The organism is uncultured Kordia sp., assembly GCF_947496985.1.
Lineage (GTDB): Bacteria > Bacteroidota > Bacteroidia > Flavobacteriales > Flavobacteriaceae > Kordia.
This window is the reverse complement of the sequence record NZ_CANMEZ010000001.1, coordinates 865,071-980,413: the sequence shown is the minus strand read 5'-3', so window position 1 is coordinate 980,413 and position 115,343 is coordinate 865,071. Positions and strand designations below refer to the sequence as shown.

The following is a 115,343-nucleotide window of genomic DNA, read 5'->3' as shown; positions in this document are numbered from 1 at the left end:
TTACACACCTTCTTCTCATAAAGGAGCTGTTGCATTGTTTGCAGCCGGAAGCGGAATTACACCAATTATGAGCATTTTAAAAACTGCATTGGATTATGGAAATACGGTAGCGCTTTTATACGGTAATAAGTCTGTAGAAGAAACTATTTTCCATGATGAATTGGTTGCGTTGGCAGCAAAGTACCCTAATTTTTATTTGAAGTTTGCCTACAGTCAATCACGTGAAGAAAACGCATTGTCTGGACGAATTGATACTGCAGCAGTGAATTATGTTGTGAAGAATCAAATGGAGGAAGTTGATTTTAGTCAGCATTATATTTGCGGACCAGAAGCGATGATTAATACTGTTTGTGATACGTTAAAAAATAATGGCGCTATAGAAGACTCAATTCACTTTGAATTGTTTACCGCTTCTTCAGAAACAAACGAAGATGCAGAAGCTGTTACAGGAAAATCAACAATTTCTATTACGGTTGATGATGAAGATTTTACATTTGAAATGGACGCCAGCGAAACAATTTTAGATGCTGCTTTAAAGCAAAAAATTGACGCACCGTACTCGTGCCAAGGTGGAATTTGTAGTAGTTGTATTTGCAAAGTTACCGAAGGAAAAGCTATTATGGAAAAGAATCAGATTTTAACGGATAGCGAGTTGGAAGAAGGAATGGTGTTAGCATGTCAGGCACATCCAACAACGACAACAATTGCTGTTGATTTTGACGATATTTAATTTAAATAGGTTTTAAAAGATATATAAAAACCCCGAATAACATTGTTTTTCGGGGTTTGTTTTTTTGAGTGGTTTCCATCTTATAACTTATTCTATCACCTTTACTATTTTATCAAAAACTGCTATTGGTGTAATTGTTTGCATTACGTTTTCATAGCCTTCTGGAAATTTATTTCCATAGATAGATGTTGGTAATAGTGGATATTTTTCTTTGTCAGCTAGAAGAGCATTTTCTATTGGTTGTCCGTATGGATAGAATCCTGCGTATGGATGCGTTATTCCCCAGATAGTAATTACTTTGCGCCCAAACATAGCTGCTAAATGTGCATTTCCGGAATCCATAGAAAGCATTAAATCTAAGTTTGAAATAAGCGCTAGTTCTTCCTTGAAAGAAAATAAACCAGCACAATTGATTACTTGCTCATATTTGTTTTCTAATGTAGCTAATTGCTTCTTGTCTGCTGGTCCACCAAATAGAATAATTTTATATTGATTGGTTTCACTTAGTTTAGCAATCACTTTTTCTATTAGCTCAAAAGGATAGGTTTTCCCTGCAAAGGCTGCAAAAGGTGCAATACCAATCCATTTTTTTTGATCTTGACCTGTGAATATTGTTATTTTCTGAGTTAATTCGCGCTGCGCTAATACATCTTCTTTGACAAGTAGAACATCATATCCAATTTCTTTAAAAACATCAGCATAACGTTCATGTGTCGTCTTGAGCTGCTTGAATACTTTGTCTTTTGTACGTGTTAATGCTTTTTTGCCAGCTCTTCCTTTATCTATTTTACTGACTTTATAGCCACCAATTTTAAAATAGATTCCTAAAATTTTTGATCGCAATACATTGTGAAGATCCGCGACAACATCTATTCGCAATGCTTTTAATTCTTTGTATAGTTTGTAAAGACCTAAAATACCTTTGTGTTTTCCTTTTACATCTGCTGTGTAAAAAGATACGTTTGGAATGTTTTCAAATATAGGTTTTAGAAATGCTCTTGACACAACGGTTATTTTTACCGCTGGATAGCTACGAATCATAGCTTTGATAACTGGTACAGTCATAGCAACGTCTCCCATTGCAGAGAGACGTATGACTAGAATGTGTTTCGAAGATTGTTCAGTCATCATGAGATGCTTTGCTTCTTTGAGACGTATATTATTTGTTTTTGTTATATAATACTGGATTTAAATCGTCGTCGTTGTACATTTTCATCTGCTTATAGACTTTCATGTATTTATCACCGTTTTCGATATCTGAAATCAATTGATTTATTGCTGTAGAAAGATCCACGCGTTGTTCTAGTAAGATATTTAACTTGTCTTGACATTTAGTTCTGTGTGCATCAGAAGCATCTGTACGTTCTGCTTCTTCCTGCATATGATATATTTTTAAAGCAAGAATTGACAAACGATCAAGTGCCCAAGCTGGACTCTCAGAGTTGATTGTAGCGTTTTCTTTTACACTTACATTATTATATTTTTGAAGAAAGTAGCTATCAATATATTCTACAGTATCAGTTCTATCTTGGTTGGAAGCATCAATGTCACGCTTTAGTTTTAGTGCTGCAACAGGATCAATATTTGGATCTCTAATTATGTCTTCATAATGCCATTGAACCGTATCAATCCAGTTTTTTCTATATAATAGATGTTCTACCTTATCTTTTGCATATGGATTTTCAAACGATTGATCAACAGTATCGATAACGTGATATTTTTCAATGCTTTCTTGGAATATTTTATTTGCCAGATCACTAAACATAATTCTTGTATTTTGATGCAAATATACGCTAATATTTCATTTAGTATAGGAAATAAGAACAGGCGTCTTTTGAGATGCTTTGAAGTTCTATTTGATTAAAGAATTCTCTTTTTACATCATTCCTTCAACTTACGATATTAAGCGCATTTTACAGACTCCTTAAAATTGAGTTTTACTCATAAAAAAAGCCGCTTTACAGCGGCTTTTCTTTGAGGTTGGGGATTGCAATTAATTATCTTTTTACAAACTTCTTATTTGCAACTTTATTTCTAGACCCGAATTTTGCATAATACATTCCTGGTCGTAATCTCTGTACGTCTACTTTCAACTCTCCTCCGAAAGAACTAGCTGTTGTAGTCATTACTTTATATCCTCTGTCATTGTATATTTCAACAGTAACATCTCCTAAGAACTCTTCAGAATTGATTCTGATTTCTCTTACAGTTGGGTTTGGATATAGTCTTAATCTTGAAGATACATCTACTGGCTCAGCAGTTGTGTTTAATACATTTTCATCATTAGTGATTAATCCTGTATCCATTGATGCATTTCTTGGTGTTCCGATAAAGTCAATTACGTCAATTCCGAAGTTTACTCCTGAAATATTACCCGTCATAATTGTTGGGAATATACCATCAGGGTTAACAGTTCCTGAATCTGGATCGAATGTTGGCGTATAAGTTAATAAAGGTGGATTTCCAGCAGGAATTACAACTCTAATAAATACTTGCTCATCTGGCACATCATTTACAACATAGTTAGGGTTTGCAAAATCGAATATTCCGTTAGACGATTGTGTAAAGGCAACTAATGCATCTAAGTTAGAATCAAATGTTCCTGAACCGTCAGTATCAACATAGATTTCGATAGTTAATCCGTTAATAGAACCTTCACCTGGATCAGCAACTCCGTTTCTGTTATCATCATCAAATATAACTCCTGTTACTTGGAATAAGTTTGCTGTGATATCGATTCCGAAGTTAGCATTTGTAATATCATTGTTTACACTTGTAATTGCTATTGTTCCTGGTGTAGTATATGTCCCATTAGATGGTAATACTGGCTCAACAACTACACTTGATACATTTACTCCAGTGAACGTGTACGTTCCTGTAGAAGATGTTGGTACTGTTACGATAGCATTTTCTCCAGCATCAACAATTCCGTTTGCATTTGTATCCTCGTAAAGTGTTACGTTAATGTTACTTAATACTAATTCTGCAGGATCTTTTACTTGGTCAGCATTGTCATCATCCCAAACAAGTCCGCTAATGTTATAAAGAACTATTAATTCTCTGTTAATTCCGAAGTTAACAGTTGTTGATATTCCTGAACTTAAACCTACACTTACTGGTGTTGTTGGTGTGTACTGGAATGTAGGAGTTCTTGCTGGTACAGCTGCTTGTATTACAACAAATATATCTGTTAAACCTACGAATTGGTAGTTACCATTTCTATCAGTTACAGTTTCTAATAATAAAGGCTCACCTCTATCGATTCTTCCATTTTGGTTTAAATCTTCGTATAATCTAACTGGTATGTTAGAAAGACCACCTTCTGAATCTCTAAGTCCATTTTCATTATCATCATCAAATACAACTCCTGCGATTGAGTATGTTGCAGCTTGTTGGTTGATTCCGAAGTTGATTCCTGTTACATCTGTATTTACAGAGTTAGTAACAAATTGTCTTCCTGTAGTTAATGTGTATACATAATCCGTTGTGTTACCAGGTACTTGAACTTGAACTAAGGTAGCAGCTTCCGTTACGTTTACGAAACTATAAGTTCCGTCTACAGCAGTTGTAGTTGAACTAATTACTGTATCTGCCGATCCAACTCTTCCATTGTTATCGTTATCAGCATATAATGTTACTGTTACGTTTTCTAAGAAACCTTCTACAGTTGTATCTGGAGCTCCATCCTCGTTATCATCATCCCAAACAAATCCGTCAATATTGTAGTTAACAGCTATGTTACGGTTGATTCCAAAGTTAACATCTGTTACATCAGCAATTGTAGAATCTGTTACTACTGTAGCTGCTGAAGTTAATACATATGTGAATGATGTATTATCTGTTGGTACTGTTACAGCTACTAACGTGTTAGGCTCTGTTACCGCAGCGAAACCGTATGTTCCGTCACTTGCAGAAGAAGTTGTAGCAATTACTGTATCAACTGACCCAACTCTTCCGTTGTTGTCAGTATCAGCATATAATGTTACTGTTACACCTCTTAAGAAGTTTTCAGCTGAATCTAATGTTCCATTTTCGTTATCATCATCAAATACAGTTCCTGAAATGTTATAGTTAATAACTTGAACTCTATCGATTCCAAAATCAACTCCTGTTACATCAGTAAGAACTGAAGTAGTGTCTTGTGACCCTGGAGTTGTAAGTGTATATGTAAATGCTGCTGTATCTGTTGGTACAGTTACTGATACTATTGTGTTTTCCACTACTACATTTATAAAGTTGTAGTTACCACTCATTGAGTTCGTTACTGTTGTTTCGATTACAGTATCTCCAGCATCAACAATTCCGTTATTATTGTTATCAGCATATAATGTTACTGTTACAGGTCCTACAGAACCTTCTCCAACTCCTTTGATACCATCTCCATCGTTATCATCAAATACAGTTCCTGAGATATCATAGTTGATTACTTTTACTTCATTGATTCCAAAATCTAATCCAGTTACGTCTGCAGTTGTTGAAGCAGCCGCTTGTGTATTAGATGTTGTTAATACATATGTAAATGTAGTTGTATTTCCCGGAGTAGTAACTACTGCAAGTACATTCGCTGTTGTAATGTTTGTAAAGCTATATGTTCCGTCTACTGCAGTTGTAGTTGATGTTAATGTAGTATCAGCAACATCTAATACACCGTCAGCATTGTTATCTGCATATAATGTAACGTTAATTCCGTCTAAAACACCGTCTCCAGCATCTTGTACTCCATTTTCGTTATTATCATCAAATACAGTTCCTGAAATAGTGTAATCAATAATTTGTACTTCGTTAATTCCAAAGTTAATTCCTGTTACATCTGTAATTGTAGAGCTTGTATTTAATTCTCCAGCAGTTGTTAATGTGTATGTAAAGTCTCCAGTGTTTGTTGGTACTGTTACTGCAACTACTGTATTTTGAACTGTTACATTTGAGAAACTATATGTTCCGTCTATTGCAGATATAGCACTAGTAATTACCGTATCTCCAGCATCAACAATTCCGTTTGCATTTGCATCAGCATATAATGTTACTGTGATAGCTTCTAAGTTATCTTCTCCAACATCTTGTGCTCCACTTTCGTCGTTATCGTCATATACATTTCCTGAAATGTTATAGTCAATAACTTGTACTTGGTTGATTCCAAAGTTAATTCCAGTTACATCTGTAATTGTAGAACTTGTGTTTAGTTCTCCCGCAGTTGTTAATGTGTATGTAAAATCAGGAGTGTTTCCTGGTACTGTTACTGCAACTACTGTATTTTGTACAGTTACATTTGAGAAATTATATGTTCCATCTACTGCTGCAGATGTATCAGTAGCAATTACTGTATCTCCTGCATCAACAATTCCGTTATTATTGTTATCAGCATATAATGTTACTGTGATAGCTTCTAAGTTATCTTCTCCAACATCTTGTGCTCCACTTTCGTCGTTATCATCATATACATTTCCTGAAATGTTATAGTCAATAACTTGCACTTGATTGATTCCGAAATCTAATCCGTTTACATCTGCAGTTGTTGAACTAGCAGCTAACGTTCCTGCTGTTGTTAATGCGTATGTAAAGTTTGCAGTGTTTGTTGGTACTGTTACTGCAACTACTGTATTTTCTACAGTAATGTTAACAAAGTTATATGCCCCGTTAACTCCTGTGTTTGTAGAAGTGATTACTGTATCTCCAGCATCTAAAGCTCCATCGTTGTTAACATCTGCATATAATGTTACAGTTACTGCATCTAATCCAGCTTCTGTATCATTTACTCCGTTTCCATTGTCATCATCAAATACAGTTCCTGAGATATTGTAATCGATTACTTGTACTTGGTTGATTCCGAAGTCTAATCCGTTTACATCTGCAGTTGTTGAACTAGCAGCCAATGTTCCTGCTGTTGTTAATGTATATGTAAAATCTGAAGTGTCTCCTGGTACTGTTACCGCAACAATTGTATTTTCTACAGTAATGTTAGCAAAGCTATATGCTCCTGCAGCTGTATTTGTTGATGAGATTACCGTATCTCCAGCATCTAAAGCTCCATCATTGTTAACATCTGCATATAATGTTACCGTTACTGCATCTAATCCAGTTTCTGTATCATTTACTCCGTTTGCATTGTCATCATCAAATACAGTTCCTGAGATATTGTAATTGATTACTTGCTCTTGGTTGATTCCAAAATCAACATCATTTACATTTGTATTGATAGAATCAATAGCTTGTGTTCCTGCTGTTGTTAATGTGTATGTAAAGTTTCCATTGTTTGTTGGTACTGTTACTGCAACAATTGTATTTTGAATACATACGTGAATAAAGCTATATGATCCGTCAGTTCCAGAAACAGTTGTAGTGATTACTGAATCTCCACTGTCTAAAATACCGTCAGCGTTGTTATCAGCATATAATGTTAATGTTACATTATCTAATCCTGCTTCTCCATTTTCTAATGAAGCATTTTCATTGTTATCATCATAAACAGTTCCGAAGATGTCGTAATTAACAAGGATTAACTCTTTATTGATTCCAAAATCAACTCTTACGTCATTTGTAGAACCTGTTACAGCTACAACTTCTGGAGTCGTTGCTGTGTATGTAATTGTGTTTGAATCAGAAGGGCGTGTTACAGCTACTATTGTGTTAGCCGTTTGAACATTATTAAATGAATACCATCCGTTTGCATTTGTATTTCTTGTATTGATTACCGTGTCTCCACTATCTAACAAACCATCCGCATTGTTATCAGCGTATAATGTTACAACAACGTTTTCTAATCTACCATCTGTAGAGCTATCGAAATTACCGTCTTCATCATTGTCATCAAATACAGTACCTTTTATCTTGTATGATACAGGTGGTGTTAATCTAATGTAATCAGATGCATCTGTAATTTGACCAACATCACTACTATTTAAACCACTAATTTCATTTAATGATCCTAATTGAATATTGTTGTATGTTCTTAAACTTGATGGTGCTGTATAACTTTGCACATAACTTTTTACAGTGTACGAGTTTTGCGGGCAACCATGATAGTAATAAGAAGAATATACTTTCTTGTTCTTTAATAACTGAAGAGCGCTATTCTTATCTTTTGCCATTTGAGCATAAATATCTTCGTTGTTAGCCCAGTCATATCTGTTGCTATTGAAGTTGTATGCTTGTACTTGGTAAGAAGTAGCTGCATATAGTTGACCATTGTCATCAACAACGATATCTCCTAGTTCTCCTTTGTAAAGGAAACTAGAATACCACCAGTTGTCATAAACAGGTGTTCCGTTAGATACAGCTGCTGTTTGTCCTGAAGCGTCAGATAATCCATTAAAAGAAATCTCCAACAAATACATATTGTTGTTATATGAACTATTATAGTAGTTGTAAGAGTAAGATTCTGCAGAGTAACCTCTTTGTTGTAAACCATCATCATTTGTAGAACCATCTTCTGATGGTAATTCTTCTTCTGGAATGTAATCACTTACATTATCATTAATGATGTTTGCTTCGTCAGTGTCTAATACAACGAAATCAGCAGGAGCTTCTCCGTTTCCACTTCTTCCTCCATTATCTTGTGTTTCATCAGCTTCTGTTCCTATGCCTCTTGTAACCGTAACTGGCGAGTTAGTAATTGTTCCAAACGTCACTGTTCCTAACGATCTTGGGTTATTAATTAACTCATCTTTTGGGTTGGCATTAGTAGCATTTCCTCTACCACCATCTCTGTGATAGTAGCATCTAACAGGATATTCCATTGCGAAATATAATTTCCCGTTGTAGAACGTTGCTCCACCAGAAGCTAAACCTCTAGAAGAGTACGCGTGACCAGTTTGTGTAAAGAAATGTCTAACTGATCCAAAATTTTTGTGTGTATTTGTATACACATTGTAACCATAAATTGTCCAGTTGTAACTAGAGATATGGTTAGAAACGTAAAAAACCCATCCTGTTCTGTTATCACTAGCGATGGAGTTAATTTCATTTACGTAAGGTGATGTTGCCAACAACGTAGCTTGGTACGTGTTCATGTCGAGTGTGTAAATCCTTTTTCCTGCTGAAATGATAATTGAATTATCACCAGTAGTCATGATTTCATTCTCGACGACATTTTCGCTTGTGGGCATTGAGTTTGCGAAAACATTCGTCAGTCCTAATAAGGCTGTTAGGACCAAAAGAGTAATTTTAGTCTTCATTGATTTGCTGTTTAGTTACTATTTATATATGACCATTTTGATATAAATAGAAAAATTAATAATAAGTTTGGGGTGAGCGGCTTAATTCTCGAACACAAAAATATTTGGAAAAATTCTAAAAAGCAGACAACGCGTTTTCTTTTAGACAAAACGTCATTAAAATCGAGAAAAAGCACAATAAGAAATACTTTTCTTACAATTTTGTAGGTAAAAACCGTATCAATGTTACGGTTTACATGTTTATTTCAGATAAAAATTAAACCCAAAACTAACAATCATTAGTAAAACGAGTAAAATATTGCCTATCCTTTTGTTTTCTATATTTTCAAGGACATTGGCCGTTGAAATACCTAATGGAAATAGTAGTAATATCTCTGTATTGTAAGTATTATTTTTGGCGAATAGTATATAGGTAATACCTATAAAAAACAGCACATTAGTTAATAAAAAAGAATTTCTTTTTTGGGAAGAATACGTTTTAATTTTTAGAAAAAAGATTACAATATTAATACAAAAGAGTAAGGTAATTAGTGAATGAAGCGCTATCTGCTTATAATTTTCCAATGGATACTCAATTTTTAGGTCAAATTGAAAAAGTGGGTTTGTAAGTATGTTTTTATCTGTAAAGTATATGTAGGAAAGATATATGATTGTAATACTAAAGAACCCAACAAATGGTACTAACCAATTTCGGTAATCACTAGATACATATAATATGATTCCTATATATACAATAAGAAGATACAAAACAATCCAAGAATCAAATAATAATGCAATGGTTATATACATGGAAGCATCAAATAGTTTCTGTTTGACACTGTGCAAGGATCGTAAACTTATAACTCTTCTAAACGCAAGTAATAGAAATACATGAATGAAAACAATAGTTAGATGCTCAAATATGTTTGGAAAGAAACCTATAAATAACGTAACAATTAGCAACGCATAATCGTTTTGTTGCGTGAGATCGTTCTTTTTTACGATGAAATCTACCATAAATAAAGAAAATAGCAATAAAAATAATATAGGAACCTGCAAAGTCAACATGTCTACACCCACCTCCTTATCGCCTGAAAACAAGTATATTACGAAGTAAATTAAGACAATTCCCGAACAGAGAATAAAATTTATTGGTTTTGATTTCCCAAAAACGCTTGTTATCATTTGAGGTTTTTATATTTTTGCACTATAATATAATAAAGATTTATCCATGAAAAATTTTTTTGAAGGAATCGCTAGCTTTTCTGAAAACACACTTCTCGCTCCATTTGAATCTTTACGTGAAACAGAACTAACGAGTTGGTTTCTTGCAAACGGAATGAACTGGCTTTTTATGATTGTTGGAGCCGCAGCTATGATTTACTGGGTTTTACAATTGAAAAAATTCAACGATAACAACGAAGAAAGCAAAGAGGTTACGGCTCATTCTTATTTATAAGTCAAAACCAATATCTTTTCTATAATACATCTTATCAAAATGTAACTTGTTTATGCTTTGATAAGACTTTTTTATGGCTTCTTCGTACGTGTCAGCGTGTGATGTTATTGCAATAACTCTTCCTCCATTGGTAAGCACTTTTCCATCATTTAGCTTTGTTCCTGCATGAAATACAATAGAATCTTCAATTGTTTCTATTCCTGTAATTTCTTTTCCTTTTTCATACGCTTCCGGATATCCACCAGAGACAACCATGATTGTCGTTGCTGCTGCTGATTTTATTTGTAATGAAACCTCATCAAGTTTTTGATTTCCTACTGCTTGAAATAGTTCTACTAAATCGACTTCTAAACGAGGAATGACAACTTCCGTTTCCGGATCTCCCAAACGTACGTTGTACTCTATTACAAATGGATCGTTTCCAACTTTAATCAATCCAATAAAAACAAATCCTTTATAGGGTAAGTTGTCTTTTTGAAAACCATCTATTGTTGGTTTTATAATGCGAGTTTCTACTTTTTCTAAAAATTCAGCATCTGCAAACGGTACTGGTGATACTGCGCCCATTCCTCCTGTATTCAACCCTGTATCTCCTTCTCCGATGCGCTTGTAATCTTTTGCCGTTGGAAGCGTTACGTAGTTTTTTCCATCTGTCAACACAAAACAACTAAGCTCTATTCCGTCTAAGAATTCTTCAATTACCACTTTTGTACTGGCATCACCGAATTTTGCATCTATCAACATTTCTCTAAGCGAATCTTGCGCTTCTTTTAAATCTTTTATGATTAATACACCTTTTCCCGCTGCCAAACCATCTGCTTTTAATACATATGGTGCATTGAGTGTTGTTAGAAATTCGCAACCTGCTTCTACCGTATCTTTGGTAAAACTTTGGTAAGCTGCCGTTGGAATGTTATGACGCATCATAAATTTTTTGGCAAATTCTTTACTTCCTTCTAATTCTGCAGCCTTTTTTTGTGGACCAATTACATGAATTTCCTTTAATGCTTCATCATTTAGAAAATAATCGTGAATTCCGTTTACTAACGGATCTTCAGGACCTACCACTACGATATCAATATTGTTTTCTTTTGAGAATTTACCAATTGCTTCAAAATCGTTTACATTCATTGCTATATTGTTTGCAATGGTTGCTGTTCCTGCGTTTCCTGGTGCTACATACAGATTTTTTAACAATGGACTTTGCGCTAATTTCCAAGTTAATGTGTGTTCTCTTCCGCCTGATCCTAAAACAAGAATGTTCATAGTTGTGTTGTTTGTTGTGGTTTTATAAAGAAATGTTCTATTAAAAATCGAATTAAATATAAACTCGATTTGAAAGCCCCAAATTTAAGTGCCTTTCTGTAAATAGTATAATTGTATTTTAATAAATTTAGTTTATTGGATGAAATTGAATCTTCACGCACCCGATATTTTGCTAACGGCTCTGAAATACTGTATGCAAATTCTACTTTTTTAATCAGTGTAAGCCATAAAGCCCAATCTTGTCGCTTACGAATGTTTGGCATGTATACTTTTCCAAGCGTTGTTGCATTGTAAATTCCCGTAAGGTTTCCAATGTAATTACTTTTGAGCATTTTGGAGAAATTTACTTTTGGCAATGCGTTTACCTTTTTTCCCAATGATTTACCGACTTCATTCATTAATTCATAGCTAGCAAAACATACTTGAATGTTTTCTTTTTGCATAAATGCAATTTGTTTAGAAAGCTTTTCAGGCATCCATAAGTCATCGGCATCTAAAAAGGCTATGTAACTTCCAGTAGCTTTTTCTATAGCTGTATTTCGTGCAATGGCTGCTCCCGAATTCTTTTCTAGCACATGAAATTTAATTCTAATGTCTTCTTCGGTATATTTTTTAAGAATGGAAACTGTGGTATCTTTTGAAGCATCATCTACCAATATTAATTCCCAATTGTTATACGTTTGTGCACGAACCGATTCTATTGTTTCTTTAATAAACAACTCAGCATTGTATGTTGGCGTAATGACAGAAACTAATGGCTGCTGCATAATTTTAGTATGCCTTTTTTTCTCCTTTCAGAATGTTAACGATGGTTTCAAAGATAATTTTAATGTCTAAGAATAACGACCAATTTTCAATATAAAAGATATCATATTTGACACGATTGATAATGTCTTCATCGTTTTTTATTTCACCTCTGTACCCTTTTACTTGTGCCAAACCTGAAATACCTGGTTTTACACTGTGACGAAATACGAAGTTATATTTGTCAATTTTTTTAGCGTATGCTTTTGTATATGGAATCATATGTGGTCTTGGACCAACTACAGACATGTCTCCTTTTAGTACGTTAAAAAACTGTGGCAGTTCGTCAACACTCGTTTTACGGATAAAACGCCCAATTTTTGTTACACGAGAATCTTGTTCTTTTACATGTTCGTAATTTGTATCTGTATTATGTGCTAACGAACGAAATTTGTAACAGGTAAATTCTTTATAATTGATTCCGTTTCGAATGTGTTTATAAAAAACAGGTCCTTTTGATTCTAACTTGATTAATATCGCAATCAATGGAATAAACCATGATAGAAAAAAGATGATAATCAATAATGAAAATACAATGTCAAATGCACGTTTTATGAATCGATTCAAATTGTTGTTGAGTGCAACTTCCTGAATGGAAAGTACAGGCAAATAATTGTAGTAATCCGTTTTGAGTCGCTTAGAAAATAGCTTTTTGGTATTTGGAATAAATTTGATGTTGATTCTGTTCATACTTGCGTATTTCACATAATCGTTTACGTCTTTTTCGGTAAGTTCGTCAATAGCACAGTATATTTCATCTATTCCTTCTTCTTCTTCAATGTACTGAAAACTATCTTCTATTGTTCCTGTAATGCCTTCATCTTGTTTATTACTAAACAGCGCTAATAACTTGTACCCTAACTCTTTGTTGTTTTTAAATAGTCGTTCTAATTCTTGTGCGCCTGAATTTTTACCTATGATAATGACACGACGAATGTTTCCATCTAAAACAGAACGATATTTTTTTAACCCGTAATACCCAATAATTTTACCCAAACCAATGATTCCGAAACTTACCATTAAGTATTTAAATGTTACAAATGCCTGAACATCAATACTTCTAAATATTCCAATAAACGCATACATGATTAAAGTGTATGCTAATAATTGTTTAATGAGTAAGGATAAAATATGTGGAACCGACGTAAAACGGTATACGTTATAAAACTTTAAAAAGAAGGATGATAATGGCCAAAAAACAATTGTATACAAAATGAATAGCAAGTGCTTATTATTCCAAAATGTATTGTCAAAAAAGTATAAATCTTGATCGTTAAAATTGAAAAATAAGAAGACAAAGATATTGATGACACACAAATCAAATACCACAAAAAATGGTCTTAATAGCCACGAATATCTTCCTCTAATATGCATTTGTTACATTCTTGTGTACGTTGAAAAATCTTTATGCTCTTTTTTGAAGAGTTCCTTTTCTGGTAGTGCTTTGAAGTAGTCGTAGGTTTTTTTCATGCCTTCGCTACGATTTACTTTTGGTTCCCAATTCAAAATTTCTTTTGCTTTGCGAATGTCTGGTTTTCGTTGTAACGGATCGTCTACAGGTAATTCTTTGTAGATTACTTTTTGTGAGGTTCCTGTAAGTTTTATGATTTCTTCGGCAAAGTTCCCAATGGTAATTTCATGCGGATTCCCAATGTTTATTGGCTCTACATAATCACTCATTAATAACTTATATATTCCTTCTACTTGATCTGTAATGTAGCAGAAAGAACGCGTTTGAGTTCCATCGCCAAAAACCGTTAAATCTTCTCCACGCAATGCCTGTCCAATAAACGCAGGGATTACACGTCCATCATTTAATCGCATTCGTGGTCCGTAGGTATTAAAAATACGAACAATACGTGTTTCTAAACCGTGAAACCTATGATACGCCATGGTAATAGATTCTTGAAAGCGTTTTGCTTCGTCATATACACCACGTGGACCAATTGTATTTACATTTCCGTAATATTCTTCGTGTTGTGGATGTACTAAAGGATCTCCGTATACTTCCGATGTAGAAGCAATTAAAATACGTGCTTTTTTTTCTTTGGCTAAGCCTAATAAGTTATGCGTTCCTAGTGATCCTACTTTTAAGGTTTGAATCGGGATTTTAAGATAGTCTATTGGGCTTGCTGGAGAAGCAAAGTGTAATATATAATCTAGTTTTCCTGGTACGTGTACAAATTTTGTAACATCGTGATGGTAAAACTGAAATTCTTTTAGATGGAATAAGTGTTCTATGTTACGAATGTCGCCCGTAATAAGATTGTCCATTCCTATAACGTGATATCCTTCGTTTATGAAGCGATCACATAAGTGTGAACCTATAAATCCGGCTGCTCCCGTAATTAGAATTCGTTTCATCGTATTGTTGGTTGTGTTAGCTTTATAAAACTTCTTTTCTACCTATAGAAAAATATGTAAATCCTTCTTTTTCCATATCAGCTACATCATATAAGTTTCTTCCGTCAAAGATAATGGGTTGATTTAGATTTTCTCTTAGTTTTTTGAAATTTGGTGTTCTAAAGATGCTCCATTCCGTACAAATAATCAAAGCATCTGTATTTGCAATGGCTTCGTACATGCTATTTGCATATGTTAACTTATCACCAAGTTTTGCTTTTACATTGTCCATTGCTTCCGGATCAAACGCTTTTATGGTAGCGCCTCTAGATAGTAATTCATCAATGATATATAACGATGGTGCCTCACGAATGTCGTCAGTTTCTGGTTTAAATGCTAATCCCCATAGGGCGATTGTTTTTCCAGATAAATCTTCACCTAAGTGTGAAACTACTTTTGGTATTAATGCTGTTTTTTGTTTATCATTTACATTGATAACTGCATCTAATATTTGAAAGTTATAATTGTTGTCTTTTCCAGATTTGTGTAACGCTTTTACATCTTTTGGAAAGCATGAACCTCCATAGCCAATTCCTGGAAATAGGAAACGTTTTCCAATACGTGAATCGGTTCCCATACCTATACGTACTTTATCAACGTCTGCTCCTACTTTTTCACAAAAGTTTGCAATCTCGTTCATGAATGTAATTTTTGCTGCTAAGAAAGAGTTTGAAGCGTATTTGGTAAGCTCTGCAGACTTTTCATCCATAATTAGTATTGGATTTCCAGAACGTACAAATGGTTTGTATAAACGTTGCATTAGTTGCGTAGCTCTTTCTGAACTTGAACCAACAACAATACGTTCAGGCTTCATGAAATCATCTACAGCAAATCCTTCACGTAAAAATTCTGGATTTGATACTACGTCAAAGTCTACAGTTGCATGTTGTGCGATAACAGCCGTTACTTTTTCTGCTGTTCCTACTGGCACTGTACTTTTATCAACTATGACACGGTATTCTGTCATTAGTTTACCAATATTATCTGCAACACCTAATACATACGATAAATCAGCAGATCCGTCTTCGTCTTCTGGAGTTGGTAATGCTAAAAATATAATTTGTCCGTGTGCAAGTCCTTCTTGTAATGAAGTTGTAAATTTTAAACGTCCAGCATTTATGTTTCGTTCAAAGAGTATGTCTAAATGTGGTTCGTAGATGGGAACTTCTCTATTTTGCATGCGTTCCACTTTATGCTTATCAATATCTACACAAAGTACATCATTTCCTGTTTCAGCTAAGCACGTTCCTGTGACTAGTCCTACATATCCTGTTCCTACAACAGTTATTTTCATGTATTTTTTAGTTTAATGTGTTCTGTTAATAGAAATAAAAATATCATTACATTAACACTGAGTAATAAATTTGAAGATATACTTGATGTTAAGAAAATCATTAACATTAATAGTTTATCTAATAGTCCTAAATTTTTTAGAATAATTTTCTTAAAAAAAAGGATATATAATCCAAGCCCAAATATACCAAAAAAAGAGAAGACATCTACTAATTCCATTTCTGTATGATAATTACTAAAATCGACTCCTCCAAAGATATAATTTAGAATATTCCATTCTTCAGTAATAAAGGTACTTAAACGCTCCACCGTATTATTTCTATATGAAAATATTACAGATAATAATCCGCTTTCTTCGTAAACTCTATTCCAGAAGGGCATTCTTTTTACGACTAAAACCAAGATTGATTTTCCAAAAATGACAATACTTGCAATACCCAATCCAAAAACTGTTTTTAGTATTTTGCTCTTACTTATATAAAATATATGCAGTAGCACCATGAATATTAGAAATAGATACATTGATTTCTTTCCTAATATTAATGCCAGAATTACAAAAAATGCTAGTTTTCCATATTGTTTTGTTACAATGAATTTTTTGTATTGAAGCACTATTATAAACATGTATAAATATGACAGGTATGCTCTAGTAAAGAAGAGCCCATCATAACCAAACCTTCCCGTATATGGATATGATTTAAAATAGTTTAGATCGAAAATTAATCCTATTACAACAAAGATTGCATTAAAAACGAGAACGTATTCAATCATTTTGTAAACCCTATCTACAAAGTGTTTTTTGTCTTTTATAAAACGATATGCAATGATATAGATAAAGATATATAAGTATCCATTTAGCGTATATAGGTTTGAACTATATAAGTTTTCCTTAAAACTAGTGGCATATATATCAGAAGTACTTAGCGCCAATTGTCCTATAAAAAACCCAACAACTAATAGCGCAGGAAAAAGCAGGTTTACTTTTTTTACGTGTTTTATGTTTTTTAGTATAACTGCTATGATAAAAATTTGAAGCAGTATGTTAATGATTGATGATATCCTAATGCTGGTTTGCGCATTATTAATATATAGGATATTCATTATAAAATTAGAAAACAGTTCTGCTACCAATAAAAAGTAAAAGACTGTAGCAAGTTTTATCTCAGAAAAAAATTTGACTGCTTTCCCTATCATCAACTTCTTTTATTTTTGATAGTCTAATTTCTCATACGACGAGTTCATACTTTTATATTCAGGAACCAGTTCTTTCATTCGCTTTACAACTTCTAATTTATTGTAAAGTGCCGCAGCGTCAATTAATTCTTTTATGTTGTTATTAATTTTCTCATAATCATACTGTTCTCCACGTGCAATCATGATTTTTTCATTATATGTTGGGAGTGTGGTCGATTTATCGTTTAATAACTCTTCATATAATTTTTCACCTGGACGCAATCCTATGATTTTGATATCAATGTCTTTGTTAGGAACAAATCCTGCTAGTCTAATTATCTTTTTAGCAAGGTCAATAATCTTTACAGCTTCTCCCATATCAAATATGTATATTTCTCCTCCATTACCCATAGCTCCAGCTTCTAATACTAGCTGACAAGCTTCAGGAATGGTCATAAAATATCGTATGATATCTGGATGCGTAATGGTTAATGGTCCACCTTCAGAAATTTGACGTTTGAATAATGGAACTACAGAACCATTAGAACCTAATACATTTCCAAACCGTGTGGTTACATAGTTTGTAACATAACGATTGTCATTCTTGAACGCCTCTTGTAAAGTTTGCACATATATTTCTGCAATTCGCTTGGAAGCTCCCATTACATTACTTGGGTTTACAGCTTTGTCTGTAGAAACCAATACAAATTTATCTGTTTTGTGTTTTAATGCTGTATCTGCAACATTTTTGGTTCCCATTACATTTACAAAAATGGCTTGCGATGGGTTGTCCTCCATCAATGGAACGTGTTTATATGCTGCTGCGTGATATACAACTTGTGGTTTATACTGCTCAAAGATATTATCTAGTTTATCTCTATGACGTACATCAGCAATAACTGCTTCAAAATCCAGCTCAGGGAATTTAGATTTGATTTCCATTTGTATTTGATACAAAGGAGTTTCTGCCTGATCAACAATGATGAGTTTTTCTGGTTTGTAATTGGCAACTTGTCGTGCTATTTCACTTCCTATAGACCCTGCACCACCTGTTACTAATATTCTTCTGTTGTATAATTCTTTTGCAATCAGTTTATTGTTCAGCACAATAGGCTCTCTTTCGAGTAAATCTTCAATTTGTACATTTTGAATTTGTTGCGCAACATTTACATTTTCTTTGTCTTCCATATCGGAAACAATTGGCGCTCTAAATACTTTAATGTTATGCTCTAAGCATTCATCTACAATTTTAATACGTTCTTCCTGTGTAATAGATTTGTCTGCTAGTATAATAGCATTAGCACCATGTGCGCGTAGAATTACAGAAAGCTTTCTTTTGAGATGTACAATAGGTAATCCTAATATTTCTTTACTTTGATTTTTTCCTTTTTTATCAATGAAACCGATCAATTTGTAACGCATTGGACGTTCTACCTTAAGTGCATTTGAAATTGCAATCGCGTTAGAATCTATTCCATAAATCATAACCGTGATTTGATCTTCTTTGGCAGCATAATCAAAATATGCTTCAAATACTTGTTTTACTAATACTCTGAAGAGTAATAGAAACGAGAATGACATCACAAAGTAGATGAATAGTTTTGGTGTTAAAAATAACGGATCACCATTGATAATTAGATGCGAATAATTCACTACCAACAATGTAATAAGTGTGGCTAATGAAGCAAGGAAAAACTTAATAGCATCGATAAAGGTTGAGTGACGAATAAGTCCGGCGTATGTTCTAAAGAAAATAAAGAACAACAAGTTGGTTATTAATATTAAACCAGCTCTTGGTGCAAGTCCAAAAAATGCTGATGGTGTATGCGTATTTAAATCACTAATATTGATATTGTTTACAATAGTACTTGTAAGCAACAATGCTACACAACAAATAAACATGTCAAAACACAAGATAAGCCATCTAGGTAGATATCCTATGTTCTTAAAATCAATACGTTTTTTGCTTGATTTTAAAACTTGTCTTAGGGCTAATTTTATGCTTCTTGAATTCACTAACTTCATCTTCTCAAAAAAACAAATTCTTTATTTAATGACACAAATTACTTAATTTATTTCTTTTAATGCTAGAAAAGCTCTGATAACTTCTTTAATACGGTTTTTTTCTTCAATTGTAAGGTTTGAACCTGAAGGCAAACACAAACCTGAATCAAATAACTTTTCACAGATTCCTTCTCCATAAAAGTCACATTTTTCAAAAACTGGTTGTAAATGCATCGGCTTCCACAAAGGTCTAGATTCTATGTTTTCTTCAAGCAATGCCAATCGGAATTCTTCTCTAGTAAACCCTGTTTTATTTGCATTAACCCTAATAGAACTTAACCAATGATTTGAAAAATAATCATCCGAAGATTCTTGTAATAAAGTTATCCCTTCTACATCTTTAAAAAGTTCAGCATACATTTGATTTACGTCTCTACGATATCCTACATGCTTATCTAAGACTTCCATTTGCCCTCTTCCTATTCCAGCGACAATGTTACTCATTCTGTAGTTATATCCTATTTCTGTATGTTGATAGTGCGGAGCGTTATCCCTAGCTTGTGTAGCTAAAAATACCGTTCTTTTTTTCTGTTCTTCATTTCTACAGACTAAAGCACCTCCACCAGAAGTAGTAATGATTTTGTTTCCATTAAAAGATAGTATTGAATATGCACCAAATGTTCCACATTTTTGTCCTTTGTAAGTAGATCCTAATGCTTCTGCTGCGTCTTCTATGATTGGAATTTCATAAGCATTGGCAATTTTTAAAAGTTCATCAATTTTTGCTGGCATTCCATACAAATGAACCATTAGTATTGCCTTTGGTTTTTTTCCTTTTGAAATGCTTTCTTTTATAGCAATTTCTAAATATTCAGGAGACATGTTCCATGTAGTTTCTTCACTGTCTACAAATACAGGTGTAGCTCCTGCGTAAACAATAGGATTTGCAGATCCACAGAAAGTAAAACTTTGACAAAGTACTAAATCACCGTGTGTAACACCCAATTCTACTAACGCTAAGTGAATAGCTGCAGTTCCTGAAGCTAAACATGCTATATGTGAATCTTCACCTAGATAGGTTTCCAAATCTTTCTCAAATCCATATACATTAGGACCTAACGGCGCTATCCAATTTGTATCAAAAGCTTCTTGAATATAGGTAAGTTCGTTTCCTCCCATATGAGGAGATGAAAGCCAAATTTTTGATTTCATAGTTTAAAATATTGTCTTAAAAATATATTTAACATCCTTTAGGACGCTAAACTCTTTTATATACGCTTTGTTAAGCGCTACTTTTTTAGGCCAGATAACATTTCTATTATAGGCTTCAGGATCTTCTTGTTGTGCAAGAATTTCTTCTTCGTTTTTAAAGTGAATTGAAGCTGGTCCTGTAATTCCTGGTTTGATGCTCAAAATAATTCGGTCTTCACCTTCTAATTTATCAGCAAATCCAGGCACATCAGGTCTTGGGCCTACAAAACTCATTTGTCCTAAAAACACATTGATCAATTGTGGCAATTCATCAATTTTTGTTTTTCTCCAAAATCTTCCCATTTTGGTAATTCTAGGGTCTTTATCCGTAGACACCGTAGTAACAACTCCAGCAACATTTTTCATACTTCTCAGTTTGAAAACTTCAAATATTTTTCCGTCTTGCCCAACTCGTTTTTGTTTGAAGAAACCACTTAGTTTTGTATCAAATCGAGCTATAATTGCTGATAACACAATTAACCAACCAAATAGTAATAATCCTATTGTAGACATTACTAGGTCAAATAATCTTTTTATGATTTTATCGCTCTTCGTCACTTTACTTATAATTAAGTTTTACTAATGTTTCGGTTAACATTGTATTCAATAGTGCTTGTTCTTCTACTGAAAAGCTTTTTTTATGTGTTCCGATACTTCTACTTGACACATTTTTAACCAAATCTTTTACCTGCTCTTTGGTCATTGTGATATTAAAAAATGAAGCGAGTTCTTCCATTGCTTTTACAGGATTTGTTACAAATTCTTCATATTTTACATCAAAGATATTTTCGGCAGGAACCGAAACTCTGTCTTTTATGGTATGCTCGGCACAAGTTTGCCACTGCTTGGCACATACTTCCATTAGTGAGTGATTTGCCACATCTTTGTCAATACCTTTGTATACAGGTCCCCAAAAAGATAGGCTTTCTGTTTTTGTAAAGAATTTTTTGATTCTATTCTTTCCAAATTTCCATACATGATATGTAAAATCAATCCAAGGTACGTATCGTAATTTTTTGAGGGTATATTTTAGCTCAAAGCTAGAACCCCATCTTTTCATAGCACTTGGCACTACATCACGTCCATCTCTGTTGATAATAATGTATTTAGCTTCAGGAAATATTTCATATACAAATCCTAATCGTAGTGAATTGGCACATGTTTTTTCGACAACAAAGTCCGCTTTTGTACTTTTTTGTAATTGCTGAAATCTTTTTCGAATGTATTTTTTTGTTTTTTCAGACGCGTGTTCTGGTAACAATACATCTGTTTCAAAATCTCTATTTCCATAACGCCATATAGGGTTTATTTCGTCACAATCCCATGTTTCAAATTTTGGAATTGACGTAATAATATCTCTCAACATATTCGTTCCCGATCTTCCTGCTCCTATAATAATTACCGGTGTATAGTTCATCTTATTTTCTTGCAATTTTTAACAAATTTCGTTCTATTTTATCTACACTGGAAATAATAGATAGGTTTTCTTCATAATGCACCTTTCCATTGGTTCCCATTTCAGCTATTTTTTCCGCATCAAGTGCGATCATTTGTTTTATTTTTTCTTCTAAATCATCACTGTTGTCTGGTTCAAAAGTAAATCCTGCGTTCGCAGCATTTAAAATATCGGCTGCATCTCCGCGTAAGCCCATCAGAATAGGTTTTCCTGATTTTAGATAGGCTAATATTTTAGAAGGAATTGTAATCTCAAATAGTTTATCCTTTTTTAGGTGAACTAATAAAAAATCTCCTGCATTTAAATATTTACTTACTTCTTCAGAAGCAACTCTTGGAATAAACGTTACATTTTTAAGCAACTCATCCGCAGCATATTGCTTTAAGTTTTCTTCATCAGCACCTCCTCCAAGGAATAAAAACTGAATTTTAGTCAATCCTTGTTCTTGTAAGCTTTTTGCTGTTTTTAAGATCGTTTGTAATGATTGTACTATTCCTAAGTTACCAGCGTATAGAATATTGATTTTTTCTTTCTTAAAGTATTGCTTCTTTAGTGCAGCTGGAAGTTCTTCTGTAGAAATTTTATCTCTACTCCAGTTTGATACTATTTCTAGTTTTTCTTTTGGAACTCCTTTTTCTATTAAGCTTTTTTGAAATCCTGGTGTGGCAACTGTAATAAAACTAGCATTTCTGTAGTTCATATTACACCACTTATTAATAATTTTCAGCCCTCTTTTACTCCCTAACATTCCTGAAGCAGCAACTGTTTCTGGCCACAAATCATTAATATCGTATAGAAAAGGGACTTTTCTAATTTTTTTAAGAATTATAGCAGGAATTGCCACAGGAATTGCTCCTTGATATACAAAAGCAACATCTGGTTTTTTTATTAAGAATAACCCAATAAACGTAGCTGATAAAGCATAGGAAATGTAATGAAAAAAACGTTTGAGCCCAGAAGCACTATGGTCAGGATAGATAGGCACACGAATAATATCGATACCTTCCATTTTTTCCCTTTTGTAAAACCGTTGTTTGTAGCCGTCGTATATTTTCCCAATAGGATACGATGGAAAGCCTGTAAGTACTTCCACATCATGACCTCTGGCAACAAGTTCTTTAGCAAAGTCTAAACTTTTTGCCGTTGGCTCTGGGTTAAATAGTTGTTTTATAATTACAATTCTCATACTAATACTAGTATTTAGACCATACAACTCTGTTAACGTAGTCGGTATATGATAATATGATTCTCACCATTTTTTCACTCACATTTGGCATAGAGTAGTCATATACTTCTCTAAAGTTTCTTTTTGGACTTCTTTCCTGAACACTTACTGCTGCTAATCCTTGCATGATGCGTTCTGGATTTAATCCTACCATCATTACAGATGCTTCTTCCATAGCTTCTGGACGTTCATGCGCTTCTCTAATGTTTAATGCATGAAAGTTTAAAATAGACGATTCTTCTGAAATAGTTCCTGAATCAGATAGCACTGCAAACGAATGCATTTGCAAAGCGTTGTAATCCGAAAATCCAAGTGGTTTTAAGAATTGAATGTTTTTGTGCGTTTTCATGTCTTTACTGTTCAACATGTTTCGCGTTCTTGGATGTGTAGAAACAATGATTGGATAATCGTATTTTTCCGCTATTAGATTTAAAGAATCTATCAATCCTTTAAAGTTTTTTGGATTGCTTATGTTTTCTTCTCTGTGCGATGATACCACAAAGAATTTATGTTTTTCTAATCCTAATTTGTCTAATACATCTGAAGCTTCAATTTTTGATAAGAACTTATGAAGTACTTCATACATTGGGCTTCCGGTTTTGATTACTCTATCAGGAGACAAACCTTCTCTTAATAAGTATTCGCGAGCAATGCTACTATATGTAAGATTGATATCTGATACGTGATCTACAATTTTACGGTTAGTTTCTTCTGGTACACGCTGATCAAAGCAACGGTTTCCAGCTTCCATATGGAATACAGGAATTTTACGTTTTTTGGCTGGAATAGCACATAAACAAGAGTTTGTATCTCCTAATACTAAAAATGCATCTGGATTTTCTTGCTCTAAGATTGGATCAATTTTTATAAGAATGTTTCCAACAGTTTCTGTAGCATTTTTTCCTGCAGCTTCAAGGAAATAATCAGGTTTTCTTAACCCTAAATCCTCAAAGAATATTTCATTTAACTCATAGTCATAGTTTTGCCCTGTATGAACTAAAATATGTTCTATGGCATCATTTTTATCTAATGCAATAAGTGTACACGATAATCGAATAATTTCTGGTCGTGTTCCTACAACTGTTACTACTTTTAATTTCTTCATTGTATCGTTATTATACTTTTACAAAATAGGTATCTGCATCTTCTGGATTGTATGGTTCGTTAATCCAAAATAACGTTATTAATTCGGTGTCACCAATGTTGGTGATATTGTGAGTGTACCAAATTGGCATATCTACATAAGCTGGCTCTGAACCGTCTAAAATGTATTCAAATACTTCATCTGAATCTATTTTTCTGAGTTGAATAGATGCTTTCCCGCTAATGACAGCAAAGCGTTCTACTTTTCGTGTATGATAGTGATTTCCACGTGTAATCCCAGGAACTGTTGTTGAGTAAGACGATTGCCCTGCAGAACCTGCACGCATGATTTCTACAAATGCACCACGATTGTCTGTATGTTTTGTAAATTTTCTTGGGAAATAATTTTTTGGGATAAAACTCGTAAACGTATTAAATAAATCTAATTCAAATGAATTTAAATCTACTTTAGGTACTTGTCCATTATCAACGTATTGTGTTTTGAAATCTTTTAGTAATCCTAAGATTTCTGATACTTTACGCGACGATGTATGTGGTACTGTGTATGATTGTATGTTTTCAGCATTTTCTTTTATGATTTCATCATAAAATGCTTGCGATAACTCGTTGATGTAAATTAAGTTTACTGTACTGTCGTTGATTACAGTTGGTTGTTCTCCTTGCACAATTTGATGTGAAAATGTTGCAATGAAAGAGTTATAGAATGGTTTTCCAAAAGGTCCAAAAACATTTGGAATTATTAACGACGCTACAGCTCCGTTGTATGCTGTTGCCCAGTCTTCTAATAGTTTTCTTCCATCTCTTTTGGATTGTCCGTAAAGATTGTCTCGTTCTTCTTGTGTAGATGAAGAGAAGATGATTTTTGGTACTGCTTCTGTTGTTTTACAAGCATCTATCAACTTTTGCACTAATGCTACATTCGTATCATAGATTACTTGTTGATCTTCATGTCTATTCATTGCCGCAATGTGCACAATAACATCACATGATTTTACAAATTGTTGTAAATCGTTTTCACTAGTAAAGAAATCTCTTTGAAATGCAATTCTTTCAATCTCTTCTTCTTTGGTTCCTAGAAAGTTATACAGATGGCCTCCCATGAAACCATTTTGCCCTGTAATTCCAACTTTAATTAGTTGTCCCATGTTGTCCATTTATTTTGATCAAATCGTACGGCGTCATTTTCTATTTCATTCAATCCGTAATCTGCCAGTATCATTAATTTAGAGTTTTCTTTTGTTGCTTTAAATCCGTTTACATATCCATTAGGAATGTATAACACTTGTGGCTTTTCTTCTTCAAGTTCAAAAGTGAATACTTTTAAATCACTTGATGGGTTTTCCCAATCATCAACCTGAACTAATTTTACTGTAAATGCTCCTTGCGTACAATAAAACCATCTACTTTCAATTTTATGACCTTGCCAAGCTCTTATTACATTTGTATTGTAATGTGTAGTCATGTACATTCGTTTGATGTCAGACAAATTGAAGTCGTTCATAAAATCGAGACGTCCACGTTCGTCAATATGACTTCCGCCTTGAATTAGTATGGGCTTTTGTACTGTTTGCATTTTTTATTATTGAAGATCTTCGCGAATGCTATCTAGCTTTAGTAACAATTTTTTCATTCCTTCCACGTCTAAACGCTCCGTATTATGAGAATGATAGTCCTCTACTTTATTCATATCTATTTCTCCTTCAGAGAAGAAGTTTGCATAATTTAAGTCTCTGTTATCTGCAGGAATTCTATAGTAGTCTCCCATGTCTTCTGCTTTTACCTTTTCTTCTCTAGTAAGCAGTGATTCGTATAATTTTTCTCCGTGTCTAGTTCCAATCACTATCGCCTTATTAGGACTTCCATACATTTCCAATAGTGCTTTTGCTAATGTTTCTACAGTTGCAGCAGGTGCTTTTTGCACAAACATATCTCCGGGTTCTGCATTGTTAAAAGCAAAAAGAACTAAGTCTACAGCATCTTCTAATGTCATCATGAAACGTGTCATTTTTGGATCTGTAAGTGTAAGATCTTTTCCTTGCTTTATTTGATCTACAAATAAAGGAATTACGGATCCTCTTGAAGCCATTACATTTCCATAGCGTGTTCCTGAGATTACTGTGTTTCCTGCATTTCTAGATTTAGCCACTAATACTTTTTCCATCATTGCCTTTGAGATTCCCATAGCATTGATTGGGTATACTGCTTTGTCTGTACTTAATACCACTACACTTTTTACATTGTGATTGATGGCAGCCTCTAATACATTTTCAGTTCCAAGCACATTTGTTTTTACCGCTTCTACTGGGAAAAACTCACATGATGGCACTTGTTTTAATGCTGCAGCATGATAGATATAATCCACACCTCTAACCGCTGTTTCTACAGAACGATAGTCCCTTACATCACCAATATAGAATTTAACTTTTGGATTTGCCAATCTACGTCTGAGATCGTCCTGTTTTTTTTCATCTCTTGAAAAGATTCTAATTTCTTTGATATCAGAATTTACAAAACGATTCAATACTGCGTTTCCAAAGGAACCAGTACCGCCCGTTATTAACAGAATTTTATTTTTAAAACTACTCAATGTACTATTGTTTTAGTGTTGAAATTAAACATTCGAATGTTTCTTCTGCGCATTTTACCCAGTTGTATTCCTGAGTTTTAGCAAAAGACGCTTGTGCTGAGCTATATCTTGATTCGGGAGAGTCTATAAACTTTTTTAACTTGTTGTATGCTTCTTTTTCTTCTGTCGGGTCAAAATAGAAAGGATGGCTAGTTCCTAAAAATTCTGGCATTGGGTTAAAATTAGAACACATGACAGGTAAACCTGCAGACATTGCCTCTATTAATATATTTGGCATGTTCTCACAAGTTGATGCAAATATAAACGCATCTGAGGTTTTATAAAAGTTTTCTATGGTATCATATGCAACTTTCCCATGATATTTTACAATTTTTTGGTAGCTGCTGTCAGAATTGCACTCTTCATTGAAGGCTTTTAGGCTTTTTGCATAGCTTCCACCAACTAAATCTAATTGAATTGGATAGCCTTCTTCATGTAATTTTTTCACTGCTTTTATGAGTGGAACATGATGTTTATATACTGTAATAGGAGAAATATACAGCAGCTTGAAAGGTGATTCTTTGTAGTCTGTAATCGGTTTTTGAGCTTTTGGCTTTTCAACAAATTTCTTGTTTACTCCATGATGAATGATTGGAGCATTTGAGATGTCTTTTTTTAAGAATTTCTGAGCCGTTTTTTTTGCATATTTTGAAATAAAGATGACTTGTTTAGAGTTTTCAAATGATTTTGTTTGCTCTTTTCTTAGCAACCAAAATTTAAATTTCATCCAAGAGAAACCGTATCTATCACTTTCTGTACTGTCAAAAATTAACATGTTTCTACTCATTCCAACATAAGGTCTAAAAAAACCTGTGTAGGTTCCTGGTGGTGTAAATAGTAGTGAGTTGTTATTTTTTTGCTCTTCTTTTAGAAACGATTTTAGCTTTGTTTTTTTCCACATGGTAATGTGCAATAAGCCTTTGTTGAGCCATGGATGCGATTCTTTTTTTAACCAAGGACGTTCTTGTATTTTTCCAAGCGTATTGTGATTACTAAATAACACAACCTCATCAAACGCTTGTTTTTCGTCACTAATGTTGTTTAAAATTTCTGTGATATGCGTTACACCACCACCAGATCTTAGGTTAGATCCATCAATTATTAGTCGCTTCATCATACTTTTGAGATTTTAACCATTCATAGAAAAAGTATACACGTTGATATTGCAGTTTTCTATTTTTGAGTTTGTTAAATGAAATGTTTTCAAAGTAAGCGAATACTTCTTGGTGATGCGTTTTTATGATTTTTAAAAACTGAGCATATTCATTTTCGGAAAATGCATTGTTTATGAGTTGTACTACAGGCGGTGTAAATCCTTTTTTCTTCGCGAAAAGATAGTTTAAACCAAATAGTTTAATGTATTTAAGCTTTAGGTATAGTTTTAGTGAAAATGGTGTAAATATTTTCCACAAAGATGTTTTTTGTGTTTTCTTTTTTAGCCTTTCATCCATTAACGGAGAACGTACTTCAACACTGTATGCCATAGATGCTCTGTCTACTTTTACCAAATATTTATCGGGTAAGTTGTTCAGCTTTCTATCGTACTCAATGGTAGCACGCATAAAGTTTTTGTCCGTTTTTAAGACCTCAGAGAATACCATATTTATATAGTTTTCAGAGCTTTCTGTTACACAGAAATTTAGTTTTAGATATTCTGATTCAAATGCTTCTTTTTTGCAGCTGATTATGTTTCTGATTTTGGCAGGAGCCATATTTTTGATAAACGGTAGTATGCGCTGTATTCTATTGAGTTTATACAATACATATTTTTTCCAATAGTGAGGATATCCGAAGAATAGTTCATCTCCACCATCTCCTGTAAATGCGAGTCTGTAATGTTTTCCTATTTTTTTGAATAGTGCCAATGTTGGAATTCCGCTGTAATCTGCAAAAGGTTCTTCATATGCATTGTAGTATTCTAGAAACGCTTCTTCTATATCAGCATCATCAAGGTATAATTCGTTTAGTTTTACACCGATTCGTTTGGCTATTTTTCGCGCTCCTTCTAATTCGTTTAGTTTCGGATCGTTGAACCCAACAGTAAACGCTTCTATTGTAGGATTGTGTTTTTTGGAGTAGTAGGTAACAATACTACTGTCTACTCCACTACTTAGTAGCGTACAATACGGAACATCACTGATCATTCTGTTTTTTACAGCTTCTTCAATGTGACTTTTTACAGTTCTTTTAGGATCGCTTTTTCCACTATAGCTACTAAAGTTATTGTTTTCGTAGAAGTATCCTTTTCCGGCTTCATAACTGTATTCAATAATTTCTCCCGCTCTTACTTTGTAAATATCTTTGTATATGGAATGTTTTCCTGGCACAAACCCAAGTGCAAAGTATAAAGAGATTGCTTCTTGATTTAATTGAAATTTTATCGAATGATGTATTTCTTTTATTGATTTCAGAGCAGAAGAGAAAGAGATTTCTCCGTTTTCTTTATCAAATATGTAGAGTGGTTTTTTACCAACTCTGTCTCTAGAGAATATGATTTTTTTGGTATCTTCTTCATAGACTGCCAACGCCCACATTCCTTCAAATTTATCAAAAGAAGCTTTTCCCCAAGCTAAATATGCTGCAGCAACCACTTCTGTATCACTAGAGGTTGTAAATTGAAAGTTTAGAGCTTCTAATTCTGATTTTACAGATAAGAAATTATAAATTTCTCCGTTGAATGTAAGTGTTATTTCTTTGCCTTCATGTGCATAGAAAAAAGGCTGGTTTGATCTTTCATCCAAATCAACAATTGCCAATCTAGTATGCCCAAAGTAAAAGGTATCCGTTTTTTTGGCAGATTGTATATCTGGACCTCTTCTGTCTAGTGTTTTTAATACTTTATGAAAGTCACTTTCACTAATTTCAGTATTGCTTCCTAAAATTCCACACATAATTTTTACACTAAAATTTACTCACTTTGTGAGATTCAAAATACTTCACATGTTTTTACACCGAAATACTTTATTGGTTATCGATCCAATATGAATTTTTTGTTGAACTTGTTTGCTGCGATTTTTGCATAAAATATTTTACAAAGGCTAATGGCTCTTTAAACACAACTACATCTCTCCTTACAGATAATTCATTGAGAGATATAGGTGTATCTAATGCAATATGACAACCTCTTTCTGCAGTAGCACAAGATGTATATCCATGCGCGTGTGTCATTTTTTTGTACGCTGCTTTAAAGAAATTAAATTGCCCCCTAGGGAATGCAAAATGTTTTACTTCTCCTATTTTCTCTTTTAATATTTTAGTGCTTTTTTTGAGATCTTCTTCAAATTCATCTTCATTTAAATCGCCCAATATTTGATGATCATACGAATGATTTCCTATTTCATGTCCTTCAGCTAGTAATGTACCTACATCTTCCCAAGTTAAGAAATCCGTTAAAGGAATTCCTAATCGTTCTGTACATATTTTATTCTGATAAGCAAGTTCTCTATTTTCTATCGTTGCTGGATTGATAAAGAAACAGCAACTGATATTGTACTTTTTAAATATTTTTGATGCAATCATATTACTTTTGAGTCCATCGTCACTACTAAAACAAATGTAGTAGTCATCAATATTGTCGTCTAGTAATCTTTGTATTGCTTCTGAATAGCTAATTACTTTGAAATTTTCGGCAATCCACTGAATAATTTTTTCAGCATTTTTCATTTCATCATCATAGATGTAATGAAAGTACAGAAATTGAATTCCCTTAAATTTCTTGTCTACATTTGATGACATTGATTTTAACCTCAAGACAGAGTCCCTTAGAAGTCTCCTAGCGGTTCCACCTCTCCATTTTAGGACTTTACTGTATGTCTCAGTGTATTGCATTCAAATTTTATATCAATGTTGTAATTCCTTTTTGTAAGCTCCATTCAGGTTTGTATCCAAATAGATTTCCTGCTTTAGAAATATCAGCCAAACTGTGTTTTACATCGCCAGCTCTCTCTGGACCGTAGTTTGGTTTGATTTCTATTCCTGCTCTGTCACAAATGTATTTCCATAATTCATTTAGTGTAGCCCTTTCACCAAAGGCAATATTCACTACTTCATGTTGTGTTATTTCTGGTGTATTTAGCATTGCTTTCACATTTGCTTGCACTGCATTTTCAACAAAGGTAAAGTCTCTAGACGTTTCTCCATCACCATTGATGATTGGTGTTCTTTTTTCTTGCGCTGCTTTTACAAATATTGGAATTACTGCCGCATATGGGTTGTCTGGACTTTGGTTAGGACCAAAAACATTAAAGTAACGAAGTCCTACTGTATGTAAATTATATACTTTACTATATACATCTGCATATACTTCATTTACCAATTTTGTTACCGCATACGGAGATAATGGATTTCCTTCATTCCCTTCTACTTTTGGCAATGCCTTACTATCTCCATAAGTTGAAGAACTTGCTGCATAGACCATACGTTTGATGTTTCCATTGTCCTTAACTGCCGTAAGCATATTTAAGAATCCTGAAATATTAACTGCATTGGAAGTGATAGGGTCTTTTATAGATCTTGGCACAGATCCTAAGGCAGCTTGGTGACTTACATAATCAATTCCTTCTAGCGCTTTTTTACAGGTTTCAACATCTCTGATATCTCCTTCTATAAATTCGAAGTTTGGAAGTCCTACATATTTTTCTATGTTTTCATAGTAACCATTGGATAGATTATCCAATACCCTTACTTTTTTTGCATTGTATTTTAGTAAATACTCCACAATGTTAGAACCTATAAATCCGGCTCCTCCAGTTATTAGAAAGTTATAATTACTTAAATCTTCTTTGTGAAAAGGATTCTGATACATTTAGTTTCTTTTTTATTATAATCTTGCGTCTACTTTGTCTTTTGGTAAAAAGCTTTTCACATCATATACTAATGATGTTGGCTTTTTGATTGTATTTAAGTCTAAACCTAAAAATTCTTTATGTGCCACTGCTAATATTATACCGTCGTATTTATTTTGAAGTAATACTTTTTTGTCGGTAATTAACGGAAGATCGTATTCATGCTTTACTTCTTCTGCATTTGCCCATGGATCATACACATCTACATTAGCATCGTATGTGATGAGTTCTCTATATATATCAATAGCCTTTGAGTTTCGTATATCAGGACAGTTTTCTTTAAATGTAATTCCAAGCATTAGGATTTTAGATCCTGCAATTTTCATATCTTTTTTAATCATATTTTTTATGACCTCAGTTGCTATGTAAATCCCCATGGTATCGTTTAATCTACGACCTGCTAAGATTATTTCTGGATGATAGCCTACTTCTTGTGCTTTTTGCGCTAAGTAATATGGATCAACTCCAATACAATGTCCACCAACCAATCCTGGTGTAAATGGCAAGAAATTCCATTTAGTTCTAGCAGCTTCTAACACTTCCATTGTATCAATATCCAAGCGATTGAATATTTTACTTAGTTCATTTACAAAAGCAATATTAATATCACGTTGTGAGTTTTCAATAACTTTTGCAGCTTCTGCTACTTTGATAGTAGATGCTTTAAAAGTTCCTGCTTCAATTACTGAATTATATATTCCGTCAACAACTTCTGCGATTTCTGGTGTAGAACCGCTGGTTACTTTTCGAATTTTAGTTACCGTATGCTTCTTATCTCCTGGATTGATACGTTCTGGCGAGTATCCTGCATAAAAATCTTCATTGAATTTTAAACCAGAGATTTTTTCTAAAACAGGAACGCACTCTTCTTCCGTTGCTCCAGGGTAGACTGTAGATTCATATACTACAATATCACCTTTCTTTAGCACTTGACCAACACTTTCACTTGCTTTTACAAGTGGTGTTAATACAGGTCTGTTGTGTTTGTCTGTTGGCGTTGGAACTGTAATTATAAATACGTTACAATTTGCAATTTCTTCACGTTTGTCCGTACAGTATAATCCAGTATTTTGATTTGTGTTTATGATTTCTTTTGAAACAATAACTTTTTCCAATTCTGAATTTGCTACTTCTAGCGTTTTATCATTAAAGGCATTTAGCTCTTCTATTCTTTCTTTTTGGATATCAAAACCTATTGTTTTGTATTTTTTCCCAAATTCCACAGCAAGTGGTAAACCTACATAACCTAATCCAATTACAGCAATTGAATATTCTTTTACATCTATCATAAAAGCAGTTTATTTTTGTTTTTAAATTGTGTTCTAAAAACTGTGTTTTTTACAGAGGACAAAGTAAAGAATAAATAACTTCTTTTGCTAAAAATGATTGGTATAATCTTTTGAACATAATATTTTTTTTATTATCATTTTTTTTTGAGATTAAACGAAGGCTTTTAAAGTAGATTTTAGACGTGTAATCACCTATTTAATAGGTGTTTTAAGCATTTTTCGAAAATTTCAGAACTGCTTTATTCTATCATTCTTCTCAATTTTTAATTAAAAAAATATATATCTGAGCACTTTTAAAGCTGTAATTACTGTATTTTGAATGATTTTCAGTTTCACATAAAGTATTTTACACTTCAAAAAAATATTGTATAATTACTGAATTTCAGCACTTTAATCTCTTTATTTTTTACTTAATATGTATGAAAATCTAATCCTGATAGTGCAAATTTTGGAGTTGTCCCTTCTAGTTTTTCATCTATAATTTTATAGGTGAAATTCGTTTTAGATTTTAAGTTTATAAACCCAAGAGATGTTACGTAACCATATAACGGGTGAAAAGAAGACATCGGAAAACTTATGATGTTAGCGTTCGTTTGTTTTTTAATATTTTTGATGAGTACTTTTATTTCTTTTTTAGAAATTTCACCACCTTTTTTATCAACAAATAGAATTTGCGCTTCTTTTAGTTTTCCTCTTCGTCCTATACGTGCTAATGCTGAACAGTCATTATGAGTTGTATGCGCATATTCTCCTGCTGGGTTTTCATTAAATCTCCATTCAAGGTATACTTTCGTCCAAATACCATAAATTTGATCGGTAAATATAGATTCTGACAAGTCGGTAAACTCAAATGTGTTTTTTCTTGTAGACGGATTATGCACAAATGCTTTTTTAATATCAAGCATATTTACAAGAGTAGATACTTTTAATTGAATTTTTGTAAGATAAGCTACTGGATTTTCAACTTGTGTCCAACCTCTTCTAATAAATCCTTTTAAACTACTTGTATTTGGAAAAGCCAACATTACTTGCACACCTTCTTTTTTAGCATATTCTTCTCCAAATAGAATCATTTTTTTAAAAACCCCCATTCCTTGATATTCGGGATCTACAAATGCCTCATAGGGAAGTACTGACAAGAGCTCTTGATCTTTATGTTTTCTTTTTAAAATTCCATAAAAGTTACTTCCTGCTATTTTTCTTTTTTCTTCATCATAAGCACAAGACATCAACGAAGTACCATATGGACTGTTACAAAACTTCCATAGAAACCACTCTTTACTTTCCAAGGCAGAAAGTTTATGCGCATTTTTCCTTCCTTCTAAAAAACTCAAAATATGTGCGTCATCCTTGAGTTCTTTAAAATCTCTTATTTCTATAGCTTTAGGCTGTGTGCTCATTCCGTGCTTTCTTTTAATTTATAATAATTCCCAAACATGAACATAAATAGAAAGGAGAATCTAAGATTTGTTAGTATGGTACTTGTTATTACCCAAATAGTTAAGATAAAGAACAATTTTGTAGATCTTGAAGCTCTTACAAACATTTGTAAAAAAAAGATGAGCAATGAAAAGAGTCCTAATAATCCAAAAGCATGGAGTAAATATCCTACTCCTGCATCAAATTTATATATTTTTAACCCTTCTACATGTATATCAATATCATCAATATTAAAGGTTCCGAAGATTAAGTTTAAAATGTTATTGACAAATGTATCCGCTATGTAATGCCATAGAAATATATATTTTACCGCTAAACTTCCTGGTTCATTAGCAGCAGTAGTGGAAGACAATAGGTAGAAAATTCTAGAATTGAATTTATAGCCTAAAAATATCACCAATATTAACGCTACGGATATTCCTGTGTATAGATGTTTTTTCTTGATCTTTACTTCTTTTAGGAAGAAATAGGAAATCAGTAACACGAAGATTATCATTGTAGTTCTACTTCCTGTAAGGACTATAGAACATAAGATAATTAATAATGATAGATAATGTTTTTTGACAAGCTTTTTCTTCCCTTGTAAATACACAATTAACATTAGCGTAAGCATTCTACCGCATTGGTTTGGATTTCTAAATACACCTCCAAATCTTAAATCGAAGATGGATCGGTTACCAAGTGTATCATTTTGAAGCACAATTTCTCCCCAATTTCTAAAGTTTTCAGAAGAGTAATAAGCATCTATAAAACTGGTTACAGATTGTATATTGAATATAAATGCAAGTTGCGAGAATAGTATTAAAGATACCGAAAAGACAATAAGTCTGTCTTTAAATTCATAGCCATTTATGAGTGGAAAAAATATAATGAGAATGGCAATGTTTATCATTTTCACTAAAGAACTAACATACAACCCATTACCTATTATTATGGTATACACAAAGGTAACAAACATGGAAGTTATGACTAATAATTTATATTCTCCAAATGCTTTATGTAAGCGAAGCTCATTCCTTCCCAAAAACACCGCTAGCAAAGTAAATAATATTTGAGAAACGTACAATAGTTTCCCATTAGGTAAAAATACCATTAATAGGAAAATAAGACCGAAAATACTTTTTTGATTAATTTTCAGCATTTTCTGTAGCACGATTTAATTTCTTTATTATAAAGAAAAGTTGATAGAATGTAAATAACAAATGTGTTGTCATTATGATGGAAGGAATAAGGATTAATGTTTTAATTCCCATCCCATATATTTTTACACACACATAAGACAAAGGTAAAAAAGTTATAATAGTTAGTGTAGATAATAATACCAGTATGTTTAGTTTATTTATTGCACTTAAGTAATTCCCTATTGGCCTTGATAATACAAGTGATAATACATATAATGCTGTTAGGTTATTGATATAGTTTGGAATTTCTACATCTTCGCCAATCCAAATTCTATATACAAAATGAGATAGTAGCCACATAATAAATAAACCGAATATAAATATAAGTGTAATAACAACTTTTATTTTTACAAATTTATTTAGTTTTTGAATGTTTTCTGCTACATATGTTTTTGTGATAGGCGTCCATAAGTTTTGTAATACAATGTTTAATAATACAACTATAAGGCTGTAGTATCGTAATGATATGTGATAGTTTGTTGTGAATTCAGGTGCAAACCATGTTGTTATTAAAAAAGGAATTACAGCCTGAATGAAAGCAACATTAATCTGTATTAAAAAGAACTTCCCTCCTTTTGAAAGCAATTTATTTATATATTTTTTATCAAAGTGCTTTAGTTTTGGTGTAAATTCTGGCTTTACAAAACCAAAAAACCAAACCGTAAAACCAAGAAAGATAAGGATTGGAATTAAGGAGTATACCATTCCTATAGCCCATAAATCGTTTTCTACGCCTAAGTAATTTACTGTAGCTATTGATGCTAGTATTAGAAAATTACACACTGTAGGAATTAGAAAACTAAAACTAGCCTTGTTAAACGCAAATAACACTTTTGATATGAGCTTCACTATCATCTGAAGAATGAAAAATGAAAATATAAACAGCACAAAGAGTGTATAATTGACGTTTCCTTCTACAAATAATTCATTCCAGTCTACTAAAAAGTGTAGTGGAATGTATATGAGTAATATTCCTAATAGAAAAAAAGAAATAGATATGTAAGCGGTCGTAATATTTTTTTTCGCAGATATAAAGTCGTCTTTTGCAAGATCTTTTGCAAGTTCATTTCGAAGTCCATTTCCAAAACCTCCATCAAGGAAAGATATCCAAGCTGAAATAGAGTAAATTGTAATCCAAATACCGTATTTGGTATCTCCAAGATAATTTACCAATATGGAAAGTGTAATAATAGAAAATAGAATTCCAATAACGGAATATACAGTACTTATAGCACTACTAAAGAATAGCTTGTTTAATATTGTTTTTTTTACTTGTTCTATCAGCTTCATACTTCATTCTTAATTTTATACTAACTCTTGAGCGATTACTTTTTCATCTTCTTTGAAAAGAGTAAATAAACAATAAAAAAACATGAAAAACGATATTCCCACATAAATATTAAAGACACTTTCACTTAAAAAATTGAGAAATATTAATACAATAAAGACTACTGAAATATGCTTTGTTATTGCATTTGTAGATTTTCTAATTTTCTTAATTAATAAAAAGAAGAAGCTTAGTAAAATTCCTAATCCAATGATTCCTGTTTCCAAGAAGGTTTGTAAAAAAGTGTTGTGCGCATGCAAATTTTTTAGCTGTGATCGCTCTCCAAAATCTCCTCCTTTGGGATATAACTTGTTTAGTTTTTGTTGTGCTTTTCTAATTCCTGAACCAGTTACAGGACTTTCAGATATTACCTGTACTGCCGTACTCCAAATGATAGCACGCTCGTTTAGTTTTATTAATTCTTCTTTTCGCTCTTCTGCAGATGAAGTAACTATTTTTACAATACGAGTTTTATTTACAATAACTCCTACGATTCCAATACTTGCAATAAGTATATAGAAGGTTTTTTTATTGTTTAGAAATAGTACATAAAACGCAAGTACTATAAGTGACAATACGCCCATTAAGCTAAATAACTGAATTACACCAAGCGCTAAAAGTATAGAAGTTATAATCCTAAATTTTTTACTAAACAATGTTTTATAAAAATGCATAATACCTATAGAAAACACAAAGTATAGTGCCAAAATAGAAGATTGCATGCTAAAGGAAAAGTAATTTCCTAAGAAGTAATTGGTTTGCAAGGGAAAGTATGACAACACATCTTTGTCTTGCGCAGTTTCGTGTACAAAGTTGAACGTAAACGTTGTAAAGTCAATTGCACTCCAAAAAGCGTTTATTATTGCCAAGACATATGCGATAACACTACCTACAACAAAAGCTTTTAGGATAGTTGTAATATATCTTTGATCTTTTTTTAATGTAAAGATAATTAAGGGAAATGCCGCAAAAGAGGCTTTTTGCTCAAACATATGTACCCCAAATTCAAAATTGTCTCTATAGTACGCTATTGCATACAGGAAGTAAAGTCCGAAAAAAAGAAAAAAATAAACAATATTTCTATTGTTTATTTTTTTGATATCTTTTAATGCGAATACAATATTAACAATGATTAATATAGTTGATATTTTTTGACTTATTGGCATAAAAAAAGCAAATAGTGTCAGCAGTATCAATCTGTATTTAATATCATTATTCTCCTTTACATAATTTAAAACATGTAATTTGTAAGACATTTTTATCTTCTAAAAGGATTGGTTTATTCTACTAAATCCAAAAGTTTATTTAGAAATGGTTTTTTGAAAATAAGAACTGGCACGTGTCTGCCACCAACTTTTTTTGTTGTAATCGTTTGTGTCTCAGGATCAAAATCCGCAAATTTATTGATTACAAAATATCTTTTTAAGTCTTTTCCCAAAACTACTATTTCGGTACCATTGTATGATAATGTAACTTTATCAATAATTACCTTTTTCACTTTTTTATTCCCTAAACCAATTTGAATAATCTCAGGATCTAAGTCTTTAAAAGCATCAAAATGTAATGTTACAGGAGCATTTTTAGTGTTAACCTTTTGTGTAATTTCATAATTAATCAATTGGTTTTTATCTTCCATTCTAACATACTTTCCAGAAAAAGTATCGTCTTGATCTGTTTGAAAGTCCATTGTAATTTTGATTCCTTCTCGTTCTTTTTTTACTTCTACTTTTTTCTCCTCAACTGGCTTAGTTTCGGCTGGTGTTTTCTTTTCCTCACCACCACAAGAAACCATCGTAGTTATAATACATAAAGAGAAGAAAAGTCTAGTTAATGTTTTCATTACATTTCGTTTTTATAGTTTAATTGATATTTTATATGATCATACCAGCAGCTACAGTTTCGTTTGTTGTTTCATCTATTAAAATGATACTTCCTGTAGTTCTATTTTGCCTGTATGCGTCTATCATTAATGGTTTGGTAGTTCGTATTTTTATTCTTCCAATATCATTCATATTTAAGCTTTTATCGTCAGTATCACGATTAAAACTATTGATATCTATTTTGTAGACAATTTCTTTTATCATTGCCTTTTGCTCATTAGATGTATGTCTGATAAAATATTTAGCTCTTGGCTTCGCTGGTTGATCGTTTAACCAACAAATCATTACATCAACATCTTGAGAGACTTCTGGTTTATTGTTTGATTTTACAATCATATCTCCACGGCTGATATCAATATCATCTTGTAATGTGATAGAAACAGACATTGGTGCGTATGCTTGTTCTTTTTCTTCGTTTAACGTATCAATAGATTTTATTTTAGAAGAAAACCCAGAAGGCAAGATAGTTACCTCATCTCCTTTTCTAAATATTCCACTAGCTACTCTTCCTGCATATCCTCTGTAGTCTCTATGCGATTCAGATTGAGGACGCAATACTGTTTGTACAGGAAAACGCGCATCAACTTTGTTTATATCACTACTAATATGCATTGTTTCTAAGGTGTGTAATAATGGTGCACCTTGATACCATTCCATATTTTTAGATCTATTTACAACATTATCTCCTAATAACGCACTAATAGGAATAAATCGTATATCTTTTACGAGTAGTTTAGAAGAGAATTCTTCAAATTGCGCAATGATTTCATTATACTTTTCTTCCTTAAACTCAACTAAATCCATCTTATTAATACACACAATAATATGTGGTATTTGCAATAATGACGCTATAAACGAGTGTCTTTTAGTTTGCTCTATAACTCCATGACGTGCATCAACCAAAATAATAGCTGCATTTGCTGTAGAAGCTCCTGTAACCATGTTTCTAGTATATTGAATGTGCCCAGGTGTATCTGCAATGATAAACTTTCGTTTTGGTGTTGTAAAATATCTGTAGGCTACATCAATGGTAATACCTTGTTCTCTTTCATCCTTTAACCCATCTGTGAATAAGGCTAAATCTACACCTTCGTGTCCTTTTTTCTTGCTTGTATTTTCAATTGCTTGTAATTGATCTTCAAAAATAGATTTTGAATCGTAAAGCAATCGTCCAATTAAGGTACTTTTCCCGTCATCTACACTACCTGCAGTTGTAAAACGTAATAATTGGTTGTTATCTAACATATATTTTAATTTAGATTTAGCTCTGTTTTATCGAACTCAAATATATCCGATAAAATTACTGCCTTTTTATTTCTTGGAATCATCAAATTAAATTTTATTTTATTAGTTTCTTTAAATTTCTCTATAGGAATACTAAAAACTATAGTATTATTGATGTTTCTTTTATCCTTTATCTTTTTATTAGTTACTAATACTTTTTTATTGTTTTCTCCTTTAAGATGAAATACTAATGCTTCTTTGGTTATATTTTTCATATCACCCTCATAATGAAACATAAAATAAATTGCTTTTGTATCCTGAATTACCTCAAGGTTTTTGAGGAGCAAGTTTTCTGTTATTTTTTTATTCTCAAATTTAGTTACTGAACGAATTTTATGATAATTTCGATCTATAATTTCATCTTTTTCTAAATCTTTGAACAGTGTTTTTGTAAATTCTATACGTCCTTTAGCATTTAAGTGATCCGTATTTTTAAAATATTTCTTGTTTTTTGAAAAACGTGGATCATTCGAATAATCTAAAATATCTACATTTTCATTTTTAGCAGCTTCATCAATTTTATCAAGAACATATTTATTTCTCCATGAAGCGTCAAAATGCTTATTATATTCAGAATGGTATGGTGTTAGTATAATTATTGGCTTACAATTGTCTTTTTTTATTTCTTTAATAAGCATTTTCAGATACTCAATGTTTCTATCATCTTCAATATAAACAGCTTCTTTTTTATGATATTTAGCTCTATTGACTCCATGATTTTTAAGGTTGATACTTTTAGCATTTTTTTCCTTATAACTTTTATTCAAATATGCTTTATAATTAAAAGAAGACGGTGTATAATTTCGATATTTAAGCTCCCTTGAAAATACTTTAGAAACATTAGCTCTTAAGGTTGTAGTTATTAAGTCTAAGTGTTTGGAAACACTGTAATCTTTTATCGCCTGAGGAGGCAGTCTATAATAAAATTCATCTACAAATGTATTTGTACCCTGAGCTCCTTCTTTACTTCCTCCATTTTCCGCTTGACCAAATGAAAAGTAAGAGATTGGAATAAAAACCAATGCATTTTCATTTAAGCTTTCACGTATTTCTTTGTATATCTGTAAATCGTAATAAAGCGTGTTTCCTCCTCTATTGAATCGTCTTCCATTAATTCCATAGAAACCATAGGTAAAACTATACCCGTGAGAAGTTCCAAGGTTTACAACATCGTATTTTTCATTGTTGGCTATTTTGTATTTCTTATTAGGATTATCAATATCATAGATGGCTTTAACAATCAAAAATGAGATTGCTAATACGAAGATAAAGACCAATATTTTTTTAATATTTTTCATACGATATCATCTAAAATTGAAAATAAATAAAATCTCCCACTGTTACTGATCGGTATACCAAAATAACTAAAATCATTACTACATAAGATACCCATCTAAAAGCATAACTTTGACGATTGAAGAGTTTATATAAATTCTTTTTAGAGTTTATATATTCAAGAGATAGCAACGCTACAATACTTAGGATAGCTATATCAAACTCCAATCTGTTCCAACCTATTTCATAAATATTATGTACTGCTTCTACAGTAAACATATTACTTATGAGTGTTATTGCATCATTTAGTGAATTTGCTCTAAAGAAAATCCATGCAAAACATACAATAATAAATGTAATGATACCAAAAAATAGTCTGTTTGAAAATACTTTTTTATCAAGTCCTAAACCTTTATATATCTTTTGTCTAAAAGACATTGATGCTTTTTCAAAGACGATTACAAATCCATGAATAACACCCCATATTATAAAAGTCATAGCTGCACCATGCCATAGTCCACTGACTACAAAAACAATAAATAAGTTTGCATAGGTTCTTATAGATCCTTTTTTACTACCTCCTAAAGGAATGTATACATAATCTCTAAACCAAGTAGATAAGGAAATATGCCATCTACGCCAAAATTCGGTAATTGATTTAGAGAAGTAAGGACTATCAAAATTCTTCATTAAATCAAACCCCATAGTTCTTGCAATCCCTATAGCAATATCAGAATATCCTGAAAAATCACAATAAATTTGAAAAGCAAAAAAGATAGTTCCTATAATAATTTCTATTCCGCCATATTCCGTAGGGTTATTGAATACTTCATTTACATATACAGAAAGTCTATCTGCAATAACCATTTTCTTAAAAAGTCCAAACGCCATAAGTAGCATACCACTTTTGAACAACGTATAAGAAAATTTATGCTTTACCGAAAATTGAGGTAATAAATGACTTGCTCTTTCAATAGGTCCTGCAACAAGTTGAGGAAAGAAACTTACAAAGGCAAAAAAGTTAATAATATTTTTTGTTGGCTCTAGTTTTCCTTTGTATACATCAATAGTATAACTCAATGTTTGAAACGTGTAGAAGCTAATTCCAACTGGCAAAATAATATTAAGTGTACTGGCTTCTATTGTACTTCCAAATAAAGAGAATGCGTCAACAAAAGTTTCTATAAAGAAGTTCGCATATTTAAAATATACTAATAATCCTAAATTGACACATAAGCTAAGTATGAGGTATAGTTTTTTCTTGGATTTTTCCGATGCTTTATGTATCTGTTGACCTAAAACATAGTCTACAATAGAGCTCAATGCTATTAGAGATAAAAAGCGATAGTCCCACCAGCCATAAAAAAGATAACTCGTAAGCAATAAGAAAATATTCCGTACGGGTATATTTTTCGCTAATAACCAATATAATGCGATTACTATTGGAAAAAAAACAGCAAAATCTATAGAATTAAATAACATATATTATTTCTATTAAAAATATCCTTGACGTTTTCTGTCTTCCATAGCAGATTCGGAACGTTTGTCATCACTTCTGTTTCCTCTTTCTGTTTGACGCATTCCTGAAACTTCCTCTGCTATTTTTTCTAGTGTATCCGCATCAGATTCGATACCTCCAGTAATTGTAATATCTCCAAGTGTTCTAAAACGAATCTTTTTTGTTACTATTTCTTCGTGGTCTTCTAAGACTAAGAATTCCGAGTTAGGAATCCATGAATCTTGTCTCCAAACTACTTCACGCTCATGTGCATAATATAAAGATGGGATTGCAATATTTTCGCGCTTTATATAATTCCAAACATCCATTTCTGTCCAGTTACTGATTGGGAATGCTCTGAAATGTTCACCTTCAAAGTGTCTTCCATTAAAGATATTCCATAATTCTGGGCGTTGATTTTTTGGATCCCATTGTCCAAAATCATCACGATGAGAAAAGAAACGTTCTTTCGCTCTAGCCTTTTCTTCATCTCTTCTTCCTCCACCAATAGCACAGTCTATTTTATTGCTTTCAATAGCATCTAAAAGTGTTGTAATTTGCAACGCATTACGAGTAGCATTTTTTCCTTTTTCTTCAGCAACTCTTCCTTCATTGATTGATTCTTGAACAGAACCTACAATAAGCTTTACACCAAGTTCTTCAATAATATCATCTCTAAATTGAATTGTTTCAGGAAAGTTATGTCCTGTATCCACGTGCATTAATGGAAAAGGAATTTTTGAAGGGTAAAAAGCTTTTTTAGCCAAATGGGTTACTAAAATGGAATCTTTTCCTCCAGAAAAAAGAATTACCGGATTTTGGAATTGAGCCCAAACTTCTCTCAGGATAAATATTGCTTCTGATTCTAATTCATCCAAATAATTTAAATAATACTTGCTCATAGTTCGTTTACTTGATCTGTAATTTTGGCTTAATGTGCTTTATAACTTTGCTCATAGCCTCTTCTATAGACTCTTGCGTTGTTAGTATTTCTATATCAGGGTTTTCTGGTGCTTCATACGGCGCCGAAATTCCTGTCATATTTAATATTTTACCTTCTCGTGCTTTTTTGTAAAGACCTTTTACATCTCTACGCTCACATTCTTCTACATCTGTGTTCACAAAAATCTCGACAAAGTTAATATCTTTAACAATACTTTTGACATTTTCTCTATCTTTTTTATACGGTGATATGAAGGAAGCTAATACAACCATTCCTGCATCCACAAAAAGATTTGCTACTTCGGCAATTCTCCTAATGTTTTCGGTACGATCTTCTGGCGCAAATGTTAGGTCTTTATTAAGCCCTTTTCTTATGTTATCACCATCAAGTATATAGGTTTGAATTCCCATTTTATGCAACTCTTGCTCTACAGCATTGGCTATGGTAGATTTTCCAGAGCCTGAAAGTCCTGTAAACCAAAGTAAAAATGAGTTATGCTTGTTACGTTTTTGACGTTCTTCCTTCGCTATTTTGAATTCGTATGAGATTATATTCTCCTTCATAACTATCTATATTTTTTAAAGAAAAAGTTTCGAATTTTCCCTAATGGTAATTTTAACCATATTTTTTCGTGAAAATAATATAAAATGAATTTTGTAAATGACTCCGTTAGTGCAATATACAAAGCCACTTCATCAAAAGCATCTAAAATAATTCCTGAAATAATGAATGTTGCTGTAGTGGCAATTATCCGCCAAGAAATTGTTTTGTAGAGTATTTCTTTGGTTTCCGTTGCTTGTTTTCCTAATATTTTTAACCAAGATCGTTCATGCACATAATATATAGCTAGCTTTAGTAAGAATTCAAAAGCTCCAATTTTTATGGCGTTTTCTAAACTACATTCTCCCAATAGGCATGTAATGGCAAGTACAACCAAAATTGTATCCATTGTAGCAATGATTCTCCATGAGATTCCTTTTAAAACGCTACGTATGTGCGATGATTTTTTGAAGGCTGCCATATGTTAGTTTTTAGCAACAAGAAACCAAGAGTTTAATAGATTTTCTCTGTTGTAAAGCAACGGTGCATTTGTTGCTTGAGAAATTACCTCTAAGTTTACAGCTTCACATATTGCTTGCCCAGCAGCTGTATCCCATTCCATTGTTGGTGCATATCTTGGATAGTAATGCGCTTCTCCTTCGGCTACTAAACAGAATTTAAGCGAACTTCCTTTTGAGATTACCTCAACAGTTGCTTCAGGATGTTTTTCTTTTAGTTGACTGATAAAATCTTGCGTTTCTTGATTCATGTGAGATCTGCTTCCCACTACTTTTATAGTTTCCTCCTCCTTACTTGGCGCAATTTCTTTCGCAATATCAAATACTTCTTTAAGTGATGTATTGTGTTCTTCAACAGAAGCTTTAAATGCTTTGTTTTCTTCTACAACAGCGTAATAAAGATCTTTTTTCACAGGTGCATAGATAACTCCTATTTTTGGTTTTCCGTTTTCTATAAGCGCTATATTAACCGTAAATTCACCATTTCGCTTAATAAATTCTTTTGTTCCGTCTAATGGATCTACAATCCAACATTGATTCCAGTTTTTACGTTCTTCAAAGGATATTACTTTATTTTCTTCGCTAATGATAGGTATACTTGTATTTTTAAGGTACCCATTAATAACCGTATTTGCAGTTTTATCAGCAATGGTTAATGGAGAATTGTCACTTTTTATTTCAACCTCCAAATCAACCTTCTCATATATTTTCATGATTTCACTTCCTGCATCTAATGCTGCTTGTATAGCGATTTCTAGTTCTTCATTTTTATTCATGGTATATGGTAATTTAAGTAATTTTATGTTTGAGCATTAAATTTTTAAGACTTGCTTTCCATTCAGGAATGTCTTTTTTAATTCTTTTAATTTTTGTTTTATTCAACACACTATATACTGGTCTTTCAGCTTTGGTTTTGTACGAAGCTATTTCTTGTAATACAGGTTGTTTTTCTTCGGAAAGCTTCATATTGCTTATAATTTCGCGTGCGAAATCATACCAAGTAGCTTTTCCTTCATTACTAAAATTATAAATTCCATATTCTGTATGATTTTTAGTCAGGATTTCTAGTATTGAATCTGCTAAATCATTTGCATTGGTTGGGGTTCCTGTTTGCTCTGTGGTAATGGTAAGATTTGCTTTTTCGGCGGCTTTTTGTAATATGGTTTTGTAAAAGTTTTTACCAAATTCAGAGTACAACCAAGAGGTTCTGAGGATAAAATATGTTGTTAAGTGTTCTTCTATGTAAATTTCTCCCTGTCTTTTTGATGCGCCATATATACTAATTGGATTTGTAGTATCTTCTTCTGTATATGGCTTTATGCTAGTTCCATCAAAAACATAATCAGTAGACACATGAATAAGCGTTGTATTGCTTTTTTTGCATATAATTGCCAAGTTTTTGACTGCTTCCGCGTTGACAAGGTATGCTTTTTCCTGTTCTGTTTCTGCCAATTCAACATTGGTATAAGCAGCACAGTTAATGCAATAATCTATATTGTTTTTGGCAAAATAGTGAGAAACTCTTTCCTGATTAGTGATATCTAATTGCTGAGAGCTTTTAAAGTAAAATGAAAATTCAGGATAGTTTTTGTGTATTTTTTGAATACATTTTCCCAACTGACCATTAGCTCCTGTAACTAAAACCGTTTTCATAGCGTTAGAGTTTTCAAATTGGGAAGTATTTTATCTTTATCAGAAAGTAAAATTTCATCTTCCGAAAGCATCCAATCTATGGCAATATCGGGATCATTATATATAATTCCTGATTCTGATTCTTTATTATAAAAGTTATCACATTTGTAGGCAAAAATAGTATCATCTTTTAATACAATAAAGCCATGTGCAAACCCTCTAGGAACAAAAAGTTGCTTGTTGTTTTTATCATTTAAAACAATAGAAAAATGCTGTCCAAATGTTGTAGAATCTGGTCTAATATCTACAGCTACATCTAACACTTCTCCTTTAATAACACGCACCAATTTTGCTTGGCTGTGATCACCTTTTTGAAAGTGTAATCCGCGCAACACTCCTTTTTGAGAAGTTGATTGATTGTCTTGTACAAAATGTACATCAGCAGGAAACTTTTGCTTGTTATAAGTTTCCATAAAACTCCCTCTAGTATCCCCAAATATTTGAGGTTCTATAACAAAACAGCCCGCTAATGGTGTATATGTAATGTTCAAGATATTATTGTATTTCTATGAGATGTTTTCCATAACCGCTTTTTAATAGTGGTTTTGCAAGTTCATCTAATTGTTCTTTACTTATGAATCCCATTCTGTACGCAGCTTCTTCAATAGCTCCAATTTTTAATCCTTGGCGCTCTTCTATGACTTGCACAAATTGTGAAGCTTGCATTAATGAGTTGAATGTTCCTGTATCTAACCAAGCTGTTCCTCTATCAAGGATACTTACACTTAGTTTTCCTTTTTCAAGATAAACGCGATTTACATCTGTAATTTCGAGTTCGCCACGTCCACTTGGTTTTATGTTTTTTGCAATTTCTACGACTTCATTATCATAGAAATAGATTCCTGGAACTGCATAGTTTGATTTTGGAGCAGCTGGCTTTTCTTCTATAGAAATTGCATTTCCTTCTTTATCAAACTCTACAACACCATAACGTTCTGGATCATGCACATGATAAGCATAAATAATTCCTCCTTCCGGATTATTATTTGCCTGTAACAGCGTTGCTAAACCAGATCCGTAAAATATATTATCGCCTAATATAAGTGCTACTTTATCATTTCCGATAAATGTTGCTCCTATAATGAATGCTTCTGCTAAACCATTTGGTGCTGCTTGTACTTCGTAATGAAATTCACAGCCAAATTTTTCCCCATCGCCTAGTAGTTTTTGGAATAAAGGCAAATCTTGCGGCGTTGAAATAATTAATATTTCACGAATTCCTGCACTTATCAGCGTTGAGATTGGATAGTATATCATCGGTTTGTCATACACAGGCATCAATTGCTTACTTACGGCTAAGGTAAGTGGATGCAATCGTGTTCCTGATCCTCCTGCTAATACTATTCCTTTCATTTGGTTAAGCTTCGTTTTTATTTTTAACTATTTTGTGTATTTATCCAAATACCATTGTACAGTTTTCACAATACCAGATTCAAAATTTTCTTCAGCTTTCCATCCGAGTTCATTTTCTATTTTGCTCGCATCGATAGCATATCTAAAATCATGTCCTGGTCTGTCAGAAACAAACGTGATTTGTTCTTTGTGCGACTTTGCTTTTGGATGCAATTTGTCTAACAATTCACATATTGTATTTGCAATATACACATTGTTGCGTTCATTTCGACCACCAATGTTGTATGTTTCTCCTGTTTTCCCTGTTTGATATACCAAATCAATTCCTTTACAATGATCTAACACATATAACCAATCACGAATATTTGTTCCATCTCCATAGATTGGAATATTCTCTCCAGCAATTGCTTTTCGGATGATGGTTGGAATCAATTTTTCATCATGTTGTTTTGGTCCGTAATTATTAGAACAGTTTGTTGTTACCACATTCATTCCATACGTATGGAAATAACTACGTACAATAAAATCAGATGATGCTTTAGAAGCACTGTATGGGCTATTTGGTGCATACGAAGTGCTTTCTGTAAATAAGCCCGTTTCTCCTAAAGTTCCATAAACCTCATCTGTTGATATGTGATGGAATCGGCAATTTTCGCACCCTACTTTTATTTGATTTGGCCCATCCATCCAATGTTTTTTAGCGACATCAAGTAGGTTGAATGTTCCAAAAATATTAGTTTGAATAAATGCATCCGGGTTTTTGATAGAGTTATCTACATGCGATTCTGCTGCAAAGTGAATGACTCCTTTGAAATTGTATTTCTCAAACAATTCTTCTATTAATTTTCTATCACAAATATCACCTTCTACAAATATGTAATTTGCATTATTATGTACTTCTGAAAGGTTTGCCACATTTCCCGCATATGTGAGTTTATCAAGATTTACAACTACCGTATCTTGATATTCTTCCAAAAAATATGGAATATAGTTGGAACCTATAAAACCTGCTCCTCCTGTTATGAGTACAAAGTTTTTAGACATTTAATCGTTTCTTTTCTTCGTAAGTATTTAAATATCTATTTAGCTCTCTTACTAATATAAATAGTAATAGTAATGTTAATATGATTGCTGGCACTTTGAAAATAAACCTATCGAAAAATCTTTTGACTTCAGATCCTGGCGTAAAGTCATTTAACACTTCCACAGTATTTACTCCAAATTCTTTTTTCTCTTTTAATTCAAGTATTTTTTGAGAGATTTTCTCATCTAAATCAAAAAGTTCAATTTCATTTGTTTTTACAGTGCTCGAAGACAATTGGATGTTTGTCTGAGAAGAACTCGTTTTTTGCGATTCACTGAGAATGGATTTGTTGTATACATTACGAAGTGTATCTACTATCACCATTCGTTTTTCTAACATTTTTTCTTCCGCATCAATATTACGTAATCGGATATCCTTAAACCTTCTAACGTATTCGTTTTCAACATTATGAGTAATTAAACTATCTTGTAATTCTCTAAAGATGTCCTGCTGAAGAGATGCAATGATTACTTTGTGTGATTTGTAATCTAAAGGGTCAATACTTCTTTTATATTTTTCAAAGTCAATTTGATCTTTAACAATAGCAGTATCTGCCTGCACCATAAACTCATTGTACGACTTTAATATATCATTTTCAGTAACACTGGGCTCAATATAAAACCCCGCTAATGTTTTGGCTTCATCTTCATCAATACCAAAAATCTTAGCTAATGTTTCAGATTTACCATCCTCAGCCAAGTTATTATAGTAACGGATATTTGAGTAAAATTGTCTTGAACTTCCATAGTTGGTGTTAACAACCATACTAGATGAATATATTGGAGGTTTTTTAGAATCTATAAACCATCCGATAACAAGACTTAAAACTCCTGCGATTGTAAATTTTATGATATGAATTCTAATTATTATTAAAACCTTAATGATAAGGTCAAATACTATTAGAAGTATATTTCTTATAAACCTGAAAAGCTTATTAATGGCATTTCCAATCATTCTAAATAACTCTCCTAAATCTACTTCGTTATGAGATTTGGGGGACGTTTCAGGGTTGTTTTGAACATTCTCGCTCATTTCCTTTTTATTTGTTGTTAAATAGTTGTTCTAAAATTTTTCTTGTAATTAAATATGTTGGCTTTACACCTGTTGTCCCTAATCCTCCAGAAGCTAATGTACTCCCAGTTTCTAGCGGGTTATCAGAAGCGTAATATGCATATCTAACTTTTACATCTTCGTTGATACTACTTCTAATTTTTGAAGCAGATTGAATTGCTTTTTGATAATGTGCTCCTTCCATTTCTAATCCAATAACATTCCAGGTAGAATCGTGAAAGAATTTTAAAATGTCTTTGTTTTGTAATGAAGTCCCTAAAACGGTTATCATTGAACCTTCAAATACTTCCAGTCCATGACCTTCTAGGTCTTCTTTTTGTAATTCGTTTTTAAAAGGGTAGTTATCTGCTGTTCCTTCAAATATATGTGCAGACGGAATCATAATGTCTCCTTTTCCTCCTTCTAATATACCTGCTTTCCCCATAATAGAGATAGAGGCAACATTTAAATACTCCTTATGATTTTTATTACCGTTTATGTATGGCTTTAAAAATTCATCAATGGTTTCATACGCTTGTTCTCCAAACGCATAATCCATTACAAATAATACTGGTTTTTCATCATCTGTAGGAGCACAACATGTGTATGTTGTTTTACTAAAGTCAATTTTTGCCGTATCAAATATTTGCACATTGATATTGGTTCCTGATTCATCTTCTATATAAATCATTCCCTTTTTCAACGCTTCTTTTTCTACTTTATTTCGAAGAGCATTATTTCCAGAGGCACTTAACTCTTCAAAAATGTCAAATTCATTGACTGTTTTGAGTTGTTTTTCTAATAATTTTGGTGCAAATATTGAGTTCATTACACTATGCATGTTTGCACTAATGATATGAATAGGTCTTTGTAATAAGTTATTTTCTTTTAGTACTTTTTTAATGTTGTTTGCCCAAACTTCACCATGAATATGATGTCCTAAACGTTCGCGCAATACAGGACTGAATGTAATTGTTCTTTTTTCTCCTGTAGTCACTTCTTTAATGGCTAGTTTCCCTAACCAATAGATGATGTTTAAGAAACGTTCTGGATTTTCTTTGGTAGAAAACGTTTTATGTGCGTCTAATATTTCTTTAAATGTTCGTCCAAGAATGTTTGCCGTATGCGTAATTGCAATTTCGCGTTCTGCTAAGGTTAATTTTTTCTTTTTACAAACAGCTGCTTCTAATTTTTCCCAATCGCGTGTGGTTTCACCATCTTCTCCAATAAGTACACGATTGCAAATTTTGTGCGATTCTATAAACAAAAACGTCAAATGCGTTAAGATATCATAGATTTCGGAACGTCCACGCGTGATTTCAATATTCATCTGTTCTTCGTCTATACGATAACAGTTTCTTCTTCTTTTTGGCGGAATAATGACTTTAAAATGTGAGTTTTTATAGCCTTCATCTGAAGTTAGGTTGATAAAACGGCATTCTTCAATTCCTATTGGCAAACGATCAATAACGTATAGTAACCCGTTAATTTCAGCTTTTTCTTCAGCAACAGATCCATATATTTCGGGACGTAACAACAGTAGTGCCTGACGCAATGTCTCTCCAGAAACTCCCATTGGTTTGTAAAACCCACGATTAAATAAGTGTCTCATGGTAATGTACAAACGTTCAATAGCTCCTGACGATTCTTGCGCTCTAGTTCTTTTATGTATTTTAATGTTACTCATATATGATTTTTCCGCACAAAAATACAAGTTAATTTGATATTTCTATGCTTTTTTGTAATTCGTTAGCGTTTCCGCGATTTTTCTATCGTTAGATAATCTTGGAATTTTATTTTGTCCACCCAATTTTCCAATTGATTTCATATAATTTTGAAACCCGTCTTTTTGGATTTTCGTAATTTTTAATGGTTGTAAAACTTTCCCTTTTATGAGATCAAAATAGTAACTATTTTGTTGTTGTAATGATGCATCTATTGTCTCCTGAAAAGCCTGTATATCTTTAGGTTCTTTTTCAAATTCTATAAACCACTCATGATACGGCAACTCATTTTCTGTGTTTATTTTAGGTGCTACTGTAAATTCATTAATGCTTGCGCCAGAATGTTGCAGTGCATCATTTAATGCGTGTTCTACTTCTTTCCCTATAACATGTTCTCCAAATGCCGAAATAAAATGCTTGATACGGCCTGAAACAATTACTTTATATGGTTTTATAGAAGTAAATTCTACAGTGTCGCCAATATTATAACCCCAAAGTCCAGCATTGGTTGAAATAATAATGACGTAATTTACGCCTAGTTTTACATCTTTTAGAGATATGCGTGTTGGGTTTTCGTTAAAAAAGGTATTTGCTTCGATGAACTCATAAAAAATACCCGATTTTAACTGTAATAACATGCCTTTATCATCTTGCTGGTCTTGAAAAGCGAAGAATCCTTCACTAGCTGGATACAATTCTATGCTATCCACTTTTCTACCAATCAAGTTTTCAAATTTATTTCGATACGGTTCATAATTGACTCCTCCAAAAATGAACAATTTAAAATCTGGAAAAACGTCTCCAATTTTTTTACCTGTTCGTTCCTGAATTCGTTCAAAATACATTTGAACCCACGAAGGAATTCCACTAATGATCGCCATTTTTTCATCCAAAGTTTCATCTACAATGGCTTCTACTTTGGTTTCCCAATCGTCAATACAATTAGTTTCCCAACTTGGCATTCTATTTTTTTGCAAATAACCAGGCACATAATGTGCTACAATTCCTGAAAGTCGTCCAAGTTTTACACCGTTTTCTTCTTTTAGAATAGGGCTTCCTTGTAAAAAGATCATTTTTCCATCTACAAAATCGGCATTTCCTGTTTCGGCAACATATAATAAAATTGCATTTCGAGCAGCTTCTACATGTGTTGGCATTGATTCTTTCGTAATTGGAATATATTTTGCGCCAGATGTAGTTCCTGAGGTTTTGGCAAAGTAAAGAGGTTTTCCTTTCCAAAGAATATCTTTTTCACCTGCAACAACACGTTCTACATACGACTTTAAAGCTTCGTAATCACGAATAGGAACTCGTTTTACAAAATCTTCATAAGAATGAATATTTTCAAAATCGTGATCTTTTCCAAAAGCAGTATTTTTTGCTTGCTGTATAAGTTGTTTAAATACTTTTTCTTGCGTTTTTATAGGGTTGTTTGCCCATTTATACACTTTCTTTTGAATGCGTTTGGCAAAAGGTTTGGCAAGTAAAGCTTTTAAGGATTTCATCTGTTGGTTGTTTTTTTTTATTCGATCAGATGTAACTTTTTATAATTTAAAATCAATATATGATGTTGGATTCACAGAATACCCTTCACTCCATAATTCGAAGTGTAAATGTGGCCCTGTGGTCAATTCACCTGTATTTCCTACAGTTGCTACTACTTCTCCTGCAGTAACTAAATCACCTTGTTGTTTGGTAAGTGAAGCATTGTGTTTGTATACAGAGATTAAATTATTTGGATGTTCAATGATTAAAACATATCCTGTAGAAACTGTCCATTCTGAAAATATAACCGTTCCGTCAGCAGTAGCCTTCACTGGCGTATCTTTTGGGGCTACAATATCAATTGCAAAATGTTTTTCTTTCGGATTGTATTCTTGTGTAATATTTCCTTTTACAGGAGGAAACAATACATAGTTCACTTTGGAAGTTGCCGTTTCAAATAAGTTGTATTTGTCTTCTTCAGCTACTTCTTCACGTAGTAACGAATCTTGCTTACTTGGCGTTAAGTCTACTTCTTCAGCATCAATTTTGAAAGATTCATAGAGTGAATCTTTATTAATGTTTTCGCTTTTTATTTCTCCCGTAAGGACATTTTTAATAGAAGCCATATACATAGAGTCACGGACACGAACCTGTTGTAAGGAATCAATTTTTTCATTGAGTTCTATTGCTTTTGTTTTTAATGCCGTAGATGAATAACCTGGAATGTATTCGCGTAGTGATGTAAAAGCAATAAGAAATGTAGTTAAGACAATAAGTAAAATTATCGAAAAAGCAGTCAATACAAAGACATTTAAACGTGTTAGTTTAAAGGAAACGCGTTCTTCAAAAGTATCTTCGTTCAGAATAACTAAACGATACTTGTGTAAAAGTTTCTTTTTGAGTCGTTGTTTTTTCTGATTGTCTTTCGCCATAGCTCAATTGTACACTACAAACTTAAAAGAAATTATTAGTAATACCATTTATACATTGAAATAATGGTGTATAATATTGTGTGAAAGCGTTTTTTTATGCTTCTTTGTCGTGGTATATATATTTATTTTTACCTTTGTACCTTAAACTTTAATCATTATGATGTCTTTAAACATGTTTTTAGCAATTCCAGGCGGATATTCAATTATTTTAATTGTAGTCGTTGTATTACTTTTGTTCGGAGGAAGAAAAATTCCAGAATTAATGCGTGGATTAGGTAGTGGAATTAAAGAATTTAAAGATGCTACTAAAGATGACGAAACTAAAAAAGTAGAGAAAGAATAGTTTATTCTCTTATATAAAAACAAAAAAACCACACTGAATCAGTGTGGTTTTTTTGTTTTAGTAACAATTTGATTCACAATCATACATATATAATCAACAGTTATATTTAAACTACAGCATATTGGAAATCACGAAAAAAGAAGTGGAACAACTTATACATCTTAAAAAAGAGAACTCATTTTGGACACACTTAAGCGGAATTTTAGGAAATAATCTTTTTGTTTCAGGAAGTGTTTCTTCTACAGAAGTCCAACTTTGGCAACGCAATCAGTGGACGATGAGTTTATATGCTGTTTTTACATTTTCATTTAATGCACAACATCATTTGATTGATATTAAAACGGAACTCAATATTTTTGGAAAAATTTTAGTTTACGGAATTTTCGCTGTGTTAGTTTTCTTTTTTATTCCAAAAGATATGGCTTCGTTTCAACAAAATAATTTTTGGATTTTCACATGCATCAAGGTTATCTTTTTAAGCATCTATGTCATTCTTTGTAAAGTGTTGTATGAAAGTGAAAAGAGAATTCAGCGAAAAGCCATTTTTGAAAAATTAGCTATCGAAATCACTGAAGAAAACCCTATCAAAGAAACATCGTTATTCAGCATTTTTATTCGAATACTTACCTATCCTTTAGGTTTGATGACGTTATACGCTTGTGTTTTTCATTTTTTTCCAAATCAAAAATACATATATGGAACTCTTGGAATCGTAGTTGTTTCAGCATATTTTATCACGGATATTATTTTACTTTTTAGAAAGAAGAAAAGGTAGCATCAAAAATTTCGCTATTCTTAACGCAACCAAATTGCATTTTGTGTATCTATTGTGAAAACAATAAATATGAAAACCAACTACTTCATCGTATTCATTGCACTTATTTTTACTTCGTGCTTTTATAATAATGATGACAACTTTATTCCAACTGCTACAGGTCCGTCAGCATCTCTCTTCGAGCCAACAACAATGTTACGTTCTGAGTTAGAAACTTCAATAACTTTACAAGAAGCAAAACCCATTATCGAAACTGGAAAAATTTATGTTAAAGGACAATACTTATTTATTAATGAACCATATACTGGATTCCATATTATAAATAACGCCGACCCTGCTAACCCAATTGTAGAAAAGTTTTTAGTAACTCCAGGAGCAACGGATCTTATTTTTAAAAATGATTCTTTCTACATAAATCAAGCTGTAGATCTTGTAGCGCTGAAATTTAATGCGGCTTTCGATGGAATTGTTGAAACGCAAAGAGTTGAAAATATATTTCCTCAACTCCTTTCTCCTGATGGATTTTACCCAAATATAGCACCTAATGAAATAGTAATTAATTGGACACAAAACTAAAGACATGAAAAAACTAAGAATTTTAATTGCGTTGGTATGTATAGGAATACTAAATACTTCTTGTTCTTCTGATTCAGCGAATGCAACATCAGATGTTGCTTCTTTCGAAGGAAGTGAAACTGGTCAATCAGGATCTTTAGCACGTTTTGTAATACTAGATGATTATTTATATACCGTAGATTTTCAAAGCTTAAACGTTTTTAGTATTGTAAATACAGAAAATCCTGTGTTGGTAAACACGATTAATGTAGGTTTTAATATTGAAACATTATCTTCTTATAAAGAATACCTATATATAGGGTCACGAAACGGAATGTTTATTTATGATGCTTCACAATCAGAAACACCGCAACTATTATCAGCAGTACAACATTTTACAGCTTGTGATCCTGTAATTGCTACTTCTTCGCATGCCTTTGTAACTTTGAAAGGTGGTAATTTATGTGGCGAAAACTTAAATGTGTTAGAAGTGTATGATGTTACCAATGCTGAAAATCCTATACTTATCTCACAACGCAATATGGTTGGACCAGTTGGCATGGGATTTTATCAAAATAAGTATCTATTTGTATGCGATGATCAGGTGAAAATATTTGATATTTCTGATCCTGAAAATATGCAACTAGTTCATGCCATTGATGCCGATAGTTTTGATGTTATTATTCAAAACAACCTGCTTATTTTAATTGGAGAAACTGGTTTAACTCAATATATGCTCGATCCTGAAAATATTCTGAATGAAAGCTTTTTAAGTGCTTTAAGTTTATAACATTCGTTTACATTCGTATCGATTTTCACTCTTGAAATATGTTTAAATATTATTGGGAATGCTATTCATTTCGTATTATTTATTAATGAATACTGCTTATATTTAGAAAAAAATAGGATGAAAGAGTGGTTTAGATACGAATATGGTTTTGTAAATATTGATGCTGAAAATCTATATTTTACGAATACTGGAAATTGGTCTGAAGTAAAAGGTTTGAAAGAAAAAGGAATTCAACAACAAAACTCATTTCGACAATTTCGAATGAAAATTATTCCTTTTATTATTATCGTACTTATTGTTTTCCTTATTATTTTCCCAATTGATTCTGGAAAAGTGAAGTTTTCACTAATCGCTGGATTAGTTTTGTTGGCAATTTCTGCTCGAAATTACTTGAAAAGAGAAATTGGTGCAAAATTTAAACTTCCTATCTCTAAAATTGAACATATTACACTAATTGGAGAAGTTGCTACAATTGTTTTTCAAGATGGAGAAGAAAAATCAACAGAACAAATACTTGAAAGTCTAGACAGGAAAGGAATTCAATTGTTAGAAACATTACAAAAGTCAACTATGGAATAATTTTTGCGCGATTTAGTTCATGAAAAAACTACTACCCATTTTTGCTTTTATTTTACTTTGCCAATGTAAAAGTGAGCCAAAAAAAACACCACAAACCAAATTACCTGTTCCAACAGAAAAAATTAGAATAGAAAAGAAAAATGAAATTGTTATCAGCGTTCACGATACTGTTGATGAGTTTTTCACAAACTTTTATGTTGATGAATTTCAGGATAAACCTGATATGTTATACTTGGGTAAAAAAAAGCAACGAACTTCTATTACAATTCCAACCGAAAAAAACATACGGATTTTAGGCGGCGATCCTTTTGTTGCCTTTAATTATGTGTTAACTATTGAAAAAGGAGACAGTGTTATGATTTCTATTGATAGGATACAATTATCAAACACAAAACATGTTGATTTTCCAGTATTTGAAATTCCAACAAGCACTAAAAATTGGGCAGAATTCAACTTTGACTATCTACACTATAAGAAGAATATTCGCGAAGGCGGAATTGTGCTCGACACCACTAAAGAGTATCCAATTTCTTCTTTAAATCTAGAAAAATCACTTACCAACGGACATTTTTTACTTGATAGTTTGATGGAAATTGACAAAATAACAACTACTTTTTTTAATGAGAAAAAACAACTTGTACAACTAAAACATGCCGCAAATAAAATTAGAAAAGCAAATCAAAAAAATGAAGTTATTGACTTAGATAGTATCGGAATTCAATTGAATGATGCCAATTTACTTGATAATCAAGAATATATTTTTGCGATTAGAGCTTATATTGATTATACCTATTTTAAAAAAAAGAGAAGAGTCAAAAATTCAAAACGATTTGATTTGATTCTCGCAAAAGAAACTTTTTTGAACACGACTTCCAAAGAAGTAATACTCAATTCGTACTTAAAAAGTATTTATTTTCTGGAAAAAAGTAAATTCAAAAAATACCTTGAAAAATTCAATGCGTTTAATACAAATACGGAATTGGAAGAAAAATGGAATACGGTTTTGACATATTTAAATACGAATACTAAAAAACTAAATACTGCAAATAGAACTGTTGGACTTTTGAGTAATTTAATTGAAGATAGAACTTTTACTTTTGAAGAAGTATTAGCAAACCAAAAAGGTAAAATTGTACTTGTCGATTTTTGGGCAAGTTGGTGCGCGCCTTGTAGACAAGAAATGCCTGCATTAAAAAATTTAAAAACTACTTTTAACGAAGATGAATTACAAGTTATTGAAATTTCTATTGATACAGATTTCAATGCTTGGAAAAGAGCTTCAAAAGTGGAAAAAATTCAGCTAGAAACACATAATTATATTATTTCAAACTGGAAAAAAACCAATCTTTATAAAAACTATAATATCAAAACAATTCCACGATATTTATTGTTTGATAAAACAGGTAAAATTATAGATACAGATGCGCCAAGACCAAGTACAAAAGCGTTAACCGAATTAATTCAAAAACAATTATTATAGAAACTACCGAAAACATATTTGAACATTTTGAGCAATTTATACAACTCTCAGACGCGCTGAAAACTGAATTAAAAGACAGGTTGCATAGTGTAACTTTTAAAAAAGGTGAACTTATCTTAGATGCCAATCAAATTTGTACCAAAAGTTATTTTATTAAACAAGGAATTTTACGCACCTATTTTTTGAAAGATGGAAAAGAAGTAAGTGAATATTTTTGTAGTAATAACGAATGGGTGAATTCACCAAAAAGCTTCATGCAACGCAAAAAAGATATCTACTATATTGATGCAATTGAAACTACAGAAGCGTTTTCGTTACACATAAATGATTTAGGATATTTATTTGATCATTTTCCTGAAATGGAACGCTATTCACGATTTTCAATGGGAACTATTTTTGGACATCTTATGGAACGAATTACTTCAATGCGTTTTGCTTCTGCCAAAGAAAAATATACACATTTTCGAGAAACGTATCATGATATTTACCATCGTATTCCGCTTGGAATGGTAGCTTCGTATATTGGTATCACCCAAGAAACTTTGAGTAGAATTCGCGCTGAAAAATGATTTTTTGATTTAGGTCAAAAGTTTTAAATGTAAGATGAAGTTACTTTGCTTTAAAAGTAAACTACTATGATTTCATCAAACAAATTACAATTCGTATTATTCCTATTTTTCTTCACTGTTACAACAACATTTTATGCACAAGAAAAACTACAAACCAACAATACTGAAGCTATTTTATATGTTGGCAAAAGCGAAAATCAACCCTTAATTGTTGGACTTGGCGGTTCGGAAGGCGGAAATGCTTGGACAAGTAATTATTGGAAAGCAACAAGAGATCAATTTATTAAGAAAGGATATGCCTTTTTAGCAATTGGATATTTTAATGCACCAGAAACCCCAAAACTTTTAGAGAAAATAGCTATTGAAGATATACATAATGCTATTGTAAAAGCTACCCAAAACAAATAAGTTGATGCAGAGCGTATTGCTATTGTTGGTGGTTCTCGCGGCGGCGATTTAGCATTATTAGTTGCAAGTTATTACGACGATATTGATTGTGTAATAGGAATTGTACCTAGTTATGCTGTATTTCCGGGGAATACAACGCATTTTACAACCTCATCTTGGACATATAACAATACGGAACTACCTTTTATTCCAGTAAATGAAGCCTCAGTGCCATTTCTTGTGAAACGTGATTTGCGTGGCGCTTTTACAGCAATGCTACAAGACACAAAAGCAGTACAAAAATCGTTGATTAAGGTTGAAAATATAAAGGCTCCTATTTTACTAATTTCTGCAACCGAAGATGAAATTGCTCCAACTACACCAATGTGTGATAAAATCATGTCTCGATTGAAGCAACACAGCTTCAAATATTATACAGAACATGTTGCTATTATTGGTTCGCATGCAGAATCTTTACAACATTTTGAATTGGTTTTTAATTTTCTAAAACATAAATTCCCTGTAAAGCAGTAATTTATTTTTGGCATTGTTTATGTGGTATTATTACAAACATTAACTGCCTTTTTTATTATGAAAAACCAACTACTTTCCCTTGTAATTTGCATGCTTGTAAACACAAGTTTTTTTTACTCTTTAGCACAATCCAATCAAGATAATTTGTTACGAATAGGAACTAAGGATAGCATTTATTCAGAGATTCTTACTGAAAATAGACAAATTTGGGTTCAAGTTCCAGAAAGTGCTAAGATTGCCACAAATCACCCGAAAACATATCCAGTAGTATATATTTTGGATGGACGTGTGCATTTTTTATCTATTTGTGCCGTACTGAATCAATTGGCGCCAGATACTGTTCCTGAAATGATTGTTGTTGGTATTGAAAATTCAGAAAACAGAACTCGTGATCTTACACCAACTAAAGTAAAAGAAGCTAGAGGTTCATCTGATTGGGTACAAGATTCTGGTGGCGGAGAAAAGTTTACTGATTTTATCGCAAAAGAATTGATTCCATATATAGATAAAAAGTATCCAACTACTAGTCATAAAACACTAATTGGACATTCTTTTGCAGGATTATTGGTTGTAAATACGGTATTGAATCACCCAGAATTGTTTGCCAATTATATTGCCATTGATCCAAGTTTGTGGTGGGATAATGAAGTATTAAACTCAAAACTAGCAGAACGTTTGTCTGATAAAAAATATAAAGGAAAATCATTGTTTCTTTCTATGGCAAATCCGTTGCCTCCAGATACAGAAAAAGACTTGAATGTACTTGTTAAAGACACTACTTTTAGAACCGAAGGATTGCGTGCAACATATAACTTTACTAAGATCGCTTCAGAAACAAAATCAAGTACTTTGCAATTTTCATATAAATATTATGAAAATGAAAATCATGGAACAGTTCCTTTAATTTCTATATATGACGGAATGTATTCTCTTTTTCCTTGGTATAAAATGAATAGTCGTTTTGTAGATGTTTTAAGGAATCCTGGTGCTGATGCAGAAGCTGTAAAAAAAGCTTTTAATGAACGTTATAAATTACTTTCTAAGCACTTAGGATATACAATTTATCCCGAAGAAGATTTGTTGAATAATTTAGGGTATATGTTTATGTCTAATGATCCGAAAAAGTCATTTTTGTTTTTTACAATGCTTATTGAGTCGTATCCAAAAAATGCAAACGGATACGATTCTATGTCAGATTATTATATTTCACAAGAAGATATTAAAAATGCGATCAAATATGTAGAAATTGCGTATAAAATAAGTGGCGACAATTATCATAAAGAGAAGCTCTCAAATTTAAAAAAGAAGTAATTTATTTTATTGTAAATTGATAAGATGAAAACAATCGCGCCTTTTTTCCTTGTTATTTCTCTTGTATTATTTTCTGCTTGTGAAGAGAAAGAAAAGGCAATTCCTGAGAAAGAACAGCAACTAGAAGCTTCAAAAGATACGGTTTCTCCAAAAGTCAATTCTCACGAAAGTGAACCTATTAAAAAAGTAGAGCTTACTTCAAAGTTGAAAGAAAAAGTAACGCGCTTATCACAATTAAAACATCAATATCAACTGAAAAGTCTTGAAATTGTTCCATCAGAAAAAACAATCCTTTTAGGTGGTTTAAAGCGTGTTTTGAAACTGAAAGACACTATTCAATTCATCGATATAAAATCATTTAAACATGGGCTTCATGAAATACGAAAATCATTTTTAAAAGGTGCCAAGCCAATGCAACCAAACGGAAACACTTATCCAAGATTTACAATTGAAGAATACATTTTTAAAACTTCAGAAAACGCACAAGCAATCTACGAAATGTTGCTAAACTCCAAAGGAAAAAGCTCTGTTTGGACGTATATTAGCAAAGCACCTCACGAATTTCTATTGGAAGAAAACCGAATGTATTTTATAGGCTCAGGTGGTTTTTATATGATGGGAATGTGTAAAGGTGTTGTTGAAAAAATAAAAGACTAATAAGTTGAAACTTATTAGTCTTTGGGTTATTCGTCAAAAATGTTTTCTAAACCTACCCAGCTGGTCCGTCACAATGAACTGTTTTGCCTGGTGCTTGGTCTTCACAATTACAAGTTTCTGTAGCAGGTACACAAAAACAAATTGATTCACAACTAACAGCAGATGCACATGCATGATCTGATGGTCTGTAGACTCCTCCAATTAAAAAATTGCTAACTGTCACTTTTTTAAATGTTAACGAATTTGATTTTCTTTTTTTCATAATAAACGGTTTAAATTTATAGAAGCCTTCCTAGCTTCCTTCTACACGTATAACCAAAAAGAAATGAAAACGTGACATTTTTTGTATCAATCTCTACAACAACTTTCTTTAAATATTGAAGTTAACGCATGAATAACATAATCTGCTGAAAATGAGTGGTTTATATATAATATTTAATTTCCAGTAATTCGATAATTATGGGTTATGTTCTTTTGATTTCCCTCTTTTCTTCTTGTTATTTGATTCATCATTAACATAAAAATAAAATTATGAAAAAAAAGAATCTCAAGTTAAACAAAACAAGTATTTCAAATTTAGCAAACGCACATAACGTAATTGGTGGAAAGCTAAATAATACCTCATATTGTTCTTTTGGTATTTGTGGACCTCCAGGAAATTCCGCACTTTGTGGCGCTACCGATCCTGCTTATGGATGCTCACCTACCTACATATGCCCAACTATAGAAAACTGTGTTACTGACGGTTGTGGAGATTTAACTACACCTGCAAATTGTTCTCCAGACGAACCAACCGTATATACTTGTGCTTAATATTTATACATCAAAACTATTTTTATGAAGAAAAGAAATTTTAAATCAAAGTTACATCTTAGTAAAAAAATTGTATCCAATTTAACCAAGGTTCATGGAGGAAAAGTCATTACTGGCGGATGCTCTGACGGATGTTCACCTATACATTCCCTTTGGAATTGTTCAAAGCAAAATTGCACAGCTGATTGTCCGCCGTTAATAACGTTGGAAACTCAACCATGTACTGATTCAAATGCAGTTTGTTGTTAAGAGTTGGAGAAAAACAAAACTCCGCTTTTTCAGTGGAGTTTCTTTAGTTTATACTTTTTTAATCAATCATAGACAACTGAATTCGCTTTCTACTTTCGTCAACCTCAACAACTGTGACAGTTACATGTTGGTGTAATTTTACTACCGAATTGACATCACTTATAAATTCGTTGGCCAATTTTGAAATGTGTACCAACCCACTTTCTTTGATTCCAATATCTACAAAACAGCCAAAATTGGTAATGTTGTTTACAATTCCAGGCAAAGACATACCAACTTTTACATCAGAAATGTTTTTTACATTCGGATCAAATTCAAAGAGTTTTGCCGTTTTTCGCGGATCAACGCCAGGTTTTTCCAATTCTTTTACAATATCGTTCAAGGTTGGCAATCCAATGGTTTCTGTGCAATAATTTTCGAGTTTAATTGTACTTAAAACAGTTTTATTTCCAATTAATTCATCTACCGAAAGCTTTGCATCTTTTGCCATTTTTTCCGCAATATGATAACTTTCTGGATGCACAGTAGAATTGTCTAACGGATGTTTGGCATCCGTAATTCGTAAGAATGCCGCAGCTTGTTGAAATGCTTTTGGACCTAATCGCGGTACTTTTTTCAAACTATTTCGAGAATCAATTTTTCCGTTTTCCGATCTAAATTTTACCACATTTTCTGCCAAGTTTGCACCAATTCCAGATACATAACTCAATAATGCACTACTTGCTGTGTTTACATTGACACCAACTGCGTTTACGCAACTCATTACAACTGTATCTAATTCTTCTTTCAGTTTCGTTTGATCAACATCGTGCTGATATTGTCCAACACCGATGGCTTTTGGGTCAATTTTCACCAATTCTGCCAACGGATCTTTCAATCGTCTTCCAATAGAAACTGCACCACGAACCGTAACATCATAATTTGGAAATTCAGCACGTGCAATTTTGGAAGCAGAATATACAGAGGCGCCAGCTTCGTTTACGATAAATACTTGCAAATCGCGATCAAATTGAATCTTTTTGATAAAGAATTCTGTTTCACGCGAAGCGGTTCCATTTCCAATAGCAATGGCTTGAATTTTATATGCATTTACCAACGAACGAATTTTTTTACCTGCGTCAGTTGTTTTTCGCTGTGGCGGATGTGGATAGATATTTTCATTATGTAATAAATCGCCTTTTTCATCCAAACACACTACTTTACAACCCGATTTGAATCCTGGATCCAATGCTAACACACGTTTTTGACCTAGTGGCGCACCAAGTAGTAGTTGTTTTAAATTGTCCGCAAATACCGAAATTGCGGTTGTATCGGCTTTTCCCTTGACATCATTCATCACTTCATTTACAATGGCTGGTGATAGCAAACGCTTATATGCATCTTCAATAGCCATAAATACTTGATCTGTGCAAGAAGCTACATCAGTTTTAATGATCAATCCATCGATCATGTCTAATGCTTCCTCTTTATCAACAGCAACTTTTAGTTTGATGAAATCTTCTTTTTCTGCGCGTAACATTGCTAATAATCGATGCGATGGTGTTCTATGTAGTGATTCACTCCAATCAAAATACTGCTTATATTTCTGTGCGCTATCGTCGTCTTTTTTTGTTTTGACCACTTTGGTTGTAATTGTCGCTTTTCGCTGATATAGACGTCTTATTTTGTTTCTAACGTATTCGTTTTCATTAATCCACTCAGCAATTATGTGTCGAGCGCCTTCCAGCGCTTTTTCTGTAGAAACGACTTCTCCTTTTACAAAACGTTGCGCAGCATAGTTTACGTCTTCATGTTGTTGCTTCATGATGATTTTTGCCAACGACTCTAATCCATTTTCTTTGGCAATAGAAGCTTTTGTTTTACGCTTTTTTTTGTAGGGTAAGTAGATATCTTCTAGGGCTGTTAATGTTTTCGCTTGCGCGATTTTTTCCTGTAATTGTGACGTTAGCGCATCTTGTTCCGTAATAGCTTTTAAAATGGTTTCTCGTCTTTTTTCTAATTCTGCAAAAGCCGTTTTTAGTTTTACAATTTGACCTATTTGAACCTCATCTAAGTTTCCTGTCATTTCTTTTCGATATCTTGAAATAAAAGGAATTGTACAATCTTCATTGAGTAATTGAATTGTTTTGAGAATACTTTTTTCTGGTAATGAAAGTTGTGATTTTATATATTGAAGTTCGGTCATGAAAGTATTTTTTGCGATTGCAATTTAGTATATCATATCTTTTCTACAAGAATATTAAATGAAATCAATTAAAATTACAACTCTATTCTTCTGATCAAATAATCTGCCATTCCATTTGCAAAATAGGCAACTAAAAGCTTATCATCATTTTCTTTTTCACAATTTACAATTGTGCTTATATATTCTATTTGTTCTTCTTGTGTTGTGATTTTCGGAAATATAGGAGGACAATTATTAGTCATTTGTACTGCACCTAAAATAATTCTACACACTCTACCATTTCCATCAGCAAAAGGATGTATTTCATTTAAGAACTTATTATGCAAATATGCTAATCGAGCTAACAAATGCTTTTCTTCAATAGTATTATCAATATCGCTAATTCTACCATTAAACATATCTACATAAGTAGCCATAATCATTTCTAAATTATAATGAGGCGCATACACTTTATTCTTAAAAAAAGGCTCACGAGATCCTTCAATGGGTACATTCCTGTAATTACCTACTAATTCTGGTTTAAATTCCGTTTCCCAAGCCATTTCGCTATTCATTAAGCAACGATGTAAATCCTTAATTTTTTCTTCGGTTAGACTAAAATCATCTAGAGTATCTAGCAGGTTTTTCAATACAGATTGATGGTCAGCTATTCCCATTAAAGAATTAAAATTAATTCCTCTAACTGTTTCATTATTTAAAAAACGAATAGTATCACCATATTGAAGTTTAGAATCCTCTACTCTTGCTGAATAAAAAGAATAATCATTAATTAATGAGTTTCTAAATTCTAGTGTCCAATCTTGTCTTGGAAATTTTTCTTGAAAATCAAAAAGGGCTTTATTAAATTTTAATAAATAATCAGGTAACATTTATTACCCATTATATTTATTAAACATATAACGTGTCCATTTTTTTATATCGTGAGGATAAGCAAACAAAATATTATCTTTTTTTAAAAATGTTTTACCAAAAAAGAACATTTGGAAATCAGTTTTAAAAGTATGAGGTATTGTATCAATAGCTACAGCATCTTTCGTAGTTGATAATTTTTTTAAAGATAATATGTCTTGTTTTGTAACTAACATAAGGCAAATGTATTAAATACTTTTGAATTGTCAACATGTTGCATATAAATTTTAACTAAGAGTTTGTTATTAAAAAATCAACATATCATCTAAATTCATATTAATATAGTAAATATATTTGAATTAATAAGCATTATAAATAAAAAACTTAGGCTTTCGTACAAGTTAGCTTCATTTATTAATATCAATCATTTTATAAAAGTACCTTATTAAGGTCAAAACTAATATTGAATTAATAAAATTAGACAAAATTAAATTCAGTTAGAAACTAAAAGTCTAAAATTAATTGCAATAGAGAATGTAAAAAGCACATAAGTACTAAACTCATGTGCTTTTGTCGGTTTTAATGTAAGTTATTTATTCTTTTATTTTTAACGATTTTAGAATCGCCTCTATTTCAAATACAAAGTCTCTTTTTTCTTCTGAAGGTGCAAATGTGAGTCCTTCTACAACCACTAACCTATTGTGTTGTTTATCTTCAACAATGTAGTTTACAAATGGTCCTGCCATGTGGAAATTTTTCATTTCCCATCTTCCTTTGGTTTCTAGTGCTGGTTTGTTGTCTACAATAGCATCGTATAAGTATGGCGCAAAAGCTTTTTCAGTAATCATATGCATTCTTTTTGGATCTCTTCCAGGAATGTATGCTTCTCCAATAGAATCGCGCATTTGAATAATTGCATCAATGGTAGTAGAATCTTTTGGTATGCTTCCAAATGGTAATGTGTATGCAAAAATATTCATCGTTCCTTTTGGAACTTCACGCTCAAACCATACAAAGTTTTCTTCATTTTTCACCATTTTGTAGGCAGATGGAATGTTTAGTGAAAACCCAAATGTTTCCTCTAAAGTTGTATCTCTACTTAATGAACCTTGAATGAATTTTTGCTTAGAACGTAATTCATTTAGCTTTAACGTGGTGATTGATTCTTTTGAATTTGTTGTGAGTTGCTCAATAATTTCGTCATCAGTTCCTGTAGCATATACAATTTTTTGTGGTTTTGCATATACATTTGATTTGATTTTGAATTGTTTTTTGTCGGATGATTTTACAAAAAGTATGCTTCTACATTTCGTTAGTAAACCATCAAATACTTCTGGATTGATGTGTTTTATTGAAAATATAGGTTCATCCATTGCTAAACCGTCTGTTGGTGCTGCATAGATACTTCTGATACTGTCTCCAACTTTTCCTTGCCATAAATCATCATCTACAACAACCGTAAGTAAGTTTACTTTTCCGTATGATTCTGGTAAATATTGTTCCGCATTTTCACTATTTTTTCTGTCTTCGCAAGAAGTAAATAGTGCCAAAGCAACGATAATTGCGTATAATTTTTTCACGAGGTTTTGTTTTTATGAGTTCTTTTTATTTTTTAGAAACCTGCAAGGTCATTCCTGGTTTTAGCTTGTTACCACTAATATCATTCCATTTTTTAATATTCTTTACAGAAACTCCTGGAAATTTTTGTGCAATACTCCACAAAGAGTCGCCAGACTTGACTACATAGGTTTTTCCTATTCCAGTATTTTTTTTCTTCTTGTTTGATTTTTTTACAGCAAATCCTGGTTTTTTAGGGTATACTGTTAAACGTTGTCCAATTCGTAATCTGTTTGATCGGAGTCCATTCCATCGTTTTAAGTCACTTACACGTACACCAAAACGTCGTGCTATTTTACCTAAATAGTCACCACTTTTTACACGATAGCGTGTACGTTTGTCCATTTCAAATAGTTGTGGTAATGGTTTTTCGCGTTTCGCTAATTCTTCTTTCGCTAAGGCGTAAATAGCTTCTTCATTGTTTACAAACTTTCCGACTTCTTGTACAGGCAAACGCAAGGAATAGTTTCTCCCTTTTACATTTGGAATGATATCTAATTTATAGGAAGGATTGAAGAATTGCAAGTCTTCAACTTTTACGTTTAGTACTTCTGATATTTGATCGAATGTGAGTATTTCTTTTACACGAATTGTGTCTGTAGCAAAGTGTGGTACTTCTATTTTTTCTACCTGAAAACCGTGTTCGTCTGCATATTCAAAAATATACATAGTTGCTAAGAATGCTGGTAAGTAGCCAGCCGTTTCACGTGGTAAGTTTTTACGAATATTCCAGTAGTTTTCATATCCGCCTGAGCGTCTAATCGCTTTTGAAACATTTCCAGGGCCTGAATTGTAAGCTGCCAACGCTAAATCCCAATCGCCAAATATTCTGTACAGACTAGCTAAGTATTTACAAGCTGCTTTAGTTGATTTTTCAGGATCACTGCGTTCGTCAACATATGAACTTACATTTAAATCGTATTCTTTTCCTGTTCTGTACATAAATTGCCATAAACCTGTAGCACCTACACGTGAGCGTGCTCTTGGATTTAACGCTGATTCTACAATAGCTAAATATTTTACTTCTAAAGGAATATCGTAATTATCAAGTTCTTGCTCAAACATTGGAAAGTAGTACTGACTTACTTTCATTAAGCGTTCCATTGATTTTTTTCTTCGTTTTAAAAACCTACGTATTACACTTTCTAATGAAGGATTGTATTCGATATTGAACGGTGTTTTTGCGTTCAGTCTTTCTAAACGTGCTTTGAGCGTATCTGTTGGTAATTCTTGATAGACAACAGGATCGTATTTGAGTTCTGATATTTCTTTATGAATGGTATCAAATAAGTCTGCACCACCAAGTTCGCGCAACCAAAGACTATCTATTTTAGCGGCAAATTTGTTGTCTTGTAACTCGTATTTTTCTTCAATTTTTGTTAATTCCTTTCTTCCGTCAAGCATTATAGTTGTGCTATCCATTTCTGGAAGAATTTCACTTGCAGTACGTTTGATTTCGTTTTTGGTATCGAAATATATTGTATCAGTCATAACGGTTTTTTTTCCGTCAAGAATGATTGTGTCTTTTATTATTTTGAATGCAGGCTTTTCTTTTGCAGGCTTTTTTTTATCTTCTTGGGCATTTCCCACAGAAGCTAAACATAAGAATACGATGCTGAATAGGTATTTCATCTATTGTATGGCGTTTTATCGTTTTATACGTGTTTCTTATATAGAAACGTGATTGCTGCTAAATTCGTGTTTTTTCTTCGGATTTTGAAATTCCCGCATACTAAAAAAGTCTAACTACTAGAATTAGACTTTTGTTTATATCTATTTTCGAATCAATTAACTTGTTAATCTTTCCTGTGGAATTTCATAGAACTACTAGATAGTAAGCTTTAAATAGCGTTCATTTTTGTCTTAACACAAAACGAATCAAAAGAGTTTTACGCTAAAATAGCTGCAATACCTGGTAATGTTTTTCCTTCTAGGCTTTCTAACATTGCTCCTCCTCCAGTACTAACATAACTTACTTTTGGTTCAAAACCGAATTGTTTTACAGCTGCTACAGAATCTCCTCCTCCAACAAGTGAAAAGGCTCCATTTTTGGTTGCATCAGCAATTGCATGTCCTAACGCAATAGTTCCTTTGGCAAAGTTTGGCATTTCAAACACACCTAATGGTCCATTCCAAAGAATTGTTTTCGATTGCGCAATTACCTCAGCAAATTTAGCTTGTGTAGCTGGTCCAGCATCTAATCCCATCCATCCATCAGGAATTTGAGTCACATCTACTACTTTCGTAGTTGCATCATTTGCAAACGCATCTGCAATGACAGAATCTACAGGTAAATGAATGGTCACATTTTTAGCTTCGGCTTGTTTCATTATTTCTTTCGCCAATTCTAGTTTGTCATCTTCTACTAATGAATTTCCAATGCTTCCGCCTTGTGCTTTGATGAACGTGAATGTCATTCCTCCACCAACAATTAAGTGATCTATTTTATCTAAAATGTTATCAATAATTGTGATTTTTGAAGATACTTTTGCGCCTCCTAGTACAGCTGTTACAGGCTTTTCTCCAGTTTCCATTACTTTGGCTATACTTTCTATTTCTTTTGCTAATAATAACCCAAAACATTTTTTGTCTGTAAAGTTTTGTGCGATTACTGCTGTAGATGCATGCGCTCTGTGTGCCGTTCCAAAGGCATCATTTACATAGATATCTCCCAGCTTAGCAAGTTTCCCTGCAAAGACTTTATCTCCTCCTTTTTCTTCTTCGTGAAAACGTAAATTTTCGAGTAATAATACTTCTCCTTCTTCCAAACCTGCAACTGCTTTTTCAGCTTCTTCGCCAATACAGTTTCCTGCAAATTTTACTTGTACACCAATGATTTGAGAAACTGCTTCTACTATATGACGTAACGAGTGTTCTTCTTGAAATCCTTTTGGTCGTCCTAAATGCGACATTAATACACAACTTCCACCATCTTCTAATACTTTGATGATTGTTGGTTTTGCAGCACGAATACGCGTATCATCAGTTACTTCAAACTGATCGTTTAGTGGTACGTTAAAATCTACACGAATGAGTGCTTTTTTATCTTTAAAGTTAAAATCGTTTAGCGTTTTCACAAGTATTTTATTTTTCGATTATTGTTGTTTTAAATCCTGAATCAGCAAGCAATATAAGTTCTTTTATATTTTCGGGAACGACTTTTTTGAAGTTTTTTTTCATCAAACGTTTTAGTAAGATACCAAATGGCTTAAAATCGACAAATACTTCTATTCTGAGTCGTGTTTCTTGTTCATTTACAGGTTCTAATACATAATATACATTTAATTTTTTTGTGAAAGGAACTTCCGTAGTCGATTCACCATAGACCAATTGATTTGTTTTTGCTTTTTTAGTTACCGTTGTCGGATTGACAGCTTTTTTATCAATGAGACATTTGTGTTTGTCTCCAACTCTATTGACACGATTTTTTTCGTATTCTACTTTATCAATTCCTTTTGCCCACAACAAGCGATAGTCAAAATTGCTAATGATTTCATAGAGTTCTAAGATGGGTAAGTTAATGCTTGCTTCTTCACTATATAAGTTGTGTTTGGGTACATTATCTGGAATCGGTAAAATTTCAGGAAGTTCATTTTTATAGTCAGAAAGTGATTCGTACGCGTAGTTAATCTGACCAAAGTCATAATTAGCTTGTAATTGATGTGTGACTTTTGGAATATTTTCCTCATCTACTTCTTGTGTAAATAATGCATATTCAGTAATTGGTACATTATTTTTGAGTAAACGATGCACTTTTATCACGTTTGGCCCATATGGTTTGTTTGAATCTTTTATAGAGATAAATTCGATTTCGCCATAATGCACAATAAATTTTAATGAAAGGTTATATACAGATGAACAAGCGCCACATTGACAAATTTTTTCGTATTCATACCGTTTTAGATAAGTATGAAACGCTATGTACATGCGTTTTACTTGTGCTCTTATTTCATTAAGGTCTATTTCTCCTACTTTATAAAAAAACAATGCATCACCCTCTATTTCTGCCAATTGTAATCCTGAAATATTATTATCTATTAATAATTCTAAGAGCTCCGAAATAATATGGCGACTGTGTTGAATTGCCGTATGCTGTACAAATTCGGTAAATCCGGAAATATCAGGAATGAAAAGAAGCGCTTTTTCCGCCATGTTGTTTTTTATAGTTTTTGATCGTGTTACTGTAAAGATACTTCCTTTGTCGTAATTTTTTGTAATTCCTTTTGAAAGATATCTCGACAGTATTTAATATCTCATCGTACTAAATTTACCTTTATTTACGTAAAACCACATCTTCTACTTATGGAAAACCTCAACAAATGATAGTGCAAAATTCAACTGTTCCAACTATATTTGCGACATGCTTTTCCAAGATATTTTAGGCTTAACTCATATTAAAAAACATCTCACGCTTAGTGCAGATCGTGGACGCATTCCGCATGCGCAACTTTTTGTAGGTCCAGAAGGTTGTGGAACACTTTCCATGGCAGTTGCTTATGCACAGTATGTGTTGTGTCAAAATACAGAAGGAGAAAATACTGGAGGAAACGAATCGTGTAATTTGAAATTTAATAATATTTCACATCCCGATATGCATTTTGCTTTTCCCGTAGCTGGAAATCATAAAGTGAAAAGTCATCCTGTATCAAAACACTTTTTGGAAGAATGGCGCGAGTTTATTCAAGAACAACCATATGGAAATCTGTTTGATTGGTACAAGTTACTTGGAATTGATAATAAGCAAGGTCAGATTGGAGTTGACGAAGCGTTGGATATTGTAAAATCTTTAGCGTTAAAATCCTATGAAGGAGGTTATAAAGTAATGATTATTTGGATGGCTGAACGCATGAATACAGCCGCAGCCAATAAGTTATTAAAGCTAATTGAAGAACCACCAAATCAGACTTTATTTATTTTGATTGCCGAAGACGAAGAACAGATTATTAATACGATTCGTTCTCGTTGTCAGATATTGCATTTCCCTCCTTTGGGCGAACTAGCTATTAAGGAATCTTTGATGGAAAAGTTAAATGTATCGGAAGCTGAAGCCACTAAAATTGCACACCAATCGAATGGAAATTATAATAAAGCGGTTGATTTAGTGAATCAGGATTCCGAAGATTTACAGTTTGAAACTTGGTTTGTTTCGTGGGTTCGTTCTGCTTTTAAAGCCAAAGGAAATAAAACAGCGGTTCGCGATTTGATTTCTTGGAGCGAAGAGATTGCAAAAACTGGACGTGAAACTCAAAAGAAGTTTTTAGGTTTTTGTTTAAATCTTTTTAGACAAGCCTTATTACAAAATTATACAGCAACCGATTTAGTTTTTTTTGAACCACATACCAAAGGATTCTTTTTAGAGAAGTTTGCACCTTTTGTACATGGAAATAATATTCTGGACATTTCTAAGGAATTGCAAGATGCTATTTATCATATAGAACGTAATGGAAATGCCAAAATTGTTTTAACTGATTTGTCTATTAAGCTGACGCGATTGTTGCATAGAAAAGATCAGCCTTTGTAGACTTTTTAGCTTGATTCTTTTTTCTTAAAGTTTTATAAATTCCATTCTACAACGGAATTAATTCTACTTTTCAATAGCCTGTTTCATTAACTAAAAGTCAACTCTAAATACTAAATTCGGCGTTAAGCCAAGTGAAATATTATCAACGGTTTGCAAACGAAACTGCACGTCATTATTATCATTTATGAAAGGCCTGATTTCGTAAAAACGTTCTAACAAGTTTTTACGGTTGTAGATGTTAAGTAGTGAAAAACCTATTTTCCCTTTCCATCTGTTCTTTTTATCGAAATCGAACGTATAAGTACCTGAAAAATCCAAGCGATGATAGTCTGGGATGCGCACTGTATTCGTTTCTCCTATAAAGACAAATAAGTCTCCGTTTGATTGTGTTTCGGACGTTACAGGTGTGTATGGTGTTCCGGTACGATAGTTCCAGCCAAGTGAAAACTTAAAATTGCCCATCGTATACGAATGTGCCCAACGGAAATAGTGTTTTATATCGTAGTTTCCAGGAAATGCAACTCCATTGTTGATTCGGGAAAATTCAAATGAGTTATTTGTGTATGAATAGCCCATCCATGTTTGATAGTTATCAATCTTTTTTTCAACCAAGACATCAACACCTATTACTCTACTTTTTCCTTTGGTAAACGTTTCTACAACACTTGTACTACCAAAACTTCTGTTTAATGATGTAAGTCCTTTAATGTTTTTGTAATAACCATCTAAATTCACACGCCATCCACTTTTATTGAATAGAAATCCTGCTGATATTTGCTGACTTTTTAATACTGGAAGATCATCACCATTTGCAATTGCCCATACTTGGTTTTCCAAACCTAAGTTTGCCGTATTGAATTCTATGATTTGACTTACCGCTTGGTGTTTTAATTCGGCAGAAAGCGTTGTGCTAAAGTTTTTATCAATTCTTTTTTCAATGTGTACTCGCGGTTCTAAAAATAGTGTTCTAATGGTACTAAAATAGTTAGCACGCAATCCAGCATTGATAATTAGTTTTTTCTTATTGTTGTATTTGTATGAAGTGTATAATGCGTACGAATTGTTGATACTTTCTTCCGCTGATTCATAGGCATCTACACCACCTTCATCAGCACTAAATCCAGAAAAGCTATATGATACATCATTGGAAGAGAACTGAAATCCTGATTGGATTTCGTTTTTTTCACTGATTTTCCAAAAAGTATCATACGAAAAACCAATATCTCTGATGGTATTTTGCTTTCTATCTTCTTCTACTAATTGTACCATATCTCCTTGAAATCTTCCTAAATAATCAAAATCAAATTTTGAATAGTATACGTTTAGATCGTGTGAAAATTTTTCATTCCATTGACGTTTCCAAAACCCGCTAAAGCCTGAGTTTTTTATACTTAACTGATCACGTGAGGTTTCTTCAAAAAAATCAACTTTAGAGCCAAAATCGAGTTCGTTTTGCGTCATTAAATTACTAAGCATAATTTCGTCTTTATCAGAAATGTTTCCAATAAGTTTTACGGTGTAATCTGTAAAAAAGAACCTGTTTGTTGTCTCAGAGAATATATTTTCGGCGATTTCGGTTCCTTTTGTAATTTTTGTATTTTGAAATACACGTTCAGAAAAGTTATCATACGTAAATGTTTCCCAAGCATCTGTAAAAGCTCTACGTGCTGATACCATGACTCCGAATTTTTTCCCAATAGGGACTTTTAAGTATGCATCAACATGTGTCATATTAAACCCTAATCCGCCAGATAATTTTTCTGGAACTTTGGTATCAGTTTGAATGTCTATTACTCCTGAAATTCGATCGCCATAACGTGTTTCCGTTCCACTTTTATATACAGATACTTCTTCTATTACATATGGATTGAAAGCAGATATTAAACCAAAAAAGTGACCTGAATGATACATTTTGATTCCGTCCCAAAGAATTAAGTTTTGGTCGGGTGTTCCTCCTCGAATGAAGAGTCCTGAAGCAGTTTCGTTTGGGCTTTGAATACCTGGTAATAGTTGAATACTTTGTAATACATCAGGCTCAGTAAGCCCAGGAAGTATTCCAAGTTTTGAAGGAGAAATGGTTAAGGCTCCATTTTTTTGTTTGTTGATTCCTGAAGTGATATAGTTACTGATTAGGACTTCTTTTAAGCTAAATTTTTCTGCGATTAAAGGAATTTTTGCACACGGATTTTGTTCTAATTCTTTTGCTAAAACTTGTTTTGGTTTGTATCCTAAATATCGAACTTCTATGGTATCCGTTGGATTCGTTAAGAAGAGTTCAAAATAACCGTTTGAATTTGAAAATGTTCCTTTGGATTGTGTTTTGTTTTCAACAGAAGCATCTATGATAGGCATTTCATTTTGGGCATCAACCAATATACCGCATATTCGAACTTTGCCTTCTTGTTCTTTATTTCTAATAATGTAATAGCGTTTATCTGCTTTTTCAAAAACGATAGGAACTTGTGCTTGCAATCGTTGTAAAACCGTATTTAGAGTAGCATTTTTAAGAGTAAGCGTAATTACTTTATCTTTTGCTAAATCTGCACGATATGAGAATTTAACACCATATTCTTTTTCAATGGTGGTTAATACGTTTTGAAGTGGTTCATTTGTAAACGAGAGATCTACATTGTTTTGTGCAAACAATGTAGTTGTGATGAATAAGACAACAACACTTATAATTCTTCTCATATTACGCTATGGTAAATCTATAATAGGCGAAGACTTTCTTTTGTATTAAAAAAGTTGGGCTATTCCGCCTTTTTAAGGATAACTGTATTTTCGTCCTTAAAAGTATATGAAATTTCCATAGGAACAAAGACTGTACGCAAAGCAAGTTTCAAATTTTTATGAGAAAAGCTCCCAGTAAAGCGCTGTGTAGTGTCTATGTTATCGTGTATGATTGTTATGTTGTATTGATTTTGAATAGCTGTAATAACATGTTTTAAAGGGATTACACGGAAATTGCTTTCTCCTTCTCTCCATGTTTCATCTTTTATATCGAAGTCCCAATTCGTTGTTTCTCCTTCTAACTTAGAAAATGCTTTCCCTACTGTTAAGATTGCTTTTTCACTGTTTGAAGTTTCAACTCTTACTTTTCCTTCTGTACATTTTACTTCAAATAAGTTTTCTGCAGTTTTTACATTGAATTGTGTTCCAAGCACTTCTATCGTTCCTGCATCTGTAGAAACCGTAAATTTTTCTCCTTTTTTTACTTTGAAATACGCTTCTCCTGTAAGTGAAACTGTTCGGTTATCTTCCCATAATTCTTTATCAAATGTTATACTTGACTTTGCATTTAGAATTGCTTCTGATCCATCAGGTAACGCAACTGTCATTTGATTTCCGTAACCAGTTTCAAATGTTTCTCCTGCGGCAGTAAATACATATGTAAATCCAACTACTAACAATATTACTGCGGCAGCTGCATACATCCAAGAAGGAACTAACCTTCTTCTTTTTGTTTCTTTTCTGTCTTGTTTGTCTTTAATTTTAGACAATAGACTTTGCTTATCAAAAGAAGGTGCTTCAAATTGGTTTGTGCCTTCTATGATTTTTATATAGTCTTGATACTCTGTAGTGGTTTCAAAACGAGTTTTTTCCTCCTCCGAAATATCACCACTTAGCCATTTTGCTAAAAATGTATCGTCATATTTATCTTCCATCATTTCTACTTGATTCAGTAATAGAACAGTTTTCTCAAAGAAAACCCTACCTTTTTTATATTTTTCCTATTTCTTTTCTCAGCGTTACTAACGCTTTGTGCATTCTTTTTTCTACTGCTTTTACAGAAAGTCCTATAATTTCTGCAATTTCTTTGTATGTTTTTTTATCAATTCTGTTGAGTAAAAAAACTTCTCGTTGTCCTTCTGGTAGCTTTGCGATGGTGCGTTGTAGTTTTTCTTGAAATTCTTTTTCTCTAAGAATGAATTCAGGTGTTTCGTTGGAAACTTTTCCTGTGTTTTGTTGTTTGTATTTTAAAACTACTTTTTCGTGCGCAACTTCATTTAAGAAGGTATTATTGGCTACCGTGTACAAGAACGACTTTGCTTTGGTAAATATTACTTTTGCGCAATTTTTCCATAGTTTTATGAAAGCTTCTTGAACAATATCTTCTGCTTGTTGTTCACTTCCACACTTGTAATATATAAAATTACGAAGCGTTTCAGCGTTGGCATTGAATATGGTTTCAAAGTTTTTTGATTCACAAACAGATTTTTCCTCTGTAGCCATTAATTTTTATAATTAGTGTTTTGAGCTCGTCTTCATTTTTCTGGTTAGTGAAAAAAGTTGGTAAGATGAGTTTTTTTGGTTTGCTCCAAAATTAAGGATTTTTTTTTTAGATGAGTTTTGTGTGATGAAACTATTAAATTTTACTCAAAAAGCAGTTGCATTTTAAGTTTTCATCAAGTTTTTTTAGAAGATATTGTTGAAATTAGAAGAAAAAGTAAATTATTTTTTATTTTTTTAAAAACTTACATATCCTTAGTAAAAACAGGAGTTAAGCAAGTAATTCTTGATAATTTTAACATTTAAATTTCTAATTTTTTATTTTTTTTTAAAATAATGGTAGGGTATTTTCTAGATAGCCTGTTTTATTAGCAAGTTAAGTTAAAATCAAAATTTTATTATCTCTTGAGATATAAAAAATTTTAAAACTAATGAAGTTCAATTAAGTCGGTTTTTTATTAGTTGAAAATAAGTGGCAGCAAAGCTATTGAGATCGAGGCTAAAGTCTTTGTTGCCCTTTTTTTTACTTGTAAACACACAATAAGGATTGGGAAAAGATTGCTATGAAAAATAAATAACAACATCCGAAAAGTTGTTTAAAGATATTCGGGAAAAAGAAAATACATCTCAAACCTATTTACTAGTTTTTCTTCCCTCGGTAATTCTAAATTTATCGAGGTTTTTTTCGCTTTAAACTAAACTGCTTTCATTAGAATTTATCTTTAATTTTTTTCTTTCTTCCCATATTGAAGATTCCAATTTTTAGTCCTAAACCAACAGAAAACCCTTTGATATTATCTCTTCCGTAGAATGGTAATCGAAATGATTCTGAGATTCTATACCGTACACCTGTTTCTATTTGTATAAAACGAGATATGTTGTAAAGTATATTTACACCTGGTTCAGCAATTAAAAATGAATCATAGTCATTTGTATCATTTTCCAGAGAAGTTTCGTCAAATTCACCATCAGCCTTTTTTTCAAGTAAAGTTGCAACTCCACCACCAATCATTAAAGGAAAAGAGATACTTACAAACCTGTTTCCAAATAGAATTGGCTCTATGTGTAATCCGCCATAAGCGCCAACTAAAAGCACTTCATCACGTGCATACACATTAGTATTGTTTGGTTGTGCACTAAAAAATACACTTGTAGAGATTCCTATTTCAAATTTTCTATTTGCTACGTAGGCAAGTTTTAAATTAATCAACGCGGCATCTTCACCAGATATTCTTCCAAATTGTGGTGTAAATCCTAAATAGACTCCATGTACAATGTTTTTGCGATCGTCAAATTCGAAATAATCATTGGTTTCGTCCGTTTGTGCGGTAAGTGTGTTAAAAATGAATAGTATGAATACTGCAGTTATTAACTTTTTCATTTTGTATGGTTGTTTCGGTTGTTTCGTATTTATAGTTCTTTTAAGATGATGACGCCTTTGTAACCAGTACATGTTATCGTTCCAGTCTGTTTTGCTCCATATGAAGCGCTTATACGTCTTATTTTCTCTTTTCTGTCTATGATTTCACTTTCTATATTTTCCATTGTTTTTGGAATACGCAACACTCCTTGTTCTAATTTTGCATTGAAAGTAAAGTTTGTTTCAGAAATATTTATATATACTTCTGCCTCTTGTTGATTGATATTAAAATCTGGCTCGTTCTGTATATGTTTTAGAATTCTCAATTCTCCGTAATAAAGATTGAGTTTTACCTTTCCTCCTACAGTTTTGAACACCGTTTTTGAATATTTTATATCTCCTGAGATATTGTTCAGTTTCACAATATCTATTTTATCTTTGTTAGCGTTAAGTTCTAAATTTTGTATGTTGTTTAAGATCATTTCTGAACCATCAGAATCAATTTTCAGGTCAATTCCATTATGAATTTCTAAGGTTGCATCTTTTGAAATGATGTATGATTCATACAACTCTACAACATCAAGTTTAGCATGTTTTAGTGTAATTTCTGCATTTTTTAATTCGTTAGAAATTCGTAAATCACCATGCTCTACTATCGTTTTTAGTTTTCCACTCCAATCAGATATCGTAATATCTCCATATTTATTGTATACTTCTACCATTGATTTTTTGGGTAGATATATGGTATAGTTTATAAATGTTTTTTCGTTTTTAAAAGGATCTATTTTACTGATATATCGTCCTAAAAACCCACCTTCATTTTTTTCTATTTTAGAAATGATTTTTACTTCATTATTGTTGTCAATAATGTCTGTTTTTACTCTATCGAGCAATTTTTTTGCTTTGTCTTCATTTTTTCCTTCCGCTTCTATATTTACTACAATTTCAATAGTGTTTTTGTCCCATCCCGTAAGGAAAATATTGCCGTACGAATTTTCTAAGTACAGTTTATTTTCGTCGGTAAAAGCGTAGGTTTCCCGAATTTCTTTATTGAGTTTATGCTGTCCTAACATGTGTTGATAAGACAGTAAGCATAAGACTCCAAAAAGGAATGTTTTATAGAATGAGCTCACCATCGTCTAGGGTATTTTGAGTTGGATAGGATCTTCGTAAGAGATCTTCCATTAATTGTATTTTTTTTCTATAGTTGTTTATGATTGCTTCAATGATTATTTGATTGTTGACTCCTTGTTTGAGTTCTTTTTTTAGATTGAGGTATTCTTTATCTAACTCGTCTATATAACTTAAAAACTCTTCTTGAGCTGCTTTGGATAAGTTGGTACTGCTTTTTACCAACTGAATTTGATTTTCCACCAACGATTTGTAATGCGTATCTATTTGACGGAATTCTTCACTTACCATATCATATTCTCCTGTTGATTGATTTGTAGCAAAGTATGCAAACATACAACCGAACAGTAATACAACCGCTGCCGCAACTCTAAATGAAGCTTTTTTCCATAATGGGATTACTTTTTTAGGTGTTTCGGGCAATTGCTCGCTAATTTTTCCCCATAGCTTTAGTCTGTCAACTTCGTCTATGGAATGATCATCGAACTCATTTCTGTGGGATTGTATGTAGTCTTTTAATTCGTCTTTCATGATCAATTTATTAATTGGATTAACTTCTTTTTGGCGCGGTGATATTGCGATTTTGAAGTTGATACACTGATTTCTAAAATGTCGCCTATTTCTTTGTGGTCATATCCTTCAATGAGGTATAAATTAATGATTGTTTGATAGCCATTTGGTAATTGTTGAATGGCATTTTTTATTTTGTCTACGTCTATGTCTTCTTTACTTATTTCTTCTTCTTTTTCAGGAATCCAGTATTCTTGTTCTTCTATAGCAACTAGGGGAATCCGCTTTACTTTTAGGTAATTGATGCTTTTATTGATTACAATTCTTTTTAACCACGAACCAAAGGTACTTTCATATTTAAATGAATCAAGGTTTTTGAATGCGTCTATAAAACTATCTTGCACTACATCTTCCGCATCTTCTTTTATTTTCACAATCCGAATACTCACATTAAACATAGCATCAACGTATAATGAATACAGTTTGTACTGCATTTTACGATTACCTAACTTGCTTTTTTCAACAAGATCTTTATGTGTAAATAGTATAGCGTTATTCACTATGTTATGAAATATGATGCGGTTATGGTTTGCTCAATAATCGAGATGTAAAATGCTTCGAGGCCTTTCTCAATGTTTTATGTAAATTCCTTACACATGTCTCACGGATTTACCATGATATAGTTGACTTCTCTCTGTATAGACAAGTTAATTTTACAAAGGTTGCATATTTTTATAAAAATATTTTTCAAACACTCATTTTATTTTCATTATATAATACTTCAACATCTTGTAATGTGTACTGTTAGTTTCTCCAAAAGTACATTTTTTAACGATTATATATTGATTTATAAACAATTAGGTAAATCAACCTTTTTTAAAACCAAGTAATTATACGCTGAAAATTCCTCAATTATCGTAAGATATTTGCATCATAATCATTAAAAAAGCAATAATTGTTTAGTAGCTACTTCCTTTTATTTGATTATGGAAGGCGGAATCCGAAAAGCCTAAAAAAGAGTAGGAACCAATTTAAATACTTTAATCATGTCAACCCTACCAGGAGGTTATTCTCCATATACATGTAATATTTCAGATGAAGCTAAAAAAGCGTTCGCACAAGCTACAAAAGGACTTGTTGGTGTACGTTATTCACCTGTTGCCGTTTCAACACAAGTTGTTTCAGGAGTGAACTATAAGTTTTTCTGTAATACAGAAGCTGCTACTATTATGCCAATAAATGGCGCAGCTATCGTAAGCATTTATGCACCTCTTAAAGGAGATGCTCATATTACACATATACAAACCTTATAAATTTATTAATCATGCAAGGAATACCAGTACCAGTTAAAAATATTAGAATTTATAAATATTTTAAACCAACAGAACCTATAGAAGAGCTTATTATTGAAGGTGCTACAGGAACATATACTGTAGGAACTTTAACAACAAATATTTTTTATAATCTAGATTTAAACGACGACGGAAAACGTGTAAATCCATTATATGTACATGAAAGATATTATGCTACATTTGAAACTGAAGATGGGAAACCAATGACAACAGTATGGATGTTTTGTTTAGACAATTCAGATACACCAAGATTTGGTCGTACGATACATGTGCTAGCGCAAAATGATGCAACACCACAAGTAGCAACGCCAGCAATTGTAGATTCATCAGATTATATTAAACTTACTCCATTACATAATATTACTGTGAGTCAATTATTTCCGCCGCCAGCTATTGGTCAGCGAGTTTTAATTGAAAACGGAACAGGAAATATTATTGGAACTAGAATTGGCGCTCCGCATCTTATGGGTGTTGAAGTTGATAGTGGTGAACGTTTTGGGGAATTAATCCCAGGAATGAAACGCATCATTATTAGTGGATATACTGATAAAGGTGAGTTAGTTACTAGAGATCATTTAACAGTAATTTCTGGAGGACAACCTGCTATATTTTTAAGAACATTTCCACAATAGGATGTGTTAAAATTTGAGTAAAAAATAACCTCTGAGCAATTTTATCAGCTTAGAGGTTATTAATTATTGTAGTACTTAGTTGAATTCTATTTTTTCTTCTTTCGTTGTTGTAGGTATTTATGATGTGCTATGATTGTTTTGTTATCCGCAATTCCTGTTACTTCAACATTGTAACCGAGTGCTTTTAGTTTTTCCTGATATTGTTCCATTTTTTGCTTTTTTTCCTCAAATTTAGCTAGTTGCGCTGCTGTCATTTTGATATTTTGTTCTTTTACTTTAGAACAATCAATCTCTTTCCATTCAATTTTTTTATCGTAATCAAAGCATCTTTCATAACATTTTCCTGCTTCAGGATTCGGAGGAACATCAAAGTTTTGCGCTTGTACAGATATTGATGCACCTATCAATAATAACGCAATAATTAATACATTTTTCATTTGTTTTGGGGTTTATTTATTAGTTATTCTAATCGGGTTATATCTTTAATTGTAAGATTTAACTCTTAAATTTAAAAGAATTTAAGTTAAAAAACAAAATCGTTTCATTTCTTGATTTAATTTTAACCACTAAAAAAAGCGCAATCCGGAGAGGAATTACGCTTTTCGCATAGAATTTACTTCTATGAAACAAACTAATTAAGAGGGTATTTTTATTGAAATGTATAATCGACTTGATCAAATTCAGTAACTCTAAAATAACCAAATGCATAATTGGATTCATTGGTAATATTTATACAGTTTCCTTTTATTTCTGCAGGTGTTGCTGCAAATGGATCTCCACCAGCATCATATTGTTCTACTAATAAAGTTACATAGTTGTAATATCGTTGAGATATTCCGTACATTTTTATATTTACCGTATCTCCTGGGTTATATTCTGCTTCAGGATCTTCATCATCTTTGTCTTTTTCAAAGAATTCATTTTGCTCATTTCCATCAGAGAATTCATCCGATTGTGTTTCTAATTCTGCAAATAAGTCAGAGTCTTCTTTGTTTGAAAACATGTAATAGTTATCTATACCTGCAGGATCATCAAAGAATATCGTAACATCCAATACTTCATCATCAAATCCGCCTTCCAACGATTGTTCAACGTTTATAATTGGTGATACTGGCATCAAATTTTCTGTTGCGGTATAGGTTTCTCCATCATGAATTACTTCTAACGTATAAGAGTCGCCTATAACAGGTACAAAATTGTTAATGGTATAATCTCCATTATTTTGATCTGTAAAGTTGTATTCTACATTAGAATTGTTGTTAGTTACTTTTACAGAAGCTCCTATAACACTCGTGTTTAATGTTGTTTGAAAATACGGTGTTGACGTACTTAATTTTATGGTTTGATTGTTCCCTACTGTTCCTTTTTCCCAGTCTAAAGAAGCTTCAATCACCAAACGTGGTGCCGCTTCCGGAACATCTACATCTATTTTGTCATCACATGCTACAAACATGATGAATACTGCTAAGATTGCTGATAATTTGATATACTTTTTCATGCTCTTAGAATTTAAAATTATATGTTATGGATGGAATAAAACTTCCAAAAATAGAGAGTCTTCTTGCTTCGTTTACACCTGAATCAAAATCTTGTGAGAATGAGATTGATGCTGCGTTTTTTCTCGCGTAAGCGTTATACAAACCAAAAACCCATTCGCTTTGCCAACGTCTATTTTTATTTTTTGTTGGTGTAAATGTTGCTGATAAATCTAGTCTGTGATATGCTGGTAAACGATTTGCGTTTCGTTCATCAAAACTAGCAATAGAGATACCTTCATATTGGTATTGTCCATTTGGATATGTTACCGGACGACCAGTTTGGTATACAAAGTTTGCACTAAATTTCCATTTGTCATTCAAATCATAACTTCCTGTTATAGAAAGATCATGTGTTCTGTCATACGGTGTGTTGTACCAATTTCCTTTGTTAATTCCAGGTCCGCCAGCATTTCCACCAAGTGCTCTTTGCTCAGATTTTGATAATGTATATGCAATCCAACCTTTGAATTTTCCTTTGTTTTTACGGAATAAGACTTCTAAACCATAGGCTCTTGCTTCTCCATTTAGGATTTCAGTTTCAATATTGTTTGTCCCTATTAAGTTAGAACCATCAATGTAGTCAATTCTGTTATCTACATTTTTATAATATGTTTCAAACTCTAATGAATATTTTTTATCATTGAAATTTCGATAATATCCAGCTGCAAATTGATTTGATTTTTGTGGTTTAATGTAACGTCCACTTGGTGCCCAAACATCAACAGGTGTTACAGAAACCGTATTTGATAGTAAATGTACGTATTGAACAGATCGTGTATAACTAGCTTTTAACGAAGAGTTATCATTAAGTTGGTACGAAAGTCCAAGTCTTGGCTCAACGTTTGCAAAGGTTTTGATGCTTTTACTCTTTTTATAGTCAGTAGTACCAATTTCTTCTCCTTCTTCATAAATTCCTATTTCATTATTGTATACAACAGGCAAATTGTTTGCGTAGTTTGATAATGTTTGTCCTCCCAAACGACTAAATGTACTGAAACGCAATCCGTATTGAGCAGTTAATTTATCTGTTAATTCATGTTCTGCACTCATATAGGCAGCAGCTTCAAACGCTCTTTTTTGATCAAGTTTTCTAAAGTTAATAGAAGAGCTTGGGTCTGTAGGTTTTACTTCTCCAGGATTGAAATCATATGAAATTCCACTCACACCAAAATCTAGCTTTAGCTTATCATTTGCATAGTAACGCAAATCATACTTTAAATTAAAGTTTGAAATATCGGCAACCCAGTCTAGCTTTATAAAATCAAGAACTATTTGATAGTCATATTTACTGTAGATTAACGATAAATTTGAAAAGAGTTTTTCATTAAATACATGATTCCAACGTAAGTTTGCTGATGTATTTCCGTATCTGTTTTTGATAAATTGTGAAATATCAAAAATGTCCCTACCAAAATATCCTGAAAGATATACTTTATTGTTTTTATTGATTTCGTAGTTTGCTTTTAGATTTAAGTCATAAAACGAAATTTTATCATCCTTAATTTCTTTAATTAAAGGCATAAATAAATGTGCATACGAAGTTCTTCCTGCTACTAAGAATGATCCTTTTTTGTTAAACATTGGACCTTCAACCGCCAAACGACTCGATATTAAACCAACACCACCATTTACTTCTAAGTTTTTACTGTTTCCATCTTTCTGACGCACATCTAACACTGAAGAAATTCGACCTCCATATTTTGCAGGAATATCTCCTTTATAGAGTTTAATATCTTTAATCGCATCCGCATTAAATACAGAGAAGAAACCAAAAAAGTGTGATGTATTGTAAATAATTGCTTCATCTAACAATACTAAGTTTTGATCGGCTGCTCCACCACGAACGTTAAAACCTGCAGTTCCTTCTCCAGAATTTGTAACACCTGGTAGCATTTGAATTGATTTGATCACATCAACTTCCCCTAAAACTACGGGCATTTGTTTAATGGTTGCTGCATTTAGTTTGGCAACACTCATTTGCGGTTTTCGAATGCTTACACGTTCAGATTCTTCCGCTTCAATAACCACGGTATCTAAAGACGTTGACGCTTCCTTTACTTCAAAATTTACCGTTTGGTCTACTGTTAAATTAATTTCTTTGGAAATGGTTTCATACCCAATAAACGAAACTACTAAGGTGTATGTTCCTTTGGGCGCTGTTAATGAAAAGAAACCATATTCGTTGGTTACTGCTCCATTACTAGTCCCTTTTAAATATACAGTTGCTCCTAATAAGGTTTCACCATTTTTTTTGTCTTTTATAGTTCCGCTTACACTGAATTTTTCTTGCGCGAAGAGAAACGTACTCATAAATAGACATATCCAGATAACACTGTTTTTCATTGTTTTATAGATTTTCTGATTGATATTCTAAACCTATTGACAACTCGTAAAATGAAAGGTTGCATAATTCACATTATTTTAAGAGATAAAAATAATCTTCTTAATTGGTAGCCTGTATTTTTTGTTGGTTTTTAACAAAGTATTATCATTTTTAATGAGACAATGTATTAATTTGAAAATCTTGACTCTAGTCTTCGCAGGAATTAGAAAATAATATACTAAAAAAGACCTTCAGTTTCCTGAAAGTCTTTAGTTTACATCTTGTATGTGTCTTGAAATTACTTCTTTTCTTCAGCGTATTTTTTATTTAACGCTTCTAATAATTCTTTTGTAACGTTTGTTTCTTCTTTTCCGTAATAAACTGTTCCTACGTATTCGTTTTTACCAAGAATGTAATCGTAACCATTTGTTTTTCCATATTCCGCAACATATTTTTTTATTTTGCTTAATAAAGAGTCGTTTAACGATTGACTTTCTTGCTTTATAGCATTTTCTTCAACTTGATATTGTTGTTGCAACATTCCTTGCTTTTGTTGTAATTGTTGCATTAATTGATCTTGATTGCTTTTAGACATTTTAGCAGCTTTAATTTGTGCATCTTGCACTTCCATTTGAAAAGCACGTCCAATACTGTCATTTTTCTTTTGGAATTTTTCAATTTTGATTTTCATTGTTTCTTCCAAATCTTTTTTCTCTTGGTATTCGTTTACCAATTCAGAATTATCAACAAAGGCAATTTTTGTTGGTTGTTGACAAGAATATAATCCTAGAGCAGCAATTGCCAAAACGATTAATTTTTTCATGAGTATGAATTTAAGTTGTTTTTTAGTTTTAGTTTTTGAAAATTGACAAATCGACATTTCTCCGTTATTTATAAATTTTCGTTGCCGCAAAAATAGAAATAAAGTTTACATAACATATTGTGAAGTTTGAATGAATTTTTAGCAAAACTCAACATATAATAATAATTGATTATTTTTTATCGGATGATAAACAAAATCTATAAAAATTAACTTAATTATGCGCTGTTTTTAATCGATTTCTCTGAAATCCTGACAGGATTTACTATTTAAAGCTTGAAACGCGCTTAAAACAACTAATAATGCCTTTTTAATTGTTTTTAATGACATAAATGAGTGAAGAATACTCAGAAGTTGTGATTGCTTTAAAATTTGACACAAATCCTCTGTACATTGCTTTTACCGGATTCATTTTCCCTGTTTTGTGTTTTTCAGAAAGTAAACTCACATAATAAGCATCAAATCGCATAGGTAAGGTTTTTACTACTTTTAGATTTTCTTTTTCAAAAAGTCCTTTTATTGATTTTTGTGAAAAATGCCAAAGATGTCTTGGTACGTCATACGCTGCCCATTTAGATTTATAATGTTTAGCATCATGACTTTTAAAGTTTGGAACTGCAATAAAAATTGTTCCGTTTGGTTTGACAATTCTTTTAAGTGTAGCAATTTGTTCATCTAAGTTTGGAACATGTTCTAGTACATGCCACATTGTTATTGCATCAAAACTATGATCATCAATTTCTGACAACCAATTATTGTCTTGAATTTTAATTCCTGTTTTTTCGCTTGCAATTTTTCTAGCATTGTCATCTGGTTCTACTCCAGAAACATTCCACTTGTATTCCTGTGCCATTTTTAAAAAGTCGCCAGTTCCACAACCAATATCCAATACAAGTTTTAAATCTGTTTTAGTGTACTGAGTTACGATTGCCATTTTTTTAGACAACATATATGAACGAACCCAATGATATACTTTTTCAAAAAGATTGCGTTTTGTATCTGTATGCGAAATGTAATCTTCACTCTGATAATATGAAGGTAGTTTTTTCAAACTTGGTTGTGGTTCGGTTCTATACATTTCCAACACCTCATCAAAAACCAATTGAAATTCTTCACCAGAAACTGAATGATCTTTTACTGTTACGTTGTTCATTTTTTATGTACTTCTATTTGATTGGTTAAATTGTTCCACGTGGAACAATTAATTATTTCCTATGATAAAATTTAATTCTTTAGATGAACCAATGCTTTGATATTCGTTCATCAAACCAATTAAATAATTTTCTACAATTTTTCTATGAATGGATTCTTCTTTTAATGAATCAGATTCTAAATCGCTTTCTACATATACAGCTACATAATAATATTCCGTTTCTTTAGTTTCAACATCTTCACTGAAATCTGTATTTAATTTTTCATTTATTGCTTTATTTACAAAAGGCTTCAGTAAGTTGATCGATTTATCAGAACTTGCTACCGTATAAAATGTCATTAAAAAATTAGTTTCTTTGATATTGACTGGAAGATTTTGCAAAAAGCTATTTTCTTCCGCTTTTAATTTATATTCTATAAAAGCTGTTAGGTCACTATCGTATAAATGGTTGTAAAAAACAAAGTGATTTGCGTTGCTTAATGATTTTTTTAGTTTTTTTCCTTTTGCAATTATGTATCCACTCGCATTTACTTCTGGTGCTTTTTTAAGAGAGATGCAATTTGTTGCAAATAAGAACAACATAAAACAAGTAGTAATTTTAATATATTTCATACTATTATTTTTCATATACATTCTCAAAAATTGAACCACTTTCAAAATCATTTGCAGGCATCAATCAGAAATCAAAACTCATATCATATTGATCTATGTAATTATCAAAATTCATTTTACGAAAAAACGCATGTAGACTTTTATTTTGTGTATCAATATTTATGATATTATAACTACCTGTTTCCAATCCTGAGAATAAAACTTCACCAAATGTATTCCAATCATTTTGCTTCACTCCTAACCTATGAATTCGCTTTGATATTTTATGAAAAAGTAAATATGCTATGATTTCATTTTGATCAGAAACTTTAATTGCAATTAAATTATCTTGATACTTTTCTAAACAATGATTCTGGTTTTCTATAGATGGGAAATAGTTTTCTAATTGATTAAATTCAGAGAAATCAAATGTATTTGAAATGTCAATTTTATACTTCGTATCTATATCTTTTTGTTTCCATTCTAATTTGTATAAATGATATTGTCTATCAATATTGAAACCTACTTTTTGATATGCTAAAATAGCGCGTTCATTTTTTGTGATACATTCCAATGTGCTTTTTTGAATACCGTTTTCCTTGAGCTTAATAATTGCTTTCTCATATAGTTTTGTCAACAAACCTTTTCTGCGATGTATCGGAATAATTCCTGTAGAAGCGTTATACGCAACTTTCGTATCTCCATAGATATTTATTGCATGAATGATGAATCCAACGAGTTCATTGTTGTCAAAAACACCAAACGACAAACTGTAATCTACACCTGAAGCAGCCCAACGTTCGTTGACATAATCAATCGTAAAATTAATCGGAATAAAGTAATCAGAAAACGCCAAGTTCAAGGTTGAAATGATTTCTTGAATTGGCGTAAGTTGTAATGATTTTATTTCCATAGAATAAGATGTTCCACGTGGAACACTATGTTTTTACCTATTTAAATACACTAACATAACGCTAATATCGCTTGGAGAAACTCCACTGATTCGTGATGCTTGTGATAAGTTTACCGGACGTATTTTAGCAAGTTTTTGACGTGCTTCCATAGACAAATTGGTTAATCCTTCGTATTGAAAATCTGTTGGGATTTTTACACGTTCTAGGTTATTCAACTTATCAGCATTGCTTTTTTCTTTATTAATATATCCTGCATATTTAATCTGAACTTCTGTCTGTTCTAATACATCTTTATCCAACTTATTGTCTTCAATATATTGTGAAACTGATGCTACTTGTTTCATGTCATCCATACTAATGTTTGGACGTGCAAAGATCTTAAACATCTTATCTTGTTGCTTTACCTTAGCCGAGTTTTTAGTCTCTAAAACAGGATTTATTTCAGCAGGCTTTACACTTGTATCTTTAAAGAATTTGATAAAAGCATCAGAAGAAGTCTTCTTATGTTCCATAGCTTTTAATCGTTCTTCGTTTGCCAAACCAAGTTTATGACCAACTGGTGTTAATCTAAAATCAGCATTATCTTGACGCAATAACGTTCTGTATTCTGCACGTGAAGTAAACATTCTGTATGGTTCTTCTGTTCCCTTAGTGATAAGATCATCCACTAAAACTCCAATATATGCTTCGTTTCTTTTTAGGATAAATTCTTCTCTTTCCTGAACTTGCAACGCTGCATTTATTCCAGCCATTAATCCTTGAGAAGCGGCTTCTTCATAACCAGTAGTTCCATTAATTTGTCCAGCAAAAAACAGTCCATCTACAATTTTAGTTTCTAACGTATGTTTTAATTGCGTTGGCGGAAAGTAATCATATTCGATTGCATATCCAGGTCTAAAGAATTTTACATTTTCAAATCCTACAACCGAACGCAATGCCTTGAATTGGACATCTTCTGGAAGCGATGTTGAAAATCCATTTACATATACTTCAACCGTATTCCAACCTTCAGGCTCCACAAATAATTGATGGCGATCTTTGTCTGCAAAACGATTGATTTTATCTTCAATTGATGGGCAATACCTTGGCCCAATAGATTGAATTCTTCCATTGAACATTGGCGATCTATCGAAACCTTCTTTTAGTAAATCGTGTACTAATGGAGACGTATATGTCATATGACATGCACGTTGATTTTCTAAGGGTTTTGTTGTTTTAAGATATGAGAATTTATCAGGTTGTGCGTCTCCGGGTTGAATGATCATTTTAGAATAATCTAATGAACGTCCATCAACTCGTGGCGGAGTTCCTGTTTTCATTCTTCCAGATTCAAAACCTAACGCTACTAATTCTTCTGTAATTCCTGTTGCCGCTCTTTCTCCTGCTCTTCCTCCACCGAAGTTTTTATCACCTATATGAATCAATCCGTTTAAGAATGTTCCATTGGTTAAAACCACTGTTTTTGATCGTATTTCTAATCCTAGAGATGTTTTTACACCTTTAATTTTTCCTCCTTCAATAATTAAACCACGAACCATTTCTTGATAAAAATCTAAGTTCTCAGTTCGCTCTAACATTAAACGCCATTCTTCTGCAAAACGCATTCGATCACTTTGCGCTCTTGGCGACCACATAGCAGGGCCCTTTGACTTGTTTAGCATTTTAAATTGAATTGCAGAGTTGTCCGTAACAATTCCGCTATATCCACCAAGCGCATCTATTTCACGCACAATTTGTCCTTTTGCAATTCCACCCATAGCAGGATTACAAGACATTTGTGCTATATTTTGAAGGTTCATCGTAACGAGCAATGTTTTGCTTCCCATGTTGGCAGCGGCAGCGGCAGCTTCTGAACCTGCATGACCTGCACCAACAACTATTACATCATATTCCGTATTAAACATATCTTAACGATTGAATTTCTCTTTGTAACAATTTTTAAAAGTTTTTGAGCAGTATTTTAAGATTGTTCCACGTGGAACATCTTTAGTTTTTCATTTTCCTTACTTGTCATTTCTGTTTGATCATCATCAGTTTTGTCTTTGTACCCACAGTAATGCAACACACCATGAACCATGACTCTTCTTAGTTCTTCTTCAAAAGAAACATTAAAATCCGCTGCATTATCAGCAATACGTTCAATTGAAATAAACACATCACCATGTAGTTCGTTTCCCACTGAGTTATCAAAGCTAATAATATCGGTTAACGTATCATGGTTAAGGAATTCTACGTTTAATTTATGAAGATATTCATCATCACAAAATATGTAATTGATATCTCCTTCACGTTTGTCTTCTGAGTCAATAACGTTGCTAATCCATTGTTCAATTTGCGCTTCATTTGGAAGTTCAAATTGGGTTTCGTAATGAAAACTAATCATCTTTATTTTTGAAATACGCTTGTACTTTCTTTTTGTAATTATTGCGCAAAGGTAATACTTGTCTGTTTAATATTTCAATTTGATTGAAATACTGTCTCACATCAGGCATTTTTTCGTTTGTAGTATTTGTAAAATCTTTACGATTTGTAGTTGCTTCTCGCCTACTTTCTTGCTTTTGTTCGAAAGCTGCTTTGTCTAGTTTTTGAAGTTCATATTTAAGTTCAATCATCTTTTTCATTGTTTCGTCATTAAAACCTCTTTCTAATAATTCAGTTTCAACTTCTTCCATTTGCTTAAGCAATTCTATTGATTGAGAGTCTTTTATTTTGTCACCGTATTTATCTTTTAATTGTTGTTCAAACTGTTGACGCAACTGTTGTTGTTGTTTATAAATGTCGTATAGTTTTCCTGATTCATTTTCATCTCCACTTCCCGATCCGCCACCTTGCTGTCCATTTTCTCCTTGCTTACCATCTTTTCCTCCTTTTCCTTTTTCACCTTCTTCTTTGCCTCCTTCTTTTCCACCTTTTCCGTCTTTTCCTTGCCCTTCTTGCTTCATGCCTTGTTGCATTTGCTTATTAAGATCTTCTTGCGATTGAATAAGATCTGGCAATTGAAAACCTTTACCCTGACCTTGGTTTTGCCCACTTTGTCCAACTCCTGAAGAACCCTGACCTTGCCCTTGTCCCATACTTTGATTCAGATTATCAAGAACGCCACTTAAAAAGTCTGCAAGTTTGTTTGTAGAAGTCAATGCATATTGTTGTGCAGAAACGCCTCTGTATACATTATTTTCGGCTAATAATTCTAAGGATTTGTCAATGTTGAAATAGATATCTGTAATTTCTTTGTTGATTGTTTCAGATATTTTTGGTTGACGCAATGACATTGCAAATAAACTATCATCCACATGTTCGAACATTTTGCGCAATTCATTTTGGCGTTTTAGTTTTGAAGCATAACTCGCATTTGTGTTATCTATATCTTCAAAGCCTTCCATTAGTGTTTCTTCCTCGAAAGAGAAGATAACCAAGTTATCTAAAATTTGACGCAACATTTCTGCATCTTCTTGAATGCTTTGTTGTCCACTCATTTGCATAGAAGATTGCATTGCTTTACTCATACGTTGCATTTTCTGAGCTGCTTTTTTCTGTTTTTGTTTTGCGCTTTGTTGTTGCTGTTGCTTTTGTTGTTCACTTGGCGATTCTTCACTTTTTTCTAAATCGTCAGTCGCATCTTGTTGTTCTTCTTTGATATCTTCTTCTTCTTCTTTCTTGCGTTCTAAATCTAGTGGTTTTTTAAGTTCACTATTTTCTTTGTCTAAATCATCCATTTGCTTTTGTAAATCTTCAAACTTTTTATTCAGCTCTTCTTGCTTTTCCTTTGTATTTTCTTTCCCTTCTTTTTTAGAGAGATCGTCCTGTTCTTTAGCAAGTTCAGATAATTCGCGTTGAATCTTTTCGGCTTTCTTTGTTACATAGAAGCGTTTTGTTAATTCTACAATTTGCTGTAAATTCTTTTTATTGTTTTGTTGTTGTTTTCCAAGTTTTTCTAACTTTTCTTGGAGTTCTTCTTCGCTAATTTTCTCAGCAAGTTTTTTGAGTTCCTCCATCAACTTTTCATTCTTCTCTAATTCTTTTTGTTGACGCTCTAAACGCTCTTTTAGCAATTCTTTGTCTTCATCATCTTTTGTATCTTCTGGTTGAAATTCTTCTAAATTCTTTTCCAATTGCTTGGAGAATTTTTCCATCATTTGATCATTACGCTCTTGACGTTCTAAAAAGTTTTTTAACTTTTTCTGATCATTGAAATTCAATTCACTTTTCTCCTTTTGCTCTTTAGATATCTTTTTTAACTCTTCTTGTTGTTTCTTTAGTTTTTCTAAAGATTTGTCTAAGTCCTGAATCGTTTCTTGCTGTTGCTCTAGTTGTTCCGTTTCCAATTCTGTATCTGTAAGTTTACGATAATTGAATACTTCACTTTTTACTTTTTTACCACCACGAATTCCATCATTATCAGTTAATTCAAAATAGAATTCATAATTCACACCTTTTGTCAATTCTAGATTTCCGGGAAATGTATATTGAAATTGATCAATGTTTGATTTACTAATTGCTATATTCTCTTTGACATTTTTATCTTGATTTTCTGTTGGATAATACACTAATTGTAAACGTTTTAGACCATAATCATCTGAAACTTGCCCAAGAAAATACATTGTACGTTCATCAATAGTATCTCGTTTTGATTGCAAATCCATCTTTGGGTATTCGTCCTTAATCACACTAATGTTAAAGCCTAAATTCTCATAGTTTTTAAGTTCATTATTGCTTGTACTTATTTGATAATCAAGTTTTTGATATATTCTCCTTTCTAATTTGAATTCGTTTGCATCTTTATTGAAAATATAAGTACTATCACTAGAAATTAATTCCAACTGATTCGTTTGTTTTGCTTTAGCTTCCCATGTAATTTTTGTTCCTTCAGGAATCGTTGCATTTCCTGTACTTTTCAGTACCTCATCTTTACGTTTTGTATACGCAGGATAATCTAATACCATTTGAAAATTCACTAATGAAGGGACTTTTACTACGTTTAATGTGTATTCTTTAGAAGTTACTTCATTAGCTGTAAGCGTAAATGTAGTTGCATCTTTTGGTTTTGAAAATGTGTATTCAAAATTTCCAATTCCTTTGTTTTGAAGAAAATAGGTTTCGTCTCCTAAAGTAATTTGAACTTCCTCTGGAGTTACATCTCCTAAGGTTTGTACTTGTAATTTATACGATTGATTTTCAATTGCTTGTAATGAATCATTTACAACTAAAAATTGAAACGGCGCTGGCGGCTCGTATGTTGTTTGATAGTTGACAACACGTTCGTAACTTTTACTAAATAGCGAGCTGTTTCCTGAAATCCATACAAATAATACAATCGCTAATGGTAAAATGGCATATTTAGCATATTTGAGGTTTTTCTTGAAATTGATAGCTACTTGAAACGGAATTGGTTGCAATTCTTTTGATTTTTGTTCAATACTTGCCAGCAACAATTCAGATTCCGCAGCTGTTTCCGAAAGTTGTAATACGTTTAATAATTTATCATTCACTTCTGGAAAGTGATCACCAATAATTTTTGACGCTTCTTTATAGCTAATTCCTTTTTGAAGTTTGAATAGTTTCGTTAGTGGAAACACAATAAATTTTGCAAAAAGTGCTACTTCTACCAAGATAAAAACCCAGAATAAAGCAGTTCTTGCGCCTGTATTTAACCACAAAAAGTGTTCAACTAATAAGGTGATAATAAAATATAACAGTCCGATACTGAAAAACAGAATCGTACCTTTGATAAGCTCATTTGTATAGTATTTTGTTACAAATTGCCCTAGTTTCTTTTGTATTTGCTCGTATGCATTCATCATATAACTGATAAAAATAACATATTTAGCGAATTATTAGTATATTATAGTTGTTAAACATTCTGTAAGATTTGTGAAAAACTAGCTACTAAGTGATCACAAACAAGTCAATTATGAAAAAGTTATATACACTTATCTCTCTTTTAAGTTCAGGATTTTTGTTAGCACAAAGTCCTTGGACACAAGAGAAAGGAAAATTTTATACACAACTTTCGTTTAGTACAATTTCAAACTATGATGAAGTTTTTGGCGATCCGGAATACAATACAGGTCGTGAAATTACCGATAATACCTTACAATTATATAGTGAATATGGTTTGACGTCAAAAACAACATTAGTACTAAATGTGCCTCTAAAATTTATACGATCAGGAAATCCGATTGGTCAAATTCCTATTATTAAAGGCGATTCTATTACGGCTTTAGGAAATGTTGGATTTGGTGTAAAACATCAATTTTATAAGAAAAAATGGATTATTTCAGGACAATTGAACGTGGAAGCCAATACAGGAACGTTTGACAATTCTTCTGGAATACGAACTGGACGCGATGCTTGGACATTTACACCAACAATAAACATTGGAAGAAGTTTTGATAAATTTTATGTACAAGCCTTTACAGGAATCGATATAACAACAAACGATTATAGTACCAATTTCAAAATTGGTGGCGAAATCGGAACCAAGGTACATCGTAGAATTTGGCTTGTTGGGTTTTTAGATATCGTAAATTCGTTTAATGATGGAGATGTCGATTTGCCTATAAGTAATGTAGGAACGGCTTTATATGTAAACAACCAAGAATATGCTGCTTTTGGCTTGAAAGCTATTGGAGAAATCAACAAATCTTTTGGTGGAATTTTAACTTTTGGTGGTGCGTTTTCAGGAAATAATGTTGCCAAACAAGCTGCTTTAACAGTTGGCGTGTATCATAAGTTTTAAGCTCTTTCCTATTTTTAAATTGATAATTTATTGATAAACATTTAAAAGATTTCTTATACAGAGTAGGCTTTGAAATTTAATTTCAGTAAAAAAGTAGTATTTTTAAAAACCCTGAATTGAAGAATTAGACTATGAAAGATTTGAAATATCTAGCAGCTTTTTCTACACCACTAGTTGCTATACTTGCGTTATACTTAGGTGGAGTTTATACATATTTAACACCAATATATGCTTTTGGAATGATTCCGTTAATGGAATTAATTTTTTCTCAAAACACCACAAATTTATCAGAAAAAGAAGTAGAAGAAAAATCAGCTAATCCAATTTTTGATTGGTTGTTGTACTTAAACATTCCTATTGTATATGGATTGTTGATCGTAACAATTATTAGTGTCTCTACAACAAGTTATGAAACCTATGAATTAGTCGGATTGATCTTTTCTACAGGAATTGTTTTAGGTTCCAACGGCATCAATGTCGCACACGAACTCGGTCACAGACAAACACAAGTTGAGCAAATTATGGCAAAAATTCTACTATTGCCATCGTTGTATATGCACTTTTTTGTAGAACATAATTTTGGACATCATTTACATGCAGCAACAAAAGAAGATCCCGCTACGGCTAAATACAATCAGGTTGTGTATTCATTTTGGTTTACTTCAACAATTAGACAATATATAAACGCCTGGAAAATTCAAAAAAACTTACGTAAACGTGGTAATATTTCGTTTTTCTCATCAAAAAATAATATGTTTTGGTTTACCGTGTTGCAACTAACATACGTAGCTGCTATTTTCTATTTTTTTGGAATTGTAGGTTTAACTTTTATTTTAGGAAGTGCCCTTGTAAGTTTCTTATTGTTAGAAACTATTAATTATATAGAACATTATGGATTGCAACGCAAAAAGTTAGCTTCTGGTCGTTACGAACGTGTTCGTGAAATTCACTCTTGGAATTCAAATCACGTAATTGGACGTATTGTATTATACGAGCTCACACGCCATAGCGATCATCATTACAAAGCTTCAAAAAAGTACCAATTACTAGATTGTCATGAGGAAAGTCCGCAAATGCCTTTTGGTTATCCAACCTCAATGGTTTTAGCTTTAATTCCACCTTTATGGTTTAAAGTGATGAATAAACGCATACCAAGTGAAATGATTTCCTAAGTGTTTTTCCTGTAGCGCTTACGGTTTTTCTATACTGTTTTCTGAAGGCAAAACACTTCTACATTCTTAGTGCTTTGCTTCTACCCTATTTTTTGTTGCTGGCGCATCTTTGCCTTGAAACAAAACAATAGAAACTTAAACATTTTACATTATGAGAAACATTTTTACTTTATGTTTACTCTTCGTTTACGGAGTAAGCTTTGGTCAATTTTGCGAAGACTTTAACGATCAAGACATTTCAAACTGGAACGGCGTTGCTGCAGGCGCTAACACTGCAGATCCTTTTGGGCCAAGTGGAAACGCAGATGACTTCTTTTTACATTCGTATGACGCATCTGGTTCATCATACATTTACAACGATGTTGATTATGGTGGCGATTGGCGCGAATATAATGGACAATGCTTGTGTTGGGATTTTCAAGTAATTGAAGATGGAAATTTTGGCGAACCATTATCTCCAAGATTAATTATTTACAGCGGATCTCCAACAAATCCAACAGCTACAGCAACATTTGTAGCAAGTGTGCAAACCACAGAAGGTGGCGGATGGGTTCACGTATGTGCGCCAATTGAAACCTGTGAAGGTGCCGATTTACCGTCAAACGCAAATGGAGAATGGGTAATGGCTGCTGGATCAGATTGTACTGATTGGAATAACTTAATCAGTAATATTGACGGAATTCGTTTTTATTTAGATTTAACGTCAAGTCCAACAGAAGAATATGGATATGATAATATTTGTATTCAGGATTGTGACATTCAAGGTGGCGAACCAACCAATGAAGGTGCATTTTGCTGTGAAGGTGATAATTTGGTAGAAAACGGAAACTTTGAAAACGGTACTAACGGATTTACAAGCGATTATATAGAAGATGCAAATTTATATCCAGGTGCTTTTAACGTTTCTGATGATGCTAGCATTTTTGGAACAACCATTACCGATCATTCTGCTTGTGTTGATCCTGAGCAATACAGTGCAAATAAAGATTTTTTGTTAATCAACGGACGAACTACACAACCAGCAGGAACTTCAAGTATTATTTGGCAACAAACAGTACAAATAGATTTTGAAAAAGCATATAAATTCTGTGCAAACTTCAAAGATATTCCACAGTGTACTTTCAACATTAAACCAGAAATTCGTTTGGAAGTAAATGGTCAATTATACGATTGGATTACTATTGATACAAACAGTGATGATCCTTGTGATTGGCAACAAATTTCAGAATGTTTTGAAGGCGAGCAAGATATTTTAGACATTAAAATTCATTTAAAAGAAGATGGCTTAGGCGACGGTAATGACTTAGCAATTGATGATATTTCTTTACAAGCAAAACTTGAACAAAACCTAAATATTAGTGTTTTACACCAAGGAAATCCACAGCAACTAACAGGTTCTATAAATAGTATTGATACTGTTGATGATACACTAGTGGTACAGGATATTTGTACAGAACAAAACAATGGGTATCAATACATTTGGTTTACGTATGAATTAGAATTGTCTTCATTCCCATTCGCAAACCCATTAGACTTTATCAATTTCGTTCCAGATACATTTGCATGGTCTAGTAATATTGGAGGATTTAATAGTCAAATACCAACTTCAACAAATCCAGTTTGGGGATTAACAACAACTTTTCCTAATTATAATTTTGAACACGACAAATTATATGTGATTGGATTGTATGTTCCTAGCTGTTGCGATAGTTGTTATGATGAAGATTGGTCATATCAAATTACACTTAGCACAGAAAGCAATGATAATACAGTTATGAATGTATTTACTCCAGAAGTTAAAGAGCGTTTAAAATCACTATTTGTTATGGGTGAAGCTAACAATGGAACTTTGGGAAGAGAAGAGTCTGATTTAATCAACTTTACTATGTTTCCAAACCCAACTACAGATGTATTAAATTTTACTACTGACGAAACTATTACAGGATACAAAATCACAGATATTACAGGAAAGTTGGTACAAAGCAAAGCAATTGAGGTTTCAGAGATTGATGTATCGCAACTAAGCGCTAACATGTACTTTGTAACAGTAACAACAGCTTCAGGTATTAGTCACACAGAAAAATTTATTAAGAAATAGCATTTTTCTCAAGCCTGTTAATTTTCAAAACCCTCAAAGTTTTTAATTTTGAGGGTTTCTCTTTTACAACTACATTTGTACTTTATAACCATATACTAAATTTCATGACAAAAAAAGTTCGTGTTCGTTTTGCACCAAGTCCAACTGGACCTTTACATATTGGAGGCGTTAGAACTGCCTTATTTAATTATTTATTCGCCAAAAAACATGGTGGAGATTTTGTGTTACGTATTGAAGATACAGATCAAAACCGATTCGTAGAAGGTGCGGAAGAATACATTACGGAAGCATTGGAATGGTGTGGAATTCCGTTTGATGAAGGTGTTGGAAAAGATGGTGGATTTGGTCCATACAGACAAAGTGAACGTAAGCATCTATATAAACAATATGCTGACGAACTTATTGAAAAAGGACATGCGTATTATGCGTTTGATTCTGCAGAATCTTTGGACGGACATCGTAAAGATCATGAAGAAAAAGGAAAAACGTTTATCTATAATTGGCACAATCGTTTAAAGCTGAATAATTCTTTATCGCTTTCGGCAACAGAAGTTTCGGCTAAGTTAGACGCCGGTGAAGCGTACGTAGTTCGTTTCAAATCGCCACAAGATGAAACCTTGCATTTAAAAGATATTGTTCGTGGAGATGTAAAAATTGACACTAATATTTTAGATGATAAAATTCTATTTAAAAGTGACGGAATGCCAACCTATCATTTAGCAAATATTGTAGATGATCATTTAATGGAAGTTACACATGTAATTCGTGGAGAAGAATGGTTGCCTTCATTAGCATTGCATTATTTATTATACCGATCTTTCGGATGGGACGCGCCAATATTTGCACATTTACCATTAATATTAAAACCTACAGGAAAAGGAAAATTAAGCAAGCGTGATGGTGCCAAATTTGGGTTCCCTGTATTTCCATTAGAATGGGATGATACAAAATCGGGAGAAATGTATAAAGGCTTCCGTGAAGATGGATACTTTGAAGATGCTTTGGTAAACTTTTTAGCATTTTTAGGTTGGAATCCTGGAACAGAACAAGAAATGTTTAGTTTGGATGAATTGATTCAAGAGTTTGATTTGGAACGTATCAACAAAGCAGGCGCACGTTTTGATATTGACAAAATGAAATGGTTCAACCAACAATACATGCAGCAAAAATCTAACGAAAGTTTAGCTATTTCTTTTAAAGAAAGTCAAGCTGAATTGGCTGATATTGATATCAATTATATTGAAATGGTAGTTGGTTTAATTAAAGAAAGAGCAAGTTTTACGAATGATTTCTGGAATTTGAGTCACTTTTTCTTTGTAGCTCCAGAAGAGTTTGATGCAAAAGCTTCTAAAAAAGCATTAAAAGAAGGCACAGGAGATATTTTAAATAAATTGGTAGAGATTATAGAATCTATAGAAGATTATAGCGTAGAAAGCTTGCAAACAGATATTAAAGGTTGGATTACTGGAAACGAAATTGGTTTTGGAAAAGTAATGCAACCATTACGTTTGGCATTAGCTGGCGCATTAAGTGGACCTGATTTATTTCAAATTATGTTTTTAATTGGAAAACAAGAAACTATTAAACGTATTCAGAAAGTAATTGATATGTTGTAGGATGAAGAAAATACTGTTCATCATTTTTATTTTTTCTATTTCGTGTAAAACGAGTCAAAGTATGATTTCAGAAGAGACAAATCAAGAAGTTGTTTCAGATGAATTGAATCCTTTCTCTCAACACACAAAAAATATAGTTTTTAAAAGTGGCACTGATGAACTTGTTGAAAATTATACTACAGAAATTCTAACCATTAGTGAAATAATCAAAAAGATTTCGGGTGAATATACTGTGGAAATTTCTGGTCATACTGATTCTGTTGGAAATAAAGGTTTAAACCTAGTATTATCACAAAAAAGAGCAGAAAAAATAAAAAAGCTTTTAGTAGCGCAAGGTTGCAAATCATCTCGTTTGATAGCAAAAGGATATGGAGAAACACGCCCTTTAGCTTCCAACAAAACTAAGGATGGACGAAAAATGAATCGGAGAATTGAAATTATAATTATTGAAAACTAATGCGTTGTATGATACTGAATCAAGTTCAACATGACGAAATATAACATATAAAAGAGCGCCGTTTGGCGCTCTTTTCGTGTTAATTACAAATAGAAAGTGGCTGAACCACTCAACTGTGTCGTATTTCCTTTTAGTGTTTTATTGTCAACTGTTAACTTACTTAGAACGTTTGTAAATCCATATTCGTATTGAATAGATATTTTAAATGTTTCAAAACCTGCACTAAAACCAATAATTCCATTCACATTTAAGTTTGATGTTTTTCGAGCATCGTTTACGGTAAATGTATCATATCCTTCTAAGATATACTCCGCAAATGTACTTTCGAACTCAAATTTGTCCGATAATTGCAACGCAGGTCCAAATTCTATGCTAAAATGATTTCCGCCCAATTTATAACTTCCTAAAATTCCCAGCTTAGCAGCTAATAACTTCATTTGTACTTCTTCTGAAACTGTAGCTGTAAGTGCATTTTCTTTTGCTAATACATTCATTTCATGTCTATTTAAATGTAAAAAATACACCATATCAAAATGTCTTCCAATTGTTCCACGAGTAGATAAACCTCCATGAAAGCCTGTTCCTTTTGTGGTAATTAGGTCATTTGTAGTAATATCAAATTGATGAATTCCTGCGGTAATTCCTAAGCGATTATAGTCGTTATAACGACCTTGCGAAAAAGATTTTGTAACAAAAAGTAGGTTTATTGCTACTAATAATAAAAAATAAGTTTTGTTCATTTTGGGAGTACTTTTGATTAAAGTTGTCAAAAGTATCCTTTTTTACACAAAAAAAAATTATTTTTAATCACACTAACATTTTAAATATACAAGTTATGCCAAATCCCATTTTTATTGTCTTGATTGTTCTCGCAGTCATCGTTTTAATTTCTTCTGTTTTCATTGTAAAACAACAAACTGCGGCTATTATAGAGCGTTTCGGACGTTTTAATAGTATTCGTCAGTCTGGTTTACAATTTAAAATTCCTTTAGTTGATAGAATTGCTGGAAAATTAAGTTTGAAAATTCAACAGTTAGACGTTATTGTAGAAACTAAAACGAAAGATGATGTATTCGTTCGTTTAAAAGTATCTGTTCAATACAAAGTAATTAAACTAAAAGTTGAAGATGCTTTTTATAAGTTAGATTATCCGCATGATCAAATTACATCGTACGTATTTGATGTTGTACGTGCCGAAGTTCCAAAAATGATTTTGGATGATGTATTCTTACGTAAAGATGATATTGCTATTGCTGTAAAAACAGAATTGAATGATGCCATGATGGAATATGGTTATGACATTATTAAAACGTTAGTAACAGATATTGATCCTGATGCACAAGTAAAAGCAGCGATGAACCGTATTAATGCTGCGGATAGAGAAAAAACTGCTGCACAATATGAAGGAGATGCACAACGTATTTTAATCGTTGAAAAAGCAAAAGCAGAAGCAGAAAGTAAGCGTTTACAAGGACAAGGTATTGCAGATCAGCGTCGTGAAATTGCACGTGGTTTGGAAGAATCAGTAGAAGTATTAAACAAAGTTGGAATCAACTCACAAGAAGCTTCTGCCTTAATTGTTGTAACACAGCATTATGATACCTTACAATCTCTTGGTCAGGATACAAATAGTAACTTAATTTTGTTGCCAAATTCGCCACAAGCAGCAAGTAATATGCTAAATGATATGGTTGCTGGCTTTACGGCAAGTAATCAAATTGGTGAAGCAATGAAAGAAGCTAAGAATAAGAAAAAAGAAGATTAGTCTTCTTCTCTATTTAATATGCAAAAACCCGAAACTAAATGTTTCGGGTTTTTTTATGCTTGAAAATTAAGAGACACTCCATTTTAAAAAATGGCTTCACTCCTATTTCTACAAAAAAGAAAAATAATCAACTACCTCATCAGAAAATTTTACATCTTAAATTATGGAGTGAAATGTGAAGAATTTTAAATGCAAATCTATTTTTACATAATAACTCTATATAAATAAAGGAATACTGATTTTAAAGCTGTTTTTAACAACTTTTTCTAAGAAGTAAACAAAGTGCTTTCAAATAAAATTTTTTAATCTCACATAGCTTTATTTAAAGCTGTTTTTAATAAGATTTCCTAATTGTTTTTTTAATAAACATCAATGTTTCTTATAGTTGATTTTAAAGTAAAAAAAATCCCGAGAAATTACTTTCTCAGGATTTTTAGCATTTGGTTGGATTGGTGTTTACTTTTTAGTTGACAATTAATTTTTTCGTTGCCACTTGATCACCTACTTTGATTTTTACAAAGTATAATCCTGTTCCATATTGAGAAACATCTAAGCTTTGTTGTGCTCTTGCACTAAAACGAGTTTCTTGTGTTTTAGAAATTGATTGTCCTAAACTATTTAGTAATTCAATTTCGTATGTATTTCCAATTGTTGTATTGATGATAATATCTACATTACTTTTTGCTGGATTTGGATACATTGAGATTGCGCGCTCTAATGCATTTTCTGCAACAGATAATGTACTTTCAATAGCAATATTATCTATAAAAGTACTATTACTATAATCATTAATACTCGTGAACTTTAACAAGATGTTATTTCCAACATACGCTGTTAAATCAATTGTTTCTGTTCTCCACTGTGCAGCACTAGTTGGAGTCCATGCTGAATTTGTATAAGGTACCGTTGCTAAATCTAATGCGTCTTTGAAATAAATTTGTGTATATGTAACTCCACAATCTGTAGAAATTTCTACACGTAAACCATCATTATAAACATTAGACCATTGTGCTTTTGCAAGGTCAAATTTTAATTCTGATGTTCCATTAATGTTTAGGTCAAAATATTCTGTTGTAAAAGAATCTTCTTCTCCTCTTGTTGTATAGTTTGCACCGTCAACAAAAGCCATCGTCGTTGGATTTCCATCTATTCCTATAACATTAGTTCTTTCTTGCCAAGTTCTGTTGTTATCAGGATTATCTAATACCCAAGCTAAAGGTAAGAATCCATTAACATCAAAAGGTTCCATAAAATCAACTGAAGTTCCTGTTGCTTGTGCTAGAATGTCTAATGTTTTTTCATTATTATTTGAGAATTCGTCTCCTGCTAACGATGTCCATACTTTTAATGTACTAGCTTCACTTCCAGATATTGTTATTGGTGTTGCAAAATTAAATGTATTTGTTGCTCCACCAGCCAATGTTCCAGTGTACATTTCTTGTACTATTGGGTCAGTACCAAGTTGGTAACTAACCATAAAGTTCGATTGTGATTCTGTACCTGTATTTTCTATTTCTGCAGATATAGTAACTGGATTTCCACTACAAATGGTTTGGAAATCAGATATTGAATTATTAATTGTAGCTAATGATAAATCTTTGTTTAATGCACAATTAAATAAGTCCGCTCCTAAGTAACTTCTAGCATTGGTACGTAAACCTGACCATCCATTTCCTCCTTTTGCACTTACAGCAAACCAAAGTGGCGTAGTGATATCAGCAATTGGGAATGTATGTGATGTTGTTGTTGAGTTTCCAATTACTTCCATATATTTTTCACCTAAAACATATACATCATATGACGTTGCATTTGCAACAGCATTCCATGTAATTGTGGCTTCTGTTGGACAAACTGACTGAATTGAAACTCCAGTGACACGTTGTGCAATAGAGAAGTTTTCTGGACTTTGATCTGTAAAACTTCCTGTAGTAGCTCTAACTAAACATTGACCTGAAACATTTAATGGTACTATCCAACGATAATTCGTAGTTCCTGGTGCTGATGTTGTTATTGAAGTCCAGTTTGATCCATTATCTACAGAGTATTCTAAAGTAACTACATTACTATCATGCGTTGTATCCCAGTGAATTACTTCTTGTGTTCCAGGAACAAATTGTTCTCCTCCTATTGGATATGTTAGCGTTAATCCTTCAGTAATAACTTCGTATACTACATAATATTTTTGTGGTCCTACAGGAACATTGAATCCAGCAACATTTATATTATAAGTTCCCGCTGCAGGATTGTCTATTAATACTTGTTCCATATTGTTTAAATGATCAGCTCCTCTTGCTGCAGGCAAATTTAATAATGCTGCATTTGCTATTGTGTTTAAAACCCATGGTTGGTGTGTTGTATTTCCAGGATCAGTTACTACTAAATCTAAGTCATTAACTAATGCTGTACTAGCTCCTGGAGCTGCTGCTTCATCACTCCAATATACCATAAAACGAACTTCTTTTGTGTTTGCTGGTATTGTAATTGAGTGATTATTATTAGCTCCTTGTGCTACTGTATCGTCTAAATAATGTCCATCTTCAAGAAGCATTGCTGCTCTTAATCCATTTACCATTCCCCAACCAAAAATAAAGTCAGGTCCTGCATTTCCTAAATCATTTGTTGTGTTTAACATGGCCGCTTTAATTAATGATGCATCTGGAAATGCTCCACCATTTAAATTTCCATATGCTTCGTATAACTGAGCTGAAATTCCTGCAATTGCAGGTGCTGAAAACGAAGTTCCATTTGTTACTTGATATTCATTATTTTCTATTGTTGTTGTAACATCACGACCATATGCAGAGATATCTGGCTTTATACGTCCATCTGTTGCAGGTCCACGACTACTTGAAACTTCTATTTGTCCATCAAAATAAGTATTTGCTACTGTAATTACATTTTTACCTTGTTTGTGTCCTCCTGTAATATTTCCCCACAAGTTTCCTGCTCCATAACCACAGTTTGTTGTTCCTGAGTTACCAGCTGAGAATACATGAAGTAATTCAGGTCTTGTATTCATTTGGTCATCAAGCCTGTTTGCAACAACACTATATCCTGCATTACAACCATTACTATACGAAGAGTTAGTAATTTGTACTGAACCATTGTTAATTAGATTTGTTGTTGGCGCATCTAAAAACGAAGGATCATAATCTACAATATACGCATCAGAACCTGCTGCCATTCCTCTGGTAGTTGGATCTAAGTTTCCTGCACCACTTGATACTCCAGCAACTCTATCTCCATGCGTTTGTGCTAATGTTACAGCTCCAGAGTTATCAAGTCTTCCTTGAAAATCAATATGTGGTCCTACTACTCCATCATCACGTACCATAATTCCAATTCCTGCTCCTGTGTAGTTTCTCCCTGTTGGTGTTTGTGTTTCTAGGTTAGAAGCTCTGTGTAAGCCTCTTCCTCTTGTATCGTCTTGTTCTGATGGTGGCGCAATTAATTCTATCCATTTTACAAATGGTTTTGAAGCTACTACGTCTATTTTAGCATACGGAACAGCTATTTGAACTATATTATGTCCTTTGTAATTTTCTACTATTGAAACAGAACCTACTTTTACTAATTCTTCTAAAACATATGTTTTATTGATAAAGTTGTAATGTTCTATCATCAATAATACATTGTTTCCTTGCATTGCATAGGAATCAATGTTATTAAATTTAACTTCAGAAGATTGTTTGAAGTTATTTTCTACAGGAATTATTGAGATAGCTCCTGATTGTTGTAAGAATGATACTTGCGTATTTTTTGGAAAATAAAAAAGATACGTTTTATCTGGATAATACTCAATAAGTTTCAGATTTCTGGTAGCAAAATCATCTTGGATAGCTTGTGTTGGTGTTTGATCAAAACGAATCCAACCGAAATATCCTTCATTAAATTTAGCCGATTCAGGCATAGAATTCCAATCGAATGATGCAATATTATTTGGCATTGTAATAATTTCATCTTGGAAATACACTGTGTTTTGCGCCTCTACTATAGAACAATTTAGAAAAATTGCTGCCATTAGTAAAGGAATGAAAGAACCTAGCAAGTTCTTTACAGAAGTAATTTTTTTCATGACAATTTTTAATTAGGTTATAGGTTTTAGAAAAACTTATGTTTCAATTACTATTTCTAGCAATATTTAAAAAGGCATGAATTTATCTTCTAAAATATTGTCAAAAAAGTAATTAGCTTGCTAATATACTAATTAGTTTATAAAAAAATGTTATGATTTTTACGGATACAAATTCTTTTGTGATAGAATTTATACAATTTTAAAGCCTTTTTTAGCTTAATTTTCATTCCAATAATTCTTCGCTTTGTCCCAAAGTTCTTCGCTACCTTCTTTGAGTTCTTTACCAGCTTCTTTGATTCCTTGTTCTGTAGTGTATTTTTCTATATTTTCAACAAACTCTCTTACAGTGTTTATTTTATCAAAAAGAACATCTGCGTTTTCAAAACCTCTTTCTTTCATAAAACGTCTCCAATCTAGTTCTTTGACTTTATTCCATGAATACTTCATTACTATTTTACTCAAAAAGTATTTGTCATATACTGAATTTAATACTTTTCCAGGCTCTCTATCTTTTAAGTATTCGATAGCTTCATCAATTGATTTCTTTTCTTTGTCAGAAAGCATATTACTTTCTTTTAACTTTAATAATGATACTATTGCTTTTTCAGAATCTTCATTTTTTAGGTGTAAATAGGTTTCTATTGCTAGTGTTAATTCTGTTTGTACACCTAATTTGTTAGCAATGTCTAAAAATGCTTGAAAGTCATCTAAAGCACCTTGCTCTTTTTCACCTCCAATAATTAACCGATCTACTCCTCGCAATAGATAATTTATAGATAAACTTACATCTTTTGCTTGTTCTCTTGAAAGTTGTTTTCCATATAAAAAGAGGTAATAACTTGTAAAGTCGACATCTTTATTATTTGCAATGTAATTGATGTTTTGTGTTAATTCTTCTTCTGTTAAGTATATCATTCCTTTTTCTAAAAATAACATGCTTCTAAATAATCGGTATAGACATTTTTCTTCGCCTTCAGGAAATTTCTCCATGTCTACTTTTGTAATTTCATATAAGGCAATTTCTCTTCCAAGATCTCTAAAAAGCATTGCTGCAGCTGAAAATAGAAAGTGTTCTCCCGATTTATATAATTCTTTTTCTTCTGCTGTAAGTTCTTTTTTATTCTTTGAGTGATTGAATTCTAATATTGACGGTAAAATATCTTCATCCGTTTCTTTTATGTAATCTTTTGTTTCCGTGAAGTCTTTATAAACACTAACATAATCTAAAGCAGACAACTCATCATTGTTACTTTTTTTGTTGTACATTTTTGCAAGGTTTTCAATATTTCCAAGCTTTTCTTTTACTGGTAGTAATTCAGGATATACATCTTTATTTACATACTGAGCTTTTTGAGCCATTTTCATATATTTCCAAAATAACACTTTGTATGAATATACACTTTCTTCAAGTTCTAATCGTTCTTTTTCAATAGGAGTGAGGCCGTCATCTTCAAGGAATGAACAACTACTTAGTAAACATATAAAAGCTATAATGGTAACGTGGTAACTGAAGTTTTTCATGTGGTATTTTGTTAATGAAGTATGTAATATACAATTTAAATTTGAAGCAAAAATAAAGCCATACTTTCGTACGGCTTTATTATATAGTTATAGTATTATATGTAGTTAAATAACTATTCTCGATACATTTTTTTATAAAAAATCACTCGAATTGACGGTTTTTAATCTATTGGTTTAATTGCTGTGCTTCCGCTACCAATAATTCATTTTTATCGTCCAATGCTTTTTCAATGAATTCATTGATTTTTCCATCGCGCTGACGACCACCTTTTAATAAAACACCTAAAGTTATCATTGCAGCAATACGTGTTCCTGCTTTTTTAGCAGCAGTTGCGAATAAAGGTTCTAAGTCTTCATACGGAACTTTTTCAGCTAATTCTTGAATTTTAGCTTTTGTAAGTTGCTGTTTTTCTTCAGGAAGATTGGTGTATTTTTTACCTAGCTTTTTTATTTCTTCTATTGCAGGTCTTGAAGATTTTTGATTTTGCGGTTTTAGCTGATTTTGTTGTGGCTTTGGTTTTTTCTTAGCCCATGTATCACGCAATCCAACTGTTTTATTGAAGACTAATTTTTCATTGGTTGAATCTTTATCAACATTGAAATACCCTAAACGTTGAAATTGAAAACGATCTTCAATTTTTGCTTCTTTTAGGTATGGTTCTACATATGCAGTTACCGTTTTTAAAGAGTTCGGATTTACAAACTCCATATAGTCTTTGTCTTTATGGTTACCAGGTGCTTCATCCGAAAATAAACGATCGTATACACGAACCTCAGCTTCTACAGCATGTGCAATAGAAACCCAATGTAATGTTCCTTTTACTTTACGTAAACTAGCTTCAGAACCACTTCCACTCAAACTGTCGGCATCATACGTACAGTGAATTTCTGTAATGTTTCCATCAGCGTCTTTTACTACATTTTCTCCTTTGATGATGTATGCATTTTTAAGACGTACTTCTTTTCCAAGTGTCAATCTAAAGAATTTGCTTCCTGCATCTTCTTTGAAATCTTCACGTTCTATGTATAGCTCTTTTGAGAAAGGAACTGTATGACTTCCTGAATTTGTGTCTTCAGGATTGTTTTCTGCTTCTAACCATTCTTCTTTTCCTTCAGGATAGTTTGTAATGATCAGTTTTACAGGATTTAAAACCGCCATTACACGATTGGCTGTTTTGTTTAGGTCTTCTCTTATACAGAATTCTAACAACGATACATCAATTACATTTTCACGCTTAGCGACACCAACTGTTTCTACAAATTTTTTGATTGCATTTGGCGTATAACCTCTTCGGCGTAAGCCAGAAATAGTAGGCATTCGTGGATCGTCCCAACCAGAAACTATCTTTTCTTCTACCAGTTTGAGTAATTTACGTTTACTCATTATGGTATAACTTAAGTTTAAACGTGCAAACTCACGTTGTTTTGGTTGTAATGGATATTCTTCTTTACTGTATTCGTATACATGTTCTTTGAACCAATCATAGAGTTTACGATGCGGTTTAAATTCTAATGAACATAAGGAATGTGATATTTGTTCGATATAATCGCTTTCTCCGTGTGTCCAATCATACATTGGATATATACACCATTCGTCACCTGTGCGATGATGATGTGCAAATAGTATACGATACATGATAGGATCGCGCATGAGCATGTTTGGATCTTCCATGTCAATCTTGGCACGTAATACATGTGTTCCTGCTTCAAATTCACCATTTTTCATGCGTTGAAACAAGTCTAAGTTTTCTGCTACACTACGACTACGATATGGACTGTTGGTTCCTACTTGCGTTGGCGTTCCTTTTTGTGCTGCCATAGATTGCGAAGATTGCGAATCTACATAGGCTTTTCCATCTTTTATTAATTGAATTGTCCAATCGTATAGTTTTTGAAAGTAATCAGAAGAGTAACATTCATTTGCCCATTCATAACCAAGCCATTTGATGTCGCGTTTGATAGCATCTACATATTCTTGCTCTTCTTTCGCAGGATTTGTATCATCAAAACGAAGGTTTACAGGCGCATTGTATGTTTCACCTAAACCGAAACTAATTCCAATAGCTTTGGTATGTCCAATGTGTAAATACCCATTTGGTTCAGGTGGAAAACGAAAACGGAGTTTGTCTTTAGACATTCCGTTTGTGATATCTTCTTCTATGATATGCTCAATAAAATTGAGTGATTTTGTTTCTTCTGTCATGAGAATTAGTGCTTCTTCAAATAAAGCCGTAAAATTAGCGAATTAATGTGAAATAAAAATCTGCTTTTTAGTTTGTAACAAAAGTTTCTTTTTTGATACTGATTTTATGAATCAAAAAACAAAATTAATTATGCAACATTCAAATTACTCTTGCCCAAAATGTAATAATAGAACTTATGTAGTAGGAGAGATGCGCGCTACTGGTGGACGTTGGTCTAAAATTTTTGATGTCCAAAGTGCAAAATTTACTTCTGTAAGTTGTGAACGTTGTTCATATACCGAATTTTATAAAGCAAAAACAAGCGCTATTAGTAATATTTTTGATTTATTTACAAACTAAAGTTTGATTGGAATGGCGTATTTTTGCCGCTTTAATCATTTATAATTTTATGTATGGGTATTATTCGTGTTACTAATATCAAAGTATATGCTTACCATGGTTGTTTGGTAGAAGAAAGTAAGATAGGAAGTGAATATAGCGTTGATGTTTCTGTGAAAGCAGATTTACAACCTTCTGCAAAGAGTGACGATTTACAGGAAACTGTTGATTATGTTCATATTAATAAGATTGTAAAGGAAGAAATGGCAATTAGATCAGCATTGTTAGAACATGTTGCCAAGCGTATTTTAGATCGAATTTTTGACGAAATTGTAATTATTGAGGAAGCAACGGTTGCTGTTTCTAAGATCAATCCGCCAATTGGTGGCAATGTAGAAATGGTTACAATTGAAATGACTCATCAACGTTAGAATTTCTCTTTTAGAGTTCTCAAAAAGAAAGAATTAAAAAAGTCTTAGATTTTTATATATAACATTATGGGTATTTAATGTTTCTTTTTTGTTGCATAAAATGTAAATTTGGTTAAATTTGCATCAATAATGGCGTCGTGGCCGAGTGGCTAGGCAGAGGTCTGCAAAACCTTGTACAGCGGTTCGAATCCGCTCGACGCCTCTACAAAAACAAAACCTTCTGAATATCAGAAGGTTTTTTGTTTTTTATATATTCCTTTTTATGTAATTGTTATAAATCTTTCATAATTAAACAATAAAAATTTAGTTTCTATTTTTCATTTTCTTTGTTTGCCTAAAGAAAACGAAACAAAAGAAAAGGCACTTTTAGTTCATGCACACTTATTTTATATTAAGGTATTCATGAATGTAAACATTTCCAGAGGTGTTTTTAGCTGAAATAGCTAAAACCGTAAATCTTTCTCTAAATTTTTTCCAAGGCTTCAAAAATTCTTAACGAAAAAGCTTTACTACACTGCGGAAAAGAACTCACTGAATTATTTTTTGTATTTAAATCAAATTAGTAAAGATTCCTTTAGAATTTAAGCGTTGGAAATACACCTTGAAATATCATGGCAGCTCCAAATACAATGATAAGAATACTCACCCATTTTTTTGTTTTGAAGATAAAACGCGGTGTCATTTTACTTTTTAATTTCTTCGCAAGTAAAATTTTTGCAATATCTGTAATCAACATACTTATTAAAACTGTTGCTAAGAATATAATAACACCTTGTGAGGTTGTTGTAAGTGCATTTGCCATTACTATGACACCAATCCATCCAGCTAACACTCCAAAGTTGATAAAGTTCAGTAGAAAGCCTTTAATGAATAATCCTAAGAGATTTTTTTTAGGATCTACATTGTAATGTTCACGAACTATTTGCCGAAATGATTTTGATGTTTTTATATACGATATAACACCAAAAACACAGAGAATGAGTCCTCCAAAAATGATCAAGTTAGGATCATCTTTTATTTTTTCTAAAATTCTGCTTGTACTATAATATGCAAAAACAATGAAGACAATATCAGCGAAGATAGCACCTAAGTCAAAAGTTAACGCGCTACGAAAACCTTTTGTTATGCTTGTTTCAATGATGATAAAGAATACTGGACCAACTGCAAAAGCTAGTATAAATCCATAAAGTGCCGCATATAGTAATCCCTCAAACATAAAACAAAAGTACTAAAAGTAATATGATTTATTTTTTTATTTCTGATAAATAAACGAGTGATAATTTTTGATATACCAACCTTGTAAAGGTTTGTTTACTTTACTTTATATTTTACATGTTTTATATATTATTTAAAATATGTAATAATCATTTGGTAACGCTCATTTTTGTCTTGATACAAAAACGAACTAAAAAAGTCAAGACGATCTATAGGAAATTGCTTCGCAGCATTCGCTCATACGTTACATGCTTGAAGCTCAGCTTCGCAATTTCACTTTTCACTCACTATTTCTGAAGATCGTCATTTTAAAAGATATCTAACAGTCTAATTTATTTAATGAAAAAACGTCCAAATGGGAGTTTTGGACGTTTCTTTTTGATTGATTGATGATATGTGAATTATTATTTTACTTTTATTTTTCCTCCGAAGAGTTTGTCTTTTTTTATGGTTTTTGGATCTCCATGAATTTCTATATATCCACCAGCTCTTACTTTAGCATCTGCTAAGATAGAAGCAGAAACATACGCTTCTCCACCAGCACTTACTTTTACTTTGGTTTGCTCAGTAACGAGTTTTTTTCCTTCATAAATTCCCCCTGTATTTAGTGTAACTTCTTGATGTTTTACTTTTCCTGATGTTTCAATAATTCCGCCAGAAACTGCGCGTACTTCTAAGTTGTCTACATCTAAACCAACTATAATTTTTCCACCTTCTTGTGCTTTTAGTTTTAGAAAAGGAATCGTCATTGTTTCGTTTGATACAATTTCAGCACCTTCATTAGCATCTATTACACTGATACTTGTATAATATACTTCAACAAATGTTTGATTTCCATCAAAAATTCGATCGAATTTCATGCGTATTTTTAGTTTTCCTTTTTTGTTGATAATTTCTACATCTTCTACATCAGCTCCAGTAATGACAACTTTGTTTTCATCAGATTTGATGAGGTTGATTTCGATAAGGTCAAAAACTTTTACTTCATTAAAATCGCCAACTTGTTTTTCCAATGGTTTTTGTGCAAAGGCAGTAACTCCTACTAAGCAAAGAATGAATGTGAATATATTTTTCATAAGAAATGATTTTAGTGTTTGTTGATAAAGAGTATGAAGAAAACGTTTTGTTACAGTTTTTATTGAAATTAGTTTCTAAATGTTAGTATAAAACACAAAAAGCCCGATTCTTTTTAAAAATCGAGCTTTTATACTTGTATGATATGATATTCTATTTCAATTTTACTGCTGTTCCTGTGATACTTACAAGTACAGCTCCGCCAGCACTTATTTCCATATCTACATTAATTCCTACAACTGCATCGGCGTTTAATTTTTCTGCATTTTCTTTTAGTTTTTGAAAGGTAGATTCTTTTACTTCTTCAATAGCACTTTCTATTTGTGAGTAGTATTTTTTCATGTTGAACATGTCTTTGAATGATACGCCTTTGTAGCTATAATTTACATTGTATGTCATTCCTGTAACTAAACCTAGGTATTCTATTATTTCTCTGTTTTCGAAGTTATTTGTAGTTGTGAATAGCATAATGGTTGTGTTTATAATTATCTATTGAGTTAGTATTTATTTTTAAGAAATGTTACAAAAATATAGTAGTGAGATTTTAGTAGTGAGTAATGAGAAGCCTTATTTGTTATTAGAGAAACAGATTTCAAAACTTTTATAA

At 32.4% G+C, this 115,343-nt stretch carries 101 protein-coding genes, 1 tRNA gene and 1 pseudogene (1 of these 103 only partly in view); 27 read left to right on the top strand and 76 right to left on the bottom strand.

Features of this window, described 5'->3' with window-relative positions; all coding sequences use genetic code 11:
- On the top strand, positions 1-730 hold the 3' portion of the coding sequence (locus Q0828_RS04490; protein WP_298418056.1) for a ferredoxin--NADP reductase. It extends 311 nt beyond the left edge of the window; only the last 730 of its 1,041 coding nucleotides appear in the window; the start codon falls outside the window, past its left edge; it ends in the stop codon at positions 728-730.
- A gap of 87 nt (positions 731-817) precedes the next feature.
- Here Q0828_RS04490 and Q0828_RS04485 read toward each other — a convergent pair whose 3' ends face one another.
- The 4 genes from Q0828_RS04485 to Q0828_RS04470 form a co-directional block, all read right to left on the bottom strand.
- On the bottom strand, positions 818-1,858 hold the full coding sequence (locus Q0828_RS04485; protein WP_298418055.1) for a glycosyltransferase family 9 protein: 1,041 nt from the start codon (positions 1,856-1,858) through the stop codon (positions 818-820).
- 31 nt (positions 1,859-1,889) lie between these two features.
- Positions 1,890-2,495 (bottom strand): DUF4254 domain-containing protein, encoded by a 606-nt coding sequence (locus Q0828_RS04480; RefSeq protein ID WP_298418054.1) that lies wholly within the window; start codon positions 2,493-2,495, stop codon positions 1,890-1,892.
- 232 nt (positions 2,496-2,727) lie between these two features.
- Positions 2,728-8,901 carry an SdrD B-like domain-containing protein gene (locus tag Q0828_RS04475; protein ID WP_298418053.1) on the bottom strand — a complete coding sequence of 2,058 codons (6,174 nt, stop codon included), beginning with the start codon at positions 8,899-8,901 and terminating at the stop codon, positions 2,728-2,730.
- A gap of 240 nt (positions 8,902-9,141) precedes the next feature.
- On the bottom strand, positions 9,142-10,065 hold the full coding sequence (locus Q0828_RS04470; RefSeq protein ID WP_298418052.1) for a DUF6427 family protein: 924 nt from the start codon (positions 10,063-10,065) through the stop codon (positions 9,142-9,144).
- A 46-nt stretch (positions 10,066-10,111) separates the two neighbouring features.
- Between Q0828_RS04470 and Q0828_RS04465 the strand changes: the two genes are divergently transcribed.
- Positions 10,112-10,339 (top strand): uracil phosphoribosyltransferase, encoded by a 228-nt coding sequence (locus Q0828_RS04465; RefSeq protein ID WP_298418051.1) that lies wholly within the window; start codon positions 10,112-10,114, stop codon positions 10,337-10,339.
- On the opposite strand, the gene purD is transcribed toward Q0828_RS04465, so the two are convergent.
- The 40 genes from purD to Q0828_RS04265 all read right to left on the bottom strand — a co-directional run bounded on the left by purD (position 10,334) and on the right by Q0828_RS04265 (position 54,283).
- Positions 10,334-11,605: a phosphoribosylamine--glycine ligase gene (gene purD, locus Q0828_RS04460; RefSeq protein ID WP_298418049.1), complete on the bottom strand. Its 1,272-nt coding sequence runs from the start codon at positions 11,603-11,605 to the stop codon at positions 10,334-10,336. The genes Q0828_RS04465 and purD overlap by 6 nt on opposite strands.
- Positions 11,602-12,372, bottom strand: a complete 771-nt coding sequence (locus Q0828_RS04455) for a glycosyltransferase family 2 protein (RefSeq protein WP_298418048.1) — start codon at positions 12,370-12,372, stop codon at positions 11,602-11,604. Before Q0828_RS04455 ends, purD begins: the two co-directional genes overlap by 4 nt.
- Before the next feature lie 4 nt (positions 12,373-12,376).
- The gene (locus Q0828_RS04450; RefSeq protein WP_298418046.1) at positions 12,377-13,783 is read right to left on the bottom strand and encodes an exopolysaccharide biosynthesis polyprenyl glycosylphosphotransferase; all 1,407 of its coding nucleotides are present in this window, start codon (positions 13,781-13,783) and stop codon (positions 12,377-12,379) included.
- A gap of 3 nt (positions 13,784-13,786) precedes the next feature.
- Positions 13,787-14,773 carry a UDP-glucuronic acid decarboxylase family protein gene (locus tag Q0828_RS04445; RefSeq protein ID WP_298418045.1) on the bottom strand — a complete coding sequence of 329 codons (987 nt, stop codon included), beginning with the start codon at positions 14,771-14,773 and terminating at the stop codon, positions 13,787-13,789.
- Positions 14,774-14,795: 22 nt separating this feature from the next.
- Positions 14,796-16,106 carry a UDP-glucose/GDP-mannose dehydrogenase family protein gene (locus tag Q0828_RS04440; RefSeq protein ID WP_298418043.1) on the bottom strand — a complete coding sequence of 437 codons (1,311 nt, stop codon included), beginning with the start codon at positions 16,104-16,106 and terminating at the stop codon, positions 14,796-14,798.
- Positions 16,103-17,206, bottom strand: a complete 1,104-nt coding sequence (locus Q0828_RS04435) for a hypothetical protein (protein WP_298418041.1) — start codon at positions 17,204-17,206, stop codon at positions 16,103-16,105. Before Q0828_RS04435 ends, Q0828_RS04440 begins: the two co-directional genes overlap by 4 nt.
- Before the next feature lie 102 nt (positions 17,207-17,308).
- A complete protein-coding gene (locus Q0828_RS04430) occupies positions 17,309-19,303 on the bottom strand; it encodes a nucleoside-diphosphate sugar epimerase/dehydratase (protein ID WP_298418039.1) in 1,995 nt (664 codons plus the stop codon).
- Positions 19,304-19,345: 42 nt separating this feature from the next.
- Complete coding sequence (locus Q0828_RS04425; RefSeq protein WP_298418037.1) at positions 19,346-20,494, bottom strand: DegT/DnrJ/EryC1/StrS family aminotransferase; 1,149 nt, start codon at positions 20,492-20,494, stop codon at positions 19,346-19,348.
- A 3-nt stretch (positions 20,495-20,497) separates the two neighbouring features.
- The gene (locus Q0828_RS04420; RefSeq protein WP_366523561.1) at positions 20,498-21,091 is read right to left on the bottom strand and encodes a sugar transferase; all 594 of its coding nucleotides are present in this window, start codon (positions 21,089-21,091) and stop codon (positions 20,498-20,500) included.
- 1 nt (position 21,092) lies between these two features.
- Complete coding sequence (locus tag Q0828_RS04415) at positions 21,093-21,950, bottom strand: sulfotransferase (RefSeq protein ID WP_298418036.1); 858 nt, start codon at positions 21,948-21,950, stop codon at positions 21,093-21,095.
- A gap of 1 nt (position 21,951) precedes the next feature.
- Positions 21,952-23,175 (bottom strand): glycosyltransferase family 4 protein, encoded by a 1,224-nt coding sequence (locus Q0828_RS04410; RefSeq protein ID WP_298418035.1) that lies wholly within the window; start codon positions 23,173-23,175, stop codon positions 21,952-21,954.
- 7 nt (positions 23,176-23,182) lie between these two features.
- A complete protein-coding gene (gene wecB / locus Q0828_RS04405) occupies positions 23,183-24,319 on the bottom strand; it encodes a UDP-N-acetylglucosamine 2-epimerase (non-hydrolyzing) (RefSeq protein WP_298418033.1) in 1,137 nt (378 codons plus the stop codon).
- 10 nt (positions 24,320-24,329) lie between these two features.
- Positions 24,330-25,463 (bottom strand): NAD-dependent epimerase/dehydratase family protein, encoded by a 1,134-nt coding sequence (locus tag Q0828_RS04400; protein ID WP_298418032.1) that lies wholly within the window; start codon positions 25,461-25,463, stop codon positions 24,330-24,332.
- Positions 25,451-25,891 (bottom strand): dTDP-4-dehydrorhamnose 3,5-epimerase family protein, encoded by a 441-nt coding sequence (locus Q0828_RS04395; RefSeq protein ID WP_298418030.1) that lies wholly within the window; start codon positions 25,889-25,891, stop codon positions 25,451-25,453. Before Q0828_RS04395 ends, Q0828_RS04400 begins: the two co-directional genes overlap by 13 nt.
- A 6-nt stretch (positions 25,892-25,897) precedes the next feature.
- Positions 25,898-26,905 (bottom strand): polysaccharide biosynthesis protein, encoded by a 1,008-nt coding sequence (locus Q0828_RS04390; RefSeq protein ID WP_298418028.1) that lies wholly within the window; start codon positions 26,903-26,905, stop codon positions 25,898-25,900.
- A 4-nt stretch (positions 26,906-26,909) separates the two neighbouring features.
- Positions 26,910-28,061: a glycosyltransferase family 1 protein gene (locus Q0828_RS04385; RefSeq protein ID WP_298418026.1), complete on the bottom strand. Its 1,152-nt coding sequence runs from the start codon at positions 28,059-28,061 to the stop codon at positions 26,910-26,912.
- Positions 28,039-29,835: an asparagine synthase (glutamine-hydrolyzing) gene (gene asnB, locus Q0828_RS04380; protein WP_298418024.1), complete on the bottom strand. Its 1,797-nt coding sequence runs from the start codon at positions 29,833-29,835 to the stop codon at positions 28,039-28,041. The genes Q0828_RS04385 and asnB overlap by 23 nt, the downstream gene beginning before the upstream one ends.
- Before the next feature lie 70 nt (positions 29,836-29,905).
- On the bottom strand, positions 29,906-30,679 hold the full coding sequence (locus tag Q0828_RS04375; protein ID WP_298418022.1) for a polysaccharide deacetylase family protein: 774 nt from the start codon (positions 30,677-30,679) through the stop codon (positions 29,906-29,908).
- A 100-nt stretch (positions 30,680-30,779) separates the two neighbouring features.
- Positions 30,780-31,748 (bottom strand): SDR family oxidoreductase, encoded by a 969-nt coding sequence (locus tag Q0828_RS04370; protein ID WP_298418020.1) that lies wholly within the window; start codon positions 31,746-31,748, stop codon positions 30,780-30,782.
- 15 nt (positions 31,749-31,763) lie between these two features.
- On the bottom strand, positions 31,764-33,077 hold the full coding sequence (locus Q0828_RS04365; protein WP_298418010.1) for a nucleotide sugar dehydrogenase: 1,314 nt from the start codon (positions 33,075-33,077) through the stop codon (positions 31,764-31,766).
- Between the two features lie 410 nt (positions 33,078-33,487).
- Complete coding sequence (locus Q0828_RS04360) at positions 33,488-34,477, bottom strand: GNAT family N-acetyltransferase (RefSeq protein WP_298418008.1); 990 nt, start codon at positions 34,475-34,477, stop codon at positions 33,488-33,490.
- Positions 34,474-35,658, bottom strand: coding sequence for an O-antigen ligase family protein (locus tag Q0828_RS04355; RefSeq protein ID WP_298418006.1), 1,185 nt, complete (start codon positions 35,656-35,658; stop codon positions 34,474-34,476). The genes Q0828_RS04360 and Q0828_RS04355 overlap by 4 nt, the downstream gene beginning before the upstream one ends.
- Positions 35,645-36,988 (bottom strand): hypothetical protein, encoded by a 1,344-nt coding sequence (locus Q0828_RS04350; RefSeq protein WP_298418004.1) that lies wholly within the window; start codon positions 36,986-36,988, stop codon positions 35,645-35,647. Before Q0828_RS04350 ends, Q0828_RS04355 begins: the two co-directional genes overlap by 14 nt.
- A gap of 15 nt (positions 36,989-37,003) precedes the next feature.
- Positions 37,004-38,017: an O-antigen ligase family protein gene (locus Q0828_RS04345; protein WP_298418002.1), complete on the bottom strand. Its 1,014-nt coding sequence runs from the start codon at positions 38,015-38,017 to the stop codon at positions 37,004-37,006.
- Between the two features lie 287 nt (positions 38,018-38,304).
- Complete coding sequence (locus Q0828_RS04340) at positions 38,305-38,865, bottom strand: hypothetical protein (RefSeq protein ID WP_298418000.1); 561 nt, start codon at positions 38,863-38,865, stop codon at positions 38,305-38,307.
- A 31-nt stretch (positions 38,866-38,896) separates the two neighbouring features.
- Positions 38,897-40,150 (bottom strand): sulfate adenylyltransferase subunit CysN, encoded by a 1,254-nt coding sequence (gene cysN / locus Q0828_RS04335; protein ID WP_298417998.1) that lies wholly within the window; start codon positions 40,148-40,150, stop codon positions 38,897-38,899.
- Positions 40,151-40,155: 5 nt separating this feature from the next.
- Complete coding sequence (locus tag Q0828_RS04330; RefSeq protein ID WP_298417997.1) at positions 40,156-41,487, bottom strand: hypothetical protein; 1,332 nt, start codon at positions 41,485-41,487, stop codon at positions 40,156-40,158.
- Between the two features lie 10 nt (positions 41,488-41,497).
- Complete coding sequence (locus tag Q0828_RS04325; RefSeq protein WP_298417996.1) at positions 41,498-42,946, bottom strand: MBOAT family O-acyltransferase; 1,449 nt, start codon at positions 42,944-42,946, stop codon at positions 41,498-41,500.
- 12 nt (positions 42,947-42,958) lie between these two features.
- Positions 42,959-43,864 (bottom strand): sulfate adenylyltransferase subunit CysD, encoded by a 906-nt coding sequence (gene cysD, locus Q0828_RS04320; protein WP_298417994.1) that lies wholly within the window; start codon positions 43,862-43,864, stop codon positions 42,959-42,961.
- Positions 43,865-43,871: 7 nt separating this feature from the next.
- Complete coding sequence (cysC, locus tag Q0828_RS04315; RefSeq protein WP_298417992.1) at positions 43,872-44,468, bottom strand: adenylyl-sulfate kinase; 597 nt, start codon at positions 44,466-44,468, stop codon at positions 43,872-43,874.
- Between the two features lie 2 nt (positions 44,469-44,470).
- Complete coding sequence (locus Q0828_RS04310) at positions 44,471-44,926, bottom strand: DUF2061 domain-containing protein (protein WP_298417990.1); 456 nt, start codon at positions 44,924-44,926, stop codon at positions 44,471-44,473.
- Positions 44,927-44,929: 3 nt separating this feature from the next.
- Entirely contained in the window at positions 44,930-45,739 is an 810-nt protein-coding gene (gene cysQ / locus Q0828_RS04305; RefSeq protein ID WP_298417988.1) for a 3'(2'),5'-bisphosphate nucleotidase CysQ, read from the bottom strand.
- A 13-nt stretch (positions 45,740-45,752) separates the two neighbouring features.
- Entirely contained in the window at positions 45,753-46,616 is an 864-nt protein-coding gene (gene rfbD, locus Q0828_RS04300; RefSeq protein WP_298417986.1) for a dTDP-4-dehydrorhamnose reductase, read from the bottom strand.
- Entirely contained in the window at positions 46,613-47,146 is a 534-nt protein-coding gene (gene rfbC / locus Q0828_RS04295) for a dTDP-4-dehydrorhamnose 3,5-epimerase (protein WP_298417985.1), read from the bottom strand. Before rfbC ends, rfbD begins: the two co-directional genes overlap by 4 nt.
- Before the next feature lie 4 nt (positions 47,147-47,150).
- Positions 47,151-48,008: a glucose-1-phosphate thymidylyltransferase RfbA gene (gene rfbA / locus Q0828_RS04290; protein WP_298417983.1), complete on the bottom strand. Its 858-nt coding sequence runs from the start codon at positions 48,006-48,008 to the stop codon at positions 47,151-47,153.
- 27 nt (positions 48,009-48,035) lie between these two features.
- Positions 48,036-49,052: a dTDP-glucose 4,6-dehydratase gene (gene rfbB, locus Q0828_RS04285; protein WP_298417982.1), complete on the bottom strand. Its 1,017-nt coding sequence runs from the start codon at positions 49,050-49,052 to the stop codon at positions 48,036-48,038.
- Positions 49,045-50,124: a hypothetical protein gene (locus tag Q0828_RS04280; protein ID WP_298417980.1), complete on the bottom strand. Its 1,080-nt coding sequence runs from the start codon at positions 50,122-50,124 to the stop codon at positions 49,045-49,047. The genes rfbB and Q0828_RS04280 overlap by 8 nt, the downstream gene beginning before the upstream one ends.
- A 7-nt stretch (positions 50,125-50,131) precedes the next feature.
- Positions 50,132-51,829, bottom strand: a complete 1,698-nt coding sequence (locus Q0828_RS04275; protein ID WP_298417978.1) for a hypothetical protein — start codon at positions 51,827-51,829, stop codon at positions 50,132-50,134.
- Between the two features lie 42 nt (positions 51,830-51,871).
- Positions 51,872-53,371 carry a GH3 auxin-responsive promoter family protein gene (locus Q0828_RS04270; protein ID WP_298417976.1) on the bottom strand — a complete coding sequence of 500 codons (1,500 nt, stop codon included), beginning with the start codon at positions 53,369-53,371 and terminating at the stop codon, positions 51,872-51,874.
- 39 nt (positions 53,372-53,410) lie between these two features.
- Positions 53,411-54,283, bottom strand: coding sequence for a M23 family metallopeptidase (locus Q0828_RS04265; RefSeq protein ID WP_298417974.1), 873 nt, complete (start codon positions 54,281-54,283; stop codon positions 53,411-53,413).
- 157 nt (positions 54,284-54,440) lie between these two features.
- Here Q0828_RS04265 and Q0828_RS04260 point away from each other — a divergent pair, with 157 nt between their 5' ends.
- The 11 genes and pseudogenes from Q0828_RS04260 to Q0828_RS04210 all read left to right on the top strand — a co-directional run bounded on the left by Q0828_RS04260 (position 54,441) and on the right by Q0828_RS04210 (position 62,263).
- Positions 54,441-54,626: a twin-arginine translocase TatA/TatE family subunit gene (locus Q0828_RS04260; RefSeq protein ID WP_298417972.1), complete on the top strand. Its 186-nt coding sequence runs from the start codon at positions 54,441-54,443 to the stop codon at positions 54,624-54,626.
- Between the two features lie 121 nt (positions 54,627-54,747).
- Complete coding sequence (locus tag Q0828_RS04255) at positions 54,748-55,401, top strand: hypothetical protein (RefSeq protein ID WP_298417971.1); 654 nt, start codon at positions 54,748-54,750, stop codon at positions 55,399-55,401.
- A gap of 69 nt (positions 55,402-55,470) precedes the next feature.
- Entirely contained in the window at positions 55,471-55,977 is a 507-nt protein-coding gene (locus Q0828_RS04250) for a hypothetical protein (protein ID WP_298417968.1), read from the top strand.
- Positions 55,978-55,981: 4 nt separating this feature from the next.
- A complete protein-coding gene (locus Q0828_RS04245) occupies positions 55,982-56,746 on the top strand; it encodes a hypothetical protein (protein WP_298417966.1) in 765 nt (254 codons plus the stop codon).
- Between the two features lie 117 nt (positions 56,747-56,863).
- The gene (locus tag Q0828_RS04240; RefSeq protein ID WP_298417965.1) at positions 56,864-57,325 is read left to right on the top strand and encodes a hypothetical protein; all 462 of its coding nucleotides are present in this window, start codon (positions 56,864-56,866) and stop codon (positions 57,323-57,325) included.
- A gap of 19 nt (positions 57,326-57,344) precedes the next feature.
- The gene (locus Q0828_RS04235) at positions 57,345-58,805 is read left to right on the top strand and encodes a TlpA disulfide reductase family protein (RefSeq protein WP_298417963.1); all 1,461 of its coding nucleotides are present in this window, start codon (positions 57,345-57,347) and stop codon (positions 58,803-58,805) included.
- 80 nt (positions 58,806-58,885) lie between these two features.
- The gene (locus Q0828_RS04230; RefSeq protein WP_298417962.1) at positions 58,886-59,374 is read left to right on the top strand and encodes a Crp/Fnr family transcriptional regulator; all 489 of its coding nucleotides are present in this window, start codon (positions 58,886-58,888) and stop codon (positions 59,372-59,374) included.
- 66 nt (positions 59,375-59,440) lie between these two features.
- A complete protein-coding gene (locus Q0828_RS04225; protein WP_298417960.1) occupies positions 59,441-59,782 on the top strand; it encodes a hypothetical protein in 342 nt (113 codons plus the stop codon).
- 12 nt (positions 59,783-59,794) lie between these two features.
- Positions 59,795-60,295, top strand: a pseudogene (locus Q0828_RS04220) (acyl-CoA thioester hydrolase/BAAT C-terminal domain-containing protein); the annotation flags it as partial.
- Between the two features lie 57 nt (positions 60,296-60,352).
- Positions 60,353-61,606, top strand: a complete 1,254-nt coding sequence (locus Q0828_RS04215) for an alpha/beta hydrolase-fold protein (RefSeq protein WP_298417958.1) — start codon at positions 60,353-60,355, stop codon at positions 61,604-61,606.
- 24 nt (positions 61,607-61,630) lie between these two features.
- Positions 61,631-62,263, top strand: a complete 633-nt coding sequence (locus Q0828_RS04210; RefSeq protein ID WP_298417956.1) for a hypothetical protein — start codon at positions 61,631-61,633, stop codon at positions 62,261-62,263.
- Positions 62,264-62,315: 52 nt separating this feature from the next.
- On the opposite strand, the gene Q0828_RS04205 is transcribed toward Q0828_RS04210, so the two are convergent.
- Positions 62,316-62,525 carry a hypothetical protein gene (locus Q0828_RS04205; protein WP_298417955.1) on the bottom strand — a complete coding sequence of 70 codons (210 nt, stop codon included), beginning with the start codon at positions 62,523-62,525 and terminating at the stop codon, positions 62,316-62,318.
- A gap of 269 nt (positions 62,526-62,794) precedes the next feature.
- On the opposite strand from Q0828_RS04205, the gene Q0828_RS04200 reads away from it, so the two are divergent.
- Positions 62,795-63,076: a hypothetical protein gene (locus Q0828_RS04200; protein ID WP_298417953.1), complete on the top strand. Its 282-nt coding sequence runs from the start codon at positions 62,795-62,797 to the stop codon at positions 63,074-63,076.
- 24 nt (positions 63,077-63,100) lie between these two features.
- Positions 63,101-63,325: a hypothetical protein gene (locus tag Q0828_RS04195; RefSeq protein WP_298417951.1), complete on the top strand. Its 225-nt coding sequence runs from the start codon at positions 63,101-63,103 to the stop codon at positions 63,323-63,325.
- A 58-nt stretch (positions 63,326-63,383) separates the two neighbouring features.
- On the opposite strand, the gene Q0828_RS04190 is transcribed toward Q0828_RS04195, so the two are convergent.
- The 7 genes from Q0828_RS04190 to Q0828_RS04160 form a co-directional block, all read right to left on the bottom strand.
- Positions 63,384-65,510, bottom strand: coding sequence for a Tex family protein (locus tag Q0828_RS04190; RefSeq protein ID WP_298417949.1), 2,127 nt, complete (start codon positions 65,508-65,510; stop codon positions 63,384-63,386).
- 74 nt (positions 65,511-65,584) lie between these two features.
- Entirely contained in the window at positions 65,585-66,379 is a 795-nt protein-coding gene (locus Q0828_RS04185) for a Fic family protein (RefSeq protein ID WP_298417946.1), read from the bottom strand.
- 3 nt (positions 66,380-66,382) lie between these two features.
- Entirely contained in the window at positions 66,383-66,595 is a 213-nt protein-coding gene (locus Q0828_RS04180) for a hypothetical protein (RefSeq protein ID WP_298417945.1), read from the bottom strand.
- A 357-nt stretch (positions 66,596-66,952) separates the two neighbouring features.
- Positions 66,953-67,939, bottom strand: a complete 987-nt coding sequence (locus Q0828_RS04175) for a DUF4837 family protein (protein WP_298417944.1) — start codon at positions 67,937-67,939, stop codon at positions 66,953-66,955.
- A 25-nt stretch (positions 67,940-67,964) separates the two neighbouring features.
- Positions 67,965-69,608 (bottom strand): LysM peptidoglycan-binding domain-containing protein, encoded by a 1,644-nt coding sequence (locus Q0828_RS04170; protein ID WP_298417942.1) that lies wholly within the window; start codon positions 69,606-69,608, stop codon positions 67,965-67,967.
- 257 nt (positions 69,609-69,865) lie between these two features.
- A complete protein-coding gene (locus Q0828_RS04165; protein WP_298417940.1) occupies positions 69,866-71,053 on the bottom strand; it encodes a phosphoglycerate kinase in 1,188 nt (395 codons plus the stop codon).
- Between the two features lie 7 nt (positions 71,054-71,060).
- Positions 71,061-72,128, bottom strand: a complete 1,068-nt coding sequence (locus tag Q0828_RS04160; RefSeq protein ID WP_298417938.1) for a DUF2652 domain-containing protein — start codon at positions 72,126-72,128, stop codon at positions 71,061-71,063.
- Positions 72,129-72,336: 208 nt separating this feature from the next.
- On the opposite strand from Q0828_RS04160, the gene Q0828_RS04155 reads away from it, so the two are divergent.
- Positions 72,337-73,497, top strand: a complete 1,161-nt coding sequence (locus Q0828_RS04155; RefSeq protein ID WP_298417936.1) for a DNA polymerase III subunit delta' — start codon at positions 72,337-72,339, stop codon at positions 73,495-73,497.
- 90 nt (positions 73,498-73,587) lie between these two features.
- On the opposite strand, the gene Q0828_RS04150 is transcribed toward Q0828_RS04155, so the two are convergent.
- From Q0828_RS04150 to Q0828_RS04120, 7 genes are all read right to left on the bottom strand, one after another.
- Positions 73,588-76,188 (bottom strand): FecR domain-containing protein, encoded by a 2,601-nt coding sequence (locus Q0828_RS04150; protein WP_298417935.1) that lies wholly within the window; start codon positions 76,186-76,188, stop codon positions 73,588-73,590.
- A 59-nt stretch (positions 76,189-76,247) separates the two neighbouring features.
- Positions 76,248-77,165, bottom strand: coding sequence for a FecR domain-containing protein (locus Q0828_RS04145; RefSeq protein WP_298417934.1), 918 nt, complete (start codon positions 77,163-77,165; stop codon positions 76,248-76,250).
- 52 nt (positions 77,166-77,217) lie between these two features.
- On the bottom strand, positions 77,218-77,730 hold the full coding sequence (locus Q0828_RS04140) for an RNA polymerase sigma-70 factor (RefSeq protein WP_298417932.1): 513 nt from the start codon (positions 77,728-77,730) through the stop codon (positions 77,218-77,220).
- Between the two features lie 706 nt (positions 77,731-78,436).
- Complete coding sequence (locus Q0828_RS04135) at positions 78,437-79,108, bottom strand: hypothetical protein (protein ID WP_298417931.1); 672 nt, start codon at positions 79,106-79,108, stop codon at positions 78,437-78,439.
- A 29-nt stretch (positions 79,109-79,137) separates the two neighbouring features.
- Complete coding sequence (locus Q0828_RS04130) at positions 79,138-80,160, bottom strand: hypothetical protein (protein ID WP_298417930.1); 1,023 nt, start codon at positions 80,158-80,160, stop codon at positions 79,138-79,140.
- A 43-nt stretch (positions 80,161-80,203) separates the two neighbouring features.
- Complete coding sequence (locus Q0828_RS04125) at positions 80,204-80,749, bottom strand: hypothetical protein (RefSeq protein ID WP_298417928.1); 546 nt, start codon at positions 80,747-80,749, stop codon at positions 80,204-80,206.
- Positions 80,750-80,751: 2 nt separating this feature from the next.
- Positions 80,752-81,288, bottom strand: a complete 537-nt coding sequence (locus Q0828_RS04120) for an RNA polymerase sigma factor (RefSeq protein WP_298417926.1) — start codon at positions 81,286-81,288, stop codon at positions 80,752-80,754.
- A gap of 486 nt (positions 81,289-81,774) precedes the next feature.
- On the opposite strand from Q0828_RS04120, the gene Q0828_RS04115 reads away from it, so the two are divergent.
- The gene (locus Q0828_RS04115; RefSeq protein WP_298417924.1) at positions 81,775-82,041 is read left to right on the top strand and encodes a hypothetical protein; all 267 of its coding nucleotides are present in this window, start codon (positions 81,775-81,777) and stop codon (positions 82,039-82,041) included.
- Between the two features lie 11 nt (positions 82,042-82,052).
- Complete coding sequence (locus Q0828_RS04110; protein ID WP_298417922.1) at positions 82,053-82,712, top strand: hypothetical protein; 660 nt, start codon at positions 82,053-82,055, stop codon at positions 82,710-82,712.
- Positions 82,713-82,798: 86 nt separating this feature from the next.
- Here the strand turns inward: Q0828_RS04110 and Q0828_RS04105 are convergent, their stop codons facing one another.
- The 10 genes from Q0828_RS04105 to Q0828_RS04060 form a co-directional block, all read right to left on the bottom strand.
- Complete coding sequence (locus Q0828_RS04105; protein ID WP_298417920.1) at positions 82,799-83,149, bottom strand: hypothetical protein; 351 nt, start codon at positions 83,147-83,149, stop codon at positions 82,799-82,801.
- A 212-nt stretch (positions 83,150-83,361) separates the two neighbouring features.
- Entirely contained in the window at positions 83,362-84,210 is an 849-nt protein-coding gene (locus Q0828_RS04100) for a DUF4249 domain-containing protein (RefSeq protein WP_298417918.1), read from the bottom strand.
- A 4-nt stretch (positions 84,211-84,214) separates the two neighbouring features.
- The gene (locus tag Q0828_RS04095) at positions 84,215-86,593 is read right to left on the bottom strand and encodes a TonB-dependent receptor (protein ID WP_298417917.1); all 2,379 of its coding nucleotides are present in this window, start codon (positions 86,591-86,593) and stop codon (positions 84,215-84,217) included.
- A gap of 278 nt (positions 86,594-86,871) precedes the next feature.
- Positions 86,872-87,396, bottom strand: a complete 525-nt coding sequence (locus tag Q0828_RS04090) for an OmpH family outer membrane protein (protein WP_298417916.1) — start codon at positions 87,394-87,396, stop codon at positions 86,872-86,874.
- A 307-nt stretch (positions 87,397-87,703) separates the two neighbouring features.
- Positions 87,704-88,546, bottom strand: a complete 843-nt coding sequence (locus Q0828_RS04085; RefSeq protein ID WP_298417915.1) for a class I SAM-dependent methyltransferase — start codon at positions 88,544-88,546, stop codon at positions 87,704-87,706.
- A 48-nt stretch (positions 88,547-88,594) separates the two neighbouring features.
- Complete coding sequence (locus Q0828_RS04080) at positions 88,595-89,158, bottom strand: hypothetical protein (protein WP_298417913.1); 564 nt, start codon at positions 89,156-89,158, stop codon at positions 88,595-88,597.
- Between the two features lie 64 nt (positions 89,159-89,222).
- Positions 89,223-90,050 carry a GNAT family N-acetyltransferase gene (locus tag Q0828_RS04075; RefSeq protein WP_298417911.1) on the bottom strand — a complete coding sequence of 276 codons (828 nt, stop codon included), beginning with the start codon at positions 90,048-90,050 and terminating at the stop codon, positions 89,223-89,225.
- A gap of 33 nt (positions 90,051-90,083) precedes the next feature.
- On the bottom strand, positions 90,084-91,955 hold the full coding sequence (mnmG, locus tag Q0828_RS04070; protein ID WP_298417909.1) for a tRNA uridine-5-carboxymethylaminomethyl(34) synthesis enzyme MnmG: 1,872 nt from the start codon (positions 91,953-91,955) through the stop codon (positions 90,084-90,086).
- A 56-nt stretch (positions 91,956-92,011) separates the two neighbouring features.
- Positions 92,012-92,434: an rRNA maturation RNase YbeY gene (gene ybeY / locus Q0828_RS04065; RefSeq protein ID WP_298417907.1), complete on the bottom strand. Its 423-nt coding sequence runs from the start codon at positions 92,432-92,434 to the stop codon at positions 92,012-92,014.
- Complete coding sequence (locus Q0828_RS04060; protein WP_366523560.1) at positions 92,427-95,849, bottom strand: DUF4175 family protein; 3,423 nt, start codon at positions 95,847-95,849, stop codon at positions 92,427-92,429. Before Q0828_RS04060 ends, ybeY begins: the two co-directional genes overlap by 8 nt.
- A gap of 113 nt (positions 95,850-95,962) precedes the next feature.
- On the opposite strand from Q0828_RS04060, the gene Q0828_RS04055 reads away from it, so the two are divergent.
- The 5 genes from Q0828_RS04055 (at position 95,963) to Q0828_RS04035 (ending at position 102,133) form a co-directional block, all read left to right on the top strand.
- Positions 95,963-96,790 carry a transporter gene (locus Q0828_RS04055; RefSeq protein ID WP_298417904.1) on the top strand — a complete coding sequence of 276 codons (828 nt, stop codon included), beginning with the start codon at positions 95,963-95,965 and terminating at the stop codon, positions 96,788-96,790.
- A 131-nt stretch (positions 96,791-96,921) separates the two neighbouring features.
- Positions 96,922-97,962 carry an alkane 1-monooxygenase gene (locus Q0828_RS04050; protein ID WP_298417902.1) on the top strand — a complete coding sequence of 347 codons (1,041 nt, stop codon included), beginning with the start codon at positions 96,922-96,924 and terminating at the stop codon, positions 97,960-97,962.
- Positions 97,963-98,113: 151 nt separating this feature from the next.
- Positions 98,114-100,060 (top strand): T9SS type A sorting domain-containing protein, encoded by a 1,947-nt coding sequence (locus tag Q0828_RS04045; protein WP_298417900.1) that lies wholly within the window; start codon positions 98,114-98,116, stop codon positions 100,058-100,060.
- Positions 100,061-100,164: 104 nt separating this feature from the next.
- On the top strand, positions 100,165-101,676 hold the full coding sequence (gene gltX / locus Q0828_RS04040) for a glutamate--tRNA ligase (protein ID WP_298417899.1): 1,512 nt from the start codon (positions 100,165-100,167) through the stop codon (positions 101,674-101,676).
- Positions 101,677-101,737: 61 nt separating this feature from the next.
- Positions 101,738-102,133: an OmpA family protein gene (locus Q0828_RS04035; RefSeq protein ID WP_298417897.1), complete on the top strand. Its 396-nt coding sequence runs from the start codon at positions 101,738-101,740 to the stop codon at positions 102,131-102,133.
- Positions 102,134-102,216: 83 nt separating this feature from the next.
- Here the strand turns inward: Q0828_RS04035 and Q0828_RS04030 are convergent, their stop codons facing one another.
- Complete coding sequence (locus tag Q0828_RS04030) at positions 102,217-102,873, bottom strand: outer membrane beta-barrel protein (RefSeq protein WP_298417895.1); 657 nt, start codon at positions 102,871-102,873, stop codon at positions 102,217-102,219.
- 95 nt (positions 102,874-102,968) lie between these two features.
- Between Q0828_RS04030 and Q0828_RS04025 the strand changes: the two genes are divergently transcribed.
- Positions 102,969-103,898 carry an SPFH domain-containing protein gene (locus Q0828_RS04025; protein ID WP_298417893.1) on the top strand — a complete coding sequence of 310 codons (930 nt, stop codon included), beginning with the start codon at positions 102,969-102,971 and terminating at the stop codon, positions 103,896-103,898.
- 463 nt (positions 103,899-104,361) lie between these two features.
- Here Q0828_RS04025 and Q0828_RS04020 read toward each other — a convergent pair whose 3' ends face one another.
- The 3 genes from Q0828_RS04020 to Q0828_RS04010 all read right to left on the bottom strand — a co-directional run bounded on the left by Q0828_RS04020 (position 104,362) and on the right by Q0828_RS04010 (position 111,697).
- On the bottom strand, positions 104,362-107,973 hold the full coding sequence (locus Q0828_RS04020; RefSeq protein WP_298417892.1) for a S8 family serine peptidase: 3,612 nt from the start codon (positions 107,971-107,973) through the stop codon (positions 104,362-104,364).
- A gap of 216 nt (positions 107,974-108,189) precedes the next feature.
- The gene (locus Q0828_RS04015) at positions 108,190-109,494 is read right to left on the bottom strand and encodes a short-chain dehydrogenase (protein ID WP_298417890.1); all 1,305 of its coding nucleotides are present in this window, start codon (positions 109,492-109,494) and stop codon (positions 108,190-108,192) included.
- A 166-nt stretch (positions 109,495-109,660) separates the two neighbouring features.
- Entirely contained in the window at positions 109,661-111,697 is a 2,037-nt protein-coding gene (locus Q0828_RS04010; protein WP_298417888.1) for a glutamine--tRNA ligase/YqeY domain fusion protein, read from the bottom strand.
- Positions 111,698-111,827: 130 nt separating this feature from the next.
- Here Q0828_RS04010 and Q0828_RS04005 point away from each other — a divergent pair, with 130 nt between their 5' ends.
- The 3 genes from Q0828_RS04005 (at position 111,828) to Q0828_RS03995 (ending at position 112,649) form a co-directional block, all read left to right on the top strand.
- Complete coding sequence (locus tag Q0828_RS04005; protein ID WP_298417886.1) at positions 111,828-112,037, top strand: zinc ribbon domain-containing protein; 210 nt, start codon at positions 111,828-111,830, stop codon at positions 112,035-112,037.
- Between the two features lie 53 nt (positions 112,038-112,090).
- A complete protein-coding gene (folB, locus tag Q0828_RS04000; RefSeq protein ID WP_298417885.1) occupies positions 112,091-112,447 on the top strand; it encodes a dihydroneopterin aldolase in 357 nt (118 codons plus the stop codon).
- Positions 112,448-112,578: 131 nt separating this feature from the next.
- Positions 112,579-112,649, top strand: a tRNA-Cys gene (locus tag Q0828_RS03995).
- A 372-nt stretch (positions 112,650-113,021) separates the two neighbouring features.
- Here the strand turns inward: Q0828_RS03995 and Q0828_RS03990 are convergent.
- The 3 genes from Q0828_RS03990 to Q0828_RS03980 all read right to left on the bottom strand — a co-directional run bounded on the left by Q0828_RS03990 (position 113,022) and on the right by Q0828_RS03980 (position 115,204).
- A complete protein-coding gene (locus Q0828_RS03990; RefSeq protein ID WP_298417883.1) occupies positions 113,022-113,663 on the bottom strand; it encodes a LysE family transporter in 642 nt (213 codons plus the stop codon).
- A gap of 403 nt (positions 113,664-114,066) precedes the next feature.
- Positions 114,067-114,738: a head GIN domain-containing protein gene (locus tag Q0828_RS03985; protein ID WP_298417881.1), complete on the bottom strand. Its 672-nt coding sequence runs from the start codon at positions 114,736-114,738 to the stop codon at positions 114,067-114,069.
- Between the two features lie 151 nt (positions 114,739-114,889).
- Positions 114,890-115,204: a heavy metal-binding domain-containing protein gene (locus Q0828_RS03980; protein ID WP_298417880.1), complete on the bottom strand. Its 315-nt coding sequence runs from the start codon at positions 115,202-115,204 to the stop codon at positions 114,890-114,892.
- Positions 115,205-115,343 lie beyond the last annotated feature (139 nt).

Coding starts and splice junctions, on each gene's coding strand:
- Q0828_RS04485 (WP_298418055.1), bottom strand. CDS start 1,858: ATGACTGAACAATCTTCGAAACACATTCTAGTCATACGTCTCTCTGCA.
- Q0828_RS04480 (WP_298418054.1), bottom strand. CDS start 2,495: ATGTTTAGTGATCTGGCAAATAAAATATTCCAAGAAAGCATTGAAAAA.
- Q0828_RS04475 (WP_298418053.1), bottom strand. CDS start 8,901: ATGAAGACTAAAATTACTCTTTTGGTCCTAACAGCCTTATTAGGACTG.
- Q0828_RS04470 (WP_298418052.1), bottom strand. CDS start 10,065: ATGATAACAAGCGTTTTTGGGAAATCAAAACCAATAAATTTTATTCTC.
- Q0828_RS04465 (WP_298418051.1), top strand. CDS start 10,112: ATGAAAAATTTTTTTGAAGGAATCGCTAGCTTTTCTGAAAACACACTT.
- purD (WP_298418049.1), bottom strand. CDS start 11,605: ATGAACATTCTTGTTTTAGGATCAGGCGGAAGAGAACACACATTAACT.
- Q0828_RS04455 (WP_298418048.1), bottom strand. CDS start 12,372: ATGCAGCAGCCATTAGTTTCTGTCATTACGCCAACATACAATGCTGAG.
- Q0828_RS04450 (WP_298418046.1), bottom strand. CDS start 13,783: ATGCATATTAGAGGAAGATATTCGTGGCTATTAAGACCATTTTTTGTG.
- Q0828_RS04445 (WP_298418045.1), bottom strand. CDS start 14,773: ATGAAACGAATTCTAATTACGGGAGCAGCCGGATTTATAGGTTCACAC.
- Q0828_RS04440 (WP_298418043.1), bottom strand. CDS start 16,106: ATGAAAATAACTGTTGTAGGAACAGGATATGTAGGACTAGTCACAGGA.
- Q0828_RS04435 (WP_298418041.1), bottom strand. CDS start 17,206: ATGAATATCCTATATATTAATAATGCGCAAACCAGCATTAGGATATCA.
- Q0828_RS04430 (WP_298418039.1), bottom strand. CDS start 19,303: ATGAAGTTAGTGAATTCAAGAAGCATAAAATTAGCCCTAAGACAAGTT.
- Q0828_RS04425 (WP_298418037.1), bottom strand. CDS start 20,494: ATGAAATCAAAAATTTGGCTTTCATCTCCTCATATGGGAGGAAACGAA.
- Q0828_RS04415 (WP_298418036.1), bottom strand. CDS start 21,950: ATGAACTATACACCGGTAATTATTATAGGAGCAGGAAGATCGGGAACG.
- Q0828_RS04410 (WP_298418035.1), bottom strand. CDS start 23,175: ATGAGAATTGTAATTATAAAACAACTATTTAACCCAGAGCCAACGGCA.
- wecB (WP_298418033.1), bottom strand. CDS start 24,319: ATGAAGAAATTAAAAGTAGTAACAGTTGTAGGAACACGACCAGAAATT.
- Q0828_RS04400 (WP_298418032.1), bottom strand. CDS start 25,463: ATGGGACAACTAATTAAAGTTGGAATTACAGGGCAAAATGGTTTCATG.
- Q0828_RS04395 (WP_298418030.1), bottom strand. CDS start 25,891: ATGCAAACAGTACAAAAGCCCATACTAATTCAAGGCGGAAGTCATATT.
- Q0828_RS04385 (WP_298418026.1), bottom strand. CDS start 28,061: ATGATGAAGCGACTAATAATTGATGGATCTAACCTAAGATCTGGTGGT.
- asnB (WP_298418024.1), bottom strand. CDS start 29,835: ATGTGTGGAATTTTAGGAAGCAATACTGAAATTAGTGAAAGTGACTTT.
- Q0828_RS04375 (WP_298418022.1), bottom strand. CDS start 30,679: ATGTCATCAAATGTAGACAAGAAATTTAAGGGAATTCAATTTCTGTAC.
- Q0828_RS04370 (WP_298418020.1), bottom strand. CDS start 31,748: ATGTATCAGAATCCTTTTCACAAAGAAGATTTAAGTAATTATAACTTT.
- Q0828_RS04365 (WP_298418010.1), bottom strand. CDS start 33,077: ATGATAGATGTAAAAGAATATTCAATTGCTGTAATTGGATTAGGTTAT.
- Q0828_RS04360 (WP_298418008.1), bottom strand. CDS start 34,477: ATGAGCACACAGCCTAAAGCTATAGAAATAAGAGATTTTAAAGAACTC.
- Q0828_RS04355 (WP_298418006.1), bottom strand. CDS start 35,658: ATGCTGAAAATTAATCAAAAAAGTATTTTCGGTCTTATTTTCCTATTA.
- Q0828_RS04350 (WP_298418004.1), bottom strand. CDS start 36,988: ATGAAGCTGATAGAACAAGTAAAAAAAACAATATTAAACAAGCTATTC.
- Q0828_RS04345 (WP_298418002.1), bottom strand. CDS start 38,017: ATGTTTGAGCAAAAAGCCTCTTTTGCGGCATTTCCCTTAATTATCTTT.
- Q0828_RS04340 (WP_298418000.1), bottom strand. CDS start 38,865: ATGAAAACATTAACTAGACTTTTCTTCTCTTTATGTATTATAACTACG.
- cysN (WP_298417998.1), bottom strand. CDS start 40,150: ATGTTAGATAACAACCAATTATTACGTTTTACAACTGCAGGTAGTGTA.
- Q0828_RS04330 (WP_298417997.1), bottom strand. CDS start 41,487: ATGAAAAATATTAAAAAAATATTGGTCTTTATCTTCGTATTAGCAATC.
- Q0828_RS04325 (WP_298417996.1), bottom strand. CDS start 42,946: ATGTTATTTAATTCTATAGATTTTGCTGTTTTTTTTCCAATAGTAATC.
- cysD (WP_298417994.1), bottom strand. CDS start 43,864: ATGAGCAAGTATTATTTAAATTATTTGGATGAATTAGAATCAGAAGCA.
- cysC (WP_298417992.1), bottom strand. CDS start 44,468: ATGAAGGAGAATATAATCTCATACGAATTCAAAATAGCGAAGGAAGAA.
- Q0828_RS04310 (WP_298417990.1), bottom strand. CDS start 44,926: ATGGCAGCCTTCAAAAAATCATCGCACATACGTAGCGTTTTAAAAGGA.
- cysQ (WP_298417988.1), bottom strand. CDS start 45,739: ATGAATAAAAATGAAGAACTAGAAATCGCTATACAAGCAGCATTAGAT.
- rfbD (WP_298417986.1), bottom strand. CDS start 46,616: ATGAAAACGGTTTTAGTTACAGGAGCTAATGGTCAGTTGGGAAAATGT.
- rfbA (WP_298417983.1), bottom strand. CDS start 48,008: ATGAAAGGAATAGTATTAGCAGGAGGATCAGGAACACGATTGCATCCA.
- rfbB (WP_298417982.1), bottom strand. CDS start 49,052: ATGTCTAAAAACTTTGTACTCATAACAGGAGGAGCAGGTTTTATAGGT.
- Q0828_RS04280 (WP_298417980.1), bottom strand. CDS start 50,124: ATGAGCGAGAATGTTCAAAACAACCCTGAAACGTCCCCCAAATCTCAT.
- Q0828_RS04275 (WP_298417978.1), bottom strand. CDS start 51,829: ATGAGTAACATTAAAATACATAAAAGAACTAGAGCGCAAGAATCGTCA.
- Q0828_RS04270 (WP_298417976.1), bottom strand. CDS start 53,371: ATGAAATCCTTAAAAGCTTTACTTGCCAAACCTTTTGCCAAACGCATT.
- Q0828_RS04265 (WP_298417974.1), bottom strand. CDS start 54,283: ATGGCGAAAGACAATCAGAAAAAACAACGACTCAAAAAGAAACTTTTA.
- Q0828_RS04260 (WP_298417972.1), top strand. CDS start 54,441: ATGATGTCTTTAAACATGTTTTTAGCAATTCCAGGCGGATATTCAATT.
- Q0828_RS04250 (WP_298417968.1), top strand. CDS start 55,471: ATGAAAACCAACTACTTCATCGTATTCATTGCACTTATTTTTACTTCG.
- Q0828_RS04245 (WP_298417966.1), top strand. CDS start 55,982: ATGAAAAAACTAAGAATTTTAATTGCGTTGGTATGTATAGGAATACTA.
- Q0828_RS04240 (WP_298417965.1), top strand. CDS start 56,864: ATGAAAGAGTGGTTTAGATACGAATATGGTTTTGTAAATATTGATGCT.
- Q0828_RS04235 (WP_298417963.1), top strand. CDS start 57,345: ATGAAAAAACTACTACCCATTTTTGCTTTTATTTTACTTTGCCAATGT.
- Q0828_RS04225 (WP_298417960.1), top strand. CDS start 59,441: ATGATTTCATCAAACAAATTACAATTCGTATTATTCCTATTTTTCTTC.
- Q0828_RS04215 (WP_298417958.1), top strand. CDS start 60,353: ATGAAAAACCAACTACTTTCCCTTGTAATTTGCATGCTTGTAAACACA.
- Q0828_RS04210 (WP_298417956.1), top strand. CDS start 61,631: ATGAAAACAATCGCGCCTTTTTTCCTTGTTATTTCTCTTGTATTATTT.
- Q0828_RS04205 (WP_298417955.1), bottom strand. CDS start 62,525: ATGAAAAAAAGAAAATCAAATTCGTTAACATTTAAAAAAGTGACAGTT.
- Q0828_RS04200 (WP_298417953.1), top strand. CDS start 62,795: ATGAAAAAAAAGAATCTCAAGTTAAACAAAACAAGTATTTCAAATTTA.
- Q0828_RS04195 (WP_298417951.1), top strand. CDS start 63,101: ATGAAGAAAAGAAATTTTAAATCAAAGTTACATCTTAGTAAAAAAATT.
- Q0828_RS04190 (WP_298417949.1), bottom strand. CDS start 65,510: ATGACCGAACTTCAATATATAAAATCACAACTTTCATTACCAGAAAAA.
- Q0828_RS04185 (WP_298417946.1), bottom strand. CDS start 66,379: ATGTTACCTGATTATTTATTAAAATTTAATAAAGCCCTTTTTGATTTT.
- Q0828_RS04180 (WP_298417945.1), bottom strand. CDS start 66,595: ATGTTAGTTACAAAACAAGACATATTATCTTTAAAAAAATTATCAACT.
- Q0828_RS04170 (WP_298417942.1), bottom strand. CDS start 69,608: ATGAAATACCTATTCAGCATCGTATTCTTATGTTTAGCTTCTGTGGGA.
- Q0828_RS04160 (WP_298417938.1), bottom strand. CDS start 72,128: ATGGCGGAAAAAGCGCTTCTTTTCATTCCTGATATTTCCGGATTTACC.
- Q0828_RS04155 (WP_298417936.1), top strand. CDS start 72,337: ATGCTTTTCCAAGATATTTTAGGCTTAACTCATATTAAAAAACATCTC.
- Q0828_RS04150 (WP_298417935.1), bottom strand. CDS start 76,188: ATGAGAAGAATTATAAGTGTTGTTGTCTTATTCATCACAACTACATTG.
- Q0828_RS04145 (WP_298417934.1), bottom strand. CDS start 77,165: ATGATGGAAGATAAATATGACGATACATTTTTAGCAAAATGGCTAAGT.
- Q0828_RS04140 (WP_298417932.1), bottom strand. CDS start 77,730: ATGGCTACAGAGGAAAAATCTGTTTGTGAATCAAAAAACTTTGAAACC.
- Q0828_RS04135 (WP_298417931.1), bottom strand. CDS start 79,108: ATGAAAAAGTTAATAACTGCAGTATTCATACTATTCATTTTTAACACA.
- Q0828_RS04130 (WP_298417930.1), bottom strand. CDS start 80,160: ATGTTAGGACAGCATAAACTCAATAAAGAAATTCGGGAAACCTACGCT.
- Q0828_RS04125 (WP_298417928.1), bottom strand. CDS start 80,749: ATGAAAGACGAATTAAAAGACTACATACAATCCCACAGAAATGAGTTC.
- Q0828_RS04115 (WP_298417924.1), top strand. CDS start 81,775: ATGTCAACCCTACCAGGAGGTTATTCTCCATATACATGTAATATTTCA.
- Q0828_RS04110 (WP_298417922.1), top strand. CDS start 82,053: ATGCAAGGAATACCAGTACCAGTTAAAAATATTAGAATTTATAAATAT.
- Q0828_RS04105 (WP_298417920.1), bottom strand. CDS start 83,149: ATGAAAAATGTATTAATTATTGCGTTATTATTGATAGGTGCATCAATA.
- Q0828_RS04100 (WP_298417918.1), bottom strand. CDS start 84,210: ATGAAAAAGTATATCAAATTATCAGCAATCTTAGCAGTATTCATCATG.
- Q0828_RS04095 (WP_298417917.1), bottom strand. CDS start 86,593: ATGAAAAACAGTGTTATCTGGATATGTCTATTTATGAGTACGTTTCTC.
- Q0828_RS04090 (WP_298417916.1), bottom strand. CDS start 87,396: ATGAAAAAATTAATCGTTTTGGCAATTGCTGCTCTAGGATTATATTCT.
- Q0828_RS04085 (WP_298417915.1), bottom strand. CDS start 88,546: ATGAACAACGTAACAGTAAAAGATCATTCAGTTTCTGGTGAAGAATTT.
- Q0828_RS04080 (WP_298417913.1), bottom strand. CDS start 89,158: ATGAAATATATTAAAATTACTACTTGTTTTATGTTGTTCTTATTTGCA.
- Q0828_RS04075 (WP_298417911.1), bottom strand. CDS start 90,050: ATGGAAATAAAATCATTACAACTTACGCCAATTCAAGAAATCATTTCA.
- mnmG (WP_298417909.1), bottom strand. CDS start 91,955: ATGTTTAATACGGAATATGATGTAATAGTTGTTGGTGCAGGTCATGCA.
- ybeY (WP_298417907.1), bottom strand. CDS start 92,434: ATGATTAGTTTTCATTACGAAACCCAATTTGAACTTCCAAATGAAGCG.
- Q0828_RS04060 (WP_366523560.1), bottom strand. CDS start 95,849: ATGAATGCATACGAGCAAATACAAAAGAAACTAGGGCAATTTGTAACA.
- Q0828_RS04055 (WP_298417904.1), top strand. CDS start 95,963: ATGAAAAAGTTATATACACTTATCTCTCTTTTAAGTTCAGGATTTTTG.
- Q0828_RS04050 (WP_298417902.1), top strand. CDS start 96,922: ATGAAAGATTTGAAATATCTAGCAGCTTTTTCTACACCACTAGTTGCT.
- Q0828_RS04045 (WP_298417900.1), top strand. CDS start 98,114: ATGAGAAACATTTTTACTTTATGTTTACTCTTCGTTTACGGAGTAAGC.
- gltX (WP_298417899.1), top strand. CDS start 100,165: ATGACAAAAAAAGTTCGTGTTCGTTTTGCACCAAGTCCAACTGGACCT.
- Q0828_RS04035 (WP_298417897.1), top strand. CDS start 101,738: ATGATTTCAGAAGAGACAAATCAAGAAGTTGTTTCAGATGAATTGAAT.
- Q0828_RS04030 (WP_298417895.1), bottom strand. CDS start 102,873: ATGAACAAAACTTATTTTTTATTATTAGTAGCAATAAACCTACTTTTT.
- Q0828_RS04025 (WP_298417893.1), top strand. CDS start 102,969: ATGCCAAATCCCATTTTTATTGTCTTGATTGTTCTCGCAGTCATCGTT.
- Q0828_RS04020 (WP_298417892.1), bottom strand. CDS start 107,973: ATGAAAAAAATTACTTCTGTAAAGAACTTGCTAGGTTCTTTCATTCCT.
- Q0828_RS04015 (WP_298417890.1), bottom strand. CDS start 109,494: ATGAAAAACTTCAGTTACCACGTTACCATTATAGCTTTTATATGTTTA.
- Q0828_RS04010 (WP_298417888.1), bottom strand. CDS start 111,697: ATGACAGAAGAAACAAAATCACTCAATTTTATTGAGCATATCATAGAA.
- Q0828_RS04005 (WP_298417886.1), top strand. CDS start 111,828: ATGCAACATTCAAATTACTCTTGCCCAAAATGTAATAATAGAACTTAT.
- folB (WP_298417885.1), top strand. CDS start 112,091: ATGGGTATTATTCGTGTTACTAATATCAAAGTATATGCTTACCATGGT.
- Q0828_RS03990 (WP_298417883.1), bottom strand. CDS start 113,663: ATGTTTGAGGGATTACTATATGCGGCACTTTATGGATTTATACTAGCT.
- Q0828_RS03985 (WP_298417881.1), bottom strand. CDS start 114,738: ATGAAAAATATATTCACATTCATTCTTTGCTTAGTAGGAGTTACTGCC.
- Q0828_RS03980 (WP_298417880.1), bottom strand. CDS start 115,204: ATGCTATTCACAACTACAAATAACTTCGAAAACAGAGAAATAATAGAA.